Below are 103,153 nucleotides of genomic sequence, written 5' to 3' on the forward strand. Positions count from 1 at the left end.
CACCAACTGCAAACGCTGTGAGACTGCCTGCCCGTCTGGCGTTAAAATTGGCGATATTATCGCGGTTGCGAGAGGAAAATACGAAAAAAGAAAACTTAACCCAAAAACGGTTAGAGATTTTGTGCTCAGCCATACCGATCTTTTTGGCTCCATAGCGACCCCTGTCGCGCCTATTGTTAATGCGGCAACGTCGATCAATATCGTCAAGAAAGTCATGCACAAAACCATTGGCGTACACGATCACAAATCGCTCCCGAAATATTCTCATGGTACGTTCCGTCGTTGGTTTAAGCAGAACTGTACGAGCCAACCGCTTTACCCAAGACAAGTCAGTTACTTTCATGGCTGTTTCGTCAATTATAACCATCCTCAGCTTGGAAAAGATTTCATTAAAGTCATGAACGCGATGAGCATTGGTGTACGACTGCTTGATAAAGAGAAATGTTGCGGCGTACCTCTGATTGCCAACGGTTTTCATGATAAAGCGCGAAAAAATGCGCTACTCAATGTTGAGAATATGGAAAAAGTGGTTGAGACCTACCAAACTGAAATCCTCTCTACGTCTTCAACTTGCTCTTTTACACTCCAAACCGAGTACCCGCATGTGCTTGGTGTAGACAACAGTAAGGTTGCACAAAAAATCCAGTACGTCACACGCTTCCTTCTGAAAGAGTTCATGAGTGGTAACGCGCCAAAAATGAAGCCCATAAATAAACGTATTGTCTACCATACTCCATGTCACTTAGAGCGCAGCGGTGGCGTAATTTTTACCATTGAACTGCTCAAAATGATTCCAGGATTAGAAGTTATTATTCTTGATAGCGAATGTTGTGGGCTAGCCGGAACTTATGGATTCAAAGAGGAAAACTACGACACTTCAATGAAGATTGGCTCTCATTTGTTTGAGAAAATCAAATCATCAGAAGCGGACTATGCGATCACTGACTGCGAAACCTGTAAATGGCAGATAGAAGAAAATACTCAACTCGAAACGATTCACCCTATTAGTTTATTAGCCATGGCGTTAGCCGAGTAACCAAACAACTGAATTAGCAATATCTCAAAATACCGAAGCAAGAAGCATCCTTAGCGCGGCCATGGTTCATCAGTCATCCACGGCCGCCCTCTCTTATCTCTTATCTCTTATCTCTTATCTCTTATCTCTTATCTCTTATCTCTTATCATAATTAGACTTAATTCTTCTCCTCTTCTACTAACTTATCTCACTATTTTCATAGAGCTTTTAGTCTATTTTCAGAGTCCATATCGCAACTATTCTTATTTCTATCAATAAGACAGTTTAATACGACAAATATGCAAAATTAACCCTAGACAGAGTGCGGATTATGAGGGTAATGTCACACGCATTTCACCCTCATTTTATTATGGTTAATAGGGAATAGCTCCCATGTAGGTCTACTACGAGCTAATAGCATTGAACGCAACATGCCAGAATAAATATAAAGCTTTGAAAGTCATGAAAAATTACTCATTCGAGGCACATCCGCATTCAATAAGCGAGGAACGTATGGTTCAAATAGTTATCGATGGTAAACATAGAATTGCCGAACAAGGGCAAACTTTACTCGAAGCAGCCAAAGTCTGTGGTGTCGACATTCCATCTTTATGCGGACTCAATAAAACAGCGGATAAAGTGCCCTGCGATCTTTGTGTCGTAGAAGTGGAAAGTGGCGGAACAAAACGTTCATGTGAGATTGAAGTCTATAATGGGCTCAATGTAATTACTCAATCTAAGGCTCTGAGCGCTCACCGAAAGAAAGCGCTAAACCGTATCATGACGGATCACTATGCAGATTGCGAAGCACCCTGTAAAACCGCCTGCCCTGCGGGGGTCGATATTCAATCATACCTATTCCATATCGCACAAAACGATCACCAAAAAGCAATCGAGGTCATCAAACGCACTCTTCCTATGCCTCTCTCAATTGGCCGCGTTTGTCCTGCTTTTTGTGAAACCGAATGTCGTCGAGGTTTGGTGGATGATTCCATCGCAATTCGACAACTTAAGCGACATGCCGCAGATGCCGATTTAGCCGCCCAAGAGAGCTATACACCACCGAAGAAAGCCGACAAAAATAAACGTGTGGCGATTGTGGGTAGTGGCCCTGGCGGATTAACCACGGGCTATTTTCTATCAAATGAAGGTTATTCAGTCACCGTATTTGAATCCATGCCTCAAGCGGGTGGTTGGCTGCGTTATGGCATTCCAGAATACCGCTTACCTAAAAGCATTCTCGACAAAGAGATAGAATTAATGTGCCGCAATGGCATGGTGATTGAGTGCAACAAAAAACTTGGTGTTGATTTTACCTTATCAAGTTTGAGTGAAGATTATGATGCCGTTTGTCTCGCGGTTGGTGCGTCTCAAGCGGTAGAGATGAATTACACCGGAAGCGAACTTGATGGTTGTTATCTTGGTGTTGACTACCTAAAAGATTATGTAACTGAACAAACTTATACTACGGGTAAAAAAGTCGCCATTATTGGAGGTGGTAATACTGCAATTGACTGCGCAAGAACGGCAGTACGTGATGGCGCAGACACTACACTCATCTACCGTCGAACTCGCGATGAAATGCCTGCTGAAGATTACGAAATTGAAGAAGCAGAACATGAAGGGGTGAAATTTCACTTTTTAACCAACCCCGTCGAAAACATGAGCGACGACAATGGCCGTGTCAAAGAAGTTCGATTAGAGCGCATGAAGCTTGGTCCAGCAGACGCATCTGGCAGACGCAGTCCAAAACCGACAGGTGAATTTTTCACAGAAGCTTTTGATACGGTGGTTGCGGCAGTATCACAAAAGCCAGACCTGAGCTTTATGGATAACGAATCACTCGAAATTCCATTAACTCGCTGGAATACGGCGGACGCGAATCCGCAAACGATGCATAGCGGAACGGGCAACATATTCAGTATTGGTGATTTTCGTCGTGGCCCAGCCACCGCAGTCGAAGCCGTTGGTGATGGACGTATCGCAGCCGAAGCCATGGATCGCTTCTTCAATGGTGACATGGAAAATATCCCTGTTACTCCATTTAATTCACGTAAAGAGAAGAAGCTTAAGCAAATAGATCCGCTGCAATTTGAGAATCTACAAAAAGTCGCGCGTAAAATCATGCCGGAGCTCACAGCAGAACAGCGCGCACAGAGTTTTGATGAAGTAGAAACTGGCTTTGATAATGCTGATGCAATCGCTGAAGCAGCACGATGCTTAGAGTGTGGTTGCCAAGCCAATACTGATTGTGACCTTCGTAATTACTCGACCGAATATGGCGCAGTACAAACTTTCGACCATGCTATCGACATTCAATCGAACGACTACTGGCAAGAGAATCGCTGCAAAGAATCGCGTCAAAAATTCGAAGTCGATAGCAGTTCAGAATTTGTGATTTTCGATGCAAACCGCTGCATCAGTTGTGGTCAATGTGTACAAGCATGTCGAGATCAATCGGTGCACGGCATTCTAAGCTTTATGACCAATAAAGATGGAACGCCCGCTTCTCGACCTGAATGCCGTCCAAACTTTGGGGCAAATAAAACCTTAATGGGTGATTCTAACTGTGTTCAGTGTGGCGCTTGCATTCAAGCTTGCCCAACAGGCGCAATGACCGATGCTCGTGATCGTTCTCAAGGCCGAACCGAAGCATTGAAAGCGGTTGATACGATCTGCACTTATTGTGGTGTCGGCTGTAAACTCACCATGTATGTGGACGAGCAACGCAATAAAATTCAGTATGTTGAAGGGGCAAACTCTCCAGTAAACGAAGGCATGTTGTGTGTTAAAGGACGCTTTGGCTTCGACTTTATCGCCGATGACAACCGCTTAACCACACCGCTCATCAGAAAAGATGGCTGGTTACAGCCTGCGAGTTGGGATGAAGCAATTACACTCGTCGCAGAGAAATTCAGTGCCATCAAAAATGGATTTGGTGGTAATGCCCTAGCAGGCTTCTCATCTGCCAAAACAACCAACGAAGATAACTATGCCTTCCAAAAGTTCATTCGTCGTGAGCTTGGAACGAACAATGTGGACCACTGTGCTCGGTTGTGTCACGCATCAACCGTAACTGGCCTCGAAGCCTCGCTAGGAAGTGGCGCAATGACCAATGATATTCCAAGTATTAAACACTCGGATGTCATTTTCATCATTGGTTCAGATACCACTGCCGCCCACCCTATCATCGGGTCGCACATTAAACAGGCAGTACGTCATCATGGAGCACGATTGATCGTTGCAGATCCAAAACGTATTGATATTTCAGACCACGCGGAGTTGTACCTAGCACACCGCCCCGGAACCGATGTGATGCTGATTAACGGGGTCATGCAGCAAATTATCAAACACGGTTGGTACGACCAAGAGTACATTGAAGATCGCGTCGATGGTTTTGATACCTTGCTGCAAGAGGTCATGTCACCTAGCTACGCTCTGGATAAAGTAGAGCTAGTGACAGGCGTTAAGGCAGACGATATTTTCGCAATGGCTCGTTTAATTGGTACTGCGGAACGCACCGCAGTTTACTACTCAATGGGGATCACTCAACATACAACAGGACACGATAACGTTCGTTCTATCGCTAACTTACAACTTCTTTGCGGTAATATCGGAATTGAAGGCGGTGGTATTAACCCATTACGCGGTCAGTCGAATGTTCAAGGTGCTTGTGACATGGGGGCTTTACCGAATAACTATCCGGGCTATCAGAAAGTATATAACCCATTAGTTCGCCAAAAATTTGCAATGGAATGGAACGCTCCAAACCTTCCTATCGAGTCTGGCTTAACCTTAACTGAAATTATTGACGCCGCATGTAAGCGTGAAGTGCGCGGTATGTACGTTATGGGTGAAAACCCGGTGTTGAGTGACCCTAACCAAGCGCACGTTATTGAGGGATTAGAAGCGTTAGATTTCTTGGTGGTACAAGATATTTTCTTAACTGAAACCGCTCAGTATGCGGATGTGGTCCTGCCCTCTTGCTCTTTTGCAGAAAAAGGCGGCCATTTTACCAATACCGAACGTCGAGTTCAGCGTATTAATCCTGCCGTAAAACCACCTGGCGAAGCAAAAGAGGACTGGGTGATCATCCAATCTATTGCTAATGCTATGGGCGGCGAATGGAATTACCAACACGTTTCAGATATTACAGACGAGATTGCCCGCGTAACACCACAATATGGAGGGTTACGTTGGGAGAACATCACCATTGATGGGATCCAATGGCCGAGTAACAAAAACAACCCTGAAGGCACTCGTATTATGCACCAAACTCAGTTTACTCGTGGGCGGGGTCAAATGGAGGCGATTCCGTTCAGGTATGCCGCTGAATTACCTGATGATGAGTACCCTCTTGTGCTTACAACAGGTCGCGTACTGGAACAGTTCCATACCGGCACGATGACTCGTAAAACAAAAGGCTTGAACAACCTAGCAGGTCCACGAGCGATGATCAGTGTTGCTGATGCAGAAGCGCTTGGAATCAAGAACGGCCAACCACTTAGAGTATCGACTCGCCGAGGTTCTATCGAAATTGATGCTTTTGTGACAAAACGAATGCAAAAAGGGGTGGTCTTTATTCCATTCCACTTTGTTGAGTCCCCTGTAAATAGACTTACAACCACCGCCACGGATCCTCATGCGAAGATCCCTGAGTTTAAAGTTGCAGCAGTGAAAGTCGAAGTGTTAGAGATGCAGCCACACTAAATTGTCCAAATTCATGACATAAGCGACACCACAAAGCCCAGCATCTGTTGGGCTTTTTCTTTTATGTCTTTTTATTAGACAAACTTTGCTTATAAAATAGTCGCAAGATCGGTTTTTAACCACTTGAATCAAAACAATAAAATTTATTATTGACTCTTATCCAGAATACGTTAAAGTACGCCTCGTCTTCAGGGAGATGTCCCAGACAAAAGAATTTACGAAAATTGGAAACGTCTTTCGAGACAATGGTGCCGATTATCGCAATCAAGAATTGCGTGCCCTGGTGGTGGAATTGGTAGACACAAGGGATTTAAAATCCCTCGGCGTTCGCGCTGTGCCGGTTCAAGTCCGGCCCGGGGCACCATCTTTTAAAGCCTGTATTCTTTGAATTCAGCAATGCGACACTAGCTCAGCTGGTAGAGCGCAACCTTGCCAAGGTTGAGGTCACGCCTAATGTTTTAAAGAGAGGGAACCTCGTGTGTCGCTCCAAATTTCTTTATGAAGAAAGCATAAGCCCTGATAGAAATGTCAGGGCTTTTTTGCATCTAGAGTTAGTCCGCAAAGAGCACAACCTTACCAAGGTTGAGGTCACGCCTAATGGTTTAAAGAGAGGGAACCTCGTGTGTCGCTCCAAATTTCTTTATGAAGAAAGCATAAGCCCTGATAGAAATATCAGGGCTTTTTTGCATCTAGAATGAGTCCGCTGAGAGCGCAATCTTACCAAGGTTGAGGTCACGCCTAATGGTTTAAAGAGAGGGAACCTCGTGTGTCGCTCCAAATTTCTTTAAGTAGAAAGTATTAAGCCCTGATAGAAATGTCAGGGCTTTTTTTACATCTAGAGTTAGTCCGCAAAGAGCACAACCTTACCAAGGTTGAGGTCACGCCTAATGGTTTAAAGAGAGGGAACCTCGTGTGTCGCTCCAAATTTCTTTATGAAGAAAGCATAAGCCCTGATAGAAATATCAGGGCTTTTTTGCATCTGGAATTGACCGGCTGAAAGCACAGTCTCGCTAAGGTTACGGTTAGGCTATGATGACAACTCGTGACCAGCCTCAGAATTAAAGAGATTGAATATTACCAAGATATTCAGGTTCGCAAGCAGGTTGATGTTCAGAAGCGGTTTGAGGCTGCCCCACGTTCTTCTTCAGCAAATGGATAAACTCACTTCTTGGCATCGGTTTATGGAAGTAGAAACCTTGTATGTATTTGACGCCCATTTTAGATAACACGGAAAGCTGAAGCTCGTTTTCAACACCCTCGACTATAAGCTTCATATCAAGAGACTTAGATAATTGGATCATCGATTCAAGCAAAGGTAGCCCAATGCTCGATTCATCAGTGATGTTTTTAACAAACACTCGATCTATTTTTAAGACTGAAAATGGAAATTGTCTAACAAAGTCTAATCCTGCGTACCCTGTTCCAAAATCATCAACGGCAATTTTCACCCCGAGTGCTGAGAATTTTTGAAGATTCAGGAGGATCTGCTTCATATTTTCTCCTGAGCACTCCCCATTTTCCGTAATTTCAAACACAATTTTTTGAAGCTCTTCAGTTTTTCCTTCAAAAATAGAGGTCACTTTGTCAAAAAACTGAGCGTTAGATGCTACTTTACGGCTTATGTTCACACTGACATAACGAGTTTCAAATAACTCAGGATTTTTATCTATCAGAGTGAGGGCTTCAGAGAGTACAAAGTAGGTAAGATCCTCGATTAAACCTAAATTTTCAGCTAAAGGGATAAAAATAGCAGGTGATACCGCCCCTTCTATCGGATCATTCCATCTTAATAGAGATTCGCAACCCACCACTTCTTTGGAGCGTTGATCAACAATGGGCTGATAATGGACATGCAAGTGACCCTGATCTAACGCGTTGTTTAATGAAAAACCCAAACTTCTCTGAACAAGCCTTTTGTGTTGCTGAAAAACGATGGCGACGGTACTGACTCCTGCTATAAGAAATCCAAACCATATATAGTTCAACATATACTGAAAGTAATATGAGCCATCTATATACGAGGTGACAGAGAGTGGGTACTTCTTCGATTTAAACCGCTTATGAGATAAATAACGGCTGCTAGCACTTGGATTAATATCCCTTCCGATGACTTCAACTTTAGTATGAATATCATCTTTTCCAAGTTCTGACTGAACAACGTCATAGATATATTTCGGCGGAATGAGAAGACTCACTCCACCATTCTTCCCATTTGTGAATATCAACATTATCGATTTCAGGCCAGTAACGGCTGCTCTTGAATAAGATAGTGTCGTATTCGTAGCCTCCAAACGCCTCTCTATAGACTCAAATAGTTGAAAAGACACACTACCGTCAGTCGTTGAGCAGTAGAAAAGGCCACTAGAATCAAATAAGGCAGCCTCTTTCACCATATGGGTGCCAAAAACACTTTGTCGTAACTCCTGAACCATTAATGGACACCCTTTTTCAGAGTTATCTTGAGCAATGAACTTTTGGAAATCCGACTTGATTGCATCGAGCTTAACTTCAACGGAATGGACGGCATTTAACGTCACATTTTCGTAGTGTACTGAGGCAAATGGAACAAGGAGAAACATGGACATGAAAAAGGAGAAAAGGAAAAACATGACGGTTTTCACACCATCATTAAATTTAAATGATATTTGAGGAAATGGCATTGAGTTTCCTGAGTCTATTACGCTGGTAGAGATAAGGTAGACAATTTATTTTTACCTTACGATATACATTTAAACACTTTATTCAAGAATTCAAAGGTAGAATTATGACTCAATCCATAAAATATGCAATTTTAGGCATAAAAAAACCCAAGCTTAAAAGCTCAGGTTTTTTTATCAAAATCTGGAGGCGCCTCCCGGAGTCGAACCGAGGTCCACGGATTTGCAATCCGCTGCATAGCCACTCTGCCAAGGCGCCATATTTTTCAACGCGTTAGGGGATTCCCTTTGCGTTGAGGCATACTTTACGGATTGAGCGAACAGAGTCAAACAAAAAAGTGAAAATTAAATTTGTTTGATTGTATTTACCTCAACTTGCTGAAGCTTTGATCTGATCTGTTATTTATTGAACAGCAATACTTAAGTGATGATTACCACTTTTTAATTAAACGCCCTACAATATTTGGGTGATATGCCCAGTTATGATCAAACATCGACATCAACGCAGGGTTTCCATATTTAGACAAGCTCACAGCATGGAATCGATTCTTACGTGCTTTCAACTGCGCGACTTTCTTTAAAACCTCTTCAGGCTGTTTCGGCGCGATAAAGTCAGATAGAACAACCAAGTCAGCATTCCGATATTTATCACTACTCATCAAGTCAATCGACTTGATCAGCACAGGTTCCAAATCTGTCCCGCCATGAAAGCTATAACTTAAGAAGTCGCTCGCCTCGCGTAAGCCATCAGGCCGAGTAAGTTCATAAGTGATCTGTTCTGTAGAGAATAGAATGACATAGCATTCACGCTCTTCTGCTAGCGCGATTTGCATCAACGCATACGCCATCGCTTTTGCACACTGCTCTGGGAAACCACTCATAGAACCAGAGGCATCGACGCAAACAATAAACGGCCCTTTCTCTACATCAAGCTGCTTATGTTCAGGCTTATGCGCTCTCACCTTACGTAAGGTGCGAGATTTGCCCTGCATACGATAGTTCATGAGACGTTTGTCAACTAAATGTTTATAAAACACCACTTCAAGCTCTGGGTAGGCTAAAAACATGGTTTCATTTGGTAGAAGTTTATTTAAATCATCACTTTCATGAATGCCAACAATATCATCTGTCGCTTCATCACTTTTCTCTTCCACCATCTGCAGCTCTTCTGCTGGTGCTTTGTTTAAATCCGGATCATCCACCTGCCCAGCCATGCGACCAAGCTGCTCTGCGATCTCTTGTAATCCTTTATTCTTCTTTAAGAACTCCGCATGGCGTTTCATGACACTTAAATCAGTTCGGCTAAGCTTCGCAGACGCCATATCCCATAAGCGACCAACACTGCCTTCATCACCAGTATCTGTCACTTTATCCATGCTTTTCATGGTTTCCATTCGCTGATAAAGATCGGCTAACACTTTCTCTTTATTCACTTTAAGCTCAGACACTTGAGCTTGTTTAATCGCATCGGATAGACTTTTATACCACTGATCACAAAAGTAATGCGGGAACATGGGATTATTGATGGCTTTGTTTTTTTCAAGTAAGCGGCGGGCTTGAATATAGAAAGCAGAGTGCCACTCCAGCTCTTTTACGACGTCATTAATTTTTAAGAAAAATGTCGCTTCATCCCAATGGATCACTTCTTGATAAAGGGAAAGTTCATGCTGAAAACGTTCAGTTTCACATACTTTAGTGATGCGTTTTTTTACACTACCTCGCCACTTGTTCAAGTGGTTTTTGACTGAGCTTTTTACACCTTGATTTTCAGCCACCATCATCACTTGTGAACGTGCAAGTAGATCATTAACTGCGGTATCAATAATACCGGAGTCTGCAATCATCAGCGCTAAATTAAGTCCATCGGCTCCTAGCATGCTTACCCCTCTTACTCAAAAAAATGTTTCAGATTGATAATACGTTGCGCGATTTTTTCACTCTCTTTTTGAGTAGATTCAAGTAACTGAGAAACTAGCTGCAAGCTCGATTCCATGGCAACAGGCAGCTCAGGGTCGATAAAGTTATGTGGAAGCGCTCCGTGGAAATTAGATTTCACAAGCCTTAAATGATGTTCTGCATTATGAAGCTGAGCTAAAGCTTGATCCGCTTTCGTGTTCCACTGCTGATACACATTTTCATCCAATCCTTCAGTTGTCACCACGCTAACCAGCACTGCACGATTAGCAATATCTTTTATGACCAACTGATTTGAAGCATCGAGATCGAAACGTAAACGACACAAGCTAGTGTTCTGGTTTACATAGCCATAGACATCCCCATGCCCCTCTTTGACAACTCGTTCAAGTTCATCTTTAGGTACATAAACCCAACGGCTATCACCCTTTTCAGACTCCGAGACAGAGAGGTTACTTTGCAGGAGAACCAGTTTGACTAAGTTGGTGGCATTCCCCACTTTGTACTGCTTCGCTTTCGATGTATCAAATTGGTACACCTCTTTGCGCAATAGGCCAGATGCAGCTTCCATTGTGAGTACTACGCCAAACTGTGCTTCTAGTTCTGCTTGAATATCCGCTAACTCTTCTTTACACAGTTCGATTTGTTGAGTCACCTCTTGCTGATCAAAAGCATACTGCAAGGCGAACTCTTTGATCACATCTCGTACCAAACCCCTTGATTCTGGGCTGTTCCATAAACAGTCTTGCAGAAGAAGTAAATCAAGAGGATTAATGGAATCTCTTCCATTAAAGAAAGCACTTGCTTTGAGAAGCTTGACGGCTTTTTTCCAGCGACGATCAGATACATACATGTCCGAGACAGAGGCATCAATGCCTTTAGACTCGATGGTTTTTTCCAACATGCTCTTTAACTGGAACAGTTTTTCGAAGCAATCATCCGTCAATTCTAGTTTTTCAAGCTCAGCTTGCCACTGGTGGTATTCCATATCGGTAATGGCTAACCCTTCAGGAATGATGGCTTCTTGCGTCGTACCGACGGTAAGCATTGATTTAAAGTTCTGCTTATTTTGAATTCGATTAACAAACACTCGCACTAACATTCGATCATAAAGTGCATCGAGACCGCTCTCTTCATCGGGAAGCTCGTTGGATGCCGAAACCAACAACCTCATTGGAACTCGTTCGATTTCACTGCCATTCTTAAATGTCTTTTCATTCACAACAGTGAGCAGTGTATTCAGAATGGCAGGCCCTGCTTTCCAAATCTCATCAAGAAATACGACTTGAGCCGTAGGAAGATACCCTTCGGTTAAACGAACATAACGTCCATTATCTTTTAACTCTTGAATGCTTAATGGCCCAAACACCTCTTCCGGGGTAGAGAAGCGTGTCATTAAGTACTCAAAATAACTACTATTATCAAATGCTTGTATCAATCGTTTTGCAATTAAACTTTTGGCAATGCCCGGAGGACCGAGCAGAAACACACTTTCGCCAGCGAGCGCGGCCAGTAAGCAAAGCTTTATCGTGTCTTCTCGTTCGTAAACACCATCTGAAAGCGCAGCAGCAAGCTTATTAATACGTTCCGAAAGCAATGCCTTTTGTGCATGAGACGCTATCGAGGTGTTTATCATTCCGGAACTCCTTGGGGAATATGTACTTTATAAATGTATATAATAAATATATACATTTGTTATCACTTTGTTACAAGTGTAATTTAAAATTTGACTCGTACTTATATCAGATCTGTGTACCACGGAATTCACGGCAATCATAGTTTGCACTTTTGGGAACTACATCACCTACTGAGGTGGTCAGTTAACAACTTTTTTGCATTTTTTTGCTTTCGCTAAACGTTATTTATCGTTAAGGTTTCTGCTATCAACCCAAAATTGGGCAGCATGCTAGAAAAAGTGACCCTATTTGCATGAGCAAAATTATCCATAGATGGAAAAACATATCCCTCATTGAAGAAGATATCGCCCTCCCCAACGGCAATACGATTTCTCACACTATGATCCACCACCCCGGCGCTGCAGTTATTCTTCCTGTGACAGAAAGTGGCAACATTATTTTAATCAATCAATTTCGCCCTTCATTAAAAAAGTGGCTCTTAGAGCTACCAGCGGGAACGATTGAGCCGGGGGAGCAACCTCTAGAATGCGCTAAACGAGAACTAGAAGAAGAGACTGGATTCAGTGGTGAAGAGTTCATTTCTCTTGGCCTTGTCACTCCTCTGGCTGGGTTTTGTGATGAAATACAGTACCTTTATGTTGCAAAACAACTCAGTGAGACTCGTCGCTACGCTTGTGATGATGACGAAATTATCGAGGTTGTGACATTGTCACTTGATGAGTTGGAAGATAAAATACGACAAGAAAGCATCACTGATGCCAAAACTATTGCATGTTTAAGTAAAGCCAAACTTTGCGGTTATATTTAGGAGAATTTAAATGGACTTTCGTTCGGACACAGTAACAAAACCTACACAATCAATGCGCAATGCGATGGCGAAAGCAGTGGTTGGCGACGATGTTTATGGCGATGATCCTACCGTTAATGAACTTGAAGAGTGGGTAGCAAAAGAGAATGGGTTTGAAGCGGCTTTATTTACCACGTCAGGGACTCAAGCAAACCTGCTTGCTCTTATGTCTCACTGTGAACGAGGTGATGAATATTTATGTGGTCAACAAGCCCACAACTACAAATTTGAAGCCGGGGGCGCAGCGGTATTGGGGTCAATTCAACCTCAACCGATTGAGAACAACCCAGATGGCACTCTAGATTTTAATAAACTAACGGCTGCGATTAAGCCTGACGACAGCCATTTTGCCCGAACTAAACTGCTAAGTTTAGAAAATACGATTAATGGCAAAGTGTTACCTATGAAGTATCTGGCTGAAGCACGAGAGTTTGTCGATTTTCATGGCTTACAACTTCACTTAGATGGCGCACGAGTCTACAACGCTGCGGCAGCATTAGATGTGGAAGTCAAAGAGATCGGCAAATACTTTGATTCTATGACGATCTGTCTATCCAAAGGGCTCGCGGCCCCAATTGGCTCACTACTGCTTGGTAATAAAGCCTTTATCGCCAAAGCAAGACGTATTCGTAAAATGCTTGGTGGGGGTATGCGTCAAGCGGGTATTCTTGCGGCGGCTGGAAAATTAGCGCTCACGGAGCAAGTCCCACAACTCAAAATTGATCATAGCAATGCCAAAAAGCTCGCGCTTGGATTAGCGGCAATAGATGGGTTTCATGTTAACCCTGAATTTATCCATACCAACATCGTGTTTGCAAAATTGGATAGCACGGTTGATATCAAATCTCTCGCGCAGAAGCTGTCTCAGGATGGCATTACCATCAGCCCTGGCAATCCAGTTCGATTTGTTACCCACAACGATATATCTGAGCGTGATATTGATACGGTACTAGAAAAAATTAAAGCCTATCGTTAAATCTCACTCTCTTTTTATAGAACGATGACTTGAGCTTCCCCTAAGGGGAGGCTTTAGTTTATTGTTCAATATTCTTAATCCGAGATTTTTATGTTTAAGCCTCTGCTAACCCTTTTGATTTCTGTCTCTTATCTCACTTCACTGCCTAGCATCGCCTCCTCTTTTGGAGACCCTCAATTAGGTAAGATCAAAGCGCCTAGCTGTGTATTCTGTCATGGGCCAAATGGCATCGCGCAGAACAATGCTTACCCCAATCTGAACAGCCAAAACCCACAATACCTTTTCAATGCCATGAAAGCTTATCAAAATGACCAAAGAACGGGCGATTACGCCAGCATGATGAAAACGCAGCTTCAACGTCTTAATGATCAAGATCTCAAAGATATTGCGGCTTTCTATTCCTCTCAACCTTGATTACGTTTCCTTCGTCCCTTAAACGAAAAAAGCCCCACCGAATATTCGGTAGGGCTCGGCGGTAAATAATCAAATTAGCCGGCAGTGGATGGTTTGATTTTATAGAAAATAGCAAATAGCACAGGTACTACAATCAATGTAAGTACCGTAGCAAAGCCAAGACCCGCCATAATCGTAACAGCCATTGAACCGAAGAACGCATCGAAGACAAGTGGAATCATGCCTAGTACGGTGGTCAATGCTGCCATTGAAACTGGTCGTACACGGCTAACCGCGCTATCAACCACAGCTAAGTAAGGATCCTTCCCACTCTCTAACTCGATATTAATTTGATCTAACAAAACAATACCGTTTTTCAAAATCATTCCACTTAAGCTTAGTAAACCTAAGAAAGCTGTAAAGCTAAATGGTAGATTTGAGCCAAGTAAGCCTACCGATACACCAATAATGGCTAAAGGTACTGTGAACCATATAACAAGAGGCTTGCGCACCGAGTTAAACAACAGCATCGTAATGATGAACATCAACAAGTAGCCCATTGGCAATGAACCAAACAGAGATGTTTGTGCATCTTTTGAAGACTCGTACTCACCACCCCAGTCAATAACATAGCCATCAGGTAGATGAAGATCTTCGACTTTTGGTTGCACGCGTGCAAATAAGCTCGCCGCGGTATCATTACCCAAAACATTATGGTCAGCTAATACTGTAAGCGTACGTTTTCTGTCTTGACGCTGAATCAGTGGCTCAGCCCAACTTAACTTAACGCCATCGATCACTTGTTCTACCGGAATGTAAGTTTGAAGGGTTGGGCTCCAAATTTTTACATTACTTAGCGATTCAAAATCGACACGCTCACTTTCTGGCAAACGAGCAACAATCGGCAGCATATGCGTACCATCACGCAACAGCCCAATGGAACTTCCTCCAAATGACATTTGCAATGTTTCTGACAGATCTTGCTTTGAGATCCCTAAACGACGCGCTTTTGATTCATTAAACTGTGGAACCAGCTCCTTCGTTCTTTCGCGCCAGTCATGTCGAATGTTTCTAGAACCTGAGTCAGCAGCAAGAATATCTTCTACTTGAATCGCAATATCACGCAATATTTGTGGATCGGCACCGCTGATCCTTGCTTCAATTTTAGACGCAGGCGAAGGGCCAAACTCCATCAACTTAAATTGGAATGATGGCTGGTTAAATTTCGTGGCTAACTCTTTATCCAGCAAGTGCAATAGATCAAACATATGCTCACGATCATTCATTCGCACTTGTAGCTGACTGTATGCTTCGTAGCTTTTTTCTGGTTGATAGGTTAGTGCAAAACGCTGTAGCCCTTGTCCTGTCGAAGTAGTGACAAATTCAACATTATCCTGCGCACGAATATAACGCTCGACTTCTTTACTTTGCTTCGATGTTTCACGGATATCAGTACCTTCAGGCATCCACATATCAATGTAGAACATCGGTGTATTTGAAGGCGGGAAGAATTGTTGTTTCACTTGTCCAAACCCAATAATGGAGACGACCAGCAATCCAACCATTGAAGCAACCGTAAGCCATCTGAATCGTAATGCAAATGTCAGCATGGATTTAAATAGAGTGAATAGCGCCCCTTTATATGGGTCTATTTCTTCATCGCCATCTTGTGGTTTTTCATCTTTAAATAATAGATTAGCCAACAGCGGAGTGATGGTTAACGCAGTCACCCAACTTAGGAAAAGCGAATAGCATAGTACCCAGAAAAGATCGCCAAGGAACTCACCTGTCGCATCTTCAGACAAACCGATTGGAGCGAACGCAGTAATGGCAATAATCGTTGCACCAAGCAGTGGCCATTGTGTCTGTTTTACGATCTCATTAGCAGCTTGGACCTTCGTACGTCCTTTCTTAATGCCGACAAGGATACCTTCAACAACAACGATAGCATTATCAACCAACATCCCTAGAGCAATAATCAAAGCACCAAGTGAAATCCTGTGCAGTTCGATATTATTCCACTTCATCAGAATGAAGGTGCCCATTACGGTCAGTAGTAATACCGAACCAATGATGATGCCGCTTCGAAGCCCCATAGCAAAAAGCAGAACGATGATCACAATAGCGACAGCTTCAGCTAAGCTGATAACAAAATCTTTAACCGATTGGTCAACTTCCGCCGATTGATTGTAAAAATAATTTAGCTCTACACCCGCTGGGCGAATGTTTTCAAGTGTTTGAAGCTCTTTGCTAAGCGCATTACCAACTTCAACAACGTTAACCCCTGAACTGAATGATATGCCAAGGTTGATCGCTGGTTTGCCGTTATAAGTGACGATATTTGACGGCTTTTCTTGAATACCACGTGACACTTCTGCAACGTCTTTTAGGCGAATTAAGTTACCGGTATCACGTCCGTGAATGATCAGCTCTTCTAATTCTTCAACCGTGCTCATGCTGCCATTTGGTCGAATGGTAAGTTTTTGTCCATTGAGCATGACTTCACCAGCAGATTGAACACTATTTTGCTGATTCAATAAATTGTTCACGATGGACATGTCTAAATTGACCGCGGCAAGCTTCTCTAATGAGATCTCAACGAAAAGCTGCTCTTGTTGATCACCAGCTATACTCACTTTACCCACGCCCTCGACAAGTTCGATTTCGCGCGTTAGGTAATCGGCATATTGCTTAAGTTCAACATAGTCAAAGTCATCGCCCGTTAGCATGATCATCACGCCGTAAACATCACCAAAATCATCCATGACTTGTACAGAAGTGACACCAGATGGCAATGCAGGTCGAAGATCGTTGACCTTACGACGCATTTCATCCCAAATTTGAGGAAGTTCGTCTGGGCCATACTCCATCTTCATGCTCACCATCATTTGTGACATGCCGTTTGATGACGTTGATGTAATTTTATCTATGTACGGCAACTGACGGATCGCTTTTTCCAGCGGATATGTCAGCTCTTCTTCTACCTCTTGGGACGTTGCTCCCGGGTAGTTTGCAATGATCATTGCGTCTTTAATGGTAAATGCTGGATCTTCTAAACGACCTAGATCTGAAAATGAAACCACACCACCAATCGCTAATATAACGATAAATAACCAACTGATTACTTTGTTACGAATCGAGTACTCTGCGATAGTCATTGAGCAGCTCCTTTTAATTCCATGCCTTGACGAAGTTTTCTTAGATTAGACGTCACTAATACGTCTCCTTGAGTAATGCCAGATTCAACAATGACACCCTGACTGGTCGTTTCTTCAACGCCAACTTTCACTTTTTCAACCGCTCCATTGACCATTTTCCAGACGAAGAACTCACCCTCTTCTCTCCCTGCATCCAATGCTGTCATCGGCAACTGATATCCCTGAACAGTACTCAAGCCCGCTTTCATCATATCAACAGTGACGGTTGCACTTGTTCCAGGCATGATCATTGGGGTAACTTGCGGCATTTGTAGCCAAAATTCATAAGTTTGGGACTGAGGATGTAACTCACTCGTGTGCTCTAAATATTTCATCGGATAAGCTTGCTCAACCCCTGAGAATCGAACGCTAGGTTGATAGCTTTCTGAATTAACTTCTGGGTTTAGCATCGCCAAAACGCTGTCTGAAATTTGAATGCGTACGTAAACCGTGTCGTTTTTATATAGAGTAGCGACCACTTCACCTGCTGCTGTATTTTCAAAATTATCTTTTGGAACGTCAGAAACTAATCCATCAAATGGCGCACGTAGTTGTGTGTATTTGATGGCCATTTCCGCCGCTTTCAAGTTTGCAGACATCAATTTGTAGTTTGCTGTCAATTCATCAAGTTCAGCTTTTGAGACCATCTCATTACGGTATAAGTCGTTGCCACGCTTCAGTTGGCGACTTGCTAGGTTTAATTGAGATTTCGCATCTTTTAGATTCTGCTTCGCTTTTTCATCGTCTAAAGTCGCAATGACTTGACCTTTTTTAACAAGTTGCCCAGGTTGAACAGCAACTTGATTGATTTCTCCTTCAATACGGAAGGATAAAGACGTTAACTCAGCCGCAACTACTTGGCCGTTAAAGCTGCGATACTCGCTCTCTAAAGGCGCATCGACGGTTAACGTTGAAACTTGTAATAGAGGTGACGGAGCAACAACATCTGCATCTGAACAACCTTGAAGGCCAGTCAGTGCCAGCATTAATACAGATAATGAACCTATTTTTTTCACGTTATACGACATTAGATTCCACCTTCTCGTTGCCATACTTTCACTTGCTGTCCTTCCGAAATGTCACTAACGCCAGCAACAACGATGAGGTCACCCTGCTTCAAGCCATCTAATACGTAACCTTCGTCATCAAGCATCACTTGGGTCTTCTCTACTTGCTTGCTTTCACTATCAAAAAGCCAAAGTGTTCCTTTATCACTGGTTTTCGTGATCCACGCCGAATCCATAATCTTGAACCCTGAGCTTCTTTCACTATTCACTACTTGCACTTGTCCAGTCATGCCAGACAACAGGTTAATACCTTCAGGCTTAGTGATGCTAACAACCGCGGTATAGCTGTTTGTATCTTGATCGGCCTGAGTAGAGATCTCTTTGAAATTTGCAGGGATAATGTGGGTCAAATGGCTATCCATTCGAACAAAAAGCTGCGTCTTTTTAATTGCGGATAAACCATTCTTTTCTACGTATTTCACCGGAATGCTGAACGTCACGTCCATCTTTACATTATTGATGAGGTTCAACACCACTTGCTTAGGCGCAACAAGTTCATGTGCTTTGCTGAAATCAAGTGATACAACACCATCAAAAGGAGCAGAAATTGTCGTGTAACTCAAGTCTGTTTTCGCTTGCTCAAGGGACACTAAAGCAGCCTGGTAAGACGTTTCTGTTTGGTCAAAAGAATCGGTACTGATCAACTTCTTTCTGTACAGTTTCTCCGCTCTGTCGAATCGAGTTTTAGCCAGATCAAACTGAGCTTGTTTCGCATCTAGCGCAATTTGGTAGTCCGTAGGATCAAGCTGTGCTAACACCTGCCCTTTCTCAACTATCTCACCCATTCTTACTGGCACTGACTCAATTTCACCAGCGACTTGAAACGATAACTCTGCGCGCTCAGTAGCATCAATTTTCGCTAAAAAACTATCCATACGCTGACTAGATAGATCTGGAACCGTGATTAATTTCACTGGCTTAATAATGTTTGTCTGTGGTTCTGAGTTTGCTTGATTGCAGCCAATCATTAAAAAACTCAGAGCAATCACTGCCGTCAATTTCAGCTGACTACTAAATAACGATGGGGAGTTAATCATAACGAAATCCAATACGTTCAAGTTTATTGTACATGCGGGCAGTATATAGTTATTTATGCTCAGATCAAGTATACTTTCCACCTGTGCAGTAATTATTTTTATGAAAAATATTGTGAAATCTGATAAAAAGACAGCTTAGATGATAAGAAGGTTCGTATGACGGAAAGAAAACAAGGTCGCCGCTGTGCTCTGGCGGCAGAAGAGACAAAGCATCAAATCATTACCGTTGCCGCTCAAATGTTTTGTGAGCTCGGCTATGAGCGTGTTTCACTAAGAAATATCAGTGAGAAAGCTGGCGTTTCACACAGTTTGATCCGTCATCATTTTGGCAGCAAAGAGAACATTTGGTACTCCATTAGTGACTCTTTACATGAGTATATGCTGGCGTATATGAAGCATATTCTTCAAGAAATGCCACAAGGATTAGCCGCGAATACAACGCTCTATCTATTTATAACTAGAATGCAAGCACACATGCTCATTAGAAAAGAGCCAATCCAGTTTATCGCTGATGCTGTGAGGCAGGCCGGAGAGCTATTAGACTACTTTATTGATAGCGTGGGTGAAATTGAAGCGGTGGTGTATAAGCTTGAGGCTGACTATAACCGAGATTTTCCGGAAACGCCGATCCGCATAGAAGAGATAAAGTGGCAATCCATCATGTCTGCGCACGCCGCTGCGAGTCTCACTCCATTCATGAAAGAGACTTGGGCCAACGAAACAACTTGTGAATCACAATGTTTACTTAATCACTGGCAGATTTTCAATCAAAGTATGGTTAGAAAACTCCATATTGCCCCGCAAGATGAACTGAAACCGACCTCACTTAATGAGATAGTTTATGAAGTAGAATGCAAGATGAACTGTAACCGAAAATCTGACTTATCCGAGTGATTTTCGATAAAATGGCACCACGAGAGGTTCAAGAATAAAAATATTCCTGATCTAAATTCATGCTCAGCTGCCAAGGTAACTCAGAGATTGGTTTGCCTACTTTTGATAACAACGTGTTAGTTTCAACTGTGACAATTTCATTACCCAACGTACTAATGAGATGATCTAATCCTTCGACATAAATTAAAATCAACTTAACTCGTTTTATATCGATGCCACTTTACGTATATTTCAAATAATGTCGCTTGAATCTGTCGTTCACCGTCATAAATATGAAAAATCATTTAACTCCTGTGCCAACACGCAAAAAGTGACCATTACGTTCAATTATAAGTGAGCCGTAATTTGTTAGGTTTGGTATGATATTTAATGGTACTAATTATTATGTATATATTTCTTTATGTAGAAATATCAGGATTTTATATAACTAAAGTCAAATTACAAACCAATCAATTTATCAGCTTGGAATATAAATAATGGCACGCAATAAAGATAAAAAAAGTGGTAAAGGATCCGCAGGGCAAAATAGAAAGCAAAGTGAAGATTTTCTTGTCAAATATCAACAAAAATCGGACGTCACGATGACTGGTTCCGGCTTAATGTATCGCGTGATTGAAGCTACGAATGAACGCAAACCAACAATGGATGATAGTGTTGAGGTTCATCAAAGAATTCTGTTAACTGACGGGAAAATTATCGCAGATACATACAAGACCAACAGCCCTGAAAAATTTAGTGTGGAAGAAGCAATCGACGGATTAACCGAAGGACTACAATACATGACATTAGGTTCTCGTTATGAATTTGTAATCCCGCCAGATTTGGCGTGGGGGAAAAAGGGAAATCGCAGTAGCATTGGACCGAATGCTGTTTTAACTATCGATATCCGCTTATTGGATATATTTTAATTCACTGATGGATATAACGAAACGGCTTTGTTTTCACCAGACAAAGCCCGTTACCGCTTACCACTAGATATCAGTTTAAGTGAATAAGCCTTATGTAAGTTGATAAAGCCGATAACTGTCTCAGCAATACACATATACTATCCACATAAACTATCGCGTATCAACTCACCTATCTAAACCCCGACGACTAAATCCGCACAGGCGAATTCTTAACGCTTCGCTTTGCCTCGGTTCTGATGAATTTTCAACTTAGCCTTCATTTTGCGCTTGTCGGCTGAGCGTCCTTTTTTATGTGGCGTGCGATCTTCTTCAACATCGCCAAGCAAACTCGGTTCAAAACCAGCTAACCACTCTTGCGGTAAGCGAGTATCAAGTAGCGTTTCTACCGCCTCAAGTAAGTATTCTTCGTCCCTACTCATTAGTGATACCGCTAAGCCTTCGTTACCTGCTCGGCCTGTGCGCCCAATTCGATGCACGTAATCTTCCGCTTTGTAAGGTAATTCAAAGTTCACAACTTGTTCTAGTTGCTGAATATCCAGTCCCCTTGCGGCAACATCTGTCGCAATAAGAGCGCGTACTTTGCCTGATTTAAAATCATCGAGCGCTTTCTGACGTGCGCCTTGACTCTTATCGCCATGAATGGATGCTGCTTTGATCCCGTCCAATTTCAGCTCTTTGACAAGCACATCTGTTCCCTGTTTAGTCTTAGTAAAGACAAGAACTTGTTGCCAGTTTCGAGAGCCAATAAGATACGCCAATAACTCGCTTTTACGTTTTTTATCAACGGGAAAGACAAGTTGCTTCACTTTATCTGCGGTGCTATTTGAAGGTGTGACTTGTATTTCAGTCGGATCACGCATCATATCGTGCGCTATTTTCTTTATCTTTTTATCAAACGTTGCCGAGAAGAATAAAGTCTGACGCTCATCGTTCATTCGACGAAGAATACGTTGGATATCAGGCATGAACCCCATATCTAACATACGATCGGCTTCATCAAGCACTAAAGTTTCGGTTTGGTTTAAAACAATGTTTTTCACAAAGAGGTGATCAATAAGACGCCCCGGAGTCGCCACCAAAATATCAGCACCTCCTCGTAGATTCTTTGTTTGAACATGCATACTCGTTCCACCATAAGCGACAACGACTTTAACATTGCTACCTTCGGCATAACTTTCTAAATTATCAAAGACCTGCTGAGCAAGCTCGCGCGTCGGAACCAAAATCAACGAACGAACCACTTTGCTATGAGACTCTCTATCAATTGGATTCTGGGATAAACGTTGAATGATAGGGAAACCAAAAGCGGCCGTTTTTCCTGTTCCCGTTTGAGCGCCTGCTAATACATCTTTTCCTGCTAAAACATGAGGAATTGCGCGCTCTTGCACGCTAGTAGGTTGCGAAAAATTCAGTTTCGCCAGTGTTGTGAGTATTGATTTGGAAAGACCTAATTGGTCAAAGGTAAGAGTGGTATCAGACATGAATTGCGCTCAAATATCAAAGAGGCGCGGATTGTAACAAAACTGTTCATCGCTTTCACGAATTACTGTGGTTCTTAATTACTGTAGTTTTTAGTTACTACCGTTCTTAATTGCTATGGTTTTTAATTGCTAAAGTTCTCAATTGCTATAGCTGTTAGTTACCATCGCTCTTAGTTAACATGGCTCTTAGTTACTGAGCCCTTAAATATAGATTTAGCCAGCACATGATTGTGCTGGCTACAACGGTTATCTATTTATTTGCAAAAATGCTATCAGCAAGCTCTTCAACTGCCTGCTCATATTCGGATAAGTCGATGCCTATTTCGATTGCATCCAAGAGCTCCAAGCTCTCTTCATTGGTTGTTTGGTCACTCATTATTGACCTCCATTTCTTGTACACAAAATAGATGGGCTGTTAGTTCAGTGTGTGAAATCATCTTAAGACGACAAACCCATCGTTTATTTTTAAAAGCCACCGTGCCTTTATATCTACCTTATATGACAGTTTGCTGACGATCTAAAGATAATTCTCAAACTAATATGAACAACATCATAAGTAAACGTTTGCTTATGATTGTATCACCATGCAACATAAACACTGTAAATTAAAATTTACACCAAGGAAATAATAATGTACAAAAGTGATTGCTTTGCACCTGATTATTCTTCAAAATGCTACAAAAGCAGTAGATACGACACACAAGAATGGCCAATCGCCAAATAAAAGTATCTACAACACCTTGAAATGTAAAATTAAGAATACACTCATGACATCAAAAATCTTTGGCAGTACTTTAATCATTGCTGGAACCACCATTGGTGCAGGCATGCTCGCTCTACCACTCGCATCAGCAGGCATCGGGTTTGGAACATCCCTCATCATAATGCTTTTTCTTTGGGGGCTAATGGCTTTCACAGCACTATTAATGCTAGAAGTCCATCAATACGCAGGTAGTGATGCAACTCTCCATACCCTCGCAAAACAGATTTTGGGTACGAAAGGAAAGTTTATTGCTAGCTTTTCCATGCTGTTCCTTTTCTACTCTCTCTGTGCGGCCTACATTGCGGGTGGAGGCGCTCAATTTACAGAACGTTTAAACAGCCTAGATATGGGTGTCGTGAACCAAACCTCAGGAACCCTATTATTTACTCTGCTTGTCGCAATGGTCGTGACTGTCGGAACAAGTACTGTTGATAAGGTTAACCGAGTACTATTTACATTAAAATTAGTCGCCATGGTGTTCGTACTCACCTTTCTTGCGCCAAATGTCACTGAGTCTTACCTTCTGAGTATGCCTATGCAGCAAGGTTTAGTTGTAGCGGCAATCCCAGTGATTTTTACCTCATTTGGTTTCCACGGCAGTATTCCAGCGATTGTGAAGTACTTAGGCGGTGAAACAAAAGCATTGAAGAAAGCGATCGTGATTGGATCTGCCCTACCGTTGGTTATTTACATTTTATGGCAAATCGTCACATTGGGTGTGATCAGCCAGTCCGTATTAGTCAACAATTCAGGCCTAAGTGCGTTACTAAACACGCTTTCACAAACTGTACATAATTCCAACTTAGCGAACATTGTTGGGGTTTTTGCGGATCTTGCGCTAGTAACTTCGTTTCTAGGTGTGAGCCTAGGCCTATTCGAATACATGGGTGATACGCTTAACAAACAACAAGGTACGAAAAATCGAGTTCAGTCTGCTCTTATTACTTTTGTTCCGCCACTATGCTTCGCTCTCTTTTACCCGCAAGGGTTTATTATGGCACTTGGGTACGCTGCCATAGCACTTGCTATACTTGCTGTATTGTTACCTGCAGTCATGGCTCATACTGTAAGAAAAAATGGCAATAATGATCAGTTTTACCAAGTTAAAGGCGGTAATCTTTCATTAGTTTTTAGTGGCATTTGTGGCTGTGTTATCATTGGAGCTCAATTGTTAATAAGTTTTGGCATTCTAAGCCCGCTTGGTTAACTAGATTGAATTCACACTTAACTTTTGATGACTTAGATCACACTTATTAAAAGTCACTTACTGTGGGTTTCACAAGAAAGTGCGATAGAGCACATTAAAATGTGCTCTATTTCGTAAGAATGGCTCAATATAATTTTGCTGCGGAGCATTTATGAAGGAAGTACAATTTAGGACGATTGATCGCCTATTTATAAAGATGTCAATTAATGACAAGATGTGGGTGATATTTGCACTCTTTTTAGTAGCGTTGACCGCAACCGCTGGGGCTCGTTATTTCAATAGTATTGATCAAATTGAATCACAATCTATCACTGCTGCCGAATACAAACTGCAAGGAATGCTATCTAATTCAGATCTAGATGTTCTTTCCGCCTCTTCTTTACGTAAAAGTAACGGTGTGCAATCAACTCAATATACAAATGGTGTGGTTACCGTTAGTGCTACTCATTCTTCAGGTCAAGCATTTACCCTTACAGAAAATGTAAAACAACTTGAAGGCGATAAAAAACAACAGGCCTTAACTTCATTTTTCCTAACTTACCTTTGGGCTGTTCCTTTTAGTATTTTTGTGTACTGGGTTGCGACTTTCCTAGGTGGCGCTTTGTGGGTTCTATTTAGTACTACTGAAAAAATTGGGGCGGGTGATCTTACTTCGCGCTTAGGCTTCCACCCTGGACGTGATGAGTTTGGCACTATCGGTTGCGCATTAGATAAATCGATGGATACGCTAACTGAACTTGTGGTTAGCGTTAAAGAGAGTGCTGAAACACTTAGCAATACTTCATCTTCGTTTGAAGGCGAAATGAAGCAGAGCGAAGCACAAATCACCAATCAATATGCGTCTTTAGATTCAGTTGCAACGGCAATGGAACAGATGACAGCCTCAGCTCAGGAAGTCTCTAACATTGCTCAGCAAGCGACAGGACAAACCGATCAGGATGCTAAACATGTTGCTTCAAGTCACCAGCGTGTTCAGCAAGCAATTAATGAAATTGGCCAGTTGTCTCAATATATCGAGCAAGCGTCAAATTCAGTAGCAACCTTGAATGAAAACACGACTCAAATAAACGAAGTTATCACAACCATTAATGCGATTTCTGAACAAACCAACCTACTCGCATTAAACGCAGCCATTGAAGCAGCTCGTGCAGGCGAACAAGGTCGTGGTTTTGCTGTCGTGGCAGATGAAGTAAGAACTTTAGCGAGTCGTACTCAAGCAGCGACTGTCGAAATTCAAGCGATGATCGAGAAATTACAATCAGAAAGCCAAAATATTGCCAATATCACTCAGCAAACAGTTAGCCAAGCACATACAAGCAGCGACTTAATTTCTGATATTGGAAGTGATGTGAGCTCAATTGCGAATTCAGCAACCACATTAATGGATATGAGTATTCAAATCTCAACGTCTGCTGAAGAGCAGAGCGCAGTAGCGAATGATATTGCCGCAGAGTTAAGTGATATCCGAACTCAATCCAATACCCTGAAATCTGTTGCTGAACAATCTTCGGCTGGTATTTCGAACCTTACAAAAGCATCGAATTCACTCGGAGAAGTACTGAAACGTTACCGCACGGTTTAATCCGATCTAACGTTTGTGCCCATTACTAATAAAGCGCTCAGTGAGCGCTTTATTTTTATCTATTCATCTTCAGAATGTACTTCACATCGAGCAGACAGTTAGACGAAGTTTACGTCTATGGACAACTTTGGGTACTTTCAACAACCTCAATAACAGCATTATTTCATTCCAATAACCAGTACTTGAATCGCGTCTCATTTTTTACACATAAATAAGTTTTTGTATGCTCAAAAGTTAGACAAAAGGAGTAATCTTAATTGATAAGGATTTTCCTTACTTTTGCTGCCAGGGATCCAATATGATAAAAATAAAACCAGAACTAAATAATGACGTTGTATGCCCGCTCTGCCACCATGACGAGTACCTACTATCAGAAAGTGGTGAAAAGTTTACATGTGGATCGTGTGGTTTCCATACCAAACAATTCAAATCTATTATCAAAAACAACCACCACCATTTTCAGCACCAACGCCAACACACATATGTATATCTATCTAACAGTGTGTATCACTAATCCAACTCTCAATTTCACCTAAGTGATGGATGTGTGTGACACTTGGCAAATCAACTTTTGTTGCAGATATTCCATTACATAGCTGGATTGTTTTCACTCCGGCATCCACGCCTGCTTGCACGCCTTTTTTTGTGTCATCAACGTACAGACATTCTGATGGCAAGAAACCCATACTCATCGCAGAATACATAATTAGGTCAGGTTCTGGCTTCCAACTATTGGTATCAAACGCTGAAAATATTTTCCCATCAAAACTATCTAGTAGACCCGTTAAAGAGAGTGAATATTGCACTTTATCTTTTGGTCCATTTGATGCCACGCAAAACTCAATTTGATTTTTTTCTAAAAATTGAATAAGTGATCTAGCGCCGTTCATTGGCTTCAACTCGGCTTGAAATAAGAGGCTAACTTGCTCTCGATACATTGGTTCTAAAACATCTAATGAAATATTTAAACCAACACGGGCATTAGTTTCAGATAATATATCTGCCAATTTTCCACCCTGAAAATGCTCGATACTTTCATGAAGAGTTAACTCTGCCCCAAATGAAGTAAATACATTCACTAGTGCTTGGCAACAGAGCTTTTCACTATCGATTAGCGTTCCATCACAATCGAAAATGACACACTTTATTGAACTTGGCATTGCTCTCTTAGTCATAACTTGCCCTATATTTCGAACATTAAGTTATATACTATTTCATTCATTGGCATGATTCTGTGCATAGCTAACAGATTTATCTTGAGACCAAATTTTGCTTTACAAAATAGAATATTGGTCACTGTATTGAACAATAAATTGATCGTTCAGGTGAAATATTGACGAAAATACCAACATCAAATAAATATTCTATACTGCGTTTACGATTTTCGAGTTAGCATCTGGGTAGGTATTTCGAATTTTGACGAACTCCTCGATGTTTTCGAGCAACAAAGTGGTCAAATCAGGATCAAACTGCAACCCCTGTTCAGCTTCAAACCATGCAACGACTCTCTCGATAGGCCAAGCATCTTTGTAGCAACGTTGACTTAGAAGTGCATCAAAAACATCGGCAATCGCAGTGATACGAGCAAAGATATGAATATTTGTCCCGGACTTTTGTTGAGGATATCCGTTACCATCCCACCTTTCATGATGCTCATTGGCAATAATGGCAGCTAAGTTCGTTAAGTCACCATTACTCGTCTTCAGCAGATTGAAGCCTACCGTGGTATGTTGCTGCATGATCTTCCACTCGCTCGCTGTCAATTTGCCTGGCTTGTCTAAAATAGCTTCAGGTACGGCAATTTTTCCAACATCGTGCATAGGACTAATGATTTCGATAATCTCAATTTCACGATGGCTCAAACCTTTCAGCTTGGCCAACAGAGCAGACAACATTGCCACACGCTTAACATGATTGCCCGTTTCACCAGAACGAGTTTCAATCGCTTCGCCTAGAACATGGATCATCTCTTTTTGTACGCCAACGGTACGTTTTTGAAGAGAGAGAATTTTTGAGTTCTTCTTTGCCAGTTCACGCTTTTGTCTCAGCATGACAGATTGTGTAATGATAACTAGAAACAAAGAAATAATAATAATCCCAGCACCTAAAAGTAATCTGAAATTATCTTCAAGAAATGATTTTGGCTTATTTAAAATGACAACGGATTTAGGCAATAGATCCTGCTCTATCCCGAACTTAATCATAACCTCATAATCAAATGTGAGAAGGTTGACATTAGGGAAGCTAAGAGCTTTAGTAAAGTTCATAGGAATATACTGATCAAGTGCTTGAACCGCTTCTACACCCATATTTTCGGAATGGTTCACGTACCCACCCAAAATACCGTTAATAATATAGAAATCCCAAAAGACAAAAACTGGGGCAGCACTTTTCTTACCAATCACAGATGCGATATTCTCATAAGTATGGTAGATGCCTTTATCTAATTCTGTATTAAAATGCGTTAATATCACTGCATCATCAGGCGACACTGTTGACAGTAAATCCCCTGCAGCATTCAACGTTTGATCTCTCACCTCGACGAGATTGACGTCTGGTAGATTAGATATAATCGGTAAAGCCTTATTTCTAATTAACTCCGAGGTCGTACTTCTGTCCGATAAATAATAAATATTCTTTATATCTTTTCTGAGTTTTATTATTTCAGATATATTTCCTTCGACATTATCTCGCTCATAAAGAGTTGCAGTATAATCAGAGACGGAATCTAATCGTGCTGATAAGTCATTTATGCCTACAGCAATAATTGGAATCGTTCTATTGGGGACGATATTCGTTTTATTTAATAAACGAACAGCATTATCATCAGTTGCGATTACTGCATCGAATGGGTATGCATTGTATTTAACTCTAAAGTAACGCTCTAATTCTTGATAGTAATCATTGGTGTTAATTCTTTTCGTATCAAGATATTCAACTGATACTTTGACAGGTGTTGACGCTAAAGACAGAGCTTTATCGATCCCATTTTGCAAATCACGAGTCCACTGATAGGAAGGATCATATGAGTGAATAATAAGGATCCGCTTGAAGGGATGTTCAACAGTTTTGGCTGCTTCTAAAGGTTGATTCACCTCATTAGCTTGAAGGAACATAGAAAATGCACTGAAAAAAGCCAACAAACTCATTTTCAATACAAATGACATTTTTTGAAGTACCACTTTAGAGGGAGAACTTTAATGATACTTCAAACATTACAATTGTTACTAGCCTTTACAGCTTCTCTACCCACACTTCACAATCATTAGTGTGACTTTGTTTCCAATAACGCCAAAGCTGGTAAGTAAATTTCTCGATGTCATCTTCATTATCATTGTGCCATGCTAAATCTGATATGAGACATTCAATATCATCACAACTAACCATTGCCGCAGCCACAGGCTCACCGGACTTAAACCCAACATACAGTTCATGATCAGAAGATAGAATAATCTGAGTAAGAAATTCAATAATATTGGATTGGTCGCGATCCAATTTCCATTTCTTAGACTGGATTATAGAAAACATAATCGTCAGCCGATGAAAATCAACCAAGTAGATCTCATCAACCACATCATCCCCATGGCTAAGCATGGTATCGAGCTCTTGATAATGTTTAGTTTCTAAGCTTTTTACATACAGATCTCTACCCAACAAGCTTTCAGATGTTGGAAAGTCCACATCGACTTGCCCAAGTAACCAGTGGTTTTTCTTTTCTACGATGTTTGGCGTGGTTTTATTCATTCTTTTAATTACCAATAATTGTTTAAATTGCTGCAATTTAACGAAAGAAAAAGCCGTATTACCCCCAGATATCACAGCTTTTCGGTATGCATAAATTTGATTTTGGGGCTGAGCTACACGCAGAAAGAGCACAAAGACTCATAATTATAACTAACACTTTTATCTTCATCGTTTTATACCTTATCTACATTGCACCTACGCTCAGTGGCAACACCATAGCAGGTTTTTATCTCTAAAACTGGACTAGACTCAACTGTTGAGGCTAAGGCTTTCAATTTTTTGGTTAATGTAAATCGACGTCCTCCAATGTGGTAAGATGTTTTAATCTAGTTCAAATCTAAGGATTTATGATGAAGAAAATTCTATTCGCTCTTGGCCTTTCCGTTTTTTTGGTTGGCTGCTCTGACAACGAAGTGGGTGACGTATCTCTCGGCCTCTTCACAATGAAAGACATCAAAATAGAAAATCTCAAAGATGATATCGTGACAGGCGTAACTTGCCATATTGCCTCTATCGAAGCTGATTTTAGCCTTGCTGACCCGAGTGACAGCTCAATATCTTGCCGTCAAACAGGTGACATTACCCCTGATATGATCGCGCAAATTGATAAAAGTAAATCCGGCGAAGTTGTCTTCAAAAAATCAAAAAGTATCTTTTTTAAATCGATGAAAGTTAGACGTATCTATGATGCTGACAACCAAACTTTACTTTACTTGTCTTATACAACGAAAGAAACAGACGGTAGTTTCAAACACAGCCTTTCGACTGTCCCACTTTGGGGAACGAAGGCTTATACTGAACCAACTGTGGCTTCAAATGTTCAATAGCTTGTTTTTATGATCTCTCTTGCGGTTGGTTGTAAGATAACCAACCGCATCTATATGTAATAAAAATGAAAGTACTTTTGCCCTTTTGTGATATGATCCAGAAAATTTTCTAAGCCCCCTTTATTCATCATGAAGTTTCCCGGTCAGCGTAAATCTAAGCATTATTTCCCAACACACACTCGTGATCCACTTGTCAATCAGATGAAACAAGCTCCAAAATTGTATCGCCCGATTATTGTTGGTGTTGGTCAAACCATTGTCGATATTGAAGCTCGTGTAGATGATGAGTTCCTTGCTAAGTACGAATTGAGTAAAGGACATTCTTTGGTCTTAGAAGAGAGCAAAGCGGATGCTTTATATGATGAGCTCGTTGAACGCGGTCTTATTACACATCAGTACCCTGGTGATACAATTGGTAATACACTGCACAACTACTCAGTACTCGCAGATAGCAAGTCCGTTCTACTTGGGGTTATGTCGCGTAATATCGAAGTCGGTTCTTTTGCCTACCGTTATCTTTGCCGCACATCGTCACGCATGAACCTCAATAATCTTCAAACCGTTGAAGGTTCGATTGGTCGTTGCTATACATTGATCTCTCAAGATGGCGAACGAACATTCGCAATCAATGAAGGTGAAATGAATCAACTTCGCCCAGATAGTATTCCTGAAGATGTATTCGAAAAAGCATCTGCATTGGTTGTATCTTCATACCTAATGCGTGGTAAGCCTGAAGACCCAATGCCACAAGCGGTTGCTCGTGCTATTGAACTCGCGAAAAGCCAGAATGTACCTGTTGTTCTAACTCTTGGAACTAAATGGGTTATTGAAGGTAACGCAGAGTGGTGGCAAGAGTACATCAAAGAAAACATTTCAATCATTGCGATGAATGAAGAAGAAGGTGAAGCCCTCACTGGTGAGAAAGATCCTCTTCTTGCAGCAGACAAAGCTCTTGATTGGGTTGATTTGGTTCTTTGTACTTCTGGCCCTGTAGGGCTTTATATGGCTGGCTATATTGAGGATTCAGTTAAGCGCGAAACCGAACTTGCTTTGCTGCCGGGTAATATACCTGAGTTCAATAAATATGAATTCAGCCGTGCTATGCGTAAACAGGAGTGTAAAACACCTGTAAAAGTTTACTCGCATATCGGCCCTTACTTGGGTGGACCGCTTGAAATAAAAAATACCAATGGTGCGGGTGATGCTGCGCTGTCTGCTCTTCTTCATGATATGGCGGCAAATAGCCATCACTGCATGAACGTTCCTAATTCATCAAAGCATGATCAGCCTTACCTGACCTACTCTTCGCTCTCTCAAATTTGTAAATACGCAAACCGCGTAAGCTATGAAGTGTTAACACAACACTCACCTCGCTTAGCTCGTGCATTACCAGAGCGTGAAGATAGCTTGGAAGAGGTTTACTGGGACAGGTAATACTGATTCAAATCAAACTTCTTTTATCTATGTAAATGAAGGCCACATAACGTGGCCTTTATTATTGTTACACGAAAAATATATGGTACAACAATCTCATATTGATCTAAGGCAGAAAGTTTATTGTTTTATTTCTTATAGTGTAGAACTCTAGAATTTTCTCTTTACATAATACGATATAGCCGTATCATGCCGACGCAAACGATTACGCAACTTGAGTAAGTGAGAATAAGGGGCATTTATGCTATCTGATATTGATATCTGTCGAGCAACAAAATTAGCGAACATTGAAGCGATCGCCACTAAAGCGGGGCTTCTCCAGTCTGAATTCCAATCTCATGGCCCTTACAAAGCAAAAGTCTCATTACAAACCATCAAACGATTAGAAGACAATCCTAATGGCAAATTAGTCTTAGTCACTGCGATAACGCCAACCCCTCTTGGCGAAGGTAAAACAGTCACGACGATCGGCTTGTCTCAGGGCTTAGCCCAAATTGGAAAATCTGTTATGGCCTGCATTCGTCAGCCATCTATGGGACCAGTTTTTGGCGTTAAAGGCGGTGCCGCTGGCGGTGGATTATCTCAAGTTGCACCGATGGAAGAGTTAAATTTACACCTCACTGGTGATATTCATTCTGTAACCGCGGCCCACAACCTTGCAGCTGCAGCAATCGATGCTCGTATTTACCATGAACAACGTGAAGGCTACCAAGCATTTGAACAACGTTCAGGACTGAAAGCATTAAAGATTGATTCGAATAATGTCTGCTGGAAGCGTGTTGTTGACCATAATGATCGTGCTTTACGTAAAATTACCGTTGGTCAGAATGAACCTGGAAAAACGATTAACGGCTATCAACGCGAAGATGGATTCGACATTTCGGCCGCATCTGAACTCATGGCTATCTTAGCTCTTGCTGCGGATTTGAAAGATCTACGCCATCGTATTGGTAATATTGTTATGGCGTATGATTTAGAGGGCTTACCTATTACCGCTGAAGATTTGCAAGTCGCGGGAGCAATGGCAGTAACAATGCGAGATGCCATCGAGCCAACACTGATGCAAACACTCGAAGGCGTACCAACGCTAATCCATTCAGGGCCATTTGCGAATATTGCTCACGGTAACTCTTCCATTATTGCTGATAATATCGCTCTAAAACTCGCCGATTACACTGTTACAGAAGGCGGATTCGGTTCTGACATGGGATTTGAAAAAGCGTGTAATATCAAAGCACTAACATCAAAAATCTCTCCTGATTGTGCTGTCATCGTCGCAACATTACGTGGCTTGAAAGCGAATTCGGGACTTTACGATCTCCGCCCTGGCGCTGCACTTCCTGAATCGTTATTTCGCCCTGACCAAAATGCACTAGAAGCAGGGTTTGAAAACCTAAAATGGCATATTAACAACGTCAATCGTTATGGTATTCCTGCTGTCGTCGCCATTAACCGCTTCCCTCAAGACTCTGACGAAGAGTTAAATGTTTTGAAAGAGATGATTGAGTCATTAGATGGGCAAGTTTCTGTCGCGATCAGTGAAGCATTTGAGAATGGCGGAAATGGTGCAGTTGAACTCGCAAATGCCGTCACAATCGCGTGCGAAAGTGAGAAAAGCTTCAATTCGTTATATACACTAGAACAATCTATTGAAGAGAAGTTAATGGCGGTTTGCAAAATTGGCTATGGTGCAACAAGTGTCGAGTTTTCAGAGCTTACCAAGAAACAACTGCATCAGTTGACTGTACAAGGGTTTGACAAATTAGCGGTTTGCTTAGCAAAAACACCATTATCTATATCCACTGATCCTTCAGTAAAAGGGGCTCCTAATGATTTTACCGTTCATATTAGAGAGTTAAAATTATGCTCAGGTGCTGGGTTTATTTACGCCTTGTGTGGCAATGTAATGACAATGCCAGGTTTACCTGACAAGCCAGCGTTCATGGCTTTAGATCTTGATGATGAAGGTAATATTACAGGCTTAAGTTAAGCCATTTCAGTTATCACTAGTCATGCACGAAAGCTCCAGCAGTCAACTCGGCTCTGGGGCTTTTCTGTTTTGGTTCCTGCTTTTATTGAAGCAAATTTCGTCCATTTACAGTGTAAAAACCAATAATACGGATTTGAGAAGAATACTAGCGCCCACACCTCCATTCATAAATCCACACAATCTGAAACATTCACTCAAATATATGCGTACAACATCACATGAATAGCTCGCAAAACAATGTACCATATATCATTACTATGGTGAGGTGAAAACGTTGACATTTATATCAAAAGCAATCTATCAATTTATATTAATATTTACTGCATTAAGTATTGTGCCAGCTATTTATGTCGTAAAAGAGTATGACAACATTTATACAAAACACGCGCATGAAATAAATAAAACTAGCTTTTATCAACTTGAAACCATCTCAAATGACTTCAGTAAACTAATTAAAAGGCTCCATGCATCCACAAAAAACATGGCTACCTCTACTGTCTTGCTTCAAGCACTACAAGAACCGAACTCTACAAATATAAAAGTGCTTCATGATGTTTGGGCACTTATCGCTGATGGGCAAGGTTATTTTTCAAAACTCCGCTTCATTAACAGTGATGGTATGGAAGTTTTGCGCGTTAATTATGATTCATCAGGGTCATTCCCTGTTGACGAACGCCACCTCCAGAATCAATCTAACCGTGAATTTTTTCAGTACGCAACGGGTTTGTCAGCTAACCAAGTAGGCATTTACTCCATTGATTTAGAAATGGAAAATAATACATTTTCTCAACCACTATCCCCTACTCTACGCTTTATCGTACCAATCACAGTTAAAGGTGATCGCTTGGGGTACTTCGTTGCTAACCTTAATCTCAATATCGTATCGACAACCCTTCATGCTCACCACCTTACAAATCGATACACTACCATTATCAATGGCGATGGTTACACTCTCCTTGGTGGCAAAAAAAGCACTGCATATGGACATTTAATTTCAGAAAGAGAAGGGGAAACTCTCAAAGTCACTCAACCTGAGTTGTGGTCCTTAATTCAATCAAATGAAAGCGGCAATTACTTTAACGGAAAACAGTGGACGACCTATTCTAAGATTTATTGTCCGTTTGATTTCTCTGACGACTCTCTTTATATGCTAGTGACCCATAAAAATGACGATTTTGTCTCAGCGTATATGAACAATATCGAGGATTTTAAGTGGCAAGTCGCGGCTTTACTCTTTATTTTGGTTTTCATATCCATATCCTTTACCGTGTGGAATATAACCCACAAGAAAAACTGTCTTGACAGTAAAATAGCCAAGGCGGCAATGAATGGAATGTCCGCAGTCATCATTACTGACAAAAACAATCGTATAATTACTGTTAATCAAGAATTTACGAGAGTAAGTGGCTACACGTTAGATGAAGTAAAAGGTAAGAGCCCGTCACTGTTTAGCTCAGGGAATCACAACCAAGAGTTCTTTATTAATATGTGGCGTCATTTACAGACCGATGGTCAGTGGCAAGGAGAAGTCATCAATAAGCGTAAAGATGGAACCTTGATAACGGAGATTTTAAGAATTCAGGCCATTACAGGCAAAAATAATGTCATTAAATTTTATGTCGCTTCATTTGTCGATATTACAGAACGTAAAGAGTTAGAAAATAGATTAAGAACCTTAAGCGAAAAAGATCCACTTGCGGGGTGCTGGAACAGAAGAAAATTTGATCTCGAATTAAAAAATGAGTGTGCACGGGTGGTTCGTTATCCTCAACAGGCGAAGTCTTGTCTTGGCATCATTGATATTGACCATTTCAAACGAGTGAATGACAAACTCGGACATGATGAAGGTGATAAGGTGATTAAAGTTGTAACAGAAATCCTTCAAAAAGAGTGTCGCGAAACTGATTTTATCGCTCGAATTGGCGGTGAAGAATTCGGTGTAATTATGCCCCACACAACCACTTCAGAAGCAGAGATCGTTATGAACCGTTTACGTGTTGCGGTATTTCTACATTTTGAAGAAAAAATCACTATTAGCGGCGGGGTCACTGACATAATCGAGAGCTCAGAACGCACCTATAAATGCGCTGACATTGCTCTTTATGATGCCAAATCTTCTGGTCGAAACAAAATTGCTCTGTTTTCTAGTAGTGAGTTTGATCAAATCGCTTAATCAAGTTCTCCACCATATACAAGCCACATCCATCTCATATAAAAATGAAGCACCGCGATATTAATCGAGGCGCTTCATCTACGTTTCGTTGAATGTTTCAAGTAAAAGAAATTTACCTGAAATTAAACATTACAAACTTTCGTCCAACTTCCATCACTACCAGGAACTGAAGCGGTCCACCAATTAGCTTGATACACCACGCCTTGATGGATCAGTTTATCGCCTGTATTTGCATGGCTAGGGTTTCCCGCCCAGTCTTTTTGCGGAAAGTCCGGGTAAATTCCAACGCCAGAGCTCTCACAAGTTCCAGGGTTTGTTCCACCATTGTCTCCATCATTACCGTTATTAAAATCACCTAGAGGTAAATCAGGCTGTTCGAACTTAAATGCGTAATCAACACCATTAACATTCACGCTGTAGTTCGCAGGCCCAGAAATTGGCAGGTAATAGACCATATCAAGTTCATAAACGCCACCTGCTGGAAGTTCTTTCCAAGCTGGCAATGTGAACGCAACACGGTGCATGGTGCCATCTAAGCCACCGATATTATCACTACGTGAGTGACCTGAAGCAATAACAGTCAGCCCACCACCAGATTGGTCTTTGGCATTGTCTGGAGCGGATACTGGAATGTCAAACTGGAACTCTGTGCCACCAGGTAGAGCATGACCCGTATTATTAGTGAAGGTCACTTTAGGGTTAATTGGGTAGTTTTGATCACCAACTTTAAAGCCACCGACCGAAACCGCTATATCCACGCTTTCTGTTGGTATTACGCCAGTCGCAACCTTATTTCCATACGGTGTCGCTGATTTAAATTTGTCATAAATTGCTTTGGTCATGGTGTTACCCATATGGTATTCACCATTACCACTTGTACACGCTTGCTCAGTAGTATCAATGCCAGTGCGATTTCCTGCGTTATCAAGGATATAACAGTTATAGTCTCCCGCGAGCTCCCAGAACATGATGCCGCCAATCTCTTTATCGATAACGTAGTCTGCTTTCACATCGATAGACTGTTTATCTTCCGTTGAAAGGAATACGCCCTTCTCTGCATTCCACAACCAAGGGGCTACGGCTACACTGTCATAGTGGCGAGCATAAGAACCGACAAATTTATCCGCGGGATCATTAACAGGATCAAGTTTATATGCATCGGCATAAGAGCCCCAAATACCTTTCTCTAAGTTTTTAGCATGCCACATCGGGTTGGATCCCGCGCCCATCTCATTCCCTTTCGCGTCGGTATCGTGCCACATGTTATCGATACCAATTGCACCATTACCGCAATTGTTTTTCTCACCTTCTCCTGTCCCTGCCGCACACTCAGCTTGATTAGGAAGTGCCGCTCTGCCCCATAGACCATTATCACCACCGGTAACGTCCTGCCAGCCACGAGTGTAATATGGAACGCCAATATTGATTCGTCCCGCAGGCATTGAACCTCTAAAGTAGTGGTAGGCCCAGTCTGTATTTAGATAGCCAATCCCACCATAAGCTGCCGTTCCGTAGACATTCCACTGTGCGAGTTCAGAGTCCTTGCCTGTGTCATACAAAGCAGCATTGTGACCGACATGATCATTCCACGCACCGTGCAAGTCATAAGACATAATGTTGACGTAATCGAGGTACTTAGTGACATCAAATGTCTCCATCCCACGCAACAAATAGCCGGAAGACGGTGCGGCAATGGTTAACATATAATGATGGTCATCTTGCGCAGAAGCGACATCCAATTTTTCACGCAGCACCTTCATCAACTCTTGATAAGAAGCCCACAGATACTGTCGGCGTGGCTCCATAAATGCCTTATCATCAGGATTACCCGCTCCCGCCATAGACGTTGGGTACTCGTAATCGATATCTAGACCATCGAAGCGATACTTTCTCATCATTTCAACAGCAGAGGTTGCGAATGTCTCGATCCCTTGTTTATTGATCGAACCATCAGCATTCGTCGTCATAGTATAGAATCCGCCATCTGCGACTCTATTACCATCGGTGCCAAAATGTCCTCCTGTTTCAGCCCATCCTCCAATCGAGATAAGCGTTTTCACATCGTGCTTCTGTTTTGCAGTCGCAAGCGCACCAAAATGGCCTTTGAAACCTAGATTTGGATCGATCTCAACACCAGCCCACTCTTTGCCAACAGCAGCATTATTTGGATCATTAACGTCCCCAACATTCACTTTGCCATCAGAGCCGATACTCACGAACGCATAGTTAATATGAGTGAGCTGCTCCCAAGGAATATCTTTTACAAGGTATGCGGCTTGTGGGTCATCCCCCGAACGCCAGCTGGTGAAATAACCAATCACACGACGTGGGTGATCAGCGCCCATAATTTCACGCCCTTCGTCATCATAAATCGTGCAATATGGAACATTCACGCCCTCTGTTTGATACAAACCATCTGGGCGGCAAGTGTTAGCGACAGCATCTCCTTTCACTACCAACTCACTGATGGCGGAGTCAGTCGTTGCACCTTCGTTGTCTGTCGATCTTGCATATACTGCTAATGTACCCACTTTGACAGCGGTATAATTAAGAACATATGGGGCTTTTGCGGAGGTTCCCACAAGCTGCCCTCCAACAAAGAAATCTACTTTATCAACACTTCCGTCTGAATCTTCAGCCGTAGCAGTCAAAGTGACGGTCGAATTAAGATCGACTTGAGAAGCAGAAAGAGCAAGGCTAGCGGAAGGTGGAAGATTATCTGAAGCGGCAGGATTAACGGTAATCAACACAGAGCTCTCTTTGCTCACTCCACCTTTATCGTCATATGCAATGACGCTAAATAAGTGATCTCCAACGGTTGAGACCCACGTAGCTAAATAAGGAGCAGAGCGGCTGTCGCCTACAATAACGTCATCCACAGAAAACTCGACTAATGCGATACTTCCATCTGCATCACTTGCATCAGCAGCCAATTGAACAACATCACCAGCGGTGATCGCGTCATTTATACTTGGAGATGTCAAACTTGCTGTTGGAAGCTGGTTAGGCTCTACAGGGCTAGTCCCTGAACACGCATCAAGCAACTTCCACTGGGCATAATCACCAGAAAACTGTGTTGGATCATTATTTTGATTCCAGTAATTTGCTTGATATGCACTACCTTGATGCTGAACTTTTGCTCCGCCCGTATATACTTCTGCCGAATCCCAGACTTCCATAGCATTACAATCAACGGCTGCGTAGCTATTAAAAGCCATTAAGCAGGAAACTGTCAGTGTGCTAAGTGCAAACATACCCGTATTTGCTACTTTGTTTTTCAAACGCATAATACCTATCCCTTAACTTATTGTTCCACGTATTAAAAAGATATATTTAAGATGACAACGACTTAAATCGCTGCGTGAAGCAACTTTAGGCTAGATAGATTTTTTAACACTGAGATTTATTCTGATTCACACATTCACTCGCAAAATGTAGTGTGAACAGTGCAACAACAGAGGCTTATTTTGCATCGATAAGAAATATTTCGAAGATTTTTTGCAATAAAAAACCACATCAGATTCGATGTGGTTTCGAGTTGAAGCATGACTAGTACTTCTAGGGAACTAAAACAGCTTTACGATTAAGCTTTGGATATTATTGCAGAGAACCAGAACATTAAAAGAGTAAATTTAATGGATTTTTTTTCCTCTTTTCATTTATAGCTCATATTCTGCAATATACTTTGTTTATGCATTTTTGTTTATGCACCTTTCGGAGTCGAGTTGAAGTGACGTTTAAATTCTCTACTAAATTGTGATGAACTACTATAACCAACCAACCTAGCAGCTTCATTGACACGCTTTCCTTCAAATTGGATCAACTCTCGGGCTTTATTCAATCTTACTTTTTTCAAATACTGCAGTGGCGATTCTAAGGTGACAGAACGAAAAGCCTGATGAAAAGCAGAAATACTCATATTCGCTTCCTCTGCTAGTTCTTGTACCGTCAATGAATCTGAATACTCTTTATGGACTTTACTTAATGCCTTTGCAACTCGTGCGTAATGCCCATCATGGTGTGCAAGCTCAAACAACACGTAACCTTCAGAGCTTGTGAGTGCGCGATAAACAATCTCTTCTAACAAAGATTCACCAAGAACTTTGGCTTCAAGATCGTTATGTAAAGCGAGCATCATGCGTTTGCAACTCTCTAACATGTCGTTTTCCATCCGTACCGATTTCAGGCCGCAGTTCTCTTGCTTACACTGCCGCGTATTCTGAAAACCAAGTTCTTCTAGTCTTCGAACGATACGATTGAGGATCTTGGAATCAATGCTGATCGTTAACCCGAGCAGTGGTTCTTCATCTTGTGGCAAAGCTTCACACTCTAAAGGCATAGGAACGCCTACAACTAGGTAGTCATCAGGCCCATAGGAGACAGGTTGATTGCCTATATGAATATTCTTATGCCCTTGCCCCATTACAATGATGCCAGATTGATAGATAAAAGGCTGACGTTGATTCCCTAAACTGCTGCGATAAAAATGAACTCCGGGGATCACCGTTTCACGAATACCTTCTAAATCATGCCACCCTTTATGATCCACAAAAGATTGCATTAACGCACCTAATTCACTCATACCGTACCTATCGTATATTCTGGTCAACTACAGACACAGATTACGACAATTATAGAAATAGGCAACAAAATTGGATGAATTAGCCTTTTTTAGCCATCAATGCCGTACTATTATGCACAGTATAAAGTCGTGTTGGATAAATACGACATAAGAATAAGCCTGAGTTATAACAAACTCACGAATAAACACTTGAGGTCACAGCAATGAAATTCTCTTATGTAAACCCTACTCTTATCCATTTTGGTCAAGGTCAAATCGAAGCAGTTAAATCTGCCATTCCACAAGACCAAAAAGTTCTCGTGATTTATGGCGGCGGTTCAATCAAAAAGAACGGTGTATACGATCAAGTAACTGAAGCTTTAGAAGGTCACTCATGGGTTGAATTTTCAGGTGTTGAACCTAACCCAGCAAAAGAAACACTAGATAAAGCCGTTGCTATCGTTAAAGAGCAAGCGATTGATTACATCCTTGCTGTTGGTGGTGGTTCTGTTATTGATGGTTCTAAATATGTTGCCGCTGCCGCGAAGTACGCTGGTGAAGGCTGGGACATTCTTGAAGGCAAACATAAGGTAACTGAAGCGACTCCTATTGGCGCAATTTTAACTTTGCCTGCAACAGGTTCTGAATCAAACATGGGTGCAGTAATTACTCGTGCAGCGACTCAAGACAAGTTGGCATTCATGGCTCCGGCGGTTCAACCAAAATTTGCCGTTATGGACCCAGATGTAATGAAAACACTACCAGAGCGTCAGTTAGTTAATGGTATTGTTGATGCTTGGGTTCACGTTTGTGAGCAATACATTACTCGCCCAACAGGTGCGATGGTTCAAGATGGCTACGCAGAAACGCTACTTCGTTCATTAAAAACGCTTGGCGAACAGTATGCTGAGCGTGATAATGACATGTGGCGTGCAAACCTTATGTGGTCAGCAAACCAAGCTCTAAATGGTTTAATTGGAACTGGTGTTCCTCAAGACTGGGCAACACATATGATTGGCCACGAACTGACTGCTCTTTGGAAAGTCGATCACGCACGTTCACTGGCTATTGTTCAACCAGCGTTGCTACGCAATCAAATTGAAGCAAAACGCGGAAATCTTGAGCAAATGGGTAAAAACGTCTTTGGTCTTGAAGCTAGTGATGATCTAGCTGAGCGTACAATTGTTGAGATTGAAGCTTTCTACCATAGCCTAGAAGTTCCAACAAAATTAACCGATCACGGCGATGATAAAGCATCAGCAATTGAAGCGGTTGTTAGCCAACTTGAATCTCACGGTTACTTACAACTGGGTGAAAACCAAGCCATTACGTTAGAACGTACACGTGAAATTCTAAACGAAGCGGTTCTGTAGTTATTCACATCTATACGAATATCTTTAAACAGAGCAATGTGTAAACAACGTTTAGTTTAAATTGATTATTACTTAAATCGACGAGATAACACTCGTCGATTTTTCTATTTTCGAAATTCTCATCTGATTTACTCAATCTAACGTCGACATTGATAGAAGCACTTTAATAACACTATCAATAACTTATTTCAGGCTATATACAGATTTCCAAGTGCAAATACCTAATGATATTGTTAAGGTATAACCTATAAGCCTCAAAATAAGTGACCATGCAAATAAAATCAGAAAATATGGTTGAATTTACTCAACTTAATAAGTGGTTTGGCGATTTTCAAGCGTTAAAGTCGATAGACTTCAAGGTTAAGAAAGGTGAAATTGTCGTCATTTGCGGCCCATCAGGCTCAGGAAAATCCACACTAATACGTTGCATCAATCAATTAGAGTCTTATGACTCTGGTGAGTTGATGGTTTTATCTCATCCAGCTGGCTCTAAAGCGATTAAACCCGGTCAAATCGGCATGGTTTTCCAACACTTCCATCTTTTTCCTCACTTGACTGTTCTCGAAAACCTCACGTTAGCACCAATGCGAACTCTAAATTTAAGCAAGCAAGATGCGACAGAGTTAGCTATGGGCTTTCTTAACCGTGTGCACATAGCTGAACAAGCCGATAAATATCCTGCCCAGCTGTCTGGTGGTCAACAGCAAAGGGTCGCCATCGCACGTTCATTATGCATGAAACCAGACCTCTTACTTTTTGATGAACCCACTTCAGCTCTCGATCCTGAAATGATCAATGAAGTCCTTGACGTGATGGTTGAGTTGGCAAAAGAGGGAATCACAATGATCTGTGTAACTCATGAAATGGGTTTCGCAAGACAAGTTGCTGACAAAGTCGTATTTATGGATCAAGGTGAAATATTAGAGACCGCACCACCGGAAGCGCTTTTCTCTTCACCACAGCATCCGAGAACTCAAGCTTTCTTAACTCAAATATTAAGCTATTAGCGGTAACGGAAAACTGATGGTTAAACGTATCTTAGCTCCCGTACTTTCGGCTTTACTGCAAATCACGTTGCTCATTATCGGTATGATGTGGTTACTTGATTCTGGCGCACAAGCAATGGGATACCAATGGCAATGGCAGCGAATACCTGATTACCTTTTCTATTTTGAAGATGGCGAATGGTGGCCAGCAGAATTAATAGAAGGTTTGCTAGTTACACTAAAAATATCAGGGCTTAGCTTAATCGCAACACTGGTTATAGGCATGACTGCTGCCCTATTACGTTTATCTGATTCCATTGTAGGCCGCTGTTTAGCAAAAAGTTACATTGAATTAATACGTAATACTCCTCTGCTTGTGCAAATCTACTTGCTGTACTTTGTCTTTGGACCAGTCATCGGGCTCGACCGATTCTCTACCGCCATTCTCGCTCTAGCTCTGTTTCAAGGCGCTTATACCGCAGAAGTATTCAGGGCCGGATTAAACAGTATCCCTCAAGGTCAATTTGAAGCCGCACACTCTCTCGGCTTATCAAAATTATCAACCTACAGGGATATTATCTTACCGCAAATGTTGCAAAAAACACTTCCGCCACTGACGAATGAAGTAGTTTCTCTGGTCAAGAATTCGTCTATCGTCAGCGTCATGGCTATTTTCGATCTCACCACCGAGGCAAGAAATATCGTATCTGAAACAGCACTCCCCTTTGAAATTTGGTTTACTGTTGCTGCAATCTATCTTTTACTGACTTTATCACTATCTGGCATTTCAGCGTGGTTCGAGCATCGACTCGGGGCAAACTGGCGTAGCTCGTAATTGACAAGAAAAAGGAACTCTCAGCATGAAGCTATTTAAAACTGCTATTACAACGCTTTTAGGATTGGCCATTAGCCTACCCACACTCGCCCAAAACAGCGGGACTCCCGATACAACACCTAACCTTGATAAAATCAATCAACGAGGAACGCTGCGTGTCGGTATGTCGACGTTTGTTCCTTGGGCAATGCGTAATAAACAAGGTGAATTGATTGGGTTTGAAATCGACGTAGCCAAAAGGCTTGCAAAAGATTCAGGCTGGAAAGTAGAGTTTGTGCCGACATCGTGGGATGGGATCATACCTGCACTGCTAGCTAAAAAGTTTGATGTGATCATTGGTGGCATGTCGATCACCAGTGAGCGTGAAAAAAGTGTGCTCTTCTCTACCCCCTATTCCCACTCCGGTGTTCAACTTACGGCAAACAAAGAACTTGCAGATGGTTTTAGTCACTTCGATGATTTCAACTCTCGCCGCGTAAAAATCGCAGCTCGTCGCGGTGCTTTTACGGTTCAAGTAGCACGAGAAACTTTCCCTAAAGCAAAAATACTTCAATTTGATGACGATGCTCAAGCATTCCAAGAAGTGCTGAATGGTAATGCGCATGCGGTGATTGCCTCTAGTCCAAAACCTGAGCACGAGACAATTAAACATTCTAACACCTTGTTCCTGCCATTTACTAAACGCTTATCAAAAGGTAATGAAGCCTTTGCGGTACGCCTAGGAGAAGACGATAAAAAAGCGTTCTTTAACCAATGGATTCAAGCACGAACAGAAGATGGATGGTTAAGCGAGCGCTACGAATATTGGTTCTCAACGCTGGATTGGCAAAACCAGATTGCTCAAAAGCAGTAACCGCGAAAATAAATATTTTGCGTCTCTAAAAGAGAACATCAAGCGAATTACGCTTATTTAATTATCCAAGACAATGAAAGATAAGGTAGCGCAGTGACAAATTCGAATGAGCTAAAATTACAGGGCTCTTCTAAAACTCATCAACGTCATATCAATAGAACTTCATTTTTGAAGATCAATAAACTTGACGCTATGTTACTGGCTATCTTAGCTTTATTTATCGTATGGATATATTACCGCTCATCTGTAGGTGTTAATTATCATTGGCGTTGGGCTGAAACCTTTGAACTACTGACTACCTCAAGAGCAGACGGTAGCCTTCCCTATTTCTTCCAAGGGTTACTCTCCACACTTCGCCTTACCATTTGGGGTATGGTGCTGGCCTTGCTATTCGGCACGCTCTTAGGTTTAGCTCGCCACTCAAGATCTGTCATATTTAACGCACCAGCAACAGCATTCATTCAATTGGTGAGAAATATTCCACCCTTGGTTTTTGTCTTTATTTTCTATTTCTTTATCTCAAACCAACTCATTCCGTTATTAGGATTAGAAGCCTTATTAAGAGAGCATGATGGTCATATTAACCCACTGCAAGCCATCTTATTTGGCCCCAGTTATTTGTGGGAGAATCTAATTTCAGGTGTGCTTTGTGTCGGCTTACTTTCATCGGCTTACATCGGAGAAATTGTTCGGGCGGGCTTACAAAATGTTCCAAAAGGGCAATGGGAAGCGGCAGAAACACTCGGGTTATCACGATGGTCTAAGTACCGAGATGTTATCGCACCACAAGTGATTACGACCATCACGCCTCCACTTGCAGGGCAGACTATTTCACTGATCAAAGACAGTTCAATTGTGGCACTTATTTCGATTCAAGAGCTTACCTTTGTAGGTACTGAAATGGCCAACTCATCGGGGTTAATTTTCGAAATTTGGCTCATTGTGGGGCTTGCGTATTTTATTTTGTGCTTCTCACTTTCACTTCTTTTTAGCCGAATAGAGAAAAAGAGTCAGCGCTACTTACAGCGGTAACGATCGATTCAATGATCAGCACCAATGGCTAACTAATATCCCTAAGGAATTGAATTAACCATCGGTGTTTCGCACTATTGCGCTTTACTTGGGTAAATTGGCAATGCGGTCGGCGATATCCACTAAACGATCAAATATGCGTTCACCATCGACACCAATACCGTTGTGTTCATATTCGTTGGTGATCCAAGCCTTCGCATTAGGTATTTTCGCCAAAGTTTCGCGGCTATAATCTAGCTCAACATACATATCATCGGCATACACGGCACAAGCCACTGGCACTGTATTTTTCGCCAAGACTTCCGCATCATAAAGTTGAAGCCAATCTTTCTTCGCCGCTAATAACTCTGCTGCGGGTTGCAAGTGAGTCAATGTCGACAGTTGTTCAAACATCCATGGGTAAACCATTTCTCCTGTAAAGCAGAAAGGTTTATCTTCTGAATAGCTGAACTCTATGAACTCATCACGCACACGATGTGCTGACCAACTTGATGCAGCTCCCTGACAGTAGATGGATTCGTGCAAAATCGCATAGATTGGGTTAGTTAAATAGCCTTGCTCTTGCTGCATTTGATTCAAAAAGCTATAACTCAATTCTTGTTTTCCATCGACTTCAACAAACGCAGACTCTAGCGTGTAATACATAGGCAAGTTAGCCCCACTGCGCCCCAAATTAATTCCGATAAGCTGGAACTGTTCGACAGTAAACGGCTGCCCATTTGGCAACCTAACATCGTTCGCAAGCAGGTAATTAGCGATTTTCTTACACAATGGTTGTGCTTCAGGGAACTGAGCAAAGAAAGCTTGGTTTTTATCAAGTACCCGCTGATAAGTTGCACGATATACGTCATCAGCATGACGAGATATTGATGGGATCCCCCCTGTAACGTAACAACGTAGCAGACTTTGTGGAAATAGAGATAAATAGGTCAGCGTACAGAACCCACCAAAACTTTGGCCAAGGGTCGCCCATTGTTTAACGCCTAGCTGTTCACGAATCGCTTCAGCGTCACGCACAATATTATCAGCACGGAAATGGGTTAAATACTCAGCTTGTTGATCGGGTGTTTTGTGCGCAAGAGTTTGGTGACTAATAATCGTACTATTGCCCGTTCCTCGCTGATCCAACAGCAGTACGCGATAATCTTGAAGTGCGCGTTTCAACCAACCTGATTCACCGTTAGGGCGCGGTGAAGGAAAACCTGGGCCACCTTGGAAATAAACTAGCCACGGCAGTTCATGGTTATTCTCATGACTTAACTTCACCACCTCTCTTGCGAAGACTTTAACCTGCTCTCCTTGAGGTTGTGTGTAATTAAGGGGTAAATCAAAATGATGCTGACGATATAAGATTTGGCCATCGATGAACTGCTTCTGCACTGTACTTCCCTCACGGTAATCAAGAGTCGTTACTCTAGCAGTAACCTTGACAAATCACAGTAATAAAGCCTCTTAAATCAACGAATTGTGCAGTAAATAAAACAAAAGGCTTTAACTCTCCATCATTGCGTTATGACGAGAAGTTAAAGCCTTCTTTTAGACCTAAGATTTTTACTTGAGTGTCTTAGAAGAAATCTATGGAGTGACGACCGCTGTTCGCATCACGGTCAACGTTCGATTTATCTTGTTTCACGGATTTGCTCTGCTTCGCTTTCTTTCCTTTCGGCTGAGCCGCTTTTTCCGCTTTCTTCTTCTCTTTTCTTGCGGCGCGCTCTGCTTTTTTCGCTACTTCTTCTTTTTCAGCTTGTTGCTTCTTCGCTAATTTTGCTGCTTTTTCGTCCGCTTCTTCCATTACTGGCGCATCACAAACCACAACATAATATTCTTGGTTGAATTCAAAGAAGTCACCATCGTACATTTTACGACGTTTGCGCGTTTCAAGTTCACCATTAACCGCAACATAACCTTCAGAAATAATATGTTTCGCTTCGCCGCCACCACCAACTAAATTGGCAATTTTAAACACTTTATATAATTCAATAGGTTGGCTTGAAACATCGATACCAATTGCTTCAATTTCTATCTCTTCACCTTCTTGGTGAAACTCTTCTTCGTACTGTTCTTGGTCCATGGTGACCTCTGTCATAAAACTTTGCAGGCAGTGTAATGCTAAACGCAAGAAATGACCACTTATCCACTCTGGTTTGCTCCAGTAAAGCCAAACAAACTTAAAACGCCGCTTAAAACCTAATGAAAAATATTGAAACTGCCCGCAATCACCGATTCATGGCCGTTTTCACTCTTAGTATCAAGCTTAAAAACTCGACAGATTAACCAACTCTTGAGTGTAACTGTGTTGTGGCGAAGCAAACAGAGACTGCGTGTCACCCTGCTCAATTATCTCCCCATTACGCATCACTATCGTGTAGTGGCACAACGATTTAACGACATTAAGATCATGGCTAATAAACAGATAGGTCAAACCATATTTCTGCTGTAAATTTTTCAGAAGATCCAGTACTTGCGCTTGCACCGTTCGATCCAGTGATGAGGTTGGCTCATCAAGCAAAATAAACTCCGGCTTCAAAATCAGAGCGCGTGCAATGGCAATTCGCTGGCGTTGTCCTCCAGAAAATTCATTGGGATAGCGATGTCGCGTATTCGGATCTAAATCAACCTCTTTCATCACTTCGCAAATCATGGCATCCAGCGTCTTTTCATCATGTTCTTGGTGAACTCGTAACCCTTCTCCGATGACTTGAGCCACTGACATTCTCGGGTTTAGCGCCGAAAATGGGTCTTGAAAAACAACCTGCATTCGACTTCGAAATGGCAACATCCCTTTTCTGTCTAACCCTTGCAGCTCACTGCCTTGAAACGATATTGAACCTTCACTTTTCAATAACTTGAGGATAGCCATACCTGTTGTTGATTTACCTGAACCACTCTCTCCAACCAAGCCGATAGAGTGACCTTTACGCAAATCGAAGTGCATATCCGTCACGGCTTTGATATGAGAAACCACTCGTTTGAATATTCCTCCGGTAATGGGGAACCATACTCGTAGCTGGCTTACATCAAGCAAAGATGGTGCATCAACTTCAACATCAACCGGCAAGCCTCGTGGATCAGAGTTAATCAGCTTCTGCGTGTACGGGTGAGAAGGGGCCGTAAAGACGGTTTTGCACTCTCCAATTTCAACCACTTCGCCCTCTTTCATTACCGCCACTCTGTCAGCGATTCGGCGCACAATACTCAAATCGTGGGTGATAAACAGCATTGCCATACCCAACTCTTGTTGCAAGTTTTTAAGTAAATCTAAGATCTGAGCCTGCACCGAAACATCTAATGCAGTGGTCGGTTCATCGGCAATTAATAGCTCAGGTTCATTGATCAGTGCCATCGCAATCATTACGCGCTGACGCTCTCCGCCCGATAACTCATGCGGGTACGCATTTATTTTTTGCGCTGAGTGACGAATCCCCACTTTATCTAACCAAGAAATCGCCAACTCTTCTGCTTTCTTTGTGCGCATACCACGGTGAATGGCTAATGTTTCAACTAACTGCTTCCCAATCTTATGTAGTGGGTTCAGTGACACCATCGGCTCTTGGAAAATCATCCCGATGCGCCCGCCACGAATTCCTCGCAACTGTCGCTCTGAGCAACTCAGAATATCGGTACCAGCAAAAGTAATACTGCCCGATAAGTAGTGAGACGAACCTTTAGGAAGCAATTTTAATACTGAGTTTGCGGTGACCGACTTACCCGAACCACTCTCACCTACGAGCGCGAGCGTCTCCCCTCGCTTTATGCTCAACGAAACGTCGTGTGTCACTTGATCAATACGGTTGTCTCTACCAAACCCAACCGATAGCTTATTAATCGTTAACACCGTTTTTTTAGAATTGTCATTCATCATTTTGATCATCCTTGCTGATGCGGATCAAAAGCATCGCGAACGGCTTCACCAACGAAAACCAACAGCGTGAGCATTAAAGATAAGATGGCAAATGCAGATAACCCAAGCCATGGTGCTTGTAGATTCGATTTACCTTGCGCTAATAACTCGCCAAGCGATGGAGAGCCCGCAGGCAGACCAAAACCTAAGAAGTCTAAAGAGGTTAACGTGGTGACAGATCCAGACAATATAAAAGGCATCATGGTTAGAGAAGCCACCATTGCGTTAGGCAACATATGGCGTAGCATAATCCGCTTATCGTCGACTCCCATCGCCAATGCCGCGCGAACGTAATCGAAGTTACGACAGCGCAAGAATTCCGCTCGAACAATGCCCACTAAGCTCATCCAACTAAATAACACCATGATCCCGAGCAACCACCAAAAGTTAGGCTCAACAAAGCTTGATAAGATAATCAACAAAAACAGGGTTGGCATGCCAGACCATACTTCAATGAAACGTTGCCCCATCAAGTCAATCCATCCGCCGTAATAGCCTTGTGTCGCCCCTACCACCACGCCAATGACACTTGAAACAATCGTTAGTACAAATCCAAACAGCACTGATATACGAAAACCATAGATGATCCGCGCGAGAACATCTCGTCCTTTATCATCGGTTCCCAGCCAGTTTGTCCCATCAGGCGCAGAAGGCACCGCGCTGCCAATATCATAATTGATCGTATCGTAGCTAAATCGAATCAGTGGCCAAATGATCGTGCCATTTTCTTCTATCAGCTCAATCACATAAGGATCGGTATAGTCGGCTTCTGTTTCAAACTCGCCACCAAATTCGGTTTCGGCATACTGATTAACAATCGGTAAATACCAACCACTGTTATATTCCACCAGCAGAGGTTTATCATTTGCGACCAATTCAGCAAACAAGCTAAAAATGAAGAGTGCAGAGAAAATCCAGAGTGACCAATAGCCGCGACGGTTGGCTTTAAATCGAGCAATTCTTGCCTGCGTTAGAGGGTTTTTAGGTTGTAATAGGCCGTATTTTCCGGCTAGAAAACTCATGCTAACGAGCCTCGAAATCGATACGCGGATCGACCCACGTATAAGTCAAATCAGAAATAATACTCAATAGGAGTCCAAGCAGAGTCATTATGTACAAAGAGCTAAAAACTACTGGGTAGTCACGCTGTATGGTCGATTCAAAGCCAAGCAAGCCAATACCTTCAAGTGAAAACATCACTTCAATAAGCATTGAACCAGTAAAGAAAATACTGATGAATGCACTTGGGAATCCGGCAATAATAATCAGCATCGCATTACGGAAAACGTGCTTATAGAGAATACTGCTCTCATCCAAACCTTTTGCCCGAGCGGTCACTACATATTGCTTGTTGATCTCATCAAGAAATGAGTTTTTAGTGAGCATACTCAATGTGGCAAAACCACCAATTACCATGGCAAAGATAGGCAAAGCTAAGTGCCAAAAGTAATCGATGATTTGTTGATACCAATTTAACTGTTCAAAATTACTCGACACTAAGCCGCGCAACGGGAACCAACTAAAATAGTTACCACTGGCAAATAAGATGATCAAAATAATGGCGAACAAAAAACCGGGGATCGCATAACCGATGATCACCATGGCACTGGACCAGATATCAAAACGAGATCCGTGATGAATGGCTTTCATGATCCCTAATGGAATCGAGATTAAATAGATAATTAAAGTGCTCCATAGCCCTAATGAGATAGAGACTGGAAGCCGATCTTTAATCAAATCAATGACGTTTCCTCCTTTGAACAAACTTTGCCCAAAGTTAAAGGTAGCGTAATTTTTCAGCATGTCGAAGTAGCGAACATGAATCGGTTTATCGAAACCAAACTGTTTTTTTATCTCTTCAACTACTTCAGGGTCTAAACCGCGAGAACCTTTATATCCAGAAGATGACACCTCATCTCCTGCGCCTAAATCCACCTCTTTACCGCCACCGCTAAAACGCTCCATGATTCCGGAGTTATGCCCTTCCATCTGCGCGATAGCCTGCTCAACAGGCCCACCCGGCGCAATCTGAATGATGAAGAAGTTGATGGTGATAATGGCCCACAATGTAGGAACTACCAGCAGTAGCCTTCGAAATATATACGCTGCCATGAAACTCTCTTTCTATTGACGTTTTTCAGGAAGTTTCGCGGCTTTCTGTTTGGAAACCCACCATGTATCAATCCCTAAATCATATTCAGGCAGTATTTCTGGGCGTTCAAACTTGTCCCAACTGGCCACACGGTACTCGCCAACAAACCATTGAGGGATAATGTAGTGATTCCACTGCAAAACTCTATCCAGCGCGCGGCCTAACGATAGCAGTTTTTCAGGATCTTCCTGACTGTTTGAAATTTGTTCTGTTAAGGCGTCGACAGCAGGATCCATCACACCTGCCGTGTTGTAGGTTGAATCAATAAAATGAGAGTTCCAGATAATCATTAAGTTTGAACTTGGGTATGGGTTCGCTGAATAAGTAGATGACACCATGTCAAAATCACGATCACGTAAACGTTTAATGTACTGAGTGGTATCCACCGTTCGGATTCGCATATCAATGCCCATCAGCTTCATATTTTTCTGAACAGGTGTCGCGATACGTTCTGTGGTCGGGCTATAAATCAAAAACTCAAAAGACAGTGGCTCTCCGGTTTTCTTATTGGTCATCACTTTATTTTTCAGTTCCCACCCTGCCGCTTTAAGTAACTTAAACGCAGTACGCAATTGTGGACGGATACGACCAGAACCATTCGTCACTGGCGGCTGATACTCTTGAGTAAACACTTGCGCTGGAATCGCATCTTTTAATGGATTTAAGATCTTTAATTCAGCGTCTGACGGTAAGCCTTTCGCTTCGTAATCTGTATTTTGGAAAAAGCTCCGAGTGCGAGAATACTGCCCGTAGAACATGTTTTTATTCATCCACTCAAAATCCATGGCGTAAGTTAACGCTTCTCTCACCTTAGGATCTTTAAACATTTCTCGTTGCGTGTTGAATACAAATGCCTGAGTACTTTCCGGCTTCTGGTGCTGGATCTCCTCTTTTTTTATAAAACCTTTGTCGAAATTCACACCTGTATATGAGTTCGCCCAAAACTTAGCTGAATTCTCTTGGCGAAGATCGAACTCCCCCGCTTTAAACGCTTCTAGCATAACCGTGTCATCACGATAATAGTCATACTGTATTTGCTTGAAGTTATTACGCCCAATATTGACTGGAAGATTTGCCGCCCAATAGTCATCCACCAATGAATATGTCACGCTTTGGCCCAATTTGTAGCCAGTAATTTTATACGCTGAACTACCTACAGGAGGTTCCATGAGCGGTTCATTGAATTTTTTATCTTGCCAAAAGTGTTTAGGCAGTACACGGGTGCCTTGAGCAAAGCTGAACAACTTTTCTCGATTCGGTTCTTCCATTTCAATGCGAACCACCAGATCCGATTTAGCCGCCACCGACTTTATCTGCTTATAGTAAGAGCGATATTGCGGGACACCTTCACTCATGAATTTATCGAAGGTAAACGCCACATCGTGAGCAGTGATCGGCTGCCCATCATGAAATCTTGCTTTGGGGTTAATCTCAATTTCCATCCAAGTATAATCGTCTGAGTAGCGAACTTTAGAGGTGATCAGTGGATAGTAGGCGTCGATTTCATCGGCAGGAGAAAACATCAAGGTATCGTACAATTCACCACTTTTTGCCGCCGCAACACCACGCGAGGCAAAACGGTTGAAGTTGTCATAAGTGCCAACTTGACCATATGTGACATGGCCATATTTAGGGGCGTTGGGATTAACGTATTCGAAATGGTTAAATTCCGCTGGATATTTTGCGACTCCGAAGCCAACAAGTTGTGTGGTTTCGATAATGTTTGCTGCAAAAACGGTTGAACTCAGAATGCTGACAGCAGCGCCGACAATAAAACGATTCCACTTTACCATGTATTTCTCCCTACTCTCTTAACGATATCCATTGCGCACTTTTATTGTTTGTCTTTTATGAGAACGAAAAATTTCATGCGTAATTTAAGTATAGAGAAAATATAAGGCTATGTAATAATTAATAAAATGCTAGCCCATATCTTCGGCTCTTATTGAGTCTTTAATCACATAAAGCCTTTACGCATAAGCCTTGATTGCGTTTTTATCATGCAACGCGGCTTCTATTTGAGTGTTTTTTAGGCAGCCATATTTGCAGATATAAGTCATGTTACGAGCATGAACTCTTTTCAATTTTATAAGATCAATGACTAAACATGGTTTTTAAACCAAAAATGCCGTATGTTGCAAAATGTTACGAAAATTGCCTTTGATTTCATCAGACCCATGCTAAGGAAATTCAATGAGTTCTAGCTTACTTTTGGCATTCATCCCGACCTTCTTCTTTGTCTCCATTACTCCGGGAATGTGTATGACCCTTGCGCTTAGCTTGGGCATGAGTGTTGGTTATAAGCGAACCTTATGGATGATGATTGGCGAATTAGCAGGCGTCGCCGTAGTCTCCATTGCTGCGGTGCTCGGTATTGCTGCGGTGATGCTCAATTACCCTTGGCTGTTTACTGGATTTAAGATCCTAGGGGCTAGTTACCTATTCTATTTGGGCATTCAAATGTGGCGCTCTAAGGGGAAACTCGCGATCAGTGCTGATACCCAAAATGTTAAAGTGGGTAAAGATTGGGATCTGGTGGTTCAAGGGTTTGTCACCGCTATCGCCAATCCAAAAGGCTGGGCATTTATGATCTCGCTGCTTCCGCCATTTATCAACAATGAAGCGCCACTAGTACCGCAACTGTCGATTCTTGTCTCTATTATCTTAGTTTCTGAATTTGTGTGCATGACACTCTACGCCACTGGTGGAAAAGGGTTAAAGCGTGTGCTTGGTCATTCAGAAAATGTACGAGTGATGAACCGAATTTCAGGTAGCTTAATGATGGGTGTCGGGATCTGGCTTTTTGTGAGTTAATTGACTAAGTAATTATTTATGTGATGAATGGGTCATTTAGGCTCATTCTCTCTCCGCATTGAGCCTAAGTAGTGGTGCAAATATGATAAATACGTATAATTCTTATTATCAATCACTTATAAACTCTTTTATGAAACCACTATTTTTACTGGCTCTTTCGCTATTTATTGCCCAATCTGCTCTTGCTGAAACTCAAGTAATCAAACAAGTTTTTGATATCGAAACTACTGACTTTGATGCCATGTATCAATTCATCCCTGACTATGTCGAAATTGAAGTGGGTGAAAAAGTTCGCTTCGAAGGTTCGGTTGGTTCTCATACCGCGCACAGCATAAAAGGCATGATCCCTGAAGGGGTAAAACCCATCACTATCGCCTACTCCGATGTATCTGAAGTGACGTTCGATAAGCCCGGCGTTTATGGTATTAAATGTAAGGTTCACCACCGATACGGCATGGTTGCTCTGATTGTTGTCGGTGATCCTAGCGGTAATATTGTTCAAGCTCGTGAAGCTGCGAAGAAACGCGTTAGCCGCCGTGCGCAAGATAAGATGCAGGCAATGCTGGATAAAGCTGAAAAGAAAACTCCGTAGTTTAGACACAAAAAAGGTGGCCTCACCACAAGGCCACCAATGACACTCTTTCCCGATGTTATCTCTTCACTACCTAAACCTCGTCATTACCTAAACAATGTTTCTAGGCGCAAATGAGAAAGAACGAAACTCAGATTTGTACTTAGACTCACCCAGTTTCTTGATCTTCGCGACGCCCATTTTGTAGTTATAGTTACCACTGATTTGGTCTACCACTCTTGTGGTTAATGAATTTGAAGGTTGACGCATATCGATCATATTTGCGTACAACGCCCCTTTCTTCACGGCCGGAGTCACAATAGCGACAGCAGTCACCGCAGCCTTGTCTAGCTTGATATGCCCATTTTCCATCAATTTACTGAACTGGAAATCATCTCCATGCACGCCAAGAATGGTATCTTTAAAGTTCGCAACACGATCTGAATACATCATCACTTGGTCGCCCGATTCAATGCCGCGAGCTTTCGCATCTTCTGGGTTAATTTCGACCCAGTTTTCTGGCCAACGCTGAATAACGTAAGCACGACGCTCTACATCATCAAACCCTGATTGCCAGATTTCATTGATACGTCCATTAGAGAACCACAACTCATCCTCTTTCGGTTGAAGCCATGCATAGAAGTCACTAAATAGATCCCATGGGTGTTTCTGAATATTCACCTTACCTGTCTGGCTATTAAAGCCCGTAAGCTGTTTCTTCAGAACGTTCGCACCTTGAGGCCCATTCGCTAACCCTTTTTCAGCCAGCGTATCTAAGGTCATTTCTGTATCATGCAGGCGTTTTGTTCCAACCAATTTCTTCGTATCGTAATTATAAAAAACAGGTCCTTGGATCCCCTCGGTTCCATATTCACGTAACTTCTCATGTAATGTTTTTCCTTCAGCATGAGCGGCGACTTTGATCATATTGAAATCTTTACGACTACCACGACTGAAACGCGATGCCTCTTCTGCCACATCATTAGAATTCTGCCAGTCGAAACCGTCATAACCCATACGATTAGCCAGTTGAGAAATGATCCACCAATCTGGTTGTGCTTGCCCCGGAGCATCGGCAAATTTTTGGTAAAGACGTAAACGACGCTCACCATTCGCTCGCATGAAGTCCACTTCGCCCCACGTTGCCGCAGGAAAAACGATGTCAGCAAATTTAGCGCCAATGGGATCTCGCAAGTAGATATCTTGGTTTATCACCACCATGCCGCCTGAGTCGGCACGTTTTTTCAGCGTGTCGATGATCTCTTGCTTATCGTATGAGTAAACCTGATGCGGGTTCGCTGTCGTCAATTCCCAGAATTTCTTCTGAAGACCTTGGCTACCACACATCGCTTGGATCCATGTCGTACCGATAACATGGGCAAAACGAGTATGACCAGAATAGAGATAACGGTCTGTATCGATGGCTCTACGGCGGCGGCCCGGTACTTTCTCAGGCGATTTATTTCTCGGTAATTTACCACCCGACTGACCACCACGTTGGTGCCCACCAAATCGGCCAACCACTTGACCTTCACGACCACCAGCACCCACAACCGTAGCAAGGGTAGAGATCGCATTCGTATTACCGGTATTATTTGACCAGTAAAAGCCTTTTTCGATCCCAATCGAGGTTTTAGGTCGAACCCCATTCACTGGCTTAGCTAGCATCTCTGCCGCTTTGTAAATCTTGTCGACATCAATACCTGCCATTTTCGCAGCGTAGATAGGATCGTACTCTTTCTGTTCTAAATTCCATTTCTTATAGCCTTCAAAGCCATCGGTTTGGAATTTGCCCCAAGTGGTTCGCCACTGCCAAGGCGTGTTACGCGTACCTTGTCCAAAGCCTGAACTGGTTTCCCACTTATTGTTCACCCATTTATTAATCCACTCGCTGTCTTCCCAACCGTTCTCAATGATCACACGAAGAATCGCACCGACGACTAAGTTGTCTGAGCCCGGGTTAAGGTCAATATGCAACCCGCCCTGCTTCTTCAACCAAGCAATACCAGCGGTTTCACGTGGGTTAAGGATGACGGTTTTCATACCGCGCTGAACGGCAGGCATGATGAACTGAGTGAAAATAATGGTTTTGGTTTCGTACGGGTCAGTACCACAAATCATTAAGGTATCAGCCGCGCCCCAATCATCATAACTAGGACCGAAGTTATCAAAACCCGCGTCTCTAAAGCCAGGGGTTGAGGTGACATCCGATGGCGTATCATGGAACGAGAAGTTAGCGGTATTGACGTGGCGCAGCGCATATTTTGTGATGGCGTAGGTATTCTCAATATACTGATAAGAATACGTTTTTACGCCATAAGCATTGGTACCATGGGTATCGATAACATGACGCCCGACTTCGGCTGCAATGTCCAGTGCGAAATCCCAAGGAACGGGTTGTAAACTGCCTCCAATTCGAACCAATGGTTGAGTTAAGCGGTCACGAGTTCCGGTTGACGGATTATACAGTTTCTGCGCGAGTAGCCCACCACGCATGGAAGAGTCACCAGTTTTGTTGACCACCTTACTGTCTTTGTCAGGCACCACCACGATATTATGTGGCTTACCATCATGCATAATCACGTTGTGTTGAGCAGGTGCGACCCAAGCTTGTAAAGGCGCACTTGGAAAATCAATGCCAAACGCATTTTCACTCGCTTTCATGCCGCCATTTGCTTGCTCTAACGGCCAGCGGTAAACGTTGTAGCCACACGCAACAATACAGTAATCGCAGGCTGTCGTTATTTTCTCTGCATTTTTCGGCGGTAGCGGTGCATGGTCTTCGGGTATATAAAAATTAGTCGTCATGATTACGCCTCCTGCATCGCAATAATGTTATCGGTTCGCCCAAATAGCAGCCCCATGATGCCAACAGCGTAAATATCATCGCCTTCTAGCTCTAACAGTACTTGCGGCAAACTTTCATAAGCTTGGCCCGAAACGATGATCCCATGACGGCGCATATCAAATGTAGACAAATGGAATGGGCATTGACCAAGTACACGGTGCTCCCCTACCACTTTGTATTGACCGTTGAGTGGCCCACCTTGGTGAGTACACATCAGCGAAAATCCAACCACATCTTGCTTTGGACCTAAACCGCCACCAGCAGGCACGCCCATTTTCACTAGTAAACCTTGCGAGTTCGGGCCATCATCTGGGTAATTGAAATAGAGAGGCTCATTGGTTTTCAATTCGCTCATTTTGCCCAGCAGTTTACGAGGGTAACCCACGACTCTCGCTTTTGTATTTTGTGCTTGCGCGGTTCCTGGAAACAGAGTAATCGACATAACACTTGCAGCACCAGCGGTTGCACCGGTATACATAAGGAAGTCACGGCGCGACATCATGCATTTTTGATGCTCTTGCGCACTCTCTTTATTGCTCGACTTAGCTTGGCGTTTTTCTTTATCGAAAATCATTTTTTCACCTCCGCAAGCTCTTCTTCACTGATTAGTCGTTGGTATTTTGGAATTTCAGGGTAAGCCATCATCAATTTCTCACCGGTAAATGCATCTAAGAATGCCAACAGATCGGTTTTCTCTTCGCCCGTTAAACCAAGAGGCGTGATGAGAGGACTTTTCGTTTGAGGGAAGCCTGTTGTTCTGCCATCTTTAGCGACGCCTCCACGGTCATAGAAATCGACCACATCAGCTAGGGTGTTGATCGTACCGTTATGCATATAAGGGGCAGTAAACTTGGTATAACGCAAACTAGGTGTGCGGAACATTCCCTTCATCTCTTTACGTTTTCCACGGAAATATACCCCAGGATCAGCTTTAGTATTGCGATACATTTTCTCATTTGAACCTTTTGCATACAGTTCATAACGGAAGGTTATCTGAGCCATAGGATCGTTTTCCCAACGCAAGTTTGTAGGAACACCGACATTGTAGTTTTTCTGATCCGAAGCTAATGCACCATTATGACAAGAGATGCATTTCGCTTTGCCTTCAAACAGTGCTTTACCTTTCAATTGCTGTTCAGTTAATGCGGTTTTATCGCCCAATAGGTAGTTGTCTAATGGCGTATCTCTTTGGACAAGCGTTCTCTCAAAAGCAGCAATAGCTTTCCACGCATTGCTCACTTTAGGGTAGTTATCTCCAAAGATGGTATTGAACTGCTCAACATATTCAGGCACTAACGCTAAACGGGCTTCCATAATGTCATCTTCACCATTCCCCGCGACGCCACCTTTAGCCGCACTTTTAGCTTGTCCCTCTAACGATTTAGAAGAGCCAGCCCAGAACAACTTCTGATAATAGGCTGAATTCACGATTGTCTGGCTGTTTCTCCAGTGAACCGTTCCTGGATAACCTAAAGAGAGATCGGATGGAAAGTCCCAACCCAACGCAGGGTTATGACACGCTGAACAAGGAGTTGAAGTATCCCCCCCTAAACGGCCATCGAAGAACAGTTGTTTGCCTAATGCGACTTTCTCTTCTGTCGTCGGGTTATCTGCAGGCGTTGGTACTTCACCAAGCGGTGCCAGTGCAGGATAAGCCACACCGTTGACAACAACATCAGGAAGTGATGCTGTCACTTCTTCTGCGGTAATTTTGCTTGTCTCTTCTTGTTGTGCACAAGCAGGTAACGCGGTTAACGTCACTAACATTGCAGCCACAGCAGACAAGCTGATTGAATGATTTGTCATCTCGTCCTCCTTAGTTTTTAGCATTGTGCCAATCAGAAATAAGTTCATAGTCGTAATCGTAAGCCGTCCAAACATGTTTCTCTGTAGTTAATGGCTCACTGGATAACGACTCCAAGAATGCGACGAGTGACTGCTGTTGTTGTTCACTTAAGTTAAGTGGTTTTAGCCTTGCATCTTTATTTGAATCTTCACCGCCTCCTGCATTATAAAATGCGACCACTTCTGGCAACGTCGCGAGCATTCCGTTATGCATATAAGGGGCAGTTTGTTTGAGTTCACGCAGTGTCGGTGTCATGAATTTACCCATGTCAGTGCCGTCTGCTTTATGTGTTTGAACATGAGCCCCTACATCACGCTTCAAATTCATGTAGTTCTCGTTCCCCATGAACATATTGAATGCGATAAAGGTCTGGTGGCGCATAGGGTCACGGAATATATCGAAGTTTTCAGCAACGCCGGTATTGTATGGTTTACCATCGGTAAAGAGTGGTCCGTTATGACAAGATGAACAGCCCGCTTCACCTTTAAACAGATCAAAACCCTGCTTGGCTTGCTCAGATAACTGATTTTTGTCGAAAGGAGTTTGGTTGGAGATCAGCGTTTTCAAGTACTCAGGAATAGCTTTACGCACCGAGCCATTTGACGGTTCGCCATATCCCGCATTTTTGAACATTTTCACGTAGATTGGATCTTGTTTAAGACGCTCTTGCATCAAACGCATATCCATATTCATTAACCAGTCTTCTGTGATGTTTTCACGCGTCACATCATTAAGATTGGTACCAATACGACCATCATGGAACCACACTTTCTTATAAACGGTATTAATAAGAGTGGGTACGTTCCTAAAGCCTTTACTCCCGGTATAGGCAGGGCCCAATGCTTCTGGGTAGGAATATCCATTTTCAGGTTGATGGCACGATGCACAAGACAATGCCGTATTACCTGATAGTCGTGTATCAAAAAATAGGCGTTTTCCCAATTCTGCTTTTGCATCGTTTATCTTCATTTCAGGTAACGGACCAAACTGCTGATCATCCGTTTGACCTAAAGCTGAGAAAGAGACGCTAATTGCAGCAAGGATTAGCATTTTTTTCATTGTTATGCTCCTTAGCTTCCAAGCTATTACTGCGTTCTCTACAGCCGTGTTATTGAAGACGGTATGAATAGAGGACACAGTTCGTTTTTATACTCACTTCTTCTCTACAGCATAAATTAAGCCAAGTTTTAATCCATCTGTTTTCCATTATTTATCATTAACTTAACTACAGTGTGATCCAGTTCAACCTATGATTTATTTAACGATTTATCTAATTGCGGATTATATAAGTTAACGATATGTTTAACTCTTAGGTATGGTTCTATCAATTAATTATCACCTTCCTTCTATACCTCTGATTTATAAGCAGATAATATTAAAACCTAACTAGGCATAGATCCTGCTAATTGAACCAGTAATGAAGTAAAAGAATGCCTACGATCAGTAGGAAACAAAATCCGCTATAAAAGGAAGTGTGCATGCAAGATTTAAACATTGATGCCAATAGAGAGACTTTGCTTCGCAGTGATGCAGAACAGAGTGCGATCAATAGCCTTATCGAGCTACTTCGTACTGGTGATGAGGCACAGCGTTGTTACAGCGCCCAAGCATTGAATCGAGCACGAATCCAAGAAGCGACTCAAGCGTTAAATGACTGCCTGTACCACGAAGATCCAGATGTCGTCATTGACTGTGCTAATACACTAGAGACATTATGTTCAGGTGATATTCCAAGTTTAGAAGATGTCGCCCGTCACCATCCTGATGGCGATGCCAGAATTGCAGGGCTAAAGGCTTTGGCTCCGCACATCAATACCCCAAGCGTTGAAGCCCTTTTTCATGAGTTTGCACTAGGAAGACAAGACAACAACGATTGGGGGTTAGATTCCGACTGGGATGATTGGTGGGATCTTCAGCTCTGCGCTGTTAATACTTTATCGGAGCACATTAAAGAGAGCCATTTCACTCTATTTCTCGACATTCTTGAGCAAGATCCAGAGCCTGAGTTAGCCGCGAAGATTTATCAGGGCATCGCGAAAATCAACATCAACTGGGTGATTGAACAGCTAGAAAAGTCCGCCCCTATGACGACCAGAAAGTTAGTCAAAGCACTCACTTATAGCGATCAACAAATCGCAAAAGCATTTCTATACAAACAACTCAGATCCCAAGACACCGAAATCCAAAAAATCGCGATAAATGCGCTATGTGAGCGAAACGCCACTGAATACTTTTGGGATGTTGTAAAGTGCATGAGCGATTCGAACGCCAGTGTGCAGCGCTGTGCCATTCTTGGTATTCAAACCTTAAATGGAATGGACAATATTGATGGAAGCCGCTTAATCAGTTACATCAAAACAGCTCAGGCCGATGCCCAACCCGAACTGCTTAAGTTAATACGCGGACTTAATATCCAGTTAACCGATATTGATTTGGAGTGGATCATTAGCTTAGCGGATCAAACCAATCCTTCGCTACTGAATGAAATTCTCAATGTAATACAGCACGATCACTCTGCGATCCCTGAGCTAACCGACGAACAGCAAGCCACTTTAGTTCAAGTCGTTCTTAACGTTATAGAAGACAATAAAATCGAGCTCCACCAAAAAACTCGACTCACCCGTCAACTGATTAAGTTACCGAATCACCATCTTACATCACTGCCCGTCTTACAAAGGATTCTAACCAAACAAGATAGCCAAAACCTGAAAGACAAACAGGCTGAACAACCATTTTATGATAGTAGCCTGCGTGAAGCATGTTTGTATGTCATCGCTAAAACACCCGTCGATAGCTTTCAGCATTTAATCAAAATGACATTACTTGGAGCGATGGCCTATCCTAATACGATTGATGTCGTCGTCACGAGTTCTGAAAATGAGATGAATAGCACAGCACTCCCTGTCCAACATCAACCAGACAATGAGCAAGCTGATAAAGCAGATGAAGACGATTTAGCCGCCCTACTCAACACATATGGTGAACAGTTCCAAGAGCCTGAATCGATCGTCAACGCACCAACGTCTACCCTCGGATCTATTCAACAAGCGAACATTGAAGCAACGCTAGCACCAGTAAGCCAAGATGATGATACCCAACAAAAGATCACTGATATGGTCGAGCAACTCGACGATGAATTGCTAGGCTATGCCGATATTGTGAAAGACAATTTTGAAAGTGCTGAAAACCTCGATTTAAACCGTAAAAAAATCGCAAGAAGACCAAAAACATCCAACCGAGTATTGTCTATTCGAGCTCTGGGGCAATCGAAAAATCCACAGTCAGCAGAGCTGCTTACCGAGGCTATTCTTGGTGCGGAAAGTAACGAGTTACGCGAAATATTTCAGGCGCTGACCCTACTCAAAAAAGCAGAACCACGTAATCCGCTGGCTAATAATGGTTTAGGCGCTGCGGGTAATGTGATGCACCATGGCGATTCACTTTCAAAACAAGCTGCTGCTCACTTCCTAGCGGTAATGCCAAGCAACAAAGCATTACCTTTACTGTTTATTGGTGCGATTGATGAAAACGAACACGTTCGCCTATGCAGCCTGAATGCGATAGAAGTTCAATTACTCAAGGTTAAGAAAGTTGATCAACCGGCTTTACTGCAAATTTTACGTCGTGGGTTAAGCGACCCTGCTGGAGGCGTACGTAAGAAATCGATGCAACTACTAGGAGCATGGCTTGATGCAAAATTTGATGATACAAAACTTAATGAAGAAAAAGACGATGATGCTGAACTTGCAACCGAGTTAGAAACATTAATCACTTTGGCGGTAGATGATGAAGAGTGTAATAGAATCGCTGAAAAAGTCTTGTCTAAACATAAAGTTACAACCCTAGAATTTTTAGGGCAACAGCTTGCATCTTTCAACGATCATCGGCACCCCAATGCGGTGAAATTGATGGGAGCATTATTGAGTTAATTCAGATCGCAACTAATGGGCAATAATTTCGCGGTTTAACGCCTTCGAGATATATTGCCCTCGCGATTAATGGGCTTATCGTTAATGTACTTTCCATTAATGTACTTTCTATTAATGAGCTTTCCGTTGATGTGCTTACCGATAATGAGATCGCAGCCAATGACTTCTATGGCTAGTGTACTATTTTTGTAGAGTCGAGGTTACGCCTCAGCTATTGAGTCTTTACTTGCTTATACTAGCTTAACCCGCTCTCCTTCCACGTTTAAGGCTTTACATTCAGTAATGGACTCTGATCATAACAAACCGACACGTTCTGCATTTTTCGCTGAACTGCTTCTGTGGCTTCTCCCCGCTTATGTTGCCCTTTCTATTCTAATGAGTGTGCATTACCTACTCAGTGTCGAAAATGATCAGCAATATGCGTTGCATAACGAGCGCGTGATCGTCGATCTCATCGAAGAAGTGCTGGGGGAAACCCTCACTAGAATGTCGGCAGATGCTAAAAATTTATCTTATGTGACAAGCCAAATTCTATCGACTCATGACCAGCCGATGAGTGCCCTTACTGATTATTTTACTCAGCTCAGCGATAATAACCGCAGTTACGATCAAATTCGTTTTCTCGATACCCAAGGGTGGGAGCGGTTAAGAGTCAACAACCTCAATGGTCAAACATTCGTTGTCGAAAAAAGCGATCTCCAAAACAAAGCGCACCGCTATTATTGGCAGCACTCAACTCAGCTTCCACAAGGGCAAGTGTATATATCTCCAATGGATCTCAATATTGAAGATGGTGAAATTCAACAACCGCTCAATCCTACGATCCGAGTTGGCACCCCTGTATTTACCAACAAAGAGCAGCTTGCCGGATCAATTATCCTCAATTACAAAGGACGCCAACTGATCGACAAATTATTCGCCATCGCCCCAAGTTTCATCAATCACGTGTATCTCTTTAACCCTGAAGGCGTCGCCGTCATTAATCCAACCGACAGAGGCGAAGCCAAGTTCTTGATCAATGACCAACGTAACATCCCTTCAGCCACGTTAGAGCAGATCAAAAAACAAGGTGAAGGGCAGATGTTAAATCAAGAGAATTACTACACCTATAATCAAGTGCTCGCCCCCAACAACGGTACATGGACGATTGTATCCGTGTTCCCAACGTCACGATTTAACCTTTCGCGAATCGCATTCACCACCAAATACATATGGGTATACTTCACCCTATTCATGCTGGTTACTCTCGGAGCTCTGATCTTCTCACGCTACCGAGTACAAACGCGCTTCTTGCGTCAACAACAAAGGTACGAACAACAATTCCGTCAAACCCTAGAGAACATTCAACTCGCCGCTGTCAGTATTAATCCCTATGGCGTAATCACCTTCTGTAATGATTTCTTTTTGAACTTAGTCGGTTATCAACGAACCGAAGTGGTTGGGCATCGTTGGATTGAACGCTTTATTCCAAAGGAGTTACAACACCAAGCAGAAGACGCGCTCAAAGAGGCGATAAAACAGCAAACCCACCAGCCTCACAGCGAAAGTGTCGTGTTGAGTAAGTCTGGTGAAATACACCTCGTATCTTGGACATCGACGTTCACAGAGTCCAATGACAATTCGGTGAGTTTGACGCTTCTAGGAGAGGATGTAACCAAGCAGAAGATGGCTCAAGACCAACTTCAACAGCTCAGCCATGCTGTAGAAAACAGCCAGAACTCAGTCATGATTACCGATACACAAGGTCGAATTGTCTACGTAAACCCGGTATTTAACGAATTAACTGGGTATTCCCGTGAAGAGGTCATTGGTCGAACACCGAAATTTTTGCAATCAGGAGAAATGCCAGAAAGTGAATACCACAGTTTGTGGGAAACGCTAAAATCAGGAAATGAGTGGCATGGCGAATTCCATAACGTCACGAAAAATGGCAACTTCTTCTGGGAACGAGCAAGAATATCGCCAGTAAAAGATATCGAAAATAGAATCTTATACTATGTCGCTGTAAAACAAGATATTACCGAAGAGAAACGCCTAGCGAAAGAAATTGAACGCCAAGCGGCGGAACGCATTCAACATGAAAAATTAGCCGAAGTCGGGAGAGTCGTGAATACCATCGCTCACGACCTTCGCAACCCGCTGAGCTCAATTAAAATGGTTCTTCAAATTCAAGCTCGTAGTAATGATAATGAAATGTTTTCTATTTCACTCGAACAAGTGCGCTACATGGAAGCCATTCTTGAAGAGTTGCTCGCTTATTCACGCCCAGATCAATTTAAACCAGAATGGCTCGATTTGAATAAACTCATCGAAACCATCATCGCAAGCCAACAGAGAATCGCCAACCAATCAGGTATTGAACTAATGGCTAACTTGCAACCCAATTTGCCCACCATATACGCCGATCCAGTTAAACTGCGCCAAGCAATACAGAACGTTTTACTCAACGCGATGCAAGCCACTCAAACCAACGGTGAAGAGAGCGCCAAGGTGGCAATCACGTCCAATATCATGATCACAGATTCGAATACCCAATTACTCATTGATATTGAAAATAACGGACAATCCATTGACCCTTGTTTAGTCGACAAAGTGTTTGAGCCCTTTTTTACCACCAAGGCAAAAGGCACCGGATTAGGTTTAGCGATTGTGAAGCGTATTATTGATGCTCATCAAGGGCAGGTCTCGATTGCGCCTATCAGCCCCAAGGTCACTCAAACCAGAATTAGAATACCGACCGCCCCCGTCATCACAGCGACGTTGGAAAACCCAAAAAAGGAAGTGTTACCACATGAATAAGTTATTAATCGTTGATGATGACACTGGTATCAGCCGAACGTTACAACTTCATTACCAATCCCAAACTTACGCTGTAGAAGTCGCTCACTGCGTCGATGATGGCGTAGAGATCGCCAAATTGTTTCAACCGAATGTCATCATTTTAGATATACGTATGGAAGGCAAATCAGGTATTGAAGGCATCCCAGATTTCAAAGCTATTTGCCCTGAGTCTCGCATCATTATGATTACGGCTTTCCATGATATGGACAGTACCATCCAAGCGATGCAGCAAGGTGCCGATGAGTATATCCATAAGCCAATCGATATTGATGAGCTTGATAACGCCGTCATTGCGGCACTTGAATATCACGCTTCCAATAAACAAGATGCGGTCACTATTCCAAAAACGCTCGGGCATTCTATTGTCGGTTCATCCCATGCGATGAAAGAGATCTACAAGACCATAGGCCGCGTCGCCTTAACGAATGCATCAGTGATGATCACCGGAGAATCAGGAACAGGCAAAGAGATGGTCGCACGCGCTATTCATAAAGCCGGACGCCCAAAACAGACACCGTTTGTTGCACTTAACTGTGCGGCACTCGTTGAAAATTTACTTGAATCTGAAATGTTTGGTCATAAAAAAGGCGCATTTACTGGTGCGATTTCTGATCAAGCAGGCAAATTTGAACTCGCCAATAGCGGCACACTGTTCCTAGATGAGATTGGTGAGCTCTCGCCCATCATACAAGCGAAACTACTAAGAGTACTGCAAGAGAAAGAGTACACCCCACTCGGAGGTAAAACCTCGCACAAGACAACCGCTCGAATTATCTCGGCAACCAATATTGATTTCGAATCAGCGATAAAAGAAAAACAGTTTAGAGAAGATCTGTTCTATCGTCTGCAAGTGGTTCGCATTCATATACCGCCTCTGCGTGAACGACGTGAGGATTTGGAAGAGTTGATCCCTGCGCTACTTGGAAGGGCCAATAAAGAACTTGGAACAAAAGTGTCTAAAGTCGCTAGGAACGCAATGGCTGCATTATGTGAATATGGTTGGCCAGGAAATGTACGGGAACTTGAAAACACATTAACCAAAGCGGTCGCGCTTTGCCCCGGAGATATCCTTACTCTCGATCTCTTTGATGACATTCGCTCTGAACCTCAATTAAAACAAGAGAGCGAAACGGAAACGGAACTCGATTCATTGAGCTTGCATGATCTCGAATTTCAGCATGTTAACCGAGTATTAAAGAGCGTAGCAGGGCACAAAGGCAAAGCCTGTGAGATTTTAAAAATCAGCCGCCCTCGCCTTCAGCGAATTTTAGAAAGAGAGTAGTCCTCCATTCCCACATCAGTACACAGCCCTAAATCATATTTAGGGCTTAAGAATCACGTCGCAATAATTATATTTAATTTCAGAAGCATACCCGAAAAGTGTGATTTCAAGCATAACCAACAGAGATCTTAATCTCATTATTAGTGAAAAGTAACATTACAAAAAGTAATAGTAGTGACAAAACTCTCATTTATAAAATCATGCGTTCCGTATTATTCACATGGTTTTCACTCCCCCTAATTTGAGAATTCTAATGAAACTACTAAAAACTACTGCTGCGCTAGCAATCACTGTCGCTTTATTAGCTGGTTGTAATGATGAAGAAACGGTTAATAACTACTTACCAGAGACTCCTGTAGCCCCAGCTCCGGCTCCCGTTGATAGCGAAGGTCGTATTGCAGCGTTTAACCTTTCTTTTGACCGCTATACATACGAAGACCTTGTGGCAGAAATGAAACTAACGACTATCGAGCAAACCGCTCTAGTCGATGGCTGGAAAGCTGGTACTCTGTCTGATGAAGATAACGCGACGGCACTAAAAGTAATCCAAATTCGTAATGTTGCCGCTATTATCCAAACGGAAAGACCTGCTGTTATTATGATGTCTGAGTTCAATAATGATGGTACAGGCACGAACAATGATGCTCTAACTGGTTTCCGTCTGAACTACCTAGCGGTTCCTCAAAATTCAAACAGTATTGACCAAGATGGTACTGTACTTAAGCCAATTTCATTCCAGTACTTCGCAAACTTCGCGACGAATACAGGTAAACTAAGTGGCTACGATTTAAATAGAGACGGTAAAGTAGCAACAGATGCAGACAAAGGATCATACACTTACGCTAATGATTCATGGGGCTTTGGTCAATACCACGGTCAATATGCATTTGCATTGATGTCTCAATATGAAATAGATAAAGATAACATACGTACTTTCCAAAGCTTCAAATGGAAAGATATGCCAGGAGAAACTAACCCTACAATTACTGATTGTGACGGTGACCCAGCAATTCCTGCTGGTATGGCATGTGGTGACAAATGGTATACTGATGCTGCATGGGCAGAAAAACCAATGTCATCTAAAAACCACGTAGATGCACCAATCATCATAACTAAAGAAGATGGTACTGAAGAAAAAATTCATTTGCTTCTTTCGCATCCAACACCGCCTATTTTTGACAAATTAACAACCAACAACAAGATGCTAAACCGTGCTGAAATTGACTTCTGGGTTGATTACGTAGGTGGTAATGCAAACTACATTTATGATGATAAAGGCGTGACGGGTGGACTTGAGTCTGGTGCTCACTTTATCGTTATGGGCGACCTAAACGCTGATCCACTTAAAGGTGATGGTGACCTAACGGCTATCAACGCACTGATGGATCACGATAAAGTAAATCGTCTAGCGACATTTGGACCTTTAGCTCCAGCTAGTCTTGGTGGTCCTGAATGCCTTGCACTTGGTGAGTGTAAAGAAGCAAACTGGGATACTCCAAATCCTGATCAAGTAACAAGCACAAGTGGTTTACGCCTTGATCACGTTATCCCATCGGCCAATCTCAATATTACTGAGTCAGGAGTACACTGGCCTGCTACTTTCGAATCAGGTCGTCTTCTTGTGAATGATGAACGCGTTGGTAACGGAAACAGCAAAGCTATCTCTTCTGACCACCGTCTGGTTTGGATCAAAGCAGAGCTATAATCATCCAATTTACCTCTACGGGTAATTAAACGATACCAAAGCCTCACGCCATAAACGTGGGGCTTTTTCGTAGCCGTCCAATTTAATTAACAGTTAGCCATACCATTTTCGGCGCATTTCAGTACTATTGTAAACAACTAACCAGAATCTGATTTTGAGAACTGAAATTTGCCTAATCCTGATGCAATCACCTTCACCACCATTAATCTTTTCAATTATGTTGAGCCACCCAATGCTTACTACGATTTTGAAAATATTTTGACGCAAGAAGAGTGGCAAAAAAAACAGAAATGGTTTCACGACAAAATCAGCCAGTTAAATTCTGATGTTATTGGTTTTCAAGAAGTCTTTAGCCCCAACGCACTAGAAAAACAGCTTAACCAACTCGGTTATCCCTACTTTTGTACCGTTGATGAACCCAAAGCCGAAGATGGCTATCTATTCCACTCTCCGGTGGTTGCCATTGCATCACGTTTTCCGATTGTGAAGTGCCAACCTGTAGTATCGGACAATGAGTTCATCGCTCGATTTGAAACGAGCACTGATTTTTCATTTAATCGAATTCCAGTACATGCCAGCATTGAATTGCCTCATATAGGCATTACAGATTGTTATGTGGTGCATTTCAAATCTCAACGTCCAAAAGAACCCATCGAGTTAGAAAATAGAGCAGAGCCAGAACCCATTGCTTATGAAAAAAAACAGCTGAACTCATTACATGATGAACAGTTTGGTTCATGGCTATCCACTCTTCAACGCGGCCTTGAAGCGAATTTACTGCATCGCTACATCACTACTCAAAGAGAAAAAACCGATCAAGCAGTCGTATTAATGGGCGACTTCAATAAGCCTCTATTTAACGAAGAATTTAGTGGTTTACTCTCCTGTGAATTAAGACGCGACAGATTTAGCCTAGAGTGGCTCGCACCATTTCAACTCAAAGACAGCTGGGATATTTACTGCCAATTGAACGGTGTCGATTTATTAGAAGATAGAGCGCCAACTCATTATCACGGAGCAAAAGGATCGGTATTGGATTACATACTGTTATCTAATGAGTTCGACTGTCATAACTCATCTAATATTCTAGAGGTGGTGAAATATAAGGTAACGGATCAACATATCATCAACCCTAGTTTTGAACACGATCAATTCAGTACCGATCATGCATTAGTTTCAATCACAGCTCAAATTCGACATGCATAGAGAAAACGACCCTGAATGCATTCAAGCTAATCACTCGGGTTATTTTTGTATGACGATTATTTTAGTAGTAAAATGTAACAAACTCAGAAAGAAGATATCATACGCGACTATTATTTTACGCGATTAAGTGTATGATATTTGTTAATTTCAGCACCAAATCGATACGCGAATGAACCAATCCCAATTACTATTAGACATCACGACACACGCCTTATTACATCTGGAATTCAAAAAACTCGACAAACGCCTTTCCATAGCAGAAATCAATAACCTGCTGGTTCAATATCTTAAGCGCATCGCTAAGTCGAATCGATACAAAGCCGTAAGAAAGACCACGAAAAAGTGGCTATTAATTGGCAGACAATCTGGCAGCAATCTTGAGTCCGTGCTAGTCAAAAATAGAGATAATCTCGTCCAAACATGCTCGACCGATTTGTTCCGTTTTGTCGATCTAATTGGCAGAATTGAAACTCAGCTTCGAACTAAAATTCAATACTCCCATGCTCATAATATCGATCTGAATGCACGTTACGGAAAAGTCTTAGTTTGTGTCGTAGATGAAGATTTAACATCAAGTTTTGATGAACATGGAATGATGAGCAAATCGACCCAGATTCTGTTTATCGGAAGCTCAGAACATAAAGAGATGTTTTCAATCATTGTCGACCAGAGCGATCACTTTCAATCCGTCGTGGCTTATGAAGATAAAGAACACCTGCGCGTCGAATTGTTTAGGATGTAATACCATCGACTATTTGATAAAGCCAAAATCGATGGGTTCAATCCACATACTTATGTCGATTTTCAGATAGGACACTATCTCTACTTGAGCCAATGGTGTCCCATACCTGGTTAACTAAATTCGGGTGACTGTCGGCAAACTTCTGACCAAACACTAAATAATAGTCCTTCGTGATGATGGCTGGTTGAACCTGCTCCACATCTGGATAGTCATTACTGTTTAAGAAATCTAAAGCTGTTGAATCTTGTACCGCTATTGCTGCTAAACGTTGTAACTTAAGCATTCCAAATAATTGAGACGTGGTTTTAACTTCATAAACCTTAACTTTTCTTTTTTCTAATTCTCTTACAATTGAAAACCCTAAATGGGCCCCCACTTGCTTATTTGTTTGTGTCAGGTTTTCGCCATCCCAATCAAGCGGCTTATTCTTTAATTTATAAAAATAATAGCCTAACGTTGCAACTCGCTTCGTGCTATCAAGTTTACCTTCCACCATTGGATAGCTCGCATATTTTTCACGTTGTGCATTGTGAGAGAGAATAAACGCGCCATCCACTTTCCCCGTTTTTAGGTACTGCAACACCCTTTTGCCAGGTAGACGGACGTACCTCACATTGATACCCAACTCGCTCATACTTTTATTTATGAGATCTATTGATAAACCCGGAGGGTCAGCAACATCTCGGCCGCTTCCCATCTGAAATGGGTAAGATTGTGTATCTGAATAAGCAAGAATTATCGTTTCAGAGGCCAAAGAGAGACCAGAAAAGAGAGAGACGGATAAGGTAACCCAAAGTTTCAAACCATTATTAATCATAAGCCCCCCAACTATCTTATTGATAGAACAGAATATATCCTTAAAGTACGATTATCTCCACCCAGTAGATAAAGATAACTCATATAATACTGACTTTATTCTGACAAACTCCCCAACGGGTCACAATATTCGCTTGCAAATTAATATTTTATAAAATGATCATTAATTGAATATTCGAGTGTTTTCTTGGCTAAGCTTGAGCAACAGGCATCTCACGTTAGATTCTATGTCTATTAGCTTTAACATGGCGAATATCTCCCTCTCTTCACCGATTTCAAGTCACCTAACGCCGATGTATAGCTTTTGAACGTACTCTTTAGAGATTTTTATCTAACGAAATATGAAATTCGCTCGCTCTACTGACAAAATCATCAGTGATGAATATCACCTTTTTGGGCCTCATCGAAACGTATCGATGACAAAGATCACACATTCACATTTCGTGATGTGCAAATTATAAAATCAACGCTATTATCACCATCGAAACGTATCGATGGGCATTTTTCGAGCTATCTCAAACTCATTAACTCGGACCATCTACACTTTAAAGGTCGTAATATGAAAAAAAGTACCCTACTCAACTCTGAAATGTCTTTTTTGGTGGCGACTCTTGGCCACACCGATGAAATCACTATTTGCGATGCTGGATTACCGATTCCGGATTTTGTTCAACGTATTGACCTCGCCCTCACCCATGGCGTTCCAAGCTTCATTGACACGGTAAAAGTCACGTTAGACGAATCGCAAATTGAAGGCGTTATCATCGCAGAAGAATTTTCCAAGGTAAGTCCAGATCTTCACGGCTTGCTTATTGAAGAACTTAAGGCAGAAGAACTACGTTGTAAAAAAACCATCACCATTGCTTACCTACCACACGAAGAGTTCAAAGCCCGCACAGCAGAGAGCCGAGCGGTAATAAGAACAGGTGAATGCACTCCCTACGCCAACGTGATTTTTCAAGCCGGTGTGACCTTTTAATGCTTGGCTTAATTCACCAGAAAATGAAATTCGCTAACGTTGAGGACCAAAAATGACTCAAGCAATTTTAGAACTAGATTCCATTGAAAAAGCATTCCCTGGAGTTAAAGCTCTCGATAAAGCCAGCCTGAATGTTTATCCCGGCCGAGTAATGGCGCTGATGGGAGAGAATGGAGCTGGTAAATCAACCTTAATGAAAGCGCTAACTGGCATCTACGCGATGGACGCAGGGAGTATTCAATATCAAGGGCAACCTGCATCATTTAAAGGTCCGCGAGACTCTCAACAAGCTGGTATCAGCATTATCCACCAGGAGCTGAACTTAATTCCTGAGCTGACAATCGCAGAGAACATCTTCCTTGGTCGAGAAATCACCGGAACGATGGGGCGTATTCTATGGAGTGAGATGTACCAAGCGGCAGACAAATTACTGGCTCGCTTAAATGTTAAGCACAGCTCAAAAACGCCATTAGGTCATTTAAGCCTTGGTGAGCAGCAAATGGTCGAGATTGCTAAAGCGCTGTCATTTGAGTCTAAGGTCATCATCATGGATGAACCCACCGATGCACTGACCGATACCGAAACAGAGTCGTTGTTCAAGGTCATTAATGAACTAAGAGCAGAAGGGTGCGGCATTGTTTATATTTCACACCGTTTGAAAGAGATTTTTGAGATTTGCGATGACATCACCGTTTTACGTGATGGCAAATTCATTGGTCAACGTACCGTTGCTGAAACCGATGAAGATATGCTTATCGAAATGATGGTTGGACGTAAGCTAGACGAACAATATCCACGTATTAATGCCGAACACGGCACCGTATGTTTAGAAGTTAAAAACCTATGTGGCTCCGGTGTTAATAATATCAGCTTCACGTTAGATCACGGTGAGATCCTCGGTATTTCAGGTTTGATGGGCGCAGGTCGAACAGAATTAATGAAAGTCATTTACGGTGCACTGCCCTATGAGTCTGGTGAAATTAGACTGCACGGCAAAACCATCAACCCCATAAGCCCTCAAGATGGGTTAGCAAATGGCATTGCTTATATATCTGAAGATAGGAAAGGCGATGGGCTCGTACTTGGTCTTTCCGTCAAAGAGAACATGTCCATTTGTGCGCTTGATAAGCTCACCAAAGGAATGCAAATCCAACATAAAGATGAAGCCATTGCTGTTGAAGATTTCATAAAACTTTTCAATATCAAAACGCCAAGCCGCGATCAGATCATCGGCAACCTTTCCGGTGGTAACCAGCAAAAGGTTGCAATTGCAAAAGGGTTAATGACTCGTCCCAACGTATTGATTCTCGATGAGCCAACTCGTGGTGTTGATGTCGGTGCGAAAAAAGAGATTTACCAACTGATCAACAAATTTAAAGCCGAAGGGATGAGCATCATTCTAGTTTCATCTGAAATGCCTGAGGTATTAGGCATGAGTGACCGTATTTTGGTTATGCATGAAGGGCACATAAGTGGCGAATTTGAAGCAAAAGATGCCAACCAAGAATTACTACTGGCGTGCGCAGTCGGTAAAAAGATTAACGAGGAAGCAGCATGAGTAGCAAAACCATGAGCAAGACAAACTCAGATACTGAAAAAAACATGAAGAAACCACTGATTAGCAAAGAGTGGCTCATTGAGCAGAAATCACTTATCGCTCTTATTTTTCTGATTGTCGTGGTTTCATTTTTGAACCCTAACTTTTTTACTCTCGACAACATTCTCAATATTCTTAGACAAACATCCGTTAACGCTATTATTGCCGTCGGTATGACACTGGTTATTTTAACGGCTGGGATAGATTTAAGCGTTGGCTCTGTACTTGCGCTTTGTGGTGCATTTGCGGCTAGCTTAATAGGAATGGAAGTGCCCGTTATTGTTGCTGTTCCTACCGCATTGTTAGCTGGCGCTGCACTCGGTGCAATCAGCGGAATCATTATTGCCAAAGGTAAAGTGCAAGCTTTCATTGCCACACTCGTCACCATGACTCTGCTTCGCGGTGTCACTATGGTCTACACCGATGGCCGCCCTATCTCGACGGGTTTTACTGATACTGGCGATGCGTTCGCATGGTTTGGTACCGGTTACGCTCTTGGCATTCCTGTCCCTGTATGGCTGATGGTGATTGTGTTTGCTTCTGTCTGGTATCTGCTTAATCACACTCGCTTTGGTCGCTATGTTTACGCGCTAGGTGGAAACGAATCTGCCACTCGCCTTTCTGGTATCAATGTTGATCGCGTGAAAATTGGTGTTTACGCCATCTGTGGTTTACTTGCTGCATTAGCAGGGTTGATCGTGACCTCACGCTTGTCATCCGCCCAACCGACCGCTGGTATGGGTTACGAACTAGATGCAATTGCCGCGGTGGTTCTCGGTGGCACAAGTTTAGCCGGAGGTAGAGGCCGGATCATGGGTACGCTCATTGGCGCTCTTATCATCGGTTTCTTAAACAATGCACTGAACTTACTAGACGTCTCTTCTTACTACCAGATGATCGCGAAAGCGGTGGTTATTTTGCTGGCAGTATTAGTCGATAACAAAAACAAATAGCAATATAGATAACATTATTAATAAATGGTTCTTTTCTAACGAGAAAGATTGAAGTTACTCGTTAGAAAGCAGGCAACACTCTTGATAACATAACGACGATAACGAACTGGGTTTAACCTAGATCACCCCTACTACAAGGATTTTAACGATGAATAAATTAGCTACTCTAATTTCAGCCGCTGTTCTTTCTGCTTCTGTTAGTGCAACAGCACAAGCTCAAGATACTATGGCAATCGTACTTTCGACGCTAAACAACCCTTTCTTCGTAACAATGAAAGATGGAGCTGAAGCAAAAGCAGAAGAGCTAGGCTACAACCTTATTGTTCTGGATTCGCAAAATGACCCAAGTAAAGAGCTTTCAAACATTGAAGATTTGACGGTTCGTGGCGTGAAGGCAATCCTGATTAACCCAACGGATTCAGACGCCGTATCTAACGCGATTCGTATGGCTAACCGCTCTAAGATCCCTGTATTGACTCTTGACCGTGGTGCAAGCCGTGGTGATGTCGTGAGTCACATCGCTTCTGATAATGTTATCGGTGGTGAAATGGCGGGACACTTCATCATGGAAAAAGTAGGTGAAAAAGCGAAAGTCATTCAATTAGAAGGTATTGCTGGTACTTCTGCGGCTCGTGAACGTGGTGAAGGTTTCATGAACTCAGTTAAAGGTAGCCATATGGAGCTACTTGCAAGCCAGCCAGCTGATTTTGACCGCACTAAAGGTCTGAACGTGATGGAAAACTTACTTGCAGCAAACCCAGATGTTCAAGCCGTTTTCGCTCAAAATGATGAAATGGCATTAGGTGCGGTTCGCGCGGTTCAAGCGTCGGGTAAAGATGTGATGATCGTCGGTTTTGACGGCACCGATGACGGGATTGCAGCGGTAAATCGCGGCATTCTAGCAGCAACAGTTGCTCAACAGCCTGACATGATTGGTTCTTTAGGTATTGAGATTGCAGATAAAATCCTAAAAGGCGAAAAAGTAGAAGCGTACATCCCAGTACCTCTAAAAATTATCGCTAAATAATCATTAACGCATCCATTAGCATTTTCGCTAATCGAAAATAGTGAGGGGAAATGTCCCCTCATTTTTCAGAGTTGATTGGTGTGACACTTAGCTGGCTAGGCTGCACACCAATAAACTTTTCCATACGATATATCTCAAGGTTCGTATTATGAATAAACTCGTTGTTTTAGGTAGTGTTAACGCCGACCATGTCCTTCAAGTTCCATCTTTCCCTCGTCCTGGTGAAACTCTTGTTGGTGCTAATTACCAAGTAATCCCAGGTGGAAAAGGGGCAAATCAAGCCGTCGCAGCAGCGCGTTTAAACGCAGATATCGGATTCATTAGCTGCGTTGGAGATGACTCATTTGGCATCAAGATTCGAAATGAATTTGCCAATGATGGTATTAACATTGATGGCGTGATCGTGGCTGATAATACGCCAACCGGTATTGCGATGATTCAAGTATCAGCGGCAGGCGAAAATAGCATCTGCTTATCTCCAGAAGCCAACGATAAACTCACAGTAGATCAAATTGCGCAACACTCAGAAAGCATTCGCAATGCTAAATATCTACTGACTCAACTGGAGACTCCAATTGAAGGCATTGAATATGCGATTGAGATTGCCAAACAAAACAAGACAAACGTGATACTCAACCCCGCTCCTGCTCAGCCTCTTTCGGACAAGCTGTTATCGTGTATCGATGTGATCACGCCTAACGAAACGGAAGCTGAAGTACTAACAGGCATTACCGTTACCGACAATGAATCAGCACAGCTTGCCGCCAATGCGCTGCATTTAAAAGGCATTGAAATTGTGATGATCACACTTGGCGCAAAAGGCGTTTGGTTAAGTCAAAATGGACGCGGTGAATTGATCTCGGGATTCAAAGTAAAAGCGACAGACACCACAGCTGCTGGAGATACCTTTAATGGTGCATTAGTGACTGGTTTAATTGAAGAAATGTCTTTAGAATCAGCGATCAAATTTGCACACGCTGCAGCGGCTATTTCTGTCACTCGCTTTGGTGCACAAACCTCTATACCCAATAGAGAAGAGACAGACATTTTCTTAAAAGCGCAAGGGTAATATAACCACTGCTTCACTGTTTACTCCCTTCAATGAGCAACTCTTATTTTACGCTCATTGAACAGAGCTTTAGACATACATTTACAAGGATCGATTCATGGCAACAATGAAAGATGTAGCAAAACTGGCCGGGGTATCTTCTTCTACCGTCAGTCATGTCGTCAATCGCTCTCGCTTTGTCAGTGACGAAATCGCTGAACGCGTCAACAATGCCGTCAAAGAACTCAATTACGCCCCTTCAGCCCTAGCGCGTAGTTTAAAAGTAAAATGTACAAAAACCGTTGGCATGCTAGTCACAACCTCCACCAATCCATTTTTTGGTGAAGTCGTAAAAGGCGTTGAACGTCGCTGTTACGAAAAAGGCTACAACCTAATTTTATGCAATACAGAAGGTGATGACGAACGAATGAAAGCATCCATTGATACGCTGCTGCAAAAGCGTGTTGACGGGCTGATGCTGATGTGTTCAACCCTTGAAGGTCAACAAATTGATGTATTTAGCCGCTATCCTGATTTACCAGTGGTGGTGATGGACTGGGGCGAGATATCATTTGCGAGTGACAAAATTCAAGATAATTCTCATCAAGGGGGCTATCTAGCCACTCAGCATTTAATCAAGCAGGGTCACCGTCAAATAGGGTGTATCACTGGACCACTTTTTCGCAGCCAAGCATTGTCACGCTATCAAGGTTTTCAGCAAGCAATGGCCGAAGCTGAAATAGAGGTGAACCCTGATTGGATAGTAGAATCCAACTTCGAATGCGATGGCGGTTTTGATGCTTTTCACCATTTACAAGCAAACGGGCCGCTGCCAAGTGCCATATTCGTTGGTAATGATATGATGGCGATGGGCTTGATTAATGCCGCATCTGAGGCCAATGTTCGCATTCCCAATGATCTTTCAATCATTGGCTATGATGACATTCGCCTTGCAAAATACATGACTCCGTCACTCACAACTATCCACCAGCCTAAATATCGATTAGGCCAATCAGCGGTTGATGCCCTGCTCTATCGCCTAGAAAACCCCGATGACGAACCACAGATAGTGCAATTGGATCCGAGTTTGGTTGAGCGTAAAAGCGTGAAAAATGTGAACGCCTAACCAAAATTTATCGACACATATTGCTCACATCACTTCGGATAACAAAACCTCTAACCATTCACCAGCTTTGATTAGAGGTTATTGTACTAACACACCTACTTTCGCACTATATTATTGGCGCGAATGATTATTAGCGCGAATGATTATCGGCGGACGATGATCTCTCGCGGCACCAATTCTACCCCTGCTTGGTAACGTTTCGCAGATGCATTAAGAGCAAGGGCTAAAGCGCTGTCTGCAATCACTTCAAACTGCTGAGGCAAAGAATTTATTTTGGTCGGTAGAAAATCCAATAAGCGATTATCACCAAATGTCGCAAGTTTGATCTTTTTCATTAAATCTGGGTGTTCTAGCAAAACATCGAGCATCCCTTCTAGTAAGGTATAAGATGTCGCGACAATCGCATCAGGAATTTCTCCTCTCTTCACCCACTCATTCAACACGCTCTTACCAGCCTCACGATTGAAGTGTTCTCCATAACCAATTTGAGCTACTTTTGACTGAGCTTTCAATGCTGACTCAAAACCTTGTTGACGCTCACGAGAGATATTCAAATCTGGTAAAGCTCCAATCAACCCAACGGTTTCTACTTCATCGGTTAACAGCGAGTGTGTTAATTCAAACGCAGCACCGAAATCTTCACTGATCACACAGCAAAAGTGTTCGTCATCTAATGGACGGTCAATCGCAATGACGGGCGTACCTGAGTTTTGCAGTTTGAGATAAAACGCGTTGGCGTCAGGTATCGCACTGGCCACAAATAGCGCATCGATTCGACGACTAACCAAAGCTTCTGCCACTTTCATTTCCGTTTCAGGCTCATCATCTGAGCAACCAATCAAAATTTGGTAGCCCGCTTTACGCGAATTTTGCTCCAATAGTTTGGCTAAACGAGCGTAACTGGTGTTCTCCAGATCCGGAATAATCAAACCAAAAGAACGGCTATTACCCGCACGCAGAGACGATGCGGCATGATCAGGGCGATAGTTATGCTCCTCGACAACGGCCATGACTTTCTTCTGTGTTTTTTCACTGATCCGGTACTTTTGAGCTTTCCCATTAATCACATAACTTGCTGTCGTTTTCGATACACCTGCCAGCTTTGATATTTCATCCAGTGTCATATGGATAACCCTTATTCTGTGCGACGGATCATATAAATTAAGATCCGATCTTTTGATAAGTTGAATTATACGCTGAATCGATTCAGTATAAAAGCTGAAAGGATTCAGCAAAAGCCAAAATGATTTTTCAAACACAGTCTTTGTAAGATCATCCATACGGTTAACAGCATTATGCTTATTTCGATAAAAAGCGTTTGCTGAATTTTTTTAAAATTTTTGCTGAAACGATTCAGCTAAAGTTAAGCAAACATCAATCAGTCGTCTGTTTAACGTTGCGAACATCGTTGAAACTAAAACTAATACAGCGGAAACGCTAAGAGGCCACATGTTGAAATTAACAAGCCAAGACATCACCCTTCTTCAATCTGCTCCTGATAAGTTGACGGCGATTGATGCGATTGCCGCTGATTTAACCTCGAAAGGTTTCGTCGCAGACGGCTACATTGACGGTATGATCAATCGAGAAAAACAAAATTCAACCTTCCTCGGAAACGGCATTGCAATTCCACACGGCACAACGGATACCCGAGATTTAGTCAAACAAACTGGCATTACCGTCCACCATTTTCCTCAAGGTGTTCAATGGGGAGACAACAACACCGTTTATGTTGCTATCGGTATCGCGGCCAAATCTGACGAACACTTGGAAATTCTCAAGCAACTGACCAAAGTGCTGTCCGATGAGGGTATCGAAGAATGTCTAAGATTAGCGAATACAAAAGATGAGATTATTGCCATCCTCAATGGTCAAGCTCAGCTAAATGCCGATTTTGATGCGTCGTTGATTCAGCGCCTTTTTCCAGCAAGCGATATGATTCAAATGAGCGCGGTAGCAGGTGGTTTACTCAGTAATACTGGTTGTGCTGAATCTGAATTTGTTGCGGAACTTGTCACGAAAAAGCCGACACATTTAGGAAAAGGCTTATGGCTTGTGAGCAGTGATAAAGCCGTAAAACGCACAGGTATCTCATTTGTCACCACCGCGAATGATTGCAACTACCAAGGTGAGCCAGTTAAAGGGTTAATCGCCATCGCCGCTTGTAATCATGCCCACAAAAATGCCCTCAACACAATCGGACAACTGGTGTTCAATCAGCAGCAAGAGACATTACTCAATGCTGATACACCACAACTGTTAACCATCTTCAACAACAACGAAGTTGATACATCAACGGAAGACGAACCATCAAGTCTCCCTAGTGATAACACTGGCATATTCAAAATTAAAAATGTCCATGGTTTACATGCTAGACCGGGCGCCATGCTTGTTGCTGAAGCGAAGCGGTTTGAATCAACTATCAAAGTTGCCAACCTCAATGGCGATTCAAAACCTGTCAACGCAAAAAGCTTAATGAAAGTCATTGCGATGGGTGTTCGACACGGCCATGAACTTCAATTTACTGCGGAAGGTGCGGATGCGCCTCAAGCCATAGAAGCCATTGGCCAAGCGATTTCTGCTGGTCTTGGTGAAGGTTAAGGGGCCACAAATGACAAACTCAATTCAGGGAAACTCAACTCGAACCCCAGAGAAGCAAACCAAGGTTGTGACGATCACGCTTAACCCAGCACTCGATTTAACGGGAAGCCTCAACACTTTCAATCTTGGCTCCGTTAGCCTTGTCAATCAAAGCTCGCTTCATGCAGCCGGCAAGGGCGTAAATGTAGCAAAAGTATTAAGTGAGCTTGGAGCAAAAGTCACCGTCACAGGCTTTCTAGGCAGAGATAACGAAGAGTTGTTTTGCCAACTGTTTAACGACATCGGTGCAAAGGATCAATTTATTCGTGTGAATGGAGCGACTCGAATTAACGTTAAGTTGGTTGAACAAAGTGGTGGTGTCAGCGACATCAATTTCCCAGGCGTCACCGTTACTTCTAACGACATAAAACAGTTTGAACAGACACTATTTGGCCTTGCCGACGATCACGAATACTTTGTGATTGCAGGCAGTCTACCCAATGGGATCTCACCAGAACTTTGCGCATCTTGGATTAAACAGCTTCACCAAATGGGTAAAAAAGTTCTATTTGATAGCAGCCGTGATGCTCTCGCAGCGGGTTTAAATGCACAGCCTTGGTTGATTAAACCTAACGATGAAGAGCTTTCTCAATTCGTCGGGCGAGATCTAAAGACACCACTTCAATGTCAGCAGGCCGCGTCAGAGTTAGCACAAAAAGGAATCGATAACATTGTGGTTTCGATGGGTGCGGAAGGCGTGATGTGGTTGAACCAAGGTGAATGGCTACGTTCTTACCCACCCCAAATGAAGGTTGTAAGTACCGTTGGCGCTGGCGATACGCTCGTTGCAGGACTTTGCTGGGGCCACATGCAAGCCATGAACAAAGATGAATTACTCATTTTTTCTACCGCTTTATCTGCACTAGCCGTTTCGCAGGTCGGCGTGGGAATAAAGAGCCAACAAGAGCTCGACAATACACAGAAACAAATCAAACTTGAATCGCTTAGCCTCGCGGCGAGCCAATAAGACAAAGGTCAACATTATGAATATTTCTATTATTACCGCTTGTCCGAGCGGTGTAGCAAACAGCATTATTGCCGCTGGCTTATTAGAACAGGCGGCTAAAGCACTGAACTGGAACCCAACAGTCGAGTGTCAATCCACTGTTATGCCTACAGAAGCGCTAACCGACAACCAAATCGCCACGGCTGATGTTGTGGTTATCGCGGCTAACACACCTGTAGATACCTCTCGCTTTGTTGGTAAGAAAGTTTATCAAGCTGAGATTTCTCAATGCACTTCAGATCCAAAATCTTTTTTGCAAAATGCCGTCAATCAAGCCGAAGTATTAACCGAAGCCACTACTCTGCCGACATCTACATCTGTTGAATCTGAAACTGCATTGAATAGCAACCAAAAGAAAATTGTCGCAATCACAGCATGCCCAACAGGTGTTGCCCACACATTCATGGCAGCAGAAGCATTAGAAAATGAAGGGACACGCTTAGGCCATCATGTCAAAGTCGAAACCCGTGGTTCGGTTGGCGCTAAAAACCAACTGACTGCTCAAGATATTGCAGACGCCGATCTAGTGATTATCGCCGCCGATATTGAAGTACCTCTTGATCGCTTTAACGGTAAACTTTTGTACCGTACAAGTACTGGGCTTGCTCTGAAAAAGACCGAGCAAGAGATCACAAAGGCATTGGCTGAAGCGACCACTTACACCCATAGCGGCAAATCATCTGATAGTTCACAAAATGATGAAAAGAAAGGGATATACAAACACTTAATGACTGGTGTTTCACACATGCTTCCTGTTGTGGTAGCTGGTGGTTTGATTATCGCGCTTTCATTCATTTTTGGTATCGAAGCCTTTAAAGAAGAAGGGACATTGGCCGCTGCACTTATGACCATCGGTGGTGGTTCAGCCTTTGCTCTGATGATTCCGGTATTGGCTGGTTTTATTGCGTTCTCCATTGCAGATCGCCCAGGTTTAGCTCCGGGTTTAATTGGTGGCATGTTAGCAAGCTCAACTGGTGCGGGCTTCTTAGGTGGCATCGCAGCCGGTTTTATCGCGGGTTACTTAGCGAAGTTCATAGCCGATAAAGTCTCTCTTCCACAATCAATGGAAGCGCTTAAACCTATTCTTATCATTCCGTTTATTGCAAGTTTGTTCACTGGCCTTGTGATGATTTACATCGTCGGTGGCCCAGTATCAAGCATCATGTCTGCTATGACGGACTTCCTCAATAACATGGGAACATCAAACGCGGTTTTACTCGGCATTATTCTTGGTGCCATGATGTGTTTCGACCTTGGTGGTCCAGTCAATAAAGCGGCTTATACGTTTGGTGTTGGCTTATTGGCTTCACAAACTTATGCACCAATGGCAGCGATTATGGCGGCAGGTATGGTTCCAGCATTAGGTATGGGCCTTGCGACATTCCTTGTAAAAGAGAAATTTGAAGCCGGTGAACGTGAAGCAGGAAAAGCCTCTTTCGTGCTTGGTTTATGTTTCATCTCTGAAGGTGCGATTCCATTTGCAGCCAAAGACCCAATGCGCGTCATTCCTGCATGCATGGCTGGCGGTGCGTTAACAGGTGCTCTGTCTATGTTATTTGGCGCACAATTAATGGCTCCACATGGCGGGTTGTTCGTCCTACTCATCCCAGGTGCTATTTCACCAGTTCTGATGTATTTAGTGGCCATTGCAGCAGGTACAGCCGTAACAGGGTTTGGTTACGCATTCCTAAAAAGCAGAGCTGACAGTAAAGAGAAGTCTATCTCCGCAGCATAAAGAGTAAACTTCAGAATTCATTATGCCCTCCCCCGTAGGCATTAACACCTCCCGAATTGTGGAGGTGTTTTTTTATCTCTCGATCTATAAATAAGCCAGCTATGAATAAGGCTGTATCAATGTCTTCCTAGCTTTAAAGTTTTTAAAACTCAAACTCACAAGCAACAAAAAAGCCTGCGGCAATAATGCAGCAGGCTTTAAATGTTATTTCAGACCAATTTGATTAAGGTCGATATATTTATCGTTGTTGTTTTCTAAACAGTCCAATGAAGCCAAGTGCGAACACACTCCATAGAGGTAAGCTCCCACCACCGCCACCAGAGCCTGAACTTGCTGTCGAAAGGCCACCTGAATCAGCAAAGGTTTGACGCTGAGTATCAGTCGCGACAAATTTTGGAGTCTCATTGCCACTAACGACACTATCGATCCAACCTTTATAATCGGTGATTTCAGTAAATACTGACGTAACATTTGCAGTTGGATCGCCACAAGTCGTTGGTCCAAAGCTGGTTAAACCCACTTGTTTATAAGTGCCTCCATCATTCCAATACACTGGCCCACCAGAATCGCCTTGGCAAGTTGCATTAGAAAGGCCAGTCGAAGCACTAAAATCGCCATCAAAACAGATCTGCTTCTCTGTCAGTGAAGAACCTGCGTAGAAGACATTAGCACAGGTAGCATTAACCACGTAATCGAGATCGGTTTTCAATAAGTTTGTATTGCCATCGACGCCAGATCTTATATTGCCATGCCCTACTGCGACAAACTCACTTGATGACGAACGATAATTTTCATTCGTCGCAAACTTGGCAATATCATTGACAGTGTCAATATTCAGAGATGACTCTAACTTAAGTATCGCCACATCATTTGGTAGCAGAACATTAGTACTATTGACGTAATCGGAACGGTAATAAACTTCACTAACCCGCGATTTTTGAATAGAGCCTAATGGGAAGTCGCTCTCGTTTTGCAACTGAGGCACCACAACCGTAAAGAGTTGCGCTAATTCACTACCATAAATACAGTGTGCAGCTGTTAAAATATATCGGTCAGATAATATTGTGGCCCCACAGTAACTCCCTGATGAGTAATTGCCTCCAAAATCAGTTGCATCAATGAACAAACTCGCCATTGATGGAAATGTATCTACCGACGCAGACGTTCCGTTAACGATATATGGTTGTACTTCTACATCCGCCATACTGACTGCCGAACAACACGCTAAAGCGAGAAGTGTCCATTGTTTCATTTCATCATTCCTTCTTATTGTCTGAAACGATAATACCTTTTTACATAAATGATATGAATCGATTTTACAAAATCATCAAGATTTTCGAGGCGGAGCACATATTATGCGCAACATAAGTATTTTTAAATGAACCAATTATCGAAAATTCGTTAATGTCTAATTAATCAATAGGTTATAGTTCACACTAATCTCTATCAAAAATTCAATCGCAGTTAAAGATTAGCCCCATAAAAAGCAAAAAACCAATCCCGCTGAGATTGGTTTCCTTTACCACTTACCATACAGCAAACGATGATTTACAAGTCAGCACCATAAATATCAAATGTGAAATATTTATTGGCAATTTTATCGTAGGTGCCATTGGCTCGAATCTTCATAATTGCGTTGTTAAATTTTTCAGCCAACGCTTTATCTTTAAGCCTTAACGCTAAAGCGGTTCCTTCCCCGATATAAGCTTTATCAGTGACCGCTTTCCCTTTAAATTCAAACCCTTTTCCCTGCTCTTTCTCTAAAAAAGCGAGAGCTAATTGATCGGAATTGCCAAAAGTTGCATCCAAGCGTCCACTTGCAAGATCTAAATACACTTCATCTTGTCCTGTATAACGCTTAATTTTTGCAACATCATCAAATTTATCAGTCACATAGCGATCATGAATAGTACCTTGCTGAACACCGATGGTTTTTCCTGTCAAACCTTGCGAATCAATTGAGAACGACTCCGTCGAACTGGCCACAAAACGAGCAGGGGTTTGGTAATATTTATCCGTAAACAAGACTTTGCGTTTACGTTCATCGGTGATGCGCATCGACGCCATAATCACATCCGATTTACGAGCCAATAAACTTGGAATCAATGCATCCCAACTTTGAGATACCCAGACACACTCAAGCTTTGCTTCTGAACACAAAGCATCAGCAATTTCGATATCAAATCCGACTGGCGTACCTTCGCTGTTTTTGTAATTAAAAGGTGGATAAGTAAAGTCTGATGCTAAGCGTATCTCTTTTGCTTGAACCGCTGAACAGAGTATTGCCGCTGCACATGTAAGACCTAGAGCAAGTTTCTTCATTAGAAATTCCTTTTATAATGACTATTCTATCTACTGATTACTGATTACTGATTACTGACGTGATTTTGTAGTACCTTGAGCACTTCGGCCATGCTTTCTTTGGTGCCTATAGTGATACGAATACAGTTCCTAAGTGCGGGTTCATGCCCTTGATTTCGGGTCACAATGCCATTGCTTAACAAGAGGTTAAATAAATCAAATGATTCTGATACTCGAAGCAATACAAAGTTCGTTGAAGAAGGGTAGATCTTCTCTATGCATTCAAACTTTTCGAGTTCTTTAATAAACCACGTTTTAACATCAATCAATTCATTCGTTGAGGTTGCAATGGTTTCTAAACCCTCCTGAGATAACGCTTGCAAGACGATTTCGGCTACACAATCTGGCATAGGGTACGGTGGGATAAGCTTTGCCACATATTCCATGACGCTTTTATCCGCGAGAATGAACCCACAGCGCACCGCCGCAAGACCAAACGCTTTTGATAACGTTCGAATAACCACAAGATTTGGATACTGTTCGATAAGAGAAACCACGCTGGTTTTCATTTCAAACTCGATGTACGCCTCATCTACCACGACAATCGCATGCTGTTGAGTCGCGTCGAGTACTCGAATGATCTCTTCTTTCGGGATCACGTTACCTGTTGGATTATTCGGTGAACACAAAAATACAAGGTTGGCGTTATGTGATTGCTCAATCACGGCTTCTACGTTTAAATTGAAGCTATCAAGTAGAGGAACTTGAATCGTCTCTATCGCTAATGCATCAGCACAGAACTCATACATCGCGTAAGTCGGCGGGCAGATCAAAACTCTGTCTCTTCCGGGCTGACAAAAAGTTCGGATCAGTAAATCAATGGCTTCATCCGCACCTCGAACAGCCACTGTCGGGCTATCTATCTGACAATATGATTGGTAGGCAGCAGCAATATCATGAGGAAGAAAATCAGGATAGCGATTGTAAGCTTGCACTGACGAACCATACTGTATTGGCATTTCAAGTTCATTGGCATTTAGCCAAATACGGCCAGCGCCACCAATACGTCTAGCAGATTGATAAGGTATTAATTTTTTTACCGCCTCCGGTACTAAGCAAGATGCTAATGATGACAATACAAATCCCTCTACATAAATATTTAATCACTTATTGAGATTTTTCACTCAATAAAAAGGTCCATTACTTACTAAAAATGCACACTAACGATTCCATCACGCTATTCAAACAAATAGACATTGATATTTGAATCGAAAAAAACACATACTAGCCATGCATTTTTTTAATGGCTTACTTTATGAATAAACCACTTCCCTCGACGAAAACACTGCAATCTTTTCTTGCGACCGCTCATCACCTTAACTTGACTCATGCCGCCAAGGAGATGAATTTAACACAAGGCGCAATCAGTCGGCAGATTCAAAGTTTGGAGCAGCATGTAGGCATTGATCTTTTTTATCGTCATGCAAGAGGATTATCCCTCACACCTAAGGGGGTTGAGTTGGTTCCGTTAATTGAAGAGGCCATCTCACAGCTCAAAAGTGCACTCTCTCAAGTATCGACCTCCCCAGATCACATTAAATTAAATGCTCCTAGCTGCATTACGTCATGGCTACTTCCAAGACTAATGAGCTTTCAACAAGCCTTTCCGGACATTGATGTTGAATTAACGTCGACGATCAAACATCAGTTCGAACCGAATTTCGATCCTTTCGATGCTGTGATTGTTTTTGGTCAGCCTCCTAGACAGAAAGCACTACAGAGTGATCTATTATTCGAAGAAAAACTCACGCCTATCTGCCGACCTGAACTCATGACAGAGATTGAGCAGAAGAAGGCGTTCACCCCAGAAGATTTCACTCAATTTACTTGGTTGCACGCCAATGCCGCTCAAAGTGACTGGGCAATCTGGTTGAACCATGTCGGCAAAACTAATTTACAGAGTAAGCAGAACCAACACTTTGCGACGCTAGATCAAGCAATGAATGCAGCAGTTCAAGGGTTTGGAATAGCAGTAGGTGATATCACTTTAGCGGAGCAAGATTTATTACTGGGAAGAGTCATTTCACCTCATCCACAAACGGTGTTGTCGGGAAATGGGTATTTTCTCATTCAACCAAAAAACAGACAGAATCATTCACTGTCAATGTTGGTGGATTGGCTGCTGAAATAGAGGGCGAAAGTGGCACCATAACTCATTCGTTATGATGCCGTCTTTTATCTTATAAAGCTCTTAATAGGGTAAAGGCTTGTGTTACCTTCTGTTCAGTCACAACAAAACCTATTAGCGTTTCCTTTTCATCAAAGGCTTTTGCGATGATCCCCGTAGCATCAATGTCCATATTCCAGCGGGTGACTTGTTTACTATCGGTAATACCTGCAACTTGAATGGGGTAACTCGGCGTTTTCACTTTAATCATCATCGACGGTAAATTCACAGCACTAGGACTACCAAGCAATGTTTTCGCTAGCGCCGTTGCACTCATCAATGTCGGCTGTAAATACGCCCTAACCTGACCATCAAGCTCAGCACAATCACCTAATGCATAAATGTTCGGCTGAGGTTTGTAACTGCGTATTGACACAGATCCCGCGATTTACAGCTAATCCACTCTTTTCAGCCAAGGCAACGTTGGGTGTTAAGCCAGCACAAACCATCACACTGTCAGCTTCAACCTTACTGCCATCATTTAGTTGCGCTGTGATTATTTCCTCACGCTCATTAAGTTCAGTAACCGTGACTTCTGTATGAACAACAATTTGATTGCGCTTTAATGCTTGAGTCAATTTGTCCGCAACATACTCAGGTAACAGGTTTTGCATTAAGGTCGTATTAGGTTCGACCAAAGTCACTTTTTTACCTGAATTCGCCAAATCTAGTGCTAATTCAACTCCAATCAAGCCGCCACCAATTAACAGCATATGCTTAGAGGTTGTTATGTCTGCTTGGTAGCGCTCAAATTCCTTCAAGCTATTCAACGTCATAATTCGGTTATTGATGCTTCCAGCAAAAGAAGGGACAAATGGTGTTGCTCCCGTCGCGAAAACCAGCGACGAATAACTGTATTTTTTCTCATTGGAAGTCACAGTTTGCGCTTCAGCATCAACAGATGTCACCTGATGATTGGTTAGAAGCTCAACATGATACTGCTGTGCGAACGCTTCCGATTTCAATGTGATGACATCACTAACTTGCTGCTGTTTAGAAAATACATGGCTTAAATCCGGCTTATTATAATCATGTCCATCATCGGCAGTGATCACGCGAATTGAGACACTATTATCTTGGCGACGGATCGACTTCACCAGTTGATAAGCAGCAAAACCACTGCCAATAATGGTTATCGGAGCTGTCATTATGCGACCTCGGAACGTTGGTGAGGAACAAAGACATCTTTGCCTAAATTACACTCAGGGCAAAGGAAGTAATCTGGAACGGCATCCCACGCGGTTCCTGGCTCAACACCCTGATTCACTTCGCCAATGGCTGGGTCATATACCCAGTTACACACCGTACAAATCATGCATTGGCAGTCATCACCGTGTGCATCGTTAGATTTCGGGTCAATATGCTCAACCGTGTTTTCAACGCTTGTATTGACGGTCTTATTAGATGCAGGTAGCTCTGCGGCAGCTAAACCTGAATTGGATTTGGTTTCAGCATTCAATGGAACGGCGGCTAAATCATGTAATGCCCACTGTTTGGCAATTTGTTGTCCATGTTCACGGCAAATTCGCATCGCTTTACCATCTGGTCGCCACTTCGTTTTTAAGCTAATCGCGCTTTGCAATATGGGGATATACAGCGTGTCGGTGATGACAGCCACATCAAAGTTGATGTTCGCATTGTTGCCGCGACTAACCGGATCATGCATGAAGAGGTAAAAACAGGTCAGTTCAGAGCCGATTTATACCACCGATTGAGCGTTTTCCCAATATTCGTTCCACCACTTCGCAAGCGCGATAAAGATGTCATTTTACTTGCTGGCTTTTTTGCAGAACGCTGCCAACATAAACTGAATATTGCCAGTATCAACCTTTCCGCTCCAGTACTTGCGCTTTTGCTGCAAAGCCGCTGGTTAGGTAATGTTCGTGAGCTAGAACATGCAATCAATCGCGCGGCGGTTTTAGCAAGAGCAGAATCAAATAGTGCTCACCTCACACTGCAACCCCATCACTTCCAAATGAGTAATGAACCAGACAGGTTATTGGATATTGACACTCACCTAAATGCCAGTAGTTCCAATGGGCAGCAATCTCACTCTGACAACGATCTTACTAACCTGCACAACTTTGAGCATTTACAAGACTTAGAGCTAAAACGCGCGACAGAGCAGTTTCAAACTCAGTTTATTCAGCACGCCTATTTAGAAAACGAACAAAACCTCAGTGCGACAGCCAAACAGCTTGGACTTAACCCCGGGAACCTGCATCGATTAATGAAGCGACTCGGATTGAAATAGCGTAGCGCCTAAACGTTTACCCTAAACCAAAAGAACCCAGCCATCGCTGAGTTCTTTTCTATTTGTTGCTTAGAGCATTTCGAATTCTAACAAGCGAATGCCTTGCTTTTAGCTTTTAGCTTTTAGCTTTTAGCTTTTAGCTTTTAGCCACGGTAGTAACGTTGTGGAACGAATGGCATTTTTTCTACTGTCATTGGGAGTTTTTTACCACGAACGTCAGCAAAAATTTCAGTCCCAATCACCGCTAAATCTGTGCGTACATAAGCCATTGATACAGGTTTACCCGCATTCGGCCCTGCCGTTCCGCTGGTTACGACACCCACTTGATTGCCTTCCGCATCAAATAGTTCAGCGCCTTCACGCACAGGCGCTTTCGTTTGACCAACCAGACCAACACGCTTACGCTTCACATCTTTCGTGATCAGCTGATCCAGAATAATATCGGCACCAGGGAAACCACCAGCACGTTCGCCATCAGTACGACGAACCTTTTGAATACCCCAAAGCAAGCTTGCTTCAACAGGTGTGGTAGTCGTATCTAAATCGTGACCGTATAGGCAAAGACCACACTCTAAACGTAGAGAATCACGCGCACCAAGACCAATCCATTCAACTTCAGTTTCCGCTGTTAATTTACGAGCGAGAGCATCTGCATGATCATTAGGAACCGAAATTTCATAGCCATCTTCACCCGTGTAACCACTGCGGCTCACGATGCATTCCACGCCATCAATGTCTAATTTTTGCACATCCATGAACAGCATATCAGCGACAGCTGGTTGAAAACGAGCAAGCACTTCTGCGGCTTTTGGCCCTTGCAGCGCAAGTAGCGCACGATCGTCAATCACTTCAAGCTCAACATCCGTTGGGAGGTGAGCAATCAGGTGGTCGATATCTTGTGCTTTGCACGCGGCATTAACAACAACGAATAGGTGATCGCCAAGGTTAGCCACCATCAAATCATCCATAATACCGCCTTGCTCATTAGTAAAGAACGCGTAACGCTGCTTACCTGATGGCAAATCAATAATGTCCACTGGAACCAAAGACTCAAGAACTTTTGCTGCGTTCGCACCATGGAGACGAAGTTGACCCATATGAGAAACATCAAACAGACCCGCAGCATCACGACAATGTAAATGCTCTTTCTTCACGCCAAGCGGGTATTGCACTGGCATATCATAGCCAGCAAACGGCACCATTTTCGCGCCAACTTCTACGTGCAAAGCGTGTAAAGGGGTTTTCAGCATTTCTTGATTAACGTTTTCTTGAGTCATTTTATTTCTCCATTAAGCCAGACCCAGCAAATTCGAGTATGTAGCTTGTGATCTTAACTAAGCCGAACTTCTCTTGAGCGCAGCCTAATCAGCAAGTGATGAAAAAATGAATAATGAGTTTGACGCTTGCCAGCCTCATCAATCAAAAGTTTCTCTTAAGTAAACTATGTTCACTATAGTAAACAAGCATGGCTGTTTTTACACCTTTAACAAGATTAAAACAGCTAAAAATGTGACATTTAACAGTTTTATTACATTCAAAATTCAGCCTGAAAGCGAGATAAAATCACTTCCAAGCATTAAAACAGTATCTATTTCAGCTAGATACAGACAAAAGCAAACGGTTGCATCCACTATAAGAAAATTCACCTTTTATCGAATTACTTTGCTGTTACCCACAAAATATGCGCATCTTCATCACTCGTAGAGATCAACATATGCCCCATATTTGCGTCGTAATAAACGCTGTCCCCTTCACTTAATTCGACAGGTTCATAAAACTCAGAATAAAACATCACATTGCCAGAAAGAATAAGCAGGAACTCTTCCCCATCGTGTCGAACCCAGTCCCCATATTCATCAAACGAACGGGCATGAACACGACTCTTGAACGGCATCATTTTTTTATTAGAAAGTTGCGTCGCAAGCAGTTCATGTTCATATGTCGGCGTAGGGTGTGATTTACCTAAACCTGACTTGGTAATATCGCGACGCCCTGTTGCCACCTTTTTCCTTGGTGGTTCAAATAGTTGAGGCATATCTATTTGTAAACCAAGAGCCAATTTTTGCATCGCCTGAAACGTAGGCGAAATCTGTTCATTTTCAATTTTGCTCAAGGTTGAACGCGCTAAACCTGTACGCTGACTGGCCTCTTCTAATGTTATACCTAACTTGCTACGAACCTCTTTAATTCGTTGTCCCAATTTTAATGGTTCTATATTTTGATCTTGGGATTCCTTCGCCAAGGTCAGGGACGGGTATTCGTCATAGATATCTTCCGACATATTTCCCTCTATATTTTAGTGCTTCCTGTCTAATTATCATTGTTGCACGAAGCTCTTTATTGATTAAAGGGCATACAGGCAAATAAAGCGTGCTCCCTGTAGCAAAAACAGAAACTCTGTTTCCTATAGGAAATTTTTGATTGATTATTGGCGCAACGAAAGTTATGTTATCGACTTGTTAGATGAAGAGATGCTATTTCAAGTTTGGATAAATTGACTTATTAACATTTACACCAAGCTGATTTTTACCCATTTGGGACACTATATTCGCACTGCAATGGCCCTACACTTTACGTTACAACCAATGCAGACACATACGAAAGACCAGATGAACGAACAACAATAATTCAAGTTCATCAGCTAATTTGGAAGGTCATCTACAATGAATAACACTTATCAGAATCACAGCTTAGAAAGTTTTTTCTCAACGAACCTTGCTGCTACAGACGACGCTGTTTTTGCGGGAATCCAAGCTGAAAATGCTCGCCAAAATGAACAGATCGAATTAATCGCTTCAGAAAACATTGTTTCTAAAGCCGTTATGCAAGCTCAAGGCACATGTTTAACCAACAAATATGCTGAAGGTTATCCTGGTCGTCGTTATTACGGTGGTTGCGAACATGTAGATACTGTTGAAGCTATCGCTATCGAACGTGCGAAAAAACTTTTTAATTGTGAATACGCAAACGTTCAACCTCACTCTGGCGCACAAGCCAATGGTGCAGTAAAACTTGCGTTACTCACACCTGGAGACACTATCTTAGGAATGTCTCTGGATGCTGGCGGCCACTTAACTCATGGTGCTCGCCCTGCTCTTTCTGGTAAGTGGTTCAACGCGGTTCAATACGGCGTAGATAAAGAGACATTAGAAATCGATTACGATGCCGTTCTTGAACTGGCTAAAGAGCATCAACCTAAGATGATCATTGCGGGTGGTTCTGCGATTCCACGCGTTATCGATTTTGCTAAATTCCGTGAAATTGCCGATGAAGTAGGCGCAATTTTGATGGTCGATATGGCACACATTGCAGGCCTTATCGCAACAGGCGCACACCCTAGCCCACTACCACACGCTCACGTTGTAACCACAACAACACACAAAACACTGCGTGGCCCTCGTGGCGGTATGATTCTGACTAACCACGAAGACATCAACAAAAAAATCAACTCAGCGGTATTCCCTGGCCTTCAAGGTGGCCCACTGATGCACGTTATCGCATCGAAAGCCGTCGCATTTGGTGAAGCCCTTGGTCCTGAGTTCAGCACATATATCGATTCAGTGATCGAGAACGCAAAAGTTCTTGCTGAAGTGTTGCAAACTCGCGGTTGTGACATCGTGACTGGCGGAACTGACACACACCTAATGCTGGTTGACCTTCGCCCTAAAGGCTTAAAAGGCAACAAGACAGAAGAAGCTTTAGAACGTGCAGGGATCACATGTAACAAAAATGGAATTCCATTCGATACAGAAAAACCTATGATTACATCTGGCATCCGATTGGGTACACCAGCTGGCACTAGCCGTGGTTTCGGCAGTGAAGAATTCAAACTCATCGGAGAGTGGATTGGTGACGTTCTGGATGGACTTGTAGAACACCCTGAAGGTAACGCAGAAGTAGAACAGCGCGTTCGCAAACAAGTGAAAGAGCTCTGTAACCGATTCCCTCTATACCGTTAATACATTTAAATTTAATGACTAACTGGATATAAATCCGAACATAACTTTTTTGGAGATTAGCAATGGACAACACACTGAAGTTTGCAGAAAGCCACGAATGGGTAAAAGACAACGGTGACGGTACTGTAACTATTGGTATTTCAGAGCACGCTCAAGAAATGCTAGGTGACGTAGTATTCGTAGACCTGCCAGAAGAAGGTGACGAAGTTGAAGCAGGTGAAAGCTTTTCACTTGTTGAATCTGTAAAAGCGGCGTCGGACATCTACGCACCTGTTACTGGTGAAATTGTTGAAATCAACGAAGAACTTGAAGACAGCCCAGAGCTAATCAACGAAGAGTCTTATGAAGGGGGTTGGATTGTTAAAGTGAAGCTTGCTGATGCATCTGAACTAGACAATCTAAAAGGTGCGGAAGAGTACCTTGCTAGCATTGAAGAAGATTAATTAGCGCAACATATTAAAGAGTAACCGCTCTATCAAAGCTGCTCTTTCGAGGGCAGCTTAATTTTAGGAACGCATACTTTAGATACAAGGAACGTTTAAGAGTCGTTCTCTTAATCGCATTTCTAAAGATTGAGTGTGAAATATTTGTTTGACCAGCCAAGAGAAGATTATTGCCATGACTCAGCCACATAGCCAATTGCTTACCGACTTAGGTACTCAAAACGAATTTGTTGCCCGCCATAACGGCCCGAACAAATCAGATCAGCAAAAAATGTTAGATATGATCAACGCCACAAGCCTTGAATCACTTATCGATGAAACAGTTCCTGCTCAAATTCGTCTAGAAAAACCAATGTCCCTTGCCGCGCCTCAAAGCGAATATGACATGCTCGTCACATTGAAGCAGTTTGCCAATCAAAACCAAATCAAACGCACTTTCATTGGCCAAGGTTACTACAACACATTTACTCCTAACGTTATTCTGCGTAACGTTCTGGAAAATCCAGGCTGGTACACTGCGTACACACCTTACCAACCTGAAATATCTCAAGGTCGCCTAGAAGCGCTGCTTAATTACCAACAAATGGTAATGGATTTAACAGGCATGGACATCGCAAACGCCTCTCTGCTTGATGAAGCAACAGCCGCAGGCGAAGCGATGACGCTATGTAAACGTGCAGGCAAAAGTAAGAGCAAAGTCTTCTTCGTAGCAGACGATGTTCACCCACAAACACTAGAAGTTGTAAAAACTCGTGCTGAGTTCATCGGCTTTGAAGTGATGGTTGGCGCACTTGAAACACTCGCAGAGCAAGACGTATTTGGTGCCTTGGTTCAATACCCAGGTACAACAGGTGAAGTTCGCGATTTAACCGACATCATCTCTGCCGCTCAAGCAAACAAAATCGTCGTGACGGTTGCGACAGACCTTCTGGCTTCTGCTCTTCTAAAACCTGCGGGTGAAATGGGCGCGGATGTCGTTATCGGTTCTGCTCAACGCTTCGGTGTACCTATGGGTTACGGTGGCCCTCACGCGGCATTCATGGCTACTCGTGAAAAACACAAACGTACTATGCCAGGTCGTGTTATCGGTGTTTCTATCGATACAAAAGGCAACCAAGCACTGCGTATGGCAATGCAAACTCGTGAGCAACATATCCGCCGCGAGAAAGCGACATCAAACATCTGTACTGCTCAAGCTCTGCTGGCAAACATGGCTTCATTCTATGCGGTTTATCATGGCGCAGAAGGCTTACGCACTATCGCTCGCCGCACTCACCACCTAACAGCAATTCTAGCGGCAGGTTTAACAAAATCTGGATACGAACTGGCTCACAACAGCTTCTTCGACACCATCACTATTAACACTAATACGCCAAACAGTGGCGACAACACGACTTCACTGTTTAATAAAGCACAACAAGCAGATATCAACCTACGCAAACTTGAGAATCAATTAGGCGTAAGTATCGATGAAACAACAACAACCGCTGATATCCAAGATTTGTTTGCCATTTTCGGTGTAGATGAAGACGTCAATGCGCTTTCAACTGAAATTTCAAACAATGAATTTGCAGCGATTCCACAAAGCTGTCGTCGTGAATCTAAGTACCTAACGCACCCAGTGTTTAACACTCACCATAGTGAAACACAGATGATGCGTTACCTGAAAAAGCTTGAGAACAAAGACTTCTCGCTGACTCACGGTATGATTCCACTAGGCAGCTGTACGATGAAGCTTAATGCCGCTGCGGAAATGATTCCGGTAACATGGCCTGAGTTCGGTTCAATCCACCCATTCGCTCCATTAGAGCAAGCAGCAGGTTACACGGCACTCGCAAAAGATCTTAAAGAGAAGCTATGTGAAATCACTGGCTATGATGATTTCTCACTGCAACCTAACTCAGGTGCTTCAGGTGAATACGCAGGTTTAATCGCGATTCAACGTTACCACGCAAGCCGTGGCGAAGGTCATCGTAATGTATGTTTGATCCCAAGCTCTGCACACGGTACGAACCCTGCAACGGCATCTATGGTTTCAATGAAAGTTGTTGTAACTAAGTGTGATGAAGATGGCAACATCGACATGGCTGATTTGGCTGCTAAAATCGAAAAGCACAGAGACAACCTAGCAAGCATCATGATCACCTACCCTTCTACACACGGTGTGTACGAAGAACAAGTGAAAGAAGTATGTGAAATGGTTCACGAAGCTGGCGGCCAAGTTTACCTTGATGGCGCGAACATGAACGCTCAAGTGGGTCTAACTAGCCCGGGCTTCATCGGCTCTGATGTTTCGCACCTTAACTTACACAAAACGTTCTGTATTCCACATGGTGGCGGCGGCCCAGGTATGGGTCCAATCGGTGTTAAATCTCACCTAGCTCCTTTCCTTCCTGGTCATATCGAAAATGGCGTTGAAGGCAGCGACTATGCCGTATCCGCAGCCGATTTAGGCAGTGCTTCTATTCTTCCTATCTCTTGGGCATACATTGCAATGATGGGTGAACCGGGCCTAACGGACGCAACGAAAGTCGCCATTCTAAATGCTAACTACGTGATGGAACGTTTACGTCCTCACTACCCTGTTCTTTACCGCGGTACAAACGGCCGTGTTGCTCACGAATGCATTATCGATATTCGTCCACTTAAAGAAGAGACAGGCATTAGCGAAGAAGACATTGCAAAACGTCTAATGGATTACGGTTTCCACGCGCCAACTATGTCGTTCCCTGTTGCGGGTACTTTGATGGTTGAGCCAACTGAATCGGAAGATTTAGAAGAGCTAAACCGTTTCTGTGAAGCGATGATTGCGATTCGTGAAGAGATGGCAGCAGTGAAAAATGGCGAGTGGCCACTAGACAATAACCCACTGGTGAATGCACCTCATACTCAAGCGGATCTAATGTCTGTAGAGTGGGATCACCCATACTCACGTGAACTGGCTTGCTTCCCATCAAATGCAGCGAAAGATGCGAAATACTGGCCAACCGTGAATCGCGTCGATAACGTATATGGCGACCGTAACTTAATTTGTAGCTGCCCAAGTATCGACAACTACGAAGATTAAAAAACAAGTGTCCCAGAGTATTCTAATTTTAGACAAAGTATTCTAATTTTAGACAAAGTATTCTAATTTTAGACAAAGTATTCTAATTTTAGACAAAGTGCCTAGTTTGGGTGAGATCTGAGCTTGGTGTATTTAAAAATCAGACAAACTTCGGTTTGTCTGATTTTTTATTGCGAGTCGCTAATCCATAAGCCCAACCAATAAGGCTTTGAAACAAGCTTTGTCTAAATTTTGTGGCTCATTCGTGCCAAAGGTATTCACTGTGAATTAAAAAACACTCGGTGAATTGGAGCACGACAAATTCCTAACTGTTTACAAATTTCAGACCGATCACAAATTTCAGACCGTTCGGTCTAGCACAAGTTTGGACAGTTCCGTGATCGCGATTTTACTAAATTAGTAATTCGCAAATTACTTTATGTATTGAAAATCGCTTAATTCACTGTCTATTTTCAATTGTTAAGATCACTATTTAACGTATCTATATCTGAGACATTTTTTGATGGTGTTCAGGATAACCCGTGATTTCGAATAGTAACCTCAAACCTTCTCTAAACGCCCCATAATCAAACTCTTTAAAATCAATAATATTCTGACCAAGTGAGTGTGATTCTCGGTTTATATATCGAATGAAAGCTTGATACTTCACGTCTTGAAGTTCGTGTTTTTGCATTACGTTACTCAAGTCTGATTTCTGCACAAAGTTGAAGAAGTATTCAACTACGTTCCTCATACAGTTTGCAATCAAAGCAGCTGGTTGATCCTTGTCATTAATAACAGACCAGTAAGATTGATAGTCATTCTGTATTTCTTCATACTTCATCGTTTCAATCGTTGTACCTTTCGTATTTTTAGATAACCGATACAGAGATTGGTTTTCTTTTCTTCGCTTGTGATTTGAATCAACAAGTTCATAAAAAAAGTAAAGACTATGCGTGAGAACAAAAACTTGCTCAGCCTCATCACCATTGAAGAAATCGTTTTTAATTAGTTGTCCGATATTGTAAACAAAGATATGAGACAAGCTTGAAACTGGATCGTCAATTACCGCAATCTTTTTAACGTGTGCCTCATCAGCCGTTTGTTTACCTTTAAACAATTCTCGGAAGTACAAAAAGCTAATAATCATCTTTTCGCCCTCAGATAACGACAAGAAGATAGGTCCCTCTGTTCCAGTCCTTACAAGGCGATATAGGTCTTCTTCGTGCTTCTCAATATGAAAATCAGTAATACCAATATCAATCAGCCCCTTATTGATATTTTCAATAGATTCTTCAATGTTAATTGTTTCTTTTTGCTTCGCTGTTCGTTCAACTTCGAGAGTGGTAATCTCTACATCAACAGCTTTCTTGTCTTCTATTAACTTGGTCGTTTTCTCGCTGTAATCCGCTTTACTTGCTTCATAAGTCTTTATCGTCTGATCGTGTTCCCAACGAATAATTTTCCAAAACTCGTCTTTAATGCGTTTCAATTCTTGCGCTGAATTCGCAATTTTTTGGTTGTGGATACCAATGCTGTCATTCACTGCATCTACATGTTTATTAAATGAGGTAACATGGTCGCAAAGCTCTTCAAACTCTACTTTCAGGCTTGGTGTTTGCTCTTTTTGTTGAACTTTGAGTAAATTAGACTTTAATATTCTAGCAATTGACGCATGAGACTCTGTCATTTCGGCAAGGGAATCGGCAGAAAAGGCGATGTCTTGTAGGTGTCTAAATCAGTAAGAGAATCAACTATCTTTTGGTATTTGGTAAGTATTTTGCTTATGTTCTGCTTACTTTCTTCATATGTCTCATCAAAGTAGTCTTTGATCTGTGCGATTAACTCAGGCGTTATCGTCTTAGACTGGCAAAACGGACAAGTTTCATCTTCAATCTCATCAAGGTACTGTAAACCATGACTAACCCAATCAGAATTTTTCAACTGATTAATCAGTTTTGCGATTGGGCTATCTTCATTACCAATCACTATTTCTTTGAGTAGTTCTAATTCCTCTGGCAAAAGCTCTGACAATGAAATCTTAGGTAAGACGGTGTAAGTAGTGGCTTTATCACCATCAATTGCAGCAACTTCCTCTTTAAGCTGTTCAATCGTTTTAATTGGTTTAACGGCTGGCAAAGGGACAGAAACAAGATGATTGAACAGAACTGTTTTGTTCCCCATTAACCGATCAAGGCAAAATTTCAGAACGCGATCACCACCAGAGTAGTTCGTCTTTATTTCCCAGGCCTTTTTTTCTGCCGTATCTGTCGCTTTCTTCAAAGCTTCACTTTCTTTGTTAATGTCCGCTTGGTAGCCCTTGCTTTTTTCACTCAGTTGATCGATATCTTTCCCAAGCTGCTCTACATTTTCCTTGGCTTCTTTGTTCTCTTTGGATAGGCTAAAAATACCATTAATAGAATCTTTGGAATAAAAGTTATCTCGGATAAACTTCTGATTATAAACAAGAACCTTACATCCATCGTTTGTGTTAGAACAGTCTTTGTATTTAGGGGTGTCTGGTGCATAAAAGTAGTTGGAGAATGTACTTTTACCAGTGCCATTTAAGCCATAAATGATGTTTACTTTTTTATCTGTGTTGAGAATTGTTGCATTTTGATAACTTGCTACGTTACTAAGGTTTATTTGTGTAATCATATACTGCCGATACCAACTGGAAATTGAAATTATTAGTTATGCTGATTTGAAATAGCCATTGAAGTGCCACCAATATCATATCCTCTTTTAGAATGAGAAAAAGTATGTCAAATCACGGCTCGGCAAGACGGTGGATTAATTAGGTATAACTTAAAAAGGAACACAGGCTTCTCAGAGGTATGAAAAACCTGTATCAGTCCTTCTAGCAGTCAGTTTGCTCTGAGAGCCTCAGAGCGTCTTCCAGTTCAACGCCTAGGTATCGAATAGTGTTATCTAGTTTCGAATGGCCAAGTATGATTTGCACCGCCCTTATATTTTTCGTTCTAGCTAGATCAGAGTAGCTTTAGTACGGCGCATAGAGTGCGTGCCGTAATAATCTGCATTCAAACCAAGCTTTGCGGCCCAGTTTCTGATAATCGTACGATAAAAGGAGTAGCTGATGGGTTGGCCTTTACGACGACAACTTGGAAATAGAAAACTATTTGCCTCTAGGTGCGCTGAGTAGACCCACCGACTGATACTCTGTTGTGTTCTCGGAGTAATTTCGTAATGCACATCAGTACCTGTCTTTTGCTGAATGCATTGAACCTTCTCATAGATCACTCCTTGCGAGGAAACATCATATACATGCAGCTTTAGCAGATCACTCGCCCTTAACTTGCTATCAATAGCTAGGTTTAATAGTGCAGCTGCATTAAATCGTTTTCAAGCTCTAGCCTAGCTCTAATTCGCCAAATCTCTTCCAGCTTGAATGGTCTTTTAATGCCACTGCATTTTCCCGAAGCTAACTTTCTCATATTGACCTCCTTCTCAAAGTTGTTGGTCAACATAGAATCTGGCGATCAAATAGAACTGTTCCAGCCGCGATAACGTCCGGTCAGCATGAACCGAAACATTTGTGGACAGATTTTTTCAATCTGATATCTCGTGCAGTTTATCTTTGAGTTCGGTAAGTTTTCCTTGCACCGCCTCAAGCTCTGGACGAAAAAGTGCATCGTCAATGTCATGTGATATTGCATGCCATTTGCTTGTAAAGGTCCTAAGTTCGGCCTCTAGAACGTTATTGACCAGTGCAAAGTAATTCCGACAATTAGGTCCATGTTCTTTCGCGATACAACGATGAATGGAAAATAGTGAGGCAAGGCTTTCCAACGCACTGTCGGTCTTACCGTTTTGTAAAGTCTTTGTTGCGATCCTAGTATCCAACTCTATATACATTGCCCAAGCAGCATGTCGATCTGCCTGTGATCCGCACCAGAAGTTTTGGACACTGAGTTAAGTGAGTACAATCACTAACGAGGTGAACAATGACAACTAAGAAAACACGAATCAAACATGCTCCTGAATTTAAAGCCGAAGCGCTTAAGTTAGCAGAGAAAGTCGGTGTCGCTGCTGCCGCACGACAGCT

General features: G+C 42.5%; 71 protein-coding genes, 3 tRNA genes and 4 pseudogenes (1 of these 78 running past the window's edge). 42 read left to right on the forward strand and 36 right to left on the reverse strand.

Going from position 1 to position 103,153, the window contains the following annotated elements:
* The 4 genes from glpC to FCV43_RS15765 form a co-directional block, all read left to right on the forward strand.
* Window positions 1–1,036, forward strand: the 3' portion of a protein-coding gene (glpC, locus tag FCV43_RS15750; protein WP_136995720.1) for an anaerobic glycerol-3-phosphate dehydrogenase subunit GlpC. It extends 194 nt beyond the left edge of the window; only the last 1,036 of its 1,230 coding nucleotides appear in the window; its start codon lies beyond the left edge, outside the window; its stop codon occupies window positions 1,034–1,036.
* Window positions 1,037–1,528: 492 nt separating this feature from the next.
* The gene (fdhF, locus tag FCV43_RS15755) at window positions 1,529–5,725 is read left to right on the forward strand and encodes a formate dehydrogenase subunit alpha (RefSeq protein ID WP_136995721.1); all 4,197 of its coding nucleotides are present in this window, start codon (window positions 1,529–1,531) and stop codon (window positions 5,723–5,725) included.
* Between the two features lie 277 nt (window positions 5,726–6,002).
* Window positions 6,003–6,089, forward strand: a tRNA-Leu gene (locus tag FCV43_RS15760).
* Between the two features lie 34 nt (window positions 6,090–6,123).
* Window positions 6,124–6,214 (forward strand) — tRNA-Gly (locus FCV43_RS15765).
* A gap of 569 nt (window positions 6,215–6,783) precedes the next feature.
* Here the strand turns inward: FCV43_RS15765 and FCV43_RS15770 are convergent.
* The 4 genes from FCV43_RS15770 to FCV43_RS15785 all read right to left on the reverse strand — a co-directional run bounded on the left by FCV43_RS15770 (window position 6,784) and on the right by FCV43_RS15785 (window position 11,932).
* A complete protein-coding gene (locus FCV43_RS15770) occupies window positions 6,784–8,385 on the reverse strand; it encodes an EAL domain-containing protein (protein ID WP_136995722.1) in 1,602 nt (533 codons plus the stop codon).
* Between the two features lie 182 nt (window positions 8,386–8,567).
* Window positions 8,568–8,641 (reverse strand) — tRNA-Cys (locus FCV43_RS15775).
* A gap of 172 nt (window positions 8,642–8,813) precedes the next feature.
* Window positions 8,814–10,259 carry an ATPase RavA stimulator ViaA gene (gene viaA / locus FCV43_RS15780; protein WP_113797888.1) on the reverse strand — a complete coding sequence of 482 codons (1,446 nt, stop codon included), beginning with the start codon at window positions 10,257–10,259 and terminating at the stop codon, window positions 8,814–8,816.
* 11 nt (window positions 10,260–10,270) lie between these two features.
* On the reverse strand, window positions 10,271–11,932 hold the full coding sequence (locus FCV43_RS15785; protein WP_136995723.1) for an ATPase RavA domain-containing protein: 1,662 nt from the start codon (window positions 11,930–11,932) through the stop codon (window positions 10,271–10,273).
* A gap of 293 nt (window positions 11,933–12,225) precedes the next feature.
* Between FCV43_RS15785 and FCV43_RS15790 the strand changes: the two genes are divergently transcribed.
* From FCV43_RS15790 to FCV43_RS15800, 3 genes are all read left to right on the forward strand, one after another.
* Complete coding sequence (locus FCV43_RS15790) at window positions 12,226–12,741, forward strand: NUDIX hydrolase (protein WP_017053117.1); 516 nt, start codon at window positions 12,226–12,228, stop codon at window positions 12,739–12,741.
* Window positions 12,742–12,751: 10 nt separating this feature from the next.
* Window positions 12,752–13,756: a low-specificity L-threonine aldolase gene (gene ltaE / locus FCV43_RS15795; RefSeq protein WP_113797885.1), complete on the forward strand. Its 1,005-nt coding sequence runs from the start codon at window positions 12,752–12,754 to the stop codon at window positions 13,754–13,756.
* A 90-nt stretch (window positions 13,757–13,846) separates the two neighbouring features.
* Window positions 13,847–14,170, forward strand: a complete 324-nt coding sequence (locus FCV43_RS15800; RefSeq protein WP_136995724.1) for a c-type cytochrome — start codon at window positions 13,847–13,849, stop codon at window positions 14,168–14,170.
* A 74-nt stretch (window positions 14,171–14,244) separates the two neighbouring features.
* Here the strand turns inward: FCV43_RS15800 and FCV43_RS15805 are convergent, their stop codons facing one another.
* The 3 genes from FCV43_RS15805 to FCV43_RS15815 are packed head-to-tail and all read right to left on the reverse strand — an operon-like array spanning window position 14,245 to window position 19,450.
* The gene (locus FCV43_RS15805) at window positions 14,245–17,307 is read right to left on the reverse strand and encodes an efflux RND transporter permease subunit (RefSeq protein WP_136995725.1); all 3,063 of its coding nucleotides are present in this window, start codon (window positions 17,305–17,307) and stop codon (window positions 14,245–14,247) included.
* The gene (locus tag FCV43_RS15810) at window positions 17,304–18,374 is read right to left on the reverse strand and encodes an efflux RND transporter periplasmic adaptor subunit (RefSeq protein ID WP_136995726.1); all 1,071 of its coding nucleotides are present in this window, start codon (window positions 18,372–18,374) and stop codon (window positions 17,304–17,306) included. Before FCV43_RS15810 ends, FCV43_RS15805 begins: the two co-directional genes overlap by 4 nt.
* Window positions 18,374–19,450, reverse strand: a complete 1,077-nt coding sequence (locus tag FCV43_RS15815; protein ID WP_136995727.1) for an efflux RND transporter periplasmic adaptor subunit — start codon at window positions 19,448–19,450, stop codon at window positions 18,374–18,376. The genes FCV43_RS15810 and FCV43_RS15815 overlap by 1 nt, the downstream gene beginning before the upstream one ends.
* Window positions 19,451–19,606: 156 nt before the next feature.
* On the opposite strand from FCV43_RS15815, the gene FCV43_RS15820 reads away from it, so the two are divergent.
* Window positions 19,607–20,344, forward strand: a complete 738-nt coding sequence (locus FCV43_RS15820) for a TetR/AcrR family transcriptional regulator (RefSeq protein ID WP_136995728.1) — start codon at window positions 19,607–19,609, stop codon at window positions 20,342–20,344.
* Window positions 20,345–20,820: 476 nt separating this feature from the next.
* The gene (locus FCV43_RS15825; protein WP_136995729.1) at window positions 20,821–21,252 is read left to right on the forward strand and encodes an FKBP-type peptidyl-prolyl cis-trans isomerase; all 432 of its coding nucleotides are present in this window, start codon (window positions 20,821–20,823) and stop codon (window positions 21,250–21,252) included.
* Between the two features lie 209 nt (window positions 21,253–21,461).
* On the opposite strand, the gene FCV43_RS15830 is transcribed toward FCV43_RS15825, so the two are convergent.
* Complete coding sequence (locus tag FCV43_RS15830; RefSeq protein ID WP_136995730.1) at window positions 21,462–22,733, reverse strand: DEAD/DEAH box helicase; 1,272 nt, start codon at window positions 22,731–22,733, stop codon at window positions 21,462–21,464.
* A 250-nt stretch (window positions 22,734–22,983) separates the two neighbouring features.
* On the reverse strand, window positions 22,984–23,109 hold the full coding sequence (locus FCV43_RS20785) for a hypothetical protein (protein ID WP_017053126.1): 126 nt from the start codon (window positions 23,107–23,109) through the stop codon (window positions 22,984–22,986).
* Window positions 23,110–23,500: 391 nt separating this feature from the next.
* On the opposite strand from FCV43_RS20785, the gene FCV43_RS15835 reads away from it, so the two are divergent.
* Window positions 23,501–24,703 (forward strand): aromatic amino acid transport family protein, encoded by a 1,203-nt coding sequence (locus FCV43_RS15835; RefSeq protein WP_017053127.1) that lies wholly within the window; start codon window positions 23,501–23,503, stop codon window positions 24,701–24,703.
* A 151-nt stretch (window positions 24,704–24,854) separates the two neighbouring features.
* Window positions 24,855–26,285, forward strand: coding sequence for a methyl-accepting chemotaxis protein (locus tag FCV43_RS15840; RefSeq protein WP_136995731.1), 1,431 nt, complete (start codon window positions 24,855–24,857; stop codon window positions 26,283–26,285).
* A gap of 494 nt (window positions 26,286–26,779) precedes the next feature.
* Here the strand turns inward: FCV43_RS15840 and FCV43_RS15850 are convergent, their stop codons facing one another.
* The 3 genes from FCV43_RS15850 to FCV43_RS15860 form a co-directional block, all read right to left on the reverse strand.
* Complete coding sequence (locus tag FCV43_RS15850) at window positions 26,780–27,460, reverse strand: HAD-IA family hydrolase (protein ID WP_240697180.1); 681 nt, start codon at window positions 27,458–27,460, stop codon at window positions 26,780–26,782.
* Window positions 27,461–27,649: 189 nt separating this feature from the next.
* Window positions 27,650–29,452, reverse strand: a complete 1,803-nt coding sequence (locus FCV43_RS15855) for an HD domain-containing phosphohydrolase (RefSeq protein WP_136995732.1) — start codon at window positions 29,450–29,452, stop codon at window positions 27,650–27,652.
* A gap of 67 nt (window positions 29,453–29,519) precedes the next feature.
* Window positions 29,520–30,029 carry a hypothetical protein gene (locus FCV43_RS15860; protein ID WP_136995733.1) on the reverse strand — a complete coding sequence of 170 codons (510 nt, stop codon included), beginning with the start codon at window positions 30,027–30,029 and terminating at the stop codon, window positions 29,520–29,522.
* Between the two features lie 350 nt (window positions 30,030–30,379).
* Here FCV43_RS15860 and FCV43_RS15865 point away from each other — a divergent pair, with 350 nt between their 5' ends.
* The 4 genes from FCV43_RS15865 (at window position 30,380) to FCV43_RS15880 (ending at window position 36,453) form a co-directional block, all read left to right on the forward strand.
* Window positions 30,380–30,856, forward strand: coding sequence for a CreA family protein (locus FCV43_RS15865; RefSeq protein ID WP_136995734.1), 477 nt, complete (start codon window positions 30,380–30,382; stop codon window positions 30,854–30,856).
* 129 nt (window positions 30,857–30,985) lie between these two features.
* Window positions 30,986–32,290 carry an inosine/guanosine kinase gene (locus FCV43_RS15870; protein ID WP_017053133.1) on the forward strand — a complete coding sequence of 435 codons (1,305 nt, stop codon included), beginning with the start codon at window positions 30,986–30,988 and terminating at the stop codon, window positions 32,288–32,290.
* 241 nt (window positions 32,291–32,531) lie between these two features.
* Window positions 32,532–34,280, forward strand: a complete 1,749-nt coding sequence (locus FCV43_RS15875; protein ID WP_136995735.1) for a formate--tetrahydrofolate ligase — start codon at window positions 32,532–32,534, stop codon at window positions 34,278–34,280.
* Between the two features lie 334 nt (window positions 34,281–34,614).
* On the forward strand, window positions 34,615–36,453 hold the full coding sequence (locus tag FCV43_RS15880; RefSeq protein ID WP_431188299.1) for a sensor domain-containing diguanylate cyclase: 1,839 nt from the start codon (window positions 34,615–34,617) through the stop codon (window positions 36,451–36,453).
* 122 nt (window positions 36,454–36,575) lie between these two features.
* Here the strand turns inward: FCV43_RS15880 and FCV43_RS15885 are convergent, their stop codons facing one another.
* Both FCV43_RS15885 and FCV43_RS15890 read right to left on the reverse strand, forming a co-directional pair.
* A complete protein-coding gene (locus tag FCV43_RS15885) occupies window positions 36,576–39,740 on the reverse strand; it encodes a chitinase C-terminal domain-containing protein (RefSeq protein ID WP_136995737.1) in 3,165 nt (1,054 codons plus the stop codon).
* Between the two features lie 416 nt (window positions 39,741–40,156).
* Window positions 40,157–41,035 carry an AraC family transcriptional regulator gene (locus FCV43_RS15890; RefSeq protein ID WP_136995738.1) on the reverse strand — a complete coding sequence of 293 codons (879 nt, stop codon included), beginning with the start codon at window positions 41,033–41,035 and terminating at the stop codon, window positions 40,157–40,159.
* A gap of 203 nt (window positions 41,036–41,238) precedes the next feature.
* Here FCV43_RS15890 and FCV43_RS15895 point away from each other — a divergent pair, with 203 nt between their 5' ends.
* The 5 genes from FCV43_RS15895 to FCV43_RS15915 all read left to right on the forward strand — a co-directional run bounded on the left by FCV43_RS15895 (window position 41,239) and on the right by FCV43_RS15915 (window position 46,093).
* Entirely contained in the window at window positions 41,239–42,387 is a 1,149-nt protein-coding gene (locus FCV43_RS15895; RefSeq protein ID WP_136995739.1) for an iron-containing alcohol dehydrogenase, read from the forward strand.
* A gap of 290 nt (window positions 42,388–42,677) precedes the next feature.
* Window positions 42,678–43,394, forward strand: coding sequence for an amino acid ABC transporter ATP-binding protein (locus tag FCV43_RS15900; protein WP_029203433.1), 717 nt, complete (start codon window positions 42,678–42,680; stop codon window positions 43,392–43,394).
* Window positions 43,395–43,410: 16 nt separating this feature from the next.
* Entirely contained in the window at window positions 43,411–44,208 is a 798-nt protein-coding gene (locus FCV43_RS15905; RefSeq protein WP_017053140.1) for an amino acid ABC transporter permease, read from the forward strand.
* A gap of 25 nt (window positions 44,209–44,233) precedes the next feature.
* The gene (locus FCV43_RS15910; RefSeq protein WP_113797851.1) at window positions 44,234–45,061 is read left to right on the forward strand and encodes a transporter substrate-binding domain-containing protein; all 828 of its coding nucleotides are present in this window, start codon (window positions 44,234–44,236) and stop codon (window positions 45,059–45,061) included.
* Window positions 45,062–45,253: 192 nt separating this feature from the next.
* A complete protein-coding gene (locus tag FCV43_RS15915) occupies window positions 45,254–46,093 on the forward strand; it encodes an amino acid ABC transporter permease (RefSeq protein ID WP_240697182.1) in 840 nt (279 codons plus the stop codon).
* Between the two features lie 84 nt (window positions 46,094–46,177).
* Here FCV43_RS15915 and FCV43_RS15920 read toward each other — a convergent pair whose 3' ends face one another.
* The 6 genes from FCV43_RS15920 to FCV43_RS15945 all read right to left on the reverse strand — a co-directional run bounded on the left by FCV43_RS15920 (window position 46,178) and on the right by FCV43_RS15945 (window position 53,939).
* Entirely contained in the window at window positions 46,178–47,473 is a 1,296-nt protein-coding gene (locus FCV43_RS15920) for an alpha/beta fold hydrolase (RefSeq protein ID WP_136995740.1), read from the reverse strand.
* Between the two features lie 184 nt (window positions 47,474–47,657).
* Window positions 47,658–48,164, reverse strand: coding sequence for an RNA-binding S4 domain-containing protein (locus FCV43_RS15925; protein WP_136995741.1), 507 nt, complete (start codon window positions 48,162–48,164; stop codon window positions 47,658–47,660).
* A 183-nt stretch (window positions 48,165–48,347) separates the two neighbouring features.
* Entirely contained in the window at window positions 48,348–49,955 is a 1,608-nt protein-coding gene (locus FCV43_RS15930) for an ABC transporter ATP-binding protein (RefSeq protein WP_431188298.1), read from the reverse strand.
* 5 nt (window positions 49,956–49,960) lie between these two features.
* Complete coding sequence (locus FCV43_RS15935) at window positions 49,961–51,016, reverse strand: ABC transporter permease (RefSeq protein ID WP_113797843.1); 1,056 nt, start codon at window positions 51,014–51,016, stop codon at window positions 49,961–49,963.
* Between the two features lies 1 nt (window position 51,017).
* Window positions 51,018–52,106: a microcin C ABC transporter permease YejB gene (locus tag FCV43_RS15940; protein ID WP_113797841.1), complete on the reverse strand. Its 1,089-nt coding sequence runs from the start codon at window positions 52,104–52,106 to the stop codon at window positions 51,018–51,020.
* Window positions 52,107–52,118: 12 nt separating this feature from the next.
* Window positions 52,119–53,939 carry an extracellular solute-binding protein gene (locus FCV43_RS15945; RefSeq protein ID WP_136995742.1) on the reverse strand — a complete coding sequence of 607 codons (1,821 nt, stop codon included), beginning with the start codon at window positions 53,937–53,939 and terminating at the stop codon, window positions 52,119–52,121.
* Between the two features lie 400 nt (window positions 53,940–54,339).
* Between FCV43_RS15945 and FCV43_RS15950 the strand changes: the two genes are divergently transcribed.
* Window positions 54,340–54,960, forward strand: coding sequence for a LysE family translocator (locus FCV43_RS15950; RefSeq protein ID WP_017053149.1), 621 nt, complete (start codon window positions 54,340–54,342; stop codon window positions 54,958–54,960).
* A 130-nt stretch (window positions 54,961–55,090) separates the two neighbouring features.
* Window positions 55,091–55,552: a plastocyanin/azurin family copper-binding protein gene (locus FCV43_RS15955; RefSeq protein ID WP_136995743.1), complete on the forward strand. Its 462-nt coding sequence runs from the start codon at window positions 55,091–55,093 to the stop codon at window positions 55,550–55,552.
* A 90-nt stretch (window positions 55,553–55,642) separates the two neighbouring features.
* Here FCV43_RS15955 and FCV43_RS15960 read toward each other — a convergent pair whose 3' ends face one another.
* The 4 genes from FCV43_RS15960 to FCV43_RS15975 are packed head-to-tail and all read right to left on the reverse strand — an operon-like array spanning window position 55,643 to window position 61,194.
* Entirely contained in the window at window positions 55,643–58,339 is a 2,697-nt protein-coding gene (locus FCV43_RS15960) for an arsenate reductase (azurin) large subunit (protein ID WP_017053151.1), read from the reverse strand.
* Window positions 58,340–58,341: 2 nt separating this feature from the next.
* Entirely contained in the window at window positions 58,342–58,953 is a 612-nt protein-coding gene (locus FCV43_RS15965; protein WP_113797834.1) for an arsenate reductase (azurin) small subunit, read from the reverse strand.
* On the reverse strand, window positions 58,950–60,185 hold the full coding sequence (locus FCV43_RS15970; protein ID WP_136995744.1) for a cytochrome-c peroxidase: 1,236 nt from the start codon (window positions 60,183–60,185) through the stop codon (window positions 58,950–58,952). Before FCV43_RS15970 ends, FCV43_RS15965 begins: the two co-directional genes overlap by 4 nt.
* Window positions 60,186–60,195: 10 nt before the next feature.
* Window positions 60,196–61,194, reverse strand: coding sequence for a cytochrome-c peroxidase (locus FCV43_RS15975; RefSeq protein WP_390903275.1), 999 nt, complete (start codon window positions 61,192–61,194; stop codon window positions 60,196–60,198).
* Between the two features lie 509 nt (window positions 61,195–61,703).
* Here FCV43_RS15975 and FCV43_RS15980 point away from each other — a divergent pair.
* From FCV43_RS15980 to FCV43_RS16005, 6 genes are all read left to right on the forward strand, one after another.
* On the forward strand, window positions 61,704–64,154 hold the full coding sequence (locus FCV43_RS15980) for a HEAT repeat domain-containing protein (protein ID WP_136995746.1): 2,451 nt from the start codon (window positions 61,704–61,706) through the stop codon (window positions 64,152–64,154).
* Between the two features lie 282 nt (window positions 64,155–64,436).
* Window positions 64,437–66,953: a PAS domain-containing sensor histidine kinase gene (locus FCV43_RS15985; protein WP_136995747.1), complete on the forward strand. Its 2,517-nt coding sequence runs from the start codon at window positions 64,437–64,439 to the stop codon at window positions 66,951–66,953.
* Window positions 66,946–68,277: a sigma-54-dependent transcriptional regulator gene (locus FCV43_RS15990; protein ID WP_136995748.1), complete on the forward strand. Its 1,332-nt coding sequence runs from the start codon at window positions 66,946–66,948 to the stop codon at window positions 68,275–68,277. The genes FCV43_RS15985 and FCV43_RS15990 overlap by 8 nt, the downstream gene beginning before the upstream one ends.
* A gap of 253 nt (window positions 68,278–68,530) precedes the next feature.
* Window positions 68,531–69,982, forward strand: coding sequence for an endonuclease/exonuclease/phosphatase family protein (locus tag FCV43_RS15995; protein WP_136995749.1), 1,452 nt, complete (start codon window positions 68,531–68,533; stop codon window positions 69,980–69,982).
* A 168-nt stretch (window positions 69,983–70,150) separates the two neighbouring features.
* On the forward strand, window positions 70,151–71,188 hold the full coding sequence (locus tag FCV43_RS16000) for an endonuclease/exonuclease/phosphatase family protein (RefSeq protein ID WP_136995750.1): 1,038 nt from the start codon (window positions 70,151–70,153) through the stop codon (window positions 71,186–71,188).
* A 169-nt stretch (window positions 71,189–71,357) separates the two neighbouring features.
* Window positions 71,358–71,930 (forward strand): DUF2913 family protein, encoded by a 573-nt coding sequence (locus FCV43_RS16005; RefSeq protein WP_017053408.1) that lies wholly within the window; start codon window positions 71,358–71,360, stop codon window positions 71,928–71,930.
* Window positions 71,931–71,967: 37 nt separating this feature from the next.
* Here the strand turns inward: FCV43_RS16005 and FCV43_RS16010 are convergent, their stop codons facing one another.
* Complete coding sequence (locus FCV43_RS16010) at window positions 71,968–72,747, reverse strand: substrate-binding periplasmic protein (protein ID WP_136995751.1); 780 nt, start codon at window positions 72,745–72,747, stop codon at window positions 71,968–71,970.
* 558 nt (window positions 72,748–73,305) lie between these two features.
* On the opposite strand from FCV43_RS16010, the gene rbsD reads away from it, so the two are divergent.
* The 6 genes from rbsD to FCV43_RS16040 all read left to right on the forward strand — a co-directional run bounded on the left by rbsD (window position 73,306) and on the right by FCV43_RS16040 (window position 79,476).
* Window positions 73,306–73,725: a D-ribose pyranase gene (gene rbsD / locus FCV43_RS16015; RefSeq protein ID WP_029203455.1), complete on the forward strand. Its 420-nt coding sequence runs from the start codon at window positions 73,306–73,308 to the stop codon at window positions 73,723–73,725.
* Window positions 73,726–73,777: 52 nt separating this feature from the next.
* The gene (gene rbsA, locus FCV43_RS16020; protein ID WP_136995752.1) at window positions 73,778–75,283 is read left to right on the forward strand and encodes a ribose ABC transporter ATP-binding protein RbsA; all 1,506 of its coding nucleotides are present in this window, start codon (window positions 73,778–73,780) and stop codon (window positions 75,281–75,283) included.
* The gene (rbsC, locus tag FCV43_RS16025) at window positions 75,280–76,275 is read left to right on the forward strand and encodes a ribose ABC transporter permease (RefSeq protein ID WP_017053412.1); all 996 of its coding nucleotides are present in this window, start codon (window positions 75,280–75,282) and stop codon (window positions 76,273–76,275) included. The genes rbsA and rbsC overlap by 4 nt, the downstream gene beginning before the upstream one ends.
* Before the next feature lie 148 nt (window positions 76,276–76,423).
* On the forward strand, window positions 76,424–77,302 hold the full coding sequence (rbsB, locus tag FCV43_RS16030) for a ribose ABC transporter substrate-binding protein RbsB (RefSeq protein WP_017053413.1): 879 nt from the start codon (window positions 76,424–76,426) through the stop codon (window positions 77,300–77,302).
* Window positions 77,303–77,450: 148 nt separating this feature from the next.
* Window positions 77,451–78,371, forward strand: coding sequence for a ribokinase (gene rbsK, locus FCV43_RS16035; RefSeq protein WP_136995753.1), 921 nt, complete (start codon window positions 77,451–77,453; stop codon window positions 78,369–78,371).
* A 97-nt stretch (window positions 78,372–78,468) separates the two neighbouring features.
* On the forward strand, window positions 78,469–79,476 hold the full coding sequence (locus tag FCV43_RS16040; RefSeq protein ID WP_136995754.1) for a substrate-binding domain-containing protein: 1,008 nt from the start codon (window positions 78,469–78,471) through the stop codon (window positions 79,474–79,476).
* A gap of 143 nt (window positions 79,477–79,619) precedes the next feature.
* On the opposite strand, the gene cra is transcribed toward FCV43_RS16040, so the two are convergent.
* Window positions 79,620–80,756, reverse strand: a complete 1,137-nt coding sequence (gene cra / locus FCV43_RS16045; RefSeq protein WP_136995755.1) for a catabolite repressor/activator — start codon at window positions 80,754–80,756, stop codon at window positions 79,620–79,622.
* Between the two features lie 169 nt (window positions 80,757–80,925).
* Between cra and fruB the strand changes: the two genes are divergently transcribed.
* Genes fruB through fruA form a run of 3 tightly spaced genes read left to right on the forward strand, consistent with a single transcriptional unit; the run spans window position 80,926 to window position 84,857 of the window.
* Window positions 80,926–82,077, forward strand: coding sequence for a fused PTS fructose transporter subunit IIA/HPr protein (gene fruB / locus FCV43_RS16050; protein ID WP_136995756.1), 1,152 nt, complete (start codon window positions 80,926–80,928; stop codon window positions 82,075–82,077).
* Between the two features lie 10 nt (window positions 82,078–82,087).
* Window positions 82,088–83,083, forward strand: coding sequence for a 1-phosphofructokinase (pfkB, locus tag FCV43_RS16055; protein WP_136995757.1), 996 nt, complete (start codon window positions 82,088–82,090; stop codon window positions 83,081–83,083).
* 16 nt (window positions 83,084–83,099) lie between these two features.
* A complete protein-coding gene (fruA, locus tag FCV43_RS16060; protein ID WP_136995758.1) occupies window positions 83,100–84,857 on the forward strand; it encodes a PTS fructose transporter subunit IIBC in 1,758 nt (585 codons plus the stop codon).
* Window positions 84,858–85,095: 238 nt separating this feature from the next.
* Here fruA and FCV43_RS16065 read toward each other — a convergent pair whose 3' ends face one another.
* The 3 genes from FCV43_RS16065 to hisC form a co-directional block, all read right to left on the reverse strand.
* A complete protein-coding gene (locus FCV43_RS16065) occupies window positions 85,096–86,109 on the reverse strand; it encodes a S1 family peptidase (protein ID WP_136995759.1) in 1,014 nt (337 codons plus the stop codon).
* Between the two features lie 296 nt (window positions 86,110–86,405).
* On the reverse strand, window positions 86,406–87,179 hold the full coding sequence (locus tag FCV43_RS16070; RefSeq protein WP_136995760.1) for an ABC transporter substrate-binding protein: 774 nt from the start codon (window positions 87,177–87,179) through the stop codon (window positions 86,406–86,408).
* Between the two features lie 44 nt (window positions 87,180–87,223).
* Window positions 87,224–88,294 carry a histidinol-phosphate transaminase gene (gene hisC / locus FCV43_RS16075; protein ID WP_136995761.1) on the reverse strand — a complete coding sequence of 357 codons (1,071 nt, stop codon included), beginning with the start codon at window positions 88,292–88,294 and terminating at the stop codon, window positions 87,224–87,226.
* Between the two features lie 179 nt (window positions 88,295–88,473).
* Here hisC and FCV43_RS16080 point away from each other — a divergent pair, with 179 nt between their 5' ends.
* The gene (locus FCV43_RS16080) at window positions 88,474–89,349 is read left to right on the forward strand and encodes a LysR substrate-binding domain-containing protein (RefSeq protein WP_136995762.1); all 876 of its coding nucleotides are present in this window, start codon (window positions 88,474–88,476) and stop codon (window positions 89,347–89,349) included.
* Between the two features lie 49 nt (window positions 89,350–89,398).
* Here FCV43_RS16080 and norW read toward each other — a convergent pair.
* Together norW and FCV43_RS20865 are read right to left on the reverse strand one after the other, a co-directional pair.
* A pseudogene (gene norW / locus FCV43_RS16085) lies at window positions 89,399–90,533 on the reverse strand (NADH:flavorubredoxin reductase NorW).
* Window positions 90,533–90,724 (reverse strand): annotated as a pseudogene (locus FCV43_RS20865) (rubredoxin); the annotation flags it as partial. The pseudogenes FCV43_RS20865 and norW, both read right to left, overlap by 1 nt.
* Window positions 90,725–90,955: 231 nt before the next feature.
* Between FCV43_RS20865 and FCV43_RS16095 the strand changes: the two are divergent.
* A pseudogene (locus FCV43_RS16095) lies at window positions 90,956–91,639 on the forward strand (sigma 54-interacting transcriptional regulator); the annotation flags it as partial.
* A 143-nt stretch (window positions 91,640–91,782) separates the two neighbouring features.
* On the opposite strand, the gene gcvT reads toward FCV43_RS16095, so the two are convergent.
* A complete protein-coding gene (gcvT, locus tag FCV43_RS16100) occupies window positions 91,783–92,916 on the reverse strand; it encodes a glycine cleavage system aminomethyltransferase GcvT (protein WP_017053427.1) in 1,134 nt (377 codons plus the stop codon).
* 380 nt (window positions 92,917–93,296) lie between these two features.
* Window positions 93,297–93,920, reverse strand: coding sequence for a helix-turn-helix domain-containing protein (locus tag FCV43_RS16105; RefSeq protein ID WP_113797785.1), 624 nt, complete (start codon window positions 93,918–93,920; stop codon window positions 93,297–93,299).
* A 382-nt stretch (window positions 93,921–94,302) separates the two neighbouring features.
* Here FCV43_RS16105 and FCV43_RS16110 point away from each other — a divergent pair, with 382 nt between their 5' ends.
* From FCV43_RS16110 to gcvP, 3 genes are all read left to right on the forward strand, one after another.
* Window positions 94,303–95,598 carry a serine hydroxymethyltransferase gene (locus FCV43_RS16110; protein WP_017053429.1) on the forward strand — a complete coding sequence of 432 codons (1,296 nt, stop codon included), beginning with the start codon at window positions 94,303–94,305 and terminating at the stop codon, window positions 95,596–95,598.
* Window positions 95,599–95,660: 62 nt separating this feature from the next.
* Window positions 95,661–96,041, forward strand: a complete 381-nt coding sequence (gene gcvH / locus FCV43_RS16115) for a glycine cleavage system protein GcvH (RefSeq protein ID WP_113797783.1) — start codon at window positions 95,661–95,663, stop codon at window positions 96,039–96,041.
* Between the two features lie 175 nt (window positions 96,042–96,216).
* Window positions 96,217–99,108: an aminomethyl-transferring glycine dehydrogenase gene (gcvP, locus tag FCV43_RS16120; protein WP_136995764.1), complete on the forward strand. Its 2,892-nt coding sequence runs from the start codon at window positions 96,217–96,219 to the stop codon at window positions 99,106–99,108.
* A 481-nt stretch (window positions 99,109–99,589) separates the two neighbouring features.
* Here the strand turns inward: gcvP and FCV43_RS20790 are convergent, their stop codons facing one another.
* From FCV43_RS20790 to FCV43_RS16130, 3 genes and pseudogenes are all read right to left on the reverse strand, one after another.
* Window positions 99,590–100,777 (reverse strand): AAA family ATPase, encoded by a 1,188-nt coding sequence (locus FCV43_RS20790; RefSeq protein WP_276607072.1) that lies wholly within the window; start codon window positions 100,775–100,777, stop codon window positions 99,590–99,592.
* Window positions 100,774–101,745: an AAA family ATPase gene (locus FCV43_RS20795; protein ID WP_276607073.1), complete on the reverse strand. Its 972-nt coding sequence runs from the start codon at window positions 101,743–101,745 to the stop codon at window positions 100,774–100,776. The genes FCV43_RS20790 and FCV43_RS20795 overlap by 4 nt, the downstream gene beginning before the upstream one ends.
* Window positions 101,746–101,947: 202 nt before the next feature.
* Window positions 101,948–102,542: pseudogene (locus tag FCV43_RS16130) on the reverse strand (tyrosine-type recombinase/integrase).
* Between the last annotated feature and the right edge of the window lie 611 nt (window positions 102,543–103,153).

It is taken from the genome of Vibrio genomosp. F6 (genome assembly GCF_005146325.1).
In the GTDB taxonomy this organism is placed as follows: domain Bacteria; phylum Pseudomonadota; class Gammaproteobacteria; order Enterobacterales; family Vibrionaceae; genus Vibrio; species Vibrio cortegadensis.

What these genes read in the sequence shown, in the direction of transcription:
- FCV43_RS15850 (WP_240697180.1), bottom strand. Translation starts at nt 27,460, where the DNA reads ATGACTAAGAGAGCAATGCCAAGTTCAATAAAGTGTGTCATTTTCGAT.
- FCV43_RS16080 (WP_136995762.1), top strand. Translation starts at nt 88,474, where the DNA reads ATGAATAAACCACTTCCCTCGACGAAAACACTGCAATCTTTTCTTGCG.
- FCV43_RS15790 (WP_017053117.1), top strand. Translation starts at nt 12,226, where the DNA reads ATGAGCAAAATTATCCATAGATGGAAAAACATATCCCTCATTGAAGAA.
- FCV43_RS15915 (WP_240697182.1), top strand. Translation starts at nt 45,254, where the DNA reads ATGTTACTGGCTATCTTAGCTTTATTTATCGTATGGATATATTACCGC.
- fruA (WP_136995758.1), top strand. Translation starts at nt 83,100, where the DNA reads ATGAATATTTCTATTATTACCGCTTGTCCGAGCGGTGTAGCAAACAGC.
- FCV43_RS15945 (WP_136995742.1), bottom strand. Translation starts at nt 53,939, where the DNA reads ATGGTAAAGTGGAATCGTTTTATTGTCGGCGCTGCTGTCAGCATTCTG.
- FCV43_RS15895 (WP_136995739.1), top strand. Translation starts at nt 41,239, where the DNA reads ATGAAATTCTCTTATGTAAACCCTACTCTTATCCATTTTGGTCAAGGT.
- FCV43_RS15830 (WP_136995730.1), bottom strand. Translation starts at nt 22,733, where the DNA reads ATGTCTGATACCACTCTTACCTTTGACCAATTAGGTCTTTCCAAATCA.
- FCV43_RS15980 (WP_136995746.1), top strand. Translation starts at nt 61,704, where the DNA reads ATGCAAGATTTAAACATTGATGCCAATAGAGAGACTTTGCTTCGCAGT.
- pfkB (WP_136995757.1), top strand. Translation starts at nt 82,088, where the DNA reads ATGACAAACTCAATTCAGGGAAACTCAACTCGAACCCCAGAGAAGCAA.
- FCV43_RS15975 (WP_390903275.1), bottom strand. Translation starts at nt 61,194, where the DNA reads ATGAAGATAAACGATGCAAAAGCAGAATTGGGAAAACGCCTATTTTTT.
- FCV43_RS16105 (WP_113797785.1), bottom strand. Translation starts at nt 93,920, where the DNA reads ATGTCGGAAGATATCTATGACGAATACCCGTCCCTGACCTTGGCGAAG.
- FCV43_RS16070 (WP_136995760.1), bottom strand. Translation starts at nt 87,179, where the DNA reads ATGAAGAAACTTGCTCTAGGTCTTACATGTGCAGCGGCAATACTCTGT.
- FCV43_RS15995 (WP_136995749.1), top strand. Translation starts at nt 68,531, where the DNA reads ATGAAACTACTAAAAACTACTGCTGCGCTAGCAATCACTGTCGCTTTA.
- fdhF (WP_136995721.1), top strand. Translation starts at nt 1,529, where the DNA reads ATGGTTCAAATAGTTATCGATGGTAAACATAGAATTGCCGAACAAGGG.
- gcvP (WP_136995764.1), top strand. Translation starts at nt 96,217, where the DNA reads ATGACTCAGCCACATAGCCAATTGCTTACCGACTTAGGTACTCAAAAC.
- FCV43_RS16010 (WP_136995751.1), bottom strand. Translation starts at nt 72,747, where the DNA reads ATGATTAATAATGGTTTGAAACTTTGGGTTACCTTATCCGTCTCTCTC.
- FCV43_RS15985 (WP_136995747.1), top strand. Translation starts at nt 64,437, where the DNA reads ATGGACTCTGATCATAACAAACCGACACGTTCTGCATTTTTCGCTGAA.
- FCV43_RS15965 (WP_113797834.1), bottom strand. Translation starts at nt 58,953, where the DNA reads ATGATTTTCGATAAAGAAAAACGCCAAGCTAAGTCGAGCAATAAAGAG.
- FCV43_RS15890 (WP_136995738.1), bottom strand. Translation starts at nt 41,035, where the DNA reads ATGAGTGAATTAGGTGCGTTAATGCAATCTTTTGTGGATCATAAAGGG.
- FCV43_RS15955 (WP_136995743.1), top strand. Translation starts at nt 55,091, where the DNA reads ATGAAACCACTATTTTTACTGGCTCTTTCGCTATTTATTGCCCAATCT.
- FCV43_RS15860 (WP_136995733.1), bottom strand. Translation starts at nt 30,029, where the DNA reads ATGAATAAAACCACGCCAAACATCGTAGAAAAGAAAAACCACTGGTTA.
- FCV43_RS16065 (WP_136995759.1), bottom strand. Translation starts at nt 86,109, where the DNA reads ATGAAACAATGGACACTTCTCGCTTTAGCGTGTTGTTCGGCAGTCAGT.
- FCV43_RS15960 (WP_017053151.1), bottom strand. Translation starts at nt 58,339, where the DNA reads ATGACGACTAATTTTTATATACCCGAAGACCATGCACCGCTACCGCCG.
- FCV43_RS15820 (WP_136995728.1), top strand. Translation starts at nt 19,607, where the DNA reads ATGACGGAAAGAAAACAAGGTCGCCGCTGTGCTCTGGCGGCAGAAGAG.
- rbsK (WP_136995753.1), top strand. Translation starts at nt 77,451, where the DNA reads ATGAATAAACTCGTTGTTTTAGGTAGTGTTAACGCCGACCATGTCCTT.
- FCV43_RS16040 (WP_136995754.1), top strand. Translation starts at nt 78,469, where the DNA reads ATGGCAACAATGAAAGATGTAGCAAAACTGGCCGGGGTATCTTCTTCT.
- FCV43_RS15840 (WP_136995731.1), top strand. Translation starts at nt 24,855, where the DNA reads ATGAAGGAAGTACAATTTAGGACGATTGATCGCCTATTTATAAAGATG.
- FCV43_RS15825 (WP_136995729.1), top strand. Translation starts at nt 20,821, where the DNA reads ATGGCACGCAATAAAGATAAAAAAAGTGGTAAAGGATCCGCAGGGCAA.
- rbsD (WP_029203455.1), top strand. Translation starts at nt 73,306, where the DNA reads ATGAAAAAAAGTACCCTACTCAACTCTGAAATGTCTTTTTTGGTGGCG.
- FCV43_RS15930 (WP_431188298.1), bottom strand. Translation starts at nt 49,955, where the DNA reads ATGATGAATGACAATTCTAAAAAAACGGTGTTAACGATTAATAAGCTA.
- FCV43_RS16005 (WP_017053408.1), top strand. Translation starts at nt 71,358, where the DNA reads ATGAACCAATCCCAATTACTATTAGACATCACGACACACGCCTTATTA.
- FCV43_RS15925 (WP_136995741.1), bottom strand. Translation starts at nt 48,164, where the DNA reads ATGGACCAAGAACAGTACGAAGAAGAGTTTCACCAAGAAGGTGAAGAG.
- rbsA (WP_136995752.1), top strand. Translation starts at nt 73,778, where the DNA reads ATGACTCAAGCAATTTTAGAACTAGATTCCATTGAAAAAGCATTCCCT.
- FCV43_RS15855 (WP_136995732.1), bottom strand. Translation starts at nt 29,452, where the DNA reads ATGTCATTTGTATTGAAAATGAGTTTGTTGGCTTTTTTCAGTGCATTT.
- FCV43_RS15870 (WP_017053133.1), top strand. Translation starts at nt 30,986, where the DNA reads ATGAAGTTTCCCGGTCAGCGTAAATCTAAGCATTATTTCCCAACACAC.
- FCV43_RS15950 (WP_017053149.1), top strand. Translation starts at nt 54,340, where the DNA reads ATGAGTTCTAGCTTACTTTTGGCATTCATCCCGACCTTCTTCTTTGTC.
- FCV43_RS16110 (WP_017053429.1), top strand. Translation starts at nt 94,303, where the DNA reads ATGAATAACACTTATCAGAATCACAGCTTAGAAAGTTTTTTCTCAACG.
- fruB (WP_136995756.1), top strand. Translation starts at nt 80,926, where the DNA reads ATGTTGAAATTAACAAGCCAAGACATCACCCTTCTTCAATCTGCTCCT.
- FCV43_RS15785 (WP_136995723.1), bottom strand. Translation starts at nt 11,932, where the DNA reads ATGATAAACACCTCGATAGCGTCTCATGCACAAAAGGCATTGCTTTCG.
- rbsB (WP_017053413.1), top strand. Translation starts at nt 76,424, where the DNA reads ATGAATAAATTAGCTACTCTAATTTCAGCCGCTGTTCTTTCTGCTTCT.
- FCV43_RS20795 (WP_276607073.1), bottom strand. Translation starts at nt 101,745, where the DNA reads ATGATTACACAAATAAACCTTAGTAACGTAGCAAGTTATCAAAATGCA.
- gcvH (WP_113797783.1), top strand. Translation starts at nt 95,661, where the DNA reads ATGGACAACACACTGAAGTTTGCAGAAAGCCACGAATGGGTAAAAGAC.
- FCV43_RS15940 (WP_113797841.1), bottom strand. Translation starts at nt 52,106, where the DNA reads ATGGCAGCGTATATATTTCGAAGGCTACTGCTGGTAGTTCCTACATTG.
- FCV43_RS15815 (WP_136995727.1), bottom strand. Translation starts at nt 19,450, where the DNA reads ATGATTAACTCCCCATCGTTATTTAGTAGTCAGCTGAAATTGACGGCA.
- FCV43_RS15835 (WP_017053127.1), top strand. Translation starts at nt 23,501, where the DNA reads ATGACATCAAAAATCTTTGGCAGTACTTTAATCATTGCTGGAACCACC.
- FCV43_RS15905 (WP_017053140.1), top strand. Translation starts at nt 43,411, where the DNA reads ATGGTTAAACGTATCTTAGCTCCCGTACTTTCGGCTTTACTGCAAATC.
- FCV43_RS20790 (WP_276607072.1), bottom strand. Translation starts at nt 100,777, where the DNA reads ATGACAGAGTCTCATGCGTCAATTGCTAGAATATTAAAGTCTAATTTA.
- FCV43_RS15910 (WP_113797851.1), top strand. Translation starts at nt 44,234, where the DNA reads ATGAAGCTATTTAAAACTGCTATTACAACGCTTTTAGGATTGGCCATT.
- FCV43_RS15865 (WP_136995734.1), top strand. Translation starts at nt 30,380, where the DNA reads ATGAAGAAAATTCTATTCGCTCTTGGCCTTTCCGTTTTTTTGGTTGGC.
- FCV43_RS15810 (WP_136995726.1), bottom strand. Translation starts at nt 18,374, where the DNA reads ATGTCGTATAACGTGAAAAAAATAGGTTCATTATCTGTATTAATGCTG.
- FCV43_RS15900 (WP_029203433.1), top strand. Translation starts at nt 42,678, where the DNA reads ATGGTTGAATTTACTCAACTTAATAAGTGGTTTGGCGATTTTCAAGCG.
- FCV43_RS15935 (WP_113797843.1), bottom strand. Translation starts at nt 51,016, where the DNA reads ATGAGTTTTCTAGCCGGAAAATACGGCCTATTACAACCTAAAAACCCT.
- FCV43_RS15970 (WP_136995744.1), bottom strand. Translation starts at nt 60,185, where the DNA reads ATGACAAATCATTCAATCAGCTTGTCTGCTGTGGCTGCAATGTTAGTG.
- FCV43_RS15885 (WP_136995737.1), bottom strand. Translation starts at nt 39,740, where the DNA reads ATGCGTTTGAAAAACAAAGTAGCAAATACGGGTATGTTTGCACTTAGC.
- FCV43_RS20785 (WP_017053126.1), bottom strand. Translation starts at nt 23,109, where the DNA reads ATGAGTGACCAAACAACCAATGAAGAGAGCTTGGAGCTCTTGGATGCA.
- cra (WP_136995755.1), bottom strand. Translation starts at nt 80,756, where the DNA reads ATGGATGATCTTACAAAGACTGTGTTTGAAAAATCATTTTGGCTTTTG.
- ltaE (WP_113797885.1), top strand. Translation starts at nt 12,752, where the DNA reads ATGGACTTTCGTTCGGACACAGTAACAAAACCTACACAATCAATGCGC.
- FCV43_RS15770 (WP_136995722.1), bottom strand. Translation starts at nt 8,385, where the DNA reads ATGCCATTTCCTCAAATATCATTTAAATTTAATGATGGTGTGAAAACC.
- gcvT (WP_017053427.1), bottom strand. Translation starts at nt 92,916, where the DNA reads ATGACTCAAGAAAACGTTAATCAAGAAATGCTGAAAACCCCTTTACAC.
- FCV43_RS15875 (WP_136995735.1), top strand. Translation starts at nt 32,532, where the DNA reads ATGCTATCTGATATTGATATCTGTCGAGCAACAAAATTAGCGAACATT.
- viaA (WP_113797888.1), bottom strand. Translation starts at nt 10,259, where the DNA reads ATGCTAGGAGCCGATGGACTTAATTTAGCGCTGATGATTGCAGACTCC.
- rbsC (WP_017053412.1), top strand. Translation starts at nt 75,280, where the DNA reads ATGAGTAGCAAAACCATGAGCAAGACAAACTCAGATACTGAAAAAAAC.
- FCV43_RS15990 (WP_136995748.1), top strand. Translation starts at nt 66,946, where the DNA reads ATGAATAAGTTATTAATCGTTGATGATGACACTGGTATCAGCCGAACG.
- FCV43_RS15805 (WP_136995725.1), bottom strand. Translation starts at nt 17,307, where the DNA reads ATGACTATCGCAGAGTACTCGATTCGTAACAAAGTAATCAGTTGGTTA.
- FCV43_RS15800 (WP_136995724.1), top strand. Translation starts at nt 13,847, where the DNA reads ATGTTTAAGCCTCTGCTAACCCTTTTGATTTCTGTCTCTTATCTCACT.